We start from the raw sequence: 114122 nt of genomic DNA, 5'->3' as shown, positions 1-114122 counted from the left end.
CGGACGCGACTTGATTGGACAGGCACAAACCGGAACAGGAAAAACACTAGCGTTCCTCTTACCGATTCTTGAGCAAATCGATGTCGAATCGCAAACGGTCCAAGCATTGATCGTCGCACCGACTCGCGAACTCGCGCGTCAAATCGCAGATGAGACCCATAAGCTGATTCGCAATACGGAACAGTACCGTGCTCTTGCAGTATATGGCGGGCAAGACGTCTTTAAACAGATTCAACGACTCGGACGGATGCCACAAATCATCATCGGGACACCAGGACGGATTCTCGATCATGTCGGTCGCGGCACACTAGACTTAAGCGAATTACGTACACTCGTCTTAGATGAGGCGGACCAAATGCTTCAAATCGGTTTCTTGCCAGAAATTGAAGATATCATCGAGGCAGCACCTGTTGATCGCCAGTTCGTCATGTTATCAGCAACGATGCCACCTAAAGTAGAGGAACTGGCGAAAACGTATTTGCGTAACCCAGTCGAAGTGCAGGTAGAAGCGGAAAGCATCACTGTAGAAGCGATCGAGCAGTTCGTCGTCGAGACGACGGATCGTCGCAAGCAGGCGACACTACGGACGATGCTTGACGAGATGCGTCCATATGCAGCCATCATTTTCTGCCGTACGCAACGTCGTGTCAGTAAATTAAACGAAGAAATGCAGATGCAAGGGTATCCGACGGATGAACTGCATGGTGGGTTGACGCAAGGGAAACGGGAAAAGGCAATGGCGAAGTTCTATCAAGGAAAAACACAATTCCTGATTGCAACAGACGTCGCTTCCCGTGGTCTCGATGTGACAGGTGTGACACACGTCTTTAACTACGATTTACCGGACGATGCCGAAAGTTATGTTCACCGGATCGGTCGGACAGGACGTGCTGGGAACGATGGAATTGCCGTCTCGATCGTGACGCCGAAAGATGGTCGGACGTTCCGTGATATGGAACGTGAATTGAACATCTCGGTCACGCCAATCGTCGTCGAATTGTCTGAAGAGGCGATTCGCGCACAGCACGACCAGAGTAAAGGATCACGGAAGACGACAGAAGGACGTGGAAACACACATCGTTCGAATAACCGTCGCCCGGGACGCGCACATCGTAAATAAACAGAAACAAGATAAAAGAGCCGGTTCATTTTCTCTGAAAAAGAGAAAATGAACCGGCTCTTTTTTATTTAGCATATACCATCTGACCACCAAGATGACCGGTATAAGCAAGTAATCCACTACCGACGATGGCAACGACAAAACTGAGTAATAAAAACATTTTTTTGTTTGAGCGGTAACCCAATAACAAAAATAGCAGCGAGACACCAAAGGCAACAAGGCTGAACAACGCGAAATGCTCATGATTTTCGATAGCAGCATGGGTAACGCTACTTAAGTTCGCTTCCGCATACTCTTCTGCTCCGTCTCCAGACAAATAGGCGGCGACCCCAGAAATCAGACCAACGACTAGCGTAAAGAGGGCGAACAATTTGAATTGCGTCCATTTCAGACTGACGAGTAACAATAACGTTGCGAATAATAAAAGTGCGATCGGTGCATGGACAAGAAGTGGATGAAGCGGTACGTTTCCCAACATATCAAAGACCTCCTTAGGTAAGTATGATAAAGAATAATTTCACTTTACCCTGCTTATCTGACAGCTAACTGACACCGTTTTAAAGAGTTGGGAAATGAATGATGAAGCGTGTGCCTTCACCTAATGTTGAATCAATAGAAATCGTACCGCCATGTTGATCGACAATCGATTGAGCAATCGATAAGCCGAGGCCCGTACCTGTTCCGTGACGTGAATGATCCCCCCGGTAAAAACGCTCGAATATTTTAGTTTGTTGATCGGAAGCGATACCGATCCCACGGTCCTGTATCGTCAACTGACGTTCTGTAGTAGTTTCTTCGAGGGAGACATCAATGACTTTATCGCTGTAGACAAGAGCATTCTCAAGAAAGACCGTCAATAAGCGATTCAATTGATGAGCATCCCCTTTCATGTGTAAGTCAGGCGCGATCGAAGCGTGGATGATGCGATCCGAGTAGGCATGCTGAAAACGTTCGACGGTCTTTTGAACGAGTGAACTAAGGTCAACTTCCTGTTTCGGTGAAAGTTGTCCTTCTCGCGCAAGCAATAGTAAATCAGAGACTAAATACTGCATGCTTGCCGTTTCTGCTTTGATATCCTCTAGAATCGTTCGTCCTTCATTCGAAAGTGATTCCGCTTCTAGCAATTCAATCCCGCTGTAGACGATTGTCAAAGGTGTCCGTAGTTCATGTGAAGCATCGGACGTAAAACGACGTTGGCGATCGAATGCTTGTTGCACCGGTATGACGGCTCGACCAGCAAGGATGTATCCGACTAGTGTCAGGACAATCGTTGCGAGAACCGCAATCCCCGCAAGAACGGCAATCAATCGCTGTAAGGTATCTTCTGTCGGAGAGATGTCCTTCATCAGCAGTAGTCGTCCTTCTTCGGTACTCCGTTGATACAGTAAGAAGTGTCGATCATCCCAGTCTACTTGTTTCGTCGTATCATCTGACCTTAAAAAACGACGCAGTGTTTTGGACTCAACGTCTGGCGGCAGACTTTCATAGCGTTCGTTTCCTGAATCATCGAGTAACTGAAAGTAGATCGGATTTTGGATGAATTGATCTTCTCCGTGCTCGATCCGTTCGAAGATATCGCGATCAGATACACCCTTCAATTGATTCAATTCCATTCGATTCAGCAATTGAGCGTTCGTGATATACACACCAATCAGGATGAGCACTAGTACAAAAAAGAACGAACCACTGAATAATAACGTCAGTCGTTTTCGAATCGAGTCAAGCATGTGGATCACCTAATCGATAACCGAATCCGCGAACTGTCCGGATCAAATTAGGAGCACCGACCGCATCTAGTTTTTTTCGAACAAGTCGGACGAGCGCATCGAGCGCGTTATCCGTAATATCCGCACCGATGCCCCACACGACTTCGATGATTAATTCACGACTCATCACCTGTTCAGGTCGTCTTAGGAGCAAAGAAAGGAATTCGAATTCACGTCGTGTTAAATCAATCGGATGGTGTTCATAGGAAATCGTTTGTGAGGACAGATCAAGGACTAGTCCATTGAAGGTGACCGTCGACACGAATGCCTTTTGTTGACGACGACTGAGCGCGCGCAGTCGTGCCAAAAGTTCATTTGATTGAAACGGTTTGACGAGATAGTCATCCGCTCCACTATCAAGACCATGGACGAGATCAATTTCCGTATCGCGAGCAGTCAGCATCAAGATGCCGCCTTCAAACTGTTCTTGGCGTAAAGTAGCGGCGACTTCGACTCCGCTCTTGCGAGGCATCATCCAATCGAGAACGAGTAAGTCATAGCGATACGTCTGACATTGGAGGAGCGCCTCCACTCCATCCCGTGCAACATCTACCTGATATCCTGCCCGCTCCAAATGGAGGCGTAACATCTTCGCAAGACGCTGATCATCTTCTGCTACCAAAACGCGCATGCACATCGCTCCTCTTTTTTTCTCATTATCCCATAGTTGCCGTCAGTTAGTTGTCAGTTTTTTTCGATACAGTAAACGTAACAAGAAGGGAGAGGAAACAGATGAAACCAAAACCATTTGCGAAATGGCTCGTCGGGCTTAGTAGTTCCGTCTTCATCGGACTTGCGATTGGTCAGTTGAGTGTCAGTTCGAGCGATTCCTCGACGACACCTGTTTCGACAGGCGATACGTATTCGAATAATACGACATTACCATTCCAAGGAAATCAATATAGCGATGATGAAAACGAATATGGAGAAGATGATGGATATTACGAAGATGATGATGGTCAATGGCAGGGCGACGAATCGTCTGGATTCAGTCAACCAGGTGGGTCGAGTGACGGTCAGTCCAGTCATTCGAGGTAAGGAGGAGGAAAATGGAGCGACAATTGTATGCGATGCATAATCAGGTGCGGTTCGTGACGGATCAGCCGATTGATGAAGCCGAGTGGGAGGAACTCATCCGTTTCTTTCATTACGTCGATCGACAGTGGTCACGCTTTGATGATCAAAGTGAGGTTAGTCGATTGAATCGTTTGCGGATCGGGGACATGATATCGGTGTCCTTACCGTTAGCCCGCTTACTGGCACGCGCCACACGATACTTCGAACAGACGGAACATTATTTTTCTCCGTTTCTGCTAGCTCAACAACAAGCTAATGGTTACCGGCAATCGTTTCCGTTCACGCAAGCCATCGCTTATGAAGAAACGGCTCCACCGGAAATCGCACCATTCATCATTGAAGGATGCGACGTGACTCGAGTCGGAGGCGGCTTTATCGATCTAGGTGGAATCGGAAAAGGTGCTGCCGCGATGATCGCGGCGCAACGCCTACGAAAAACCTGGAACCGTGGACTGATTGAAGCGGGAGGTGACGTCATCGTCTGGTCTGAGGAGAAACCATGGAATATCACAATTACGCATCCCGAGACCGAACAACGCGTCGCTGATGTGCAATTACGACAAGGTGCGATTGCGACATCGAACCGTGTCTATCGATCGTGGAAGACGGACGGACAGACGCATCATCATTTGTTAGATGGACGAACAGGGCGTCCGACGAGGAGTCCGATTCTGCAAGCGACGGCGTCTGCTCCACAACTCTATGAAGCGGAAGTCATGACAAAGCTTGCCTTTCAGATGACAGAAGCAGAACGTCAAGAAAAATTGTTTCGTTGGTTTCCAAAAGGACGATTACTGATTTTAGACACTACAGGAGAATGGCGAAGCGAACAGAAAGGAGTGAGTGAGATATGGACTGGATGAAATGGTTGTTCTCGACATGGACGATGATTCGCTTGAGTGGCTTAAGCGGACACTTCTTCATGACGATTTCAGTCCTAGCAGGATTGCTTGGTTCCTACCCAGCTCTCAAAAAGCAAAAAGCACGATTGCATCACGTGCACTTATATAGTGGTTGGGCAGGATTGCTCGCAATCGTCCTCCATGCGACGCTCATCATTGTAAATACGTACGCACCACTGACAATCTTCGAGGTCTTGATTCCAGGACAAGCTTCCTATGAACCGCTTTGGAATGCATTTGGAACGATCAGTCTCTACTTATTCGGGTTCGTTCTCGTGACTTCGGATTTCTTGAAGGAGACGCTAGGCAAGACGCTTTGGAAATTGACACACTGGCTTGTTTTACCTGCCTGGCTATTGATGACGGCACATGGTCTTTTCATCGGTACAGATACCGGAACACTATTTACGACGGTTTGGTACGCTGTCTCGACATTGACGATGTTCATACTTGTTCTGTACCGGATGCGGATCCGTCCTATGCAACGGACTCGAACTTCAGCAAAAGAGCGCTCAGTCGTACACTGAGCGCTCTTTTCATTGTCGGGCGAGCCAAGCTGTCCATTCGTTAAAGGCAGCATCCCGATTCTCAATATAGTTGTGATCACTATCGACGATCGCTTCCTCAAACGGACTGTCCGATACCAATAAGTCATGATGGAGCGCTTTGATCGATGTTTCGTCTCGTTCTGACGTCATGAGCAACATCGAGCGATCGGCTAGACGTTCTTTTAGCGTCAGTAAGTTCCAGGTCGTATGATGGTGCTTTAACTCGTCAAGTAACGCGTCAGCAGTGGCGTCATTTAGGAAAGCAGCTCCTCGCTCGAGAATACCATGAAGCACAGGCTCGTATTCCGGATGTTCGAGGACGAGCTGACCGACGAGTCCAAAATTAAACGGAGAAATCCCGACATAATGTGCAGCCTCCGGTGTCTCAGCAAAAGCATGAAGACCGGCGAACCCACCCATGCTATGACCGACAACGGTAATCTGATCAGCCTTGATACCGTGTTCAGTAGTGAAAGACTTGGAGCAGACGTAACGTAAAGTTGCCGTTGCGTCTTCCAGAACATGTTGGAATCGGAAAGTTCCGGAACTTCCGATCGTTCCACGATATGACGTGACAAGCACATGGTATCCTGCGCTTTGAAGTTGTACTGCCCAGTCCATGTTTAACTGTTTCCCGGGAAATCCGTGAAAGAGGACAATTAGTGGAGCATCCTCTGTATGTTCAGGTGAATAGAGGCGGGCAATCAATTGTTCCGAACCACCGCTTGGAACATGTAAATAGGATAAAGTTGCTTTTTTCGTGATCGTTTCCAAAAAAACACGCTCCTTCATAACCATTTTCTAAGTCTTAGTGTGCGTGAAGATGCACAATCATGCAATGATTAAGTGTATGAACTAAAAAGATGGGATACCCGTCTGGGCATCCCATCTTTTGTAAAGCATGGCTTAGAATACTTTTGTCGTCCATGATTCACAGTTCCATAAGTCTGTTGCAACAGCTTCATAGAATTCTGGTTCGTGTGAGATTAAGAGGACGGTTCCTTTGTACTCTTGTAACGCACGTTTTAATTCTTCTTTTGCTTCGACGTCCAAGTGGTTCGTCGGCTCATCGAGTACGAGGATGTTCGATTCTGTGTTCATTAATTTACAAAGACGGACTTTCGCTTTTTCTCCACCGCTGAGTACTTCGATTTTCGATTCGATGTGTTTCGTCATCAAACCACACTTCGCGAGCATGGCGCGGACTTGCTGTTGTGTCAGAGACGGGAACGTATTCCAGATCTCTTCGATACACGTATTCGAGTTCTTCTCTTTGACTTCTTGCTCGAAGTACCCGATATGCAAGTTCTCTCCCCGCTCAACGACACCCGAGACAGCCGGGATTTCACCGAGTAAACTCTTGAGCAACGTCGATTTCCCGATTCCGTTCGCACCGTGCAAGGCGATCTTCTGTCCGCGTTCGATCGTCAAATCAAGAGGACGAGACAGTGGCTCATCGTATCCGATGACAAGACCTTTTGCTTCGAACATCAATTTACTTGGTGTCCGTGCTTGGAGGAAGTGGAACTCTGGTTTTGGCCGTTCCTGTGCGAGTTCGATGACATCCATCTTATCAAGCTTTTTCTGACGTGACATCGCCATGTTCCGTGTCGAGACACGCGCCTTGTTCCGGGCAACGAAATCCTTCAACTCAGAGATTTCCTGCTGTTGACGCTTGAATGCAGACTCAAGTTGTTTTTTCTTCGCTTCGTGGATCGTGACGAAGTTGTCGTAGTCACCGACATAACGGTTCAATTCTTGATTTTCCATATGATAAATCAAGTTGATGACGCTATTGAGGAATGGAATATCGTGCGAAATCAAGATGAATGCATTCTCATATTCATTTAAATAGCGTTTTAACCACTCGATATGCTGGACATCGAGATAGTTGGTCGGCTCATCAAGTAAGAGAATATCTGGTTTTTCAAGAAGGAGTTTCGCAAGCAGAATTTTCGTCCGCTGTCCACCACTGAGCTCCTGTACATCCCGGTCAAGTCCGATTTCATCGAGACCAAGACCGCGTGCGATTTCTTCGACTTTTGCATCAATCGTATAGAAGTCGTTATTTGTCAAAATGTCTTGCAAGACACCGACTTCTTCGAGCATTTTTTCGAGTTCTTCTGGCTCGACTTCGCCCATTTTACCGTACAAATCATTGATTTCCTGTTCGATATCGAACATGTACTGGAATGCACCTTTGAGAGCATCCCGAATCGTTAATCCTTTTTCAAGGACAGCGTGCTGGTCTAAATAGCCGACGCGCACATGCTTCGCCCATTCAACTTTCCCTTCATCCGGCTCAAGTTGCGACGTAATGATATTCATGAACGTCGATTTCCCCTCACCGTTCGCACCAACGAGACCGATGTGCTCGCCTTTTAACAGGCGGAAGGAGACATTTTCGAAAATGGCGCGGTCACCGAATCCGTGACTTAAGTTAGATACCGTTAAAATACTCATAATTGCTCCTTATTTCATGAATTCCTGTGACTTAGACGCCTGTCCGTTTTTTCTGGTTATTCGCTTTTTTCGTCTGTTGGCTCGTCAATTGTTTCGTTTGTGTTCCTTGTAAGCCAGTCGGACGTTTAGTTTGCGCTTGTTTTTTTGCTTTCAAGCGCTCGATCATTGCCTCTTGCAATGATAGTTTTTTTGGTTGTTCACTCATGTTCGTTCACCTCGATTGATTCGTTCTTACCTTCTAGTATGCCAAAAAAAACGTCTCTTGGAAATGAAGAGACTTGATTTTACGTCTCAAAGTGTATCTGCAAAGTAGACGACATAACAATTCCGATCGATATCAATTTCACAGCTGTCACGCTCAAAAATACCGTGTCCTTCGACTTCAATCTTGTCTTTGATCAAAAAACGCATCGCTTGGATGTGATTTGGAACCGTTGATGTCTTTAAAAGTGGTTGGGCGCTGTCGGATAGATACTGTCTGAATTCAATATGAATTTGATGCGGTGGATAAACACGCTCTTCCGTCGCACGCGGTGATGCTTTGATGTGGTCGACAATCAATTGATCGTACTCACCTGCCATCTCATTGGAACGAAGCTCGTATTGATGTCCTTCGATGATATGGAATTCACAGAGTTGGTGGGCGATGATTTCTTCCGGTTCGATCGCATAACGATCATATTGATAGATCGGTTGGAATTCACCATTTTCTTCAACATAGTAGGCAAGTGACATGCGTAAATCCTCCTTTTCATTCTATAGATACTATTACCACGTTCCGATAAAAAAAGTTCCAGCAGAACAAAGAAACTTTTCTCTTCGAAAAAGCGTATACTATCCATAACGAGAGTAAAAGGAAAGGGGACTGAGAAGGTGAATTGGATGAAACAAGCGACACTAGCTGCGACACTGTTGATCGGAACGACATTAAGTGGGTGTGGATCGGATGATGCGCGAGCGGAACGACCAGATGATCCGGATTGTGATGACTATGAATATGATAACGATGAAGGTGTCTGGTACTGTGATGATAGTTCGTCGACTCATTCAGGCTACTATTACTGGGGTGGTAGTTATTTCGCTTCACGTGCCTTGATGCACAGTGCGATGCGAACGAAAGGATATACGCCGAAATCGAAAAAAGTAAAGAGTTACAATACGAAGACCAAAGGATTCGGAACGGGCTCGTCCTCCGGCTTTTTCGGCGGATGAATAAACGACAGACCTTTTATGGAGACATCGATCGTTTTTGGGATGTGCTAGACGGGGAACCGTACGCTGTTACGGAAATCATGCCGATCTCGGACGAACGCATCGATCAACTGCATATCGCGGCGCAAGAAGTGTATCGGATATTTGAAAAAGTGCTTCCGATTCTTCGCTCAATGGATGATCAGGCACTACTTGAACTTGGCTTCCCAGTCGAAAGTCTTGCCTTCTTACGACTCGAGACGATGCGACCGCTGACCGTCATCGGGCGCTTTGATTTCATTGCGACGGCTGATCGTATTTCACTCATGGAATGGAATGCCGATACGCCGACCTTCATCAAGGAAGTATTTGAAGTCAACGATGTCGTAGCAGAGAAACAAGGATTTAAACGTGTCAATGATGGAGAAAACGAATGGCTCAAGGAAGCTGTCCGTCGTGCTATCGAAGCAGCGACATATCGGACGAAGCAGGATCCGCATGTCGTCTTCACTTCACATGGCGACCATATCGAAGATCGGCTGACGGCTGAGTATTTGCAGTCGTTCTGGAGTAGCGCGGTCTACTGTCCGCTTGATGCACTAGAGATTCGTCCAGAAGAGGGCTTGTACGATGAGACAGGTAAAAGAATTGATATTTTATATCGGCAAACCTTTCCAATCGAGATGGCTTTGCTGGACCGGGATGAAGAGGGGCGAAACCTAGGACAGTTATTGTTGCAACTCGTCGAGACGGGGCGGCTAGAAATCATCAATCCACCGTCCGCTTTTTTAATGCAAGCCAAGTCGGTTCTTGCGTTGATCTGGATGTTACACGAAACCAAGCATCCATACTTGAGCGAAATGGATCATACGATGATTGCACGTTATTTTTTACCGACATACTTATCAGAAGATACATTCATCTCAAGCCGACAACCGTTCGTCAAGAAACCGATCTTTGGACGCGAAGGGGATACTGTAACGGTCCATGACGGACAGGGAGACGTGCTGCTAAAGAATGAACAGCATACGTTTCTTGATCAACCGGCTGTCTATCAAGCGTATCGAGAATTACCGACGTATCCACTTCAAGAAGAGGGAGACGTCGCGTACATGTACGGTGTTTTTATTTTAGGTGGAAGACCGAGTGCGATTGGTGTACGTGCTGGAGAACGGATTACTGGAAATCGTTCCTATTTCGTACCAATCGGTCGACAGCATGAAGGAGGGAGAAACATATGAGAGCAGCCATTTTAGGAGCAACCGGTCTAGTTGGACAAGAACTCGTAGATCGTTTGTTGGCGGAAGAGGCATATAGCGAGGTCCATGTTCTTGTTCGCCGACCGATGCGCCGTTTTCATCCAAAACTTGAAGAATGGGTGATTGATTTTGATCGTGTGACAGAAATCGAATTACCTGTCGTTGATCACGTCTACTGTGCACTAGGTACGACGATTAAACAAGCAGGCTCGCAAGAGGCATTCCGTCTAGTTGATTATACGTATCCGGTTGAACTTGGTCGTGAACTGTTAGATCTCGGTGCGACACGTTTTGCTTTGATTTCAGCTCTTGGTGCCCATCCGAATGCCAAAACCTTCTACAATCGCGTAAAAGGGGATACGGAAAATGGACTACGCGTACTAGGATACGATGCATTACTAATTTTCAGACCTTCGCTCTTGTTAGGAGAAAGAGACGAGTTTCGTTTAGGCGAACAGGCAGCTGCGAAAATTTCGACGGTGTTACGACCGTTATTAAAACGCAGTGCCATCGCTCCGATCGAAGCCGGTCAAGTCGCTGCGGCGATGATTCATGAAACGCTACATGCGCCGCCTGGAATTACGATCATCGAATCAAAACAGATGCAATCTTGAGCAGCCGACTTGTCGGTTGCTCTTTTATTATTCTTGTAATATAAATAATATTTGACTCATCAAATGATTTGCGGTTGAATGGTAAAGTGCTGTCTCATATATAAAAAAAGAAGTGAGACAATTCAGGCAAAACAGTGTATTCGTATCCTATCTGTTTCGTCACGCTTATCGTTTGGGGAAAGCGGGAAAAGATGATGGATTATGCACTTATTCAGGGCAGATGAAAGGAGCCAATCATATGGCAGAGTTTGATCGCGATCAGGTCTATAAGACCGTTCCGCAAAAAGGATTCTTTGGAAATCCGAAAGGGTTATTCACCCTCTTCTTCACCGAGTTTTGGGAGCGTTTCTCCTACTATGGTATGCGTGCCATCCTTATCTTCTATATGTACGACTCAGTCGCAAATGGTGGTCTAGGAATTGACAAGACGACAGCTGCGTCAATCATGGCCGTTTACGGTTCACTCGTCTACATGTCTGGGATCATTGGTGGATGGGTAGCTGACCGTTTGCTCGGTACGTCTCGAACTGTATTCTATGGTGGTATCTTGATAATGTTGGGGCATATCGTTCTTGCTTTACCAGCAGGCATTACGGCACTCTTCGTCTCGATGGGACTCATCGTCATCGGTACCGGTTTCTTGAAACCGAACGTATCGAATATCGTCGGAGATTTGTACAGTAAGACGGATAATCGTCGTGATGCTGGATTTAGTATCTTCTACATGGGGATCAACGCTGGGGCATTCCTTTCACCACTCGTCGTCGGTGAAGTGGCTGACCGTGGTGGGTACCATGCTGGTTTCGCACTCGCCGCCATCGGAATGTTCGCAGGACTTATCGTCTTCGTCCTGACGAAAAAGAAAAACCTTGGTCAAGCAGGTACGTATGTCTTAAACCCATTAAAAGGGGACGAGAAAAAACGCTTCATCACGATTGCGTCGATCGTTGTCGTCGTCATTGCGGTTCTCGGTGTCATTGCATCGATGACAGGATTGTTGACGATTTCTCGCTTTACCTTGATGGTCACGATTCTCGGAATCTTGATTCCAATCGCCTATTTCACAGTCATGCTTCGTAGTCCAAAGATTACAGATGACGAACGATCGCGCTTGATTGCTTATATTCCGCTCTTCATCGCAGCAGCGATTTTCTGGGCGATCCAAGAACAAGGTTCATATGTCCTCTCGATCTTTGCAAGTGAACGGACGAACCTTTCATTCTTAGGATTTGAGATTCAACCGGCATTCTTCCAATCGTTGAATCCGCTCTTCATCATCGTATTAGCACCTGTATTTGCAAGCTTCTGGGTCAAGCTAGGGGATCGTCAACCGACGACGATGCAAAAGTTCTCGTTCGGTCTTCTGTTTGCAGGGCTTTCGTTCATCGTCATGACACTACCAGGTATCCTATTCGGTGTTGAAACAACAGTTAGTCCGCTCTGGCTGACGCTCAGCTTCTTCCTCGTCGTCATCGGTGAGCTCTTCTTGTCACCAGTCGGTTTATCGGCAACGACAAAATTGGCGCCGGCAGCCTTCTCAGCGCAAACAATGAGTCTATGGTTCTTGACGAACGCAACGGGACAAGCGGTCAACGCACAAATCGTTAAGTACTATAAAGCGGATACAGAGATTCTATATTTCGGTATCACAGGTATCGTTGCCGTCATCTTCGGATTACTCTTATTCGCTTTCGCACCAAAACTTCAAAAATACATGCGCGGCATTCGTTAAGATATTCAAAAAAGACGCTTTCTCGATCGAGAAAGCGTCTTTTTATTAATCATTCGTCCGGATATGGCGTAAGACCTCTGCAAGCAAGGCGACTAACGTTCCGAGGACGAGACCGTTCGACATCAGTGTCGTCATGAGTGGTGGTAAATCGGCCGTTGCTTCTTTCGGTAACAACAACGCACCGATGCCGACGAGAACTGGAAGACCAACTGTGATCATCGCTGTTTGACGATTCAAATCGCGAGCCGCTTCCGTGACGCCGATGATTGCCATGCCGGCAACGATCGGGGCGACCATCGCATAACCAACAGCGACAGGGATTTTAGCAATCAAACCAACGAACGGTGTCACGATACTGAGGAAGAGACACGTGATATTCGCATAAACGAACGCTTTGCGGTCCGTATTATCCGTTGAGGCGATGAATCCAGCCGTTCCGGAAATAGCAACAGGACCCACTGTACCGAACAGACCGGCGAAGAGTTGTCCGATACCAGCCGTGATACCAGCCGTCCCGACTTGTCCTTTAACCGTTTCTCCGCGCTTCGCACTGATGATTCGTTCAATGACCTTGATGTTCGCTAAGACGTTCGTCATCAAGAGTAACGAGATGATGATAGCAGTCGGTAATAGGCTCCAATCGATATGAATACCGCCGAATGGTAATAGGCTTGGTAAAGTGAACAGTGGACCATCAAAGTTCGGCATCTCAGCACGTCCGATCAGTGCGAACATACTCCAACCGACGAGTAGTGTAATCAATAAAGCATATTGTCGTAAGCGATCACTGCGCTCTAAATAGAGCGAGATCAAGACGGTCAAAATCGAGATGACGGCAGGTAATGCTTGAATCCGTCCGTCTTCGATATTCAACAATCCTTTCATGACGGATCCCGACAGCTGTGCCGACAGCAATAACATATAAACACCAATGACTTGTGGAGTGAAGAGCGGAACTAAGCGTCGTAAGACACCTGTCACCGTCAAGATGATACAGATGATTCCGCTGAGTAAGAGTAAGAATCCGAGCGATTGTAGCGTGTTCGAATAACTGCCGTACAGCGTGACACCAATCGATGAATAGAGAGCGAATACTCCCCACCAAATTCCAGCAGGACCTTCCATGATTGGAAGACGGTGTCCGAGTAGGACTTGAAATAGACTTAAGATGGCAAATACGAATAGACAACGAGATAAAAAGGAAAGCGTCTCGGCACCCGAGAGTTCAAACGATGCTGCGATGGCAAGGGGTGGGGCAATGTTGGTACAGATGATGAATAAAAACCATTGAATCGTAGACACAAGGGTACGCGGCAAAACGTAAATCTCCTTTCGAAAAAACAATAGTGACTTTATCTTAAACCAATTCATGAAAAAGAGATAGGGATGCTTACAATGACTGAAAATTCTATCATTTGTTTTCATATGTGATTTAACACATAATAATGGGTATAACGCTATAGGGAGGGAATGACATGAAAAAATGGAGTAAACAAATCCTTGGAACGATTGTTGCAGTACTTGCGCTACTCGTATTTGCCTTTATGATTTGGGCACAATTCGATTATGACGCTTCGCAGCAAGCGGCGTCTTACGTGGAGACGGAAACACCACGTGAAGTCACGTTTGGAAAAGAGACGAGTGACGTCGGATTCATCTTTTATCAAGGAGCAAAAGTCGATGCAGCTGCTTACAGTTATTATGGTAATCAACTAGCGAAAGATGGACATTTTGTCATCATACCGAAGCTACCGTTTCGGATTGCCTTGCTCGATGCAAACGAAGGACTCGATATCGTCGAGGAATATCCGCAGGTCAAAAAGTGGTATCTGATCGGGCATTCACTAGGTGGAAGCGCGGCTTCGACAATCGTCGAACAACATTCGAAGATTAAAGGAATCATCTTCCTCGCATCATATCCGATTGATTCGATTGATGTGCCCTCACTAACGGTCTATGGTGGACAAGATGGTGTCTTACCAATCGCTGATATCGAAAAAAGTAAGCAGAATGTTCGAAAAGATGCGGTATTCCATGAAATCAAACAAGGAAATCATGCGAACTTTGGTATGTATGGACCACAAAAAGGGGACAACAGGAGCCCATTGACGTCAAAAGAGCAACAAGATGAGGCGTTAGACGAAATCAAACAATTTATCGATATGCCTTGATCGATTCTTTAGGAAGAAACGATTCATCAACCAAACGAAAAAGACGGAGAGATTCCGGCACTGCGTCCGGAATCTCTCCGTCTTTTTTTACGGATTTAACTCAAGCGATGAGCGACTTCATCAAGTGTTGGCAAGGCAGCCATTGCACCTTTGACGGAAGCAGCAAGCCCACCTGAAATCGCTGCGAATCGTCCGATATCATGAAGTTCATCTGCTGACCAAGCGAATGAAAAATCACGTAACGCACACTGATAGAGTAACCCGGACATGAAAGCATCCCCAGCTCCTGTCGTATCAATCGCGTCGACCGTAATCGCATCGATGACAGCCATCGCGTGATCCGTATACAGAATCGACCCTTCACTTCCACGCGTGATAGCGAGAAGACGGATCGGGTATTCAGCTAACAATTCGGCAGCCCCGTCATCAAGGTCTGTTTGTCCTGTTAAAAACGTTAACTCTTCCTCGGCGAGTTTGACGATTTGTGCATCCGGTAGGACGGACCGGATCGTCGTCCGTGCTTCATCGAGATTTGGCCATAACGATTCACGCAAGTTCGGATCATACGAGACAGGCACTTGGTGTTCTTTCGCACGAGCGATAGCTGTTCGTGTAGCGTTTACGGCTTCACCAGTGATCAAAGAGATAGAGCCGATGTGTAATAAATCGACAGACTCGAATTCCTCTGGTACATGTGTTTCGTGAAAATGCATATCAGCGCGTTCCGCATTGATGAACTCAAATGACCGCTCGCCATCCTGCCCATTCGTGACGAGGACAAGACCTGTCTTTTGTGTTGAATCATGGATGAGGTAATCCGTGCGGACGCCATAGTGATGTAACGTATCTTTCAAGAAGTGCCCCATCGAATCATCTCCGACCGCTCCAAGAAAATAACTGTCTGCGCCTAATCGAGCGAGTCCGACGGAGACATTGGCAGGAGCACCCCCAGGATTTTTTTGAAATGTCATGTTCTCGGCATCAAGAGGAATCAAATCAATCAGTGCTTCCCCTAAACTAAAGATTTTCATACGTAGAACTCCTTTCAAGGTCGGGACGAATCCGTTCAATGTGTAAAGCCATATAACCAATTTCTGATTCAGGGACACGCGTATCGAGTTCGACTGCCAGCCAGTCTCCCATCTGATTCGCACAGGCGTAGGCGTCTGCATAACGGGTTTTGACAGCTGATAGAATTACGTCATCCATGTCGTGTAACGTTTCTCCCTGTTCGATCCGAGCGAGGACCAATTTCATATGCGTGAAGAAACGATAGTACGTCATCGACGATGTTTCGATCGTTTTTCCAAAAAAGACTTCAATCTGTTCACGCAGTTCATTGAGTAACGTGACCGTCTGCAAAGCAGTTGCCATGTTCGGATGAGTCTGGCGTGCATTATATAAGTGAAGCGCGATGTTCGCTGCTTCTTCTTTAGGGAGGGTGACCTGTAACGCGTGTTCGATTTCAAGGACTGCCCATTCTCCGACCGCATACTCCGGTCCATATAAAAGACGAATCTCTTCTGCTAGTCGATTATGCACGACGAGTTGTTCACGTGCTAGCCGTACGGCATGAGCGAGGTGATCCGTCAGACTGACATGAATATAGTCATGAAACGGCGTCTGAAGTTCACCTTCTGCATGCGAGATGATGCGTTCGGATAAGTCGATGATCTCAAGTGGTGTCGTCGTCAGAATCTCTTTGAACTGTTCCGCATTTTCAAACGAAGGGATGAACATTTTTTCGATCTTCGTCGCTTGGATCGGATCTTTTTTCTTTTTTCCAAAGGCGATACCGGGTCCCATGATGATGCGTTCTTGTCCATTTTCTTTAACGACAACTGCATTGTTGTTGAGGATTTTATGAATAATCAGCCTGACGTCCTCCTTTCCAGTCTTTTCTTTATTATAAAGCGAACGTAGAGCTTTGCGAACCGACAAATGCGACCACCGAGTCAGTGGACCCGGTTTGGTCGCATGAAGGATTAAGCAGCAATGTCTGTTTCTTTTTGTTTACGTGCATCAAGACGCATCAAGACGACAGTCGAAACAAAAGCAGTGACGATCGCAATCGCGAATCCAACGAGGTAGTTGATCAAATTCGTTGCACCGAGCGGGGCGACGATCGCGATCATCGGGATTCCAGTTAGTCCGTAGGCGTTCGCCGCGACTTGTGTTAAGACGACATAACCGCCACCAATCGCACCACCGATTGCACCGCCGATGAATGGTTTTCCAAGACGTAAGTTGACGCCGTAGATGACAGGTTCCGTGATACCGAGAAAGGCTGAGAACGCAGACGGTAGGGCAAGTGCTTTGAGTTTGACGTTCTTTGTCAAGAAGTAGACGGCAAGTCCGGCACCGCCTTGAGCGACGTTCGCCATCGACCAGATCGGTAAAAGGAAGTTCTTTCCGATACTTTTATCGGCAAGTAACCCTGCTTCGATTGCATGGAAACTGTGATGCATCCCAGTGATGACAATCGTCGAGTAAAGTCCACCAAAGAGGAGACCAGCGACGACTGAGAACTGTTCGTAGAAGAAGACGAGTACGAATGAGATTCCTTTCCCGAGCAACGTTCCGATTGGACCGATGACGATCAATGCTAGGAAACCAGTGACGAGGACCGTAACGAATGGTGTGACGAGTAAGTCGAGCGTTTCAGGTGTTCGTTTCCGGACTTGTTGTTCAATCTTTGCCATGACCCAGACAGTTAAGAGAACCGGGAAGACCGTTCCTTGGTATCCGATTAACTCGATGTTCATTCCGAGGAATTTCATGACTTCAGGATCACTGTTCCCAAGTGTCCATGGATTCAAGAGGGACGGGTGTGTCATAATCCCCCCGATGACGGCACCGAGATACGGATTTGCACCGAATTCACGAGCTGCCGAGAAACCGATCAGAATCGGTAAGATGATGAAGGCTGAAGACGAGAACATATCAAGTAGTTGAACAATCGGCGAATCGCCCTCGACCCAACCGAATGCTTTGATCATACCGAGTAATCCCATCAAGAGACCAGCTGCGACAATGGCCGGAATGAGTGGAACGAAGACGTTCGAAAGGGAACGGGCAAGACGGGCGAACGGGTTTAATTTTTGAGAGGCAGCCTTTTTAACGTCGAGTGGCTCTTCTCCATCGACTTTCACACCAGCGAGTGGTGCAAACGCAGCGAATACCTTATTAACGGTACCGGTCCCGAAGATGATTTGATATTGACCAGAGCTCGAAAAGGCACCACTTACACCATCCAAATCTTCAAGTGCCGCTTGATCTACCTTTGATTCGTCATGTAAAACAAGGCGTAAGCGTGTCGCACAGTGAGCGGCAGTAATGATGTTTTCTCGTCCACCGACAAGTTCAAGTACACGTTTAGCAGTTTGTTGATAGTCCATCGGAAAAGTCCTCCTTTTTTCGTGAAACACGCTAGATGAGACAAAAAAAGGCAAGACCGAACAACACCTCTCCTAAGAAGGTGTCATTTCGGTCTTGCCAGCCATACTGTCACAATCCGCACTATTGATTTGATTTCATCATAAAGCAGAAAAGAAAGCGTTGTCAACAATCAATTTTCATTTTTTTGAATCCGAATATCAACCTCAACCCCGTAGTGATCGGAAACGACGGGTCCGTGAATCCCATCGAAGACGACACCGACGCGCTCGACATCGATCTTTCGGTTCGATAAGACAAGATCGATGCGTAATCCTTGTTGATTGTCTTCCCATCCATCGATGTTGCCATCGATCGTTTCAATTCCGACCGTTTCCTTAGCAAGCAGAAAAACGTCATGTAATCCTCGTTGCATCATATAGTCATACCCTGTATTTCGTTCTAAGGCATCATTGTTGAAATCCCCGAGGAAAAACGTCCATTCAAGTGGATCCATCCGAGCCATCAAGTGGTTGAATTGTTCCTGGAACGGCTCGACTTCATCTGCCCACCAGCCGAGATGACAGGTATTGAACGTGATGGGTGTTCCGTCGACTTGGATCGTGGCACGGACGATTTTCCGTGATTTCCAATCGAGTGTATCCTGACTACGGCTGACATAATAACTGTCTGACTTCAAGATCGGGTGTTTCGTCAATAAGGCGAGTCCTTCTTCGTATTTATCGTATCCGATATGGGCAAAATCCCAGATGAGGGAGTAGGTTTGACCTTGTTCCTTTAAGGCTTGCTGAATTAAATAAGCAAAATTATCATTACGCACCTCATCATGGACGATCGGTGTATCCATTAATTGACTGACTTCTTGCAGTGCGATGACATCATAATCTTGTGCGAGGATCTGTTGGACGATCTGCTTTAATTTTTCGAGTGGCTGTTCTTCTTGCCACGAATGACAGTTCAATGTGAGTAGACGCATGAGTGATCCTCCTGATTTTTCAAATAAGAAAGGTGAAACTCTTATGAAAGAGCTTCACCTTTAGGTAGTTCCCTAATCTCGCAGGTTTATGCGCCGATCCGGTCTTGGATATCTGATTTTAAGATATCGGCTTTTGGACCGTAGATGGCTTGCACGCCATTGTTCTTAAGGATCAGACCAAGTGCACCGTTTGCTTTCCAGTCCGCTTCTTGTGCGACAAGCGCTGGATTCTTAACGGTGACACGAAGACGTGTCATGCAGGCATCGACGTCTTCGATGTTCTGCTGTCCACCCAGTAAATCAATGATTTGAGAAGCTTGTGAACCATCGGCAGGAGCGGATGTCGCAGCAGCCTCATCTGAAGCTTCAGTAGTCGATACGTTGATATCGTCCAGATAGTTCCCGTTACGACCTGGTGTCGCATAGTTGAACTTCTTGATGACGAAACGGAAAGTAAAGAAGTTCAAGAAGAAGAAGAACACACACACACCGATGAAACGAATTAAGTCACCAATCAAACCAGCTTTTGCAATCAATGGAATGCGTGTCAGAAGTTCGATCGCACCGAACGCATGAATCCGAAGATGCATGACATCCGCTAGTGCGAAGGCAACACCTGTTAGTACAGCATAGATGACGTAAAGAACAGGAGCGATGAACATGAACATGAACTCGATTGGCTCTGTGACACCTGTCAAGAAGACAGCGAGTCCTGCAGATAGGAAGACCGGTTTGTATGCTTTTTTCTTATCTTCATCGACTGACATGTACATTGCGACAGCAATACCGATCAATGAAGCAAGTGATGTGACGACTTGTCCTTCTTTGAAGCGGGCAGGAACGACACTGTTGATTAAGTCATTGTATCCTTGTGTGTTACCGGCTTGCTTTAAGTTGACAAGGTCAGTGATCCAAGCGAGCCAAAGCGGATCTTGACCAGCAACCGTCGATCCTTGAGCAGCACCTGTCAGGATTTTGTACGTTCCACCTAATTCCGTGTAGTTCATCGGTACAGTCAACATATGGTGCAGACCGAACGGAAGTAATAGACGTTCCAGTGTACCGTATACGAACGGTGCAATGATCGGTGCAGAATCACGTGAAGAGGCAATCCAGCGCCCGAAGTCGTTCAACAATCCTTGGACGAACGGCCAAACGAGTGACAATGCGAATGCTGCAACAACCGATCCACCGATGACAACGAATGGAACAAAACGTTTTCCGTTAAAGAAGGCGAGCGCATCTGGCAATTTACTGAAGTTATAAAATTTATTAAAGAGAACGGCACCAAGGAAACCAGAAATGATTCCGACGAAGACCCCCATGTTAAGCGCAGGTGCCCCTAAAACTGAAGTGAAATAATCTTTTACGATGAGCTCAGAACCAAGCAATGAATTGACCGTTGCTTTTGGGTCCGCGATCATGTCAGCATTGACGCCAAAGATAGCGCCTGTGACACGGTTGATCAAAATGAAGGCGAGTAACGCTGCGAACGCACCACCAGCACGTTCTTTTGCCCACGATCCACCAATCGCGACAGCGAATAAGACGTGGAGATTCGTAATAATAGCCCAACCTAAATCCTCAACGATCCGGGCAATCGTTTGCATTAATACGATGTCGCCTCCGTACATGCCGATCAGTTTCCCGACCGAGATCATGATTCCTGCAGCAGGCATAACAGCGATGACGACCATCAACGCTTTACCGAGTTTTTGCCAAAAATCGAACGAAATAGCATTTTTCAAGATCATTCACTCCTTTTGGATCTCTTTTTCTCTAATATGTGTGTAAGAACAGTGCAATAATGTAAGCGATTAATGCAACCGTTTGCATATAAAATTGTAAGCGATAACTTTTTAAAAAGCTAGTGTTTTATAAGAAAAACATTCGGAAATTTATTTCAGTGGAAAAATGACAGTTCGGAAAGGTATTCAAATTTAAAAAAAAAAGAGAAAAAGGCTACAGTGAACATTGTTTGGTTTCAAAAAAGAAAAGATGTTGGGCGGATGAAAGAAGGGATTCAACCGATCGGGCAGTACGGTCAGCGGATTCGTACATTACGAGAACGTCATCAGTTAGATCAGCATACATTAGCTGAATTGACTAAAATGACACTTGAGATGATTCGATGTATCGAAAATAGCATTGTGGACCCATCTTTTTCGATGATTGAGCGGCTGGTCCGTGCTTTGCAGATTCCTTCGGATCATTTGTTACGGCATATTTATATTTGGTCATCTGAAGTCATCTGTCAGCACGATCGTACGACCTTGTCGACATCCCGTCGAGTTAATGGGTATGAAAAAGAGGAACGGTGGAAAAGTCCACTGTTCCTCTTTTGAGCGTTTAACGATTATCGACAGTCTCAGGATAGAGATCGTGATTGAATAGACGATGTTCTGCCATTCGTTCATATTTTGTACCAGGTTTTCCGTAGTTGTAGTACGGGTCAATCGAAATTCCCCCACGTGGCGTAAATTTCCCCCACACTTCGAGGTAGCGCGGTTCCATCAACTTCACGAGGTCTTTTCCGATGACGTTGATACAGTTCTCGTGGAAATCACCGTGATTGCGGAAACTGAATAGATACAATTTAAGTGATTTCGATTCGACGAGTTTTTCATCCGGGATATACGAAATGTAGATCGTCGCGAAATCCGGTTGATTCGTAATCGGGCAAAGGCTCGTAAATTCTGGTGCATTGAATTTCACGAAATAATCATTTTCCGGGTGACGGTTCGGGAATGCTTCGAGAACTTCGGGTTGATATTCAAAAATGTATGGAACGGCTTTTTGGCCGAGTAACGATAAGTCGTTTAGATCTTCAGGGCGCATAAATCATTTCTCCTTAGACGCCACGATCGTTCGCGAAAACGAGGGCGTGTAGTTGTGGTAGGACACGTGCGTGATTAAAACGTTCATCACGAGCAACGCGTTCCCAAAGTGTTTTTAAATCGTGTAGCATCCGTGGGGCGATCGTTCCTTCTTCGTGCGGATCCGGATTTCCGAGTGATAGATAGAGCGTTTTTAAGGCATATCGCTCAGAAATCATCGCCGCGAAATCAAGATCTGCTTCATCAAAAATGACGATTTTAACGGCACGCTGTTGTTCTGGTAGACGCTTGAAAAAAACATCCAAACGATCAAAATCGATGTTCATGCCACTTGAAGGCGGTTTAGGACTGAGTGTGACGTCATCGATATCAAGTAACCAATTTTGCCAGTAAGAACCTTGTGTTTCAACCGACATCGTGATGTTTCGTTCTTTTAATGCCTCAACCAGCGTACCGATCGAAGCATGAAGTAACGGGTTCCCACCAGAAATCGTGACATGTCCGTAAGAGCCGAGTGCATCGAGGCGTTCCATGATCGTCTCTGCCGTCAAGAGTTCAGGTTTTTCAGAACCATCCCATGTGAAGGCGGAGTCACACCACGAACAGGAATAGTCGCAGCCACCGGTTCGGACGAACATCGTCTTTTGACCGATTGATCGTCCTTCCCCTTGGAACGTTGGTCCGAAAATCTCGAGAACCGGAATTTTTGGCGTTTTCGTTAAGGCACTCATGCTTCGTTCATCCACTCACGACGGACTTCAGCAAAAGCAGTCGGCGTCTCATAAAGTTTGACGAATTCGACACGAAGTCCACGTTCGTCTGGAAGGTGTTGTCCGAGCGTCTCAAAAATCCACGCTGCCATGTTTTCAGCTGTCGTATTCATGTATGGTAATGATTCATTTAAATAACGGTGATCGAGAAGTGGTTCGAGATGTGTTTTAAAGATTTTCTTAAGATCACCAAAATCAAGTGTCATACCGCGGTGATCAAGAAAACCACTGATGCCCATATCGACATGGTACGTATGACCATGAAGCGCACGGCATTTCCCATCGTAATCATATAGGTGGTGTGCTGCGTCAAACGTTAGTTTTTTTACGATCATGACGCGGGATTTCGTATAGATAAGCGAGTCGCCAGTCGGGCGCTCGACCGTTTCAGGTGCTTCGTAATTAAATGTCATGTGTGTTGAACCTCCTTGATGTATGCATCTAATCCATTTTTTCGTAATTCACAGGCCGGGCATTCGCCGCAACCATCTCCAATGACGCCGTTGTAACACGTCAACGTGCGATTTCGAACGAAATCAAACGCACCGAGCGAGTCGGCAAGCGCCCACGTTTCTTTTTTGTCGAGCCACATGAGTGGCGTGTGTAGTACGAATGGATAGTCCATTGCAAGGTTCAATGTCACATTCAGTGACTTGATGAAGGCATCACGGCAGTCTGGGTAACCAGAAAAGTCCGTTTCACATACGCCAGTGACGATATGACGGATTCCGCGTCCTTTCGCGAGGACGGCTGCGAACGAAAGAAACAGGTGGTTCCGTCCATCTACAAAAGTAGAAGGGAGACCATCTTCGTTCGTCGTGATGGTTTGGCTGTGGTCAGTCAAGGCGTTACTCGTTAGTTGACTGAGAAGAGAGAGATCAAGCTCATGGTGTTTGACACCGAGCTCAGAGGCGATGTCGCGTGCGACTTCGAGTTCTTGTGCATGACGTTGTCCGTAATTAAACGTCACGACTTCGACTTCTTCGTACTGTTTCAGTGCCTGAAACAGACAAGTCGTTGAGTCTTGGCCGCCACTGAAGACGACAAGAGCACGTTCGTTTTTCATAATGTACACTTCCATTCCTAGTTTTTATAACGGAGGAGGTTACGAACTCCGGAGACGTAGTCTCAACTATTCACACTAGCAGAAGCCATCAAAAAAGTCGACGTTTTCTAATGAAGGCCAAAAAAGAGATGCTGATTGTCGCTCGGACGATCGGCATCTCTTAATAGGAAATTACAGCGGATAGTGGTAATAGCGTTCTTTGACGAGCAGGTCACGGATGTTCGAGTCTTCCGAGATGACTTTCATCAAACCACCTGTTTGAGAAGCGTGTGCTTCGAGTGCCTTGATCTTTTGATCCGTATAAGCACTGACATCGTGAATGAATGTTCCTTCTCCAAGCTCTTCTTTCGTATTGTTCGCAAAAGCGACCGCAAGGAACTCAGGGCGATCGGCAGGATCCATCATCCGAAGGGCACGAACGACGGCGCGAGCTGTCGCTTCGTGATCGGGATGGACCGCGTAACCCGGATAAAATGAAATCAAGCGAGTCGGGCGCGTTTGTTGAATCAAGGTAAGGATACGGTCAGCAAGTGCCGCTTCATCCTCGAATTCAACGGTCTTATCGCGAAGTCCCCACATTTGGAGATCCGAAATCTTCATTTTTTCAGCTGCATCGATCAACTCACGTTTGCGAATCGTTGCGAGCTGTTCCCGGTTCGTAAAGACAGGGCGTCCCATGTTACGGCCCATCTCACCGAGCGTCAAACAAGCATATGTGACAGGACCACGATTTTCTGCGTGCTCGATGATCGTACCAGCAGAACTGAAGGCTTCGTCATCCGGGTGAGGGAAGACGACGAGTAAATGATCTTCGTGTGTCATGCGTCTACCTCCTCTGCACCTTGAGCAAATGGTGTCGGGCTAAGTTCAAAAGCAATTGCAAGACGTCCTTCGACATCGTGACCGGCAATCAACAATTGATCCCCAGCAAATTCGAAATCAGTTAATCCCTCACCGTATAACCAGCCGTGTGCAAGTTTCAAACCGATCCGGTAAGGACCGTTTCCTGTGATCAAACCACGTTCGTAAGTGATTTCCGCATTACGGAAAAACATCCCTGCGCTATGGAAGGTCGGATCTTGGTGCGTCGCGTAGGCACCGTTCGTCGTCTCAACGTGTACGTATAACGGTGTATTCGCATGTTCGTCGATATAACGCTGTATCTCTTGTAAATCAATGGCTTGCATAAATCATTCTCCTCTCCTATACAGAAAGAAGTCCGCGGATATCGCGGACTTCTTAAGCGGATCAAGACTGGACTGTACGATGTGCAGCGTGATCAGTTGGTCCGACGTATTCATTCAAACGGAATGAATGACGAATCGCAGAAGTGATAAAAGATTTTGCTGTACGGACAGCAGCTTCTACCGATGCACCTTTTGCGAGTTCGGCCGTGATTGCTGCAGAGTACGTGCAGCCGGCACCGTGCGTGTACGGTGTCTCGATTCGTTCGTCCTCAATCAGGATAAACTCTTTTCCGTCATAAAGCACGTCAACTGCTTGTGGATGGTCAATCTTACTGCCACCTTTAACAAGAACGTATTGCGCACCTTTTTCATGAATCCGCGCTGCTGCAAGTTTCATTTCGTCTATCGTTGCTGGCGTTTTACCAAGACCCGATAATTGACCTGCTTCAAAGACGTTCGGTGTGACGACTGTCGCAAGTGGTGTCAAGACATCACGAAGTGCGTTCGCTGTATCAGGGTTTAGCACCTCATCCTCGCCTTTACAGACCATAACAGGATCGATGACGACGTTTTGGACGCCGGATGATTTGATTTTTTCGGCAACGGCTTCAATGATTTCGACAGTCGGGAGCATTCCCGTCTTCATCGCATCAACACCAATACCTCCAAGGACCGTGTGGATTTGTGTCCGGACGAGTTCTGTGTCGATTGGGTAAACCGCATGATGCCAAGAGTGATCAGGATCTTGAGCGACGATGACCGTCAAGGCATTCATTCCGTAGACGCCAAGTTCTTGGAACGTCTTTAAATCAGCTTGAATGCCAGCTCCACCACTCGTGTCGGAACCAGCAATCGTTAAGGCTTTACGTTTTGTCATGGGGCATTCCTCCTAAAGAAATAGACAATCCTTCTTGTTCTTCATGATAGCGAATTATGGGAAAAACAACAACTGTCGACGCTTCTAGCGTAGACAAAACCCCACCTATCTTGAATAGGCGGGGTGCGTACTTATTTAATGAATAAGAAGTCGAGAATATAGTAGATCATAGCAGCTAAAGCCATTGAAATCGGCAATGTGATGACCCATGTGATAAGCATGCGTTGCGCTGTTCCCCACTTGACACCTTTCTTACGGTGCGATGTACCTACACCTAAGATGGCAGATGAGATGACGTGTGTCGTCGAAACAGGAAGATGAATCGCCGTTGCACCAAAAATGATTGCTGCTGATGTTAAGTCAGCTGCTACACCATTGACTGGACGGATTTTCATGATTTGACCACCGACGGTTTTGATGATGCGCCATCCACCGACAGATGTTCCGAGACCCATTGCGATCGCACAGGAAAGTTTAACCCAAGTGGCAACTTCGTGATCCGTTTGGAAACCAGACGAAATCAAAGCGAGTGTGATGATCCCCATCGCTTTTTGCGCATCATTCGTACCGTGTGTGTACGATTGTAATGCAGCAGTTGCGATTTGGACGTGGCGGAAGCGACGATTCGTTTTCGCCAAATTTCCTTTTTTGAAGATGATTTTAAAGACTGCATATACGATGAAACCGAGTGTGAAGGCGAGTACTGGTGAAATCAGCAAAGCTTCAACGATTTTCAAGAACCCTTTTGCTTCGATGCCACCAAATCCAACAGAGGCAACAGCTGCACCAGCAATCGAACCAATCAGTGTATGCGACGAACTTGACGGAATACCAAAGTACCAAGTCAAGAGATTCCAAGCAATGGCTGAAATCAAGGCAGCGATGACGACATAGCTCCCGTGTTCAAGTGTTGACGGGTCAACGATGTCACCAGAGATCGTTTTTGCGACTCCAGTGAATGTGATTGCACCTAGGAAGTTCATCGATGCAGCCAAAATGATGGCATGGCGTGGTTTCAAAGCGCGAGTCGATACAGCAGTCGCGATTGAGTTCGCTGTATCGTGGAAACCGTTGATGAAGTCGAAGCTAAGTGCGAGAATCACGATTATGGCGGTGATGATAAACAGGCTATCCATCTCGTTAGCTCCTCACTTAAGCGTTTTTCATGATGATCGTTTCAATGACGTTAGCTGCGTCTTGGCAGTAGTCCGCGATTGATTCGAGCGATTCATAGATTTCTTTGTATTGAATGATTTTAATTGGATCTGTTTCTGTTGCGAACAATGCTTTGATTGATTTACGGCGTAAGTTGTCACAAATCGTCTCTTGTTCTTTGATTTTAATGACATGTTCACGCATCGGTTGCAATTTACGTGCAACAAGAAGATCCATTGACGTTGCGAGTTCTGAAACAGCGATGTTGATTTCATCAACGAACTTAATCATGTGCTCGTCTGCTTGAACGATATTGTAGATTTCGAAAATAGCAGAACATTCTTCAAAGCCATCTAAGACGTCATCAAGTGCGTTAGCGAGTGCGAGTAAGTCTTCGCGATCGATTGGCGTGATGAACGCGTTGTTCAAGTCGATGATCAACTGATGCATCAAATCGTCCCCAGCTGTTTCGAAGTCTTTTACTTTATGTGCAAATTCTTTTACATCCGCGATGCCGTTGATTTTAAAGTCAACGAAGAATTGCGAAGTCGTTTTTAAGTGTCCTGCGATTTCTGATAATTTAACTGCGAATGGATCTTGTTTTTTACTAAACATTTCTTCTGCCTCCATATTAAGAACAAGAATAGAATAGTGAAGCAACTTCACGAGTTCGATTGTAGCAGACGGTATTGTAAAAGAATACATTTATGAAGCGTCTTTACGAAATCTTAATAAATCTTAATATGAAGGTGATTGTAGATTTAATAAATTATCTGACAATAGGAGATTACATGTGTACTTAATTGAAATAGGTTGGATTGCGTTGTGATTACAAGCGAATGTCTTGTGATTGTAAGAATAAAAGCGCATCAGAAGTGGGAAAAGAGGATATGGCGTATGAAAATCGAATGATATGATTAAGTCTGCGTAATTAGGTAAAAGAGGAGGATTTTATTATGCTCGTTCAAAGTTTATGTATCCCGAAGCACCAATGTGTCACGATTTCCGAAACAGCGACGATCCGTGAAGCGCTTGACACGCTTGAAAAAACCGGATACCGATGTGTCCCGGTTCTTAGTCAGACAGGACAGGATTTCAAGGGGAATATCTATAAGATGCACATTTATCGTCATGGGATGAATGGTGGCAGTTTAGACGACAATGTCATGTCGCTGATTAAGAATACATCCAAATACATCTATACAGGAAGTAATTTCTTTGAAGTCTTCTTCTCAATTAAGGAATTACCGTATATTGCGGTCTTAAATGACGACGGTCATTTCTTCGGTATCTTACCGCACGGGAAGATGCTTGGAATGCTTGAGGAAGCGTGGAATCGTGATTCGGGAAGTTACGTCTTAACGGTAGCCTTAAGTGAACAAAAAGGGGCGCTCGAGAAAATTTCGAAGATCGTTAACAAATATTCAACGGTGGCGAGTCTGATGACTCTCGATGCAAAGAGTAGTGTCATGCGTCGCGTATTAATTACGTTACCAACGGATTGTGACGAGAAGACGAAGAAAAAAATCGTGAAGAAACTTGACGACAAGGGTCTTCGTGTCGTCGCTGTTGAAGATTTAGCTGTTCGTGTATAATGGACCCGCATAAGACCAGTCATGACTGGTCTTTTTTTGAGGGAAAGGAAGAATAGATGATGAAACTATTAGTAGTAGGAGCAGGTGCGATGAGTGAGGCGCTCGTTCAAGGGTGGGTCGCTTCTGGATTTGAGCGTGAGGACATTACGATGACGAATCGCAGTGGTGGAGCACGCTTGACGGAAGTCGCGGCGCGACACGGCATTCAAACGGTCGAGCAAGAAGATGTCTCCTTATATGATGTCGTCATGCTTGGCATGCAACCCGATGGTGTACTTGCCTACGTAGCAAACCAACAATGGACGCATCAAACGATCGTTTCGATTGCGGCTCACATTACACCGGACGAAATCGAACGGTTAACAGAACGTCCGACAGTTGCTGTCATGCCGAATACACCCGTTGCCCATCGATTAGGAATGACTGGACTATGGTTCGGCTCACGCGTGAACGAAGAGATCCGAAGTGTAGTCGAGGCATTATTTGAACGTGTCGGAGAAATCGCGGAGGCAAATGAAACAACGATGCCAGCGTTCATGGCGGCAGCTGGATGTAGTCCAGCATTCTTCTATGAAATCGTAGCTGGTATGGTACCAGTTTTGACGGATGCCGGTTTTGAAGAGGGAAATGCACGTCGAATCGTTGCTCAAGCGATGAAAGGTTCAGCTGAAATTCTCATGCGTTCTAATGAAAGCACAGATCGTCTCATTGCTGACGTTGCAGCACCTGGTGGACCGACGGATCGTGGTGTCCAAGTGTTACGGGAGCGTCACCTGTTCGAAACGATGCAAGCGGCGCTACGAGAGAGTGCACGTGAAGCAAACGAATAATCCACTTCAGAACGCTTACGTATAATAAAATGCGTAAGCGTTTTTTTCGTTCACGAAAGTTTCACGTGAAACATAAGCAAAGTGATTGCATCTCGAAATGAGAATCCGTACACTATAAAAAGAAACCGTCCAGACGGTACAGTAAAATAGATAGGAAAAGGGGGAGGCTTTTGGCTAGTGCAAAAGCACAAGAGACACGTCGCCGGATTCTTGAAGCAACGACAGCGATCATATTGCAACAAGGCTTTACTCAGCTAACGCTCGATGAAGTCGCGAAACAGGCAAATGTCTCGAAAGGTGGACTATTGTATCATTTTGCTTCGAAAGAAGCGTTGCTGATGGGAGTCATCGAAGCGCAAGAAGCACGTCAATTTGAACTGTACGAACAGCATCAGTTGACGATGGGACCGATGGAAGCGTTCGTGACGTTGCAAATCCAGCAGCAAGAGGAATTCCACCTCGATATGGATGCGCTTCTTTACTTATTGTCCTTGTTAAAGGATCACGCGACGTTCGTCGAGGAACGAAAGCGACAAGTTGAGCATTTCTTCCGCCAACTGACAGAACAGATGGATCCGGTTGAGGTGTTATCGATTCGTTTTACATTAGACGGTTTGAAACTGTCGGAGCATTTTCAGTTTGGTGCACCTTCTCCGACTATCCGACAACAATTGATTCAGCAATTAATAGAACGTGCACGACAATTAGACAAGCAAATTGAAGAGTGAAGGAGAACCATACGATGAAAAAGATCATCCAGTTTTCGGTGAACAATAAGTTTGCCCTCTGGCTTATGACGATCATCATCACAGTTGCCGGTATTTATGCGGGAACATCGATGAAGCTTGAGACATTGCCAGACATCACGACACCAACCGTGTCCGTGACGACAATTTATCCGGGTGCTACACCAGAACAGGTTTTAGATGAAGTCAGTCGAGAACTTGAAAGTAAGGTCGAAAATTTACCAGGTGTCGATACTGTACGTTCGACGTCCTTCCAAAATGCATCGAACTTACAAATTGACTACAACTTCAGTACAGACATGGAAGAAGCAGAGCAAAAGGTAAAAGAAGCTCTTTCAAACGTAGAACTACCAGAAGGTGTCCAAGAGCCACAAGTATCACGGATTTCCTTTGATGCATTTCCAGTCATCGGATTCGCTGTCTCAGACAAGGAACGCTCTCTGTCTGAGTTGACGAAACTCGTCGAAAACGAACTTCAACCGAAGCTTGAGGGAATCGAAGGTGCTCAAACGGTTCAAGTTGCAGGTCAAGAAATTCGTCGAATTGAGATTCAATTTGATGAGAAAAAACTCGAACGTTACGGTTTAACAGAAGAGAATGCGAAACAATTAATTCAAGCTAATGATTCACGTTTAGCGCTTGGTTTGTACGAGCTAGGAGATAAAGAACAGGCAGTTGTACTAGATGGAAAAGCAACGACGGTCAAAGAATTAAAAGATCTTCGTCTTCCATATACACCGCCAGCAGCGAATACTCCTGAAGCAGGGCAAGCAGGGCAAGCAGGGCAAGCAGGGCAAGCAGGGCAAGCAGGGCAAGCAGGGCAAGCAGGGCAAGCACCATCAGCAACAGGAGAGGCAGCATCCCAAACGACACCGTCGACAGGTGCTACGTCGGGACAAGCAACTCAAGCACCAACACAAGTACCAACTGTCACGTTGTCGCAAGTCGCGACGATTGAAGACAAAGGGATTGAAGAATCGATTTCTCGTTCGAATGGCGAAAGATCGATCGGTGTTCAAGTGACGAAATCGCAGGACGCAAATACGGTTGATGTCGTCAATGGCGTCAAGCAGACGATTAAAGACTTTGAAAAAGAAAACGGAACGGTCAATGCATCTGTGACACTTGATCAAGGAAAACCAATCGAGGAATCCGTTTCAACGATGATTAGTAAGGCACTGATTGGTGCATTATTTGCCATCGTCATCATTTTGCTGTTCCTTCGAAACATCAAATCAACGATCATCGCAGTCATTTCGATTCCACTATCTCTTCTGATGGCGATTCTTGTGCTGAAGCAGATGGATATTTCTTTAAATATCATGACGCTTGGTGCAATGACGGTCGCAATTGGTCGAGTCGTTGATGATTCCATCGTCGTCATCGAAAATATTTACCGTCGTTTGACGGATCCGACAGAAAAGTTAAAAGGAAAAGAACTGATCATCAGTTCAACACGAGAAGTATTCATTCCAATTGCATCGTCAACGGTCGTTACGATTGCTGTATTCTTACCACTCGGATTTGTTACGGGATTCGTCGGAGAACTCTTCTTACCGTTCGCATTGACAGTCGTCTTTGCACTATTTGCGTCCTTGATCGTAGCGGTCACGGTCGTTCCGATGTTTGCGGACTCGCTCTTTAAGCGCGGTAAGGCACCAAAACCAGAAAAAGAAGAAGGTGGGAAGTTAGCGAACGGTTATCGTCGTATGCTGAATTGGTCGTTGAACCATAAATTCATCGTCTTTGGACTATCCGTCCTACTATTGATCGGAAGTTTTGCACTTGTACCAACAATTGGTGTCAACTTCTTGAATCAAGAAGGAGAAAAAACACTGTATGTCACGTACAATCCAAAACCAGGACAAACGTTGGATGATTCGTTAAAAGCAGCTGATCAAGCAGAAGATTATTTCAACAAACAAAAAAATATCGACAATCTTCAGTTTACCGTCGGTGGAGAAAATCCATTGAACCCAGGGAATACAAAACAAGGTGTCTTTATCGTCCAGTATGATCCAGACACAGAAGATTTCGCAGATGTTAAACAGACAGCAATCAAGCAGTTGAATGCCGATATTCCGACGGGAGAATGGAAAGAGCAAGACTTTAGTGGTGGAGCTGCGTCGTCAGGTGTCTCGTACTCGATCTTCGCGAATAACATTGAAGATTTAGAAAAAGTTACACCGAAATTCGTCGATGCGATCGAAGGCGAAACGAAATATGTTCGAAAAGTAACGACAGATTTAAAAGAAGCTTATACGCAGTATACGTTCGAAGTCGATCAGCAAAAAGCGGCTGAGTTCGGTGTTTCAACAGCACAACTCGCACAAGGTATCGCGAATGTCCAAGGTGAGGAAAAACCACTTTCTACTATTAAGGTGGATGGGAAGGAACTCGATGTCATCGTTCCAAACGAACAAACGACATATGATTCGATACGAGACTTGGAAGAGACAGATGTCGTGACACCACTTGGTGTTCGTAAACTGTCCGATTTTGTTGAAGTGAAAAAAGGAACGACACCTGACTCACTCAACGAACGCGATGGAAAACTCGTTGCTACTGTGACAGCAGAACTGAAAACGGATAAAGCAACAGAAGCTTCTCAAGCGATTGAAAAATCCGTCAAGAATATCAATCGTCCAACGGGTGTCTCATATGAGCAAGGCGGAGTTACTGAACAGATCCAAGAATCATTCACACAACTCGGTCTAGCAATGGCAGCAGCTGTAGCCATCGTCTATCTCGTCCTTGTCATTACGTTCGGAGGAGCATTGACGCCACTCGTCATCTTGTTCTCACTTCCATTCGCAATCATCGGTGGGCTCGTTGCACTTCTGATTACAGGCGAGACGATTTCTGTATCGTCCTTAATCGGTGCCTTGATGTTGATTGGGATCGTCGTGACAAATGCGATCGTCTTGATCGACCGTGTCATTCATAAAGAAGCAGAAGGTTTATCGACGCGTCAAGCACTACTCGATGCAGCAGGTACACGTTTACGTCCAATCTTGATGACAGCCCTTGCGACGATCGGTGCCCTTGCACCACTCGCCCTTGGACTCGAAGGTGGCGCATTAATTTCAAAAGGATTAGGCGTGACGGTCATCGGTGGACTTACAAGTTCGACATTGTTGACACTTCTTATCGTTCCAATCGTGTACGAATTCTTAGCACGTTTCCGAAAAAAGAAGTCAATTGATTCTTGAAAAAACGATTAAATCACTAAAACAGACAGATATGCAGAAATGGCGAGAATAAGCCATTCAGCATATCTGTTTTTTTGTTTTGTTACAAAAGTATTACAAGAAAGAATTCGCGTTAAATAACTGTAACATGATGAAAATCTGGAACGTGATAGGATAAAAACAGAAATTATCTGACAATTCAAGTGCATATTATACTCATACATAAGAGGAGAATGAATCGATGAAAACTGTCACTCGCGTTTTGCTAACCTTAACGTTACTAATCAGTAGCTGGACACTCGTTCCGTCATCAACACAAGCCGCAACGAGTAAGAAAGTCACGATCTCCGTGGATGTGTTAAATATCCGAGCGAAAGCGACAGCATCGAGTAAGCGAGTCGGTCAATTGAAACTTGGACAGTCCGTGGCAGTGAGCGGAAAAGTGAAAGATTGGTACCAAATTCGTCATCAAGGAAAAACAGCGTATATCGCTTCGATGTATACGAAAGCATACAATGCAAAAGCAACAAAAGGATTGAGCAAAACAGGGTCAACAATCGTATCGGTAGCGGAAGGTCTTAAAGGACGCCCTTATGTTTTTGGCGCGACGGGTCCAGTTAGCTTTGATTGCTCTGGATTTACACGTTACATCTATCAAGCACTAGGAAAATCACTTCCGCGCACAGCAGCTGCTCAGTATTCATCGACGAAACGTACAGCTCCTGGCGCTGGAGATCTCGTCTTCTTTACACACGGTAGTGGCATTCAGCACGTTGGGATCGCTGTCGATGGGAGTACGATGATCAATGCGAACTCGTATTATGGAAGAGTTGTCAAAGAATCGTTCCGTGGCGGCTACTGGGGATCACGGTATGTAGCAGCAGGGGCACTTTAAACGAAATGAAGCGACGAATTCAAATCGATGAACTCGTCGCTTTTTTATATGGATTCAGGTATAAGGAAGAACGGTCGTTCCAGCAATGAACGTTGACGGTACTTCGATTTGCGGACGAATATTCATATCGTTTCGAACTGTTAGCTGAAAAGCATGTCGTCCGATCGTGGCATACGGAATCGCGATCGTCGTCATCGATAAGACTTCAGCGAGTTCACTTCCATCAAAGCCAATGACAGAGAGATCTCCCGGGACCTGATAGCCTTGTTTTCGTAGTTCCAAGATCAGTCCCGCGGCAACGTGATCACTGGCAGTCAAGATGGCGCTCGGTCGTTGTTTCTGTTGCATCCAGCGCCTTGCGACGTTCGCACCATCTTCGATCGTCAAGGTCTGTTCATAGACGAACGCGTCACTGACAACTTCTTGATACGCATGTTTACGCGCCAAACTATTCGTACTGTCGGGGCGCCAGAGACAAATACCAATGCTTGTATGTCCTTGTTGTCGTAGATGTGCAAGTCCCTGTTGAAAGGCCGTATAGTGATCGATATAGACAGCAGCGACGTCTTCGTGGTGTTCACAAAAGACAATCGGTCCATAGCGTTCGTACGGTAAAATCGCTGATAACGGAAGGCTGTGCGACACGACGATGAGTGCGTCGATCTCCTGTTGCGCTAGCGCATCAAGAGCGAGTTGCTCATGCGTTTCCACATAATTCGTTTGCCATGTCAAGAAACGATAACTGGCGTCAAAAGCCGCTTGTGCGATGCCTTGGAGAATGGCGGCGTGATATGGATGATCAACGAATGGGAGCATGACACCGACCGTCTTCGTCATGCCCGTCGAAAGATGGACAGCGGTTTGATTACGGATATAGCCAAGTTTTACTATCGCTTCTCGGACAGCTTGTCGCTTCTCGTTCGCCACGTATGGGTGATCATTTAGTACACGTGAGACTGTCGTGACGGACACGTTTGCTTCACGTGCCAAGTCTCGGATGTTCGTCATCGCGCATCCCTCCTTTAGGTCTGGCGAGATAATCGTTGTTCAAGTCGGCGCCAATCCTGTCGGGAGACGGGAGCCGAGAATGGAGATGTCTGTTCAGCCAATTCATTGATTTTTGAGAGCAGTCGTGTTTTTTCTTGAGGAGACAAATCAGGATATTGATCAACCAACGTGTGTTGACACAAATAATAGCCTGCTGGTGTGTGCAATTGTTCAATCGCCCATTCAAAAGCAACATTCCGCTTGAATAGCTGGGTTAACCGAGTATGGATCGACATGATGATTACCTCCTTTTTAGTGTATATCAAGACGATAGGGTATGAAACGCGTTTCACGGCAAGAACTATTTTTGAGCAATGGATTGATTGAGAAAATTCAGCAAGAATTGACCGAGTAGACAAAGAAGTCTATGATTGTGACGATACAACACAAAGAGGGGCGAACGTAAAATGGAATCGACAGACTCGAAGCTGGCATTAAAAATGCTCGTTGTTCTATCTCGGACGATGCATGCGGTGACGGAGCAAGTAAAGGCAGACATCAAAACACATCAGTTGAATTTATCGGAATTCGGAGTCCTGGAATTGCTTTACCACAAAGGGGATACGCCTTTACAACAGATTGGCGATAAAATTCTGTTAACGAGCGGCAGTGTGACGTATGTCGTCGATAAACTCGAAAAGCGTGGATTGATTGCGCGAAAATCATGTGCGACGGATCGTCGTGTCACGTTTGGAACATTAACGGAAGCTGGACGCGAACTGATGGAAGAGACATTCCCGAAGCATGAAGCCTTTTTAGCAGACTTGTTCAAGGATTTGTCAGTGTCGGAAAAGGAACAGTTGATTGATCAATTGAAACGAATCGGTTTACGAGCCGAACATTATACGCCGCTCGAAAATGCATAAGGATTAGCACTCATATGATGGAAAAGGCTCAAGTCACGGACTTGAGCTTTTTTTCTACAATCAGAAGTCAAACTAATTGACAAACGAAAAGGTGGTTGGTATGTTTAGTTACAGAATTTACTTTAAATAAAAGGGAGAAATAATAATGACTAAATTACTTTATGTAACTGTTAACCCAAAAGCTACAGAACACTCTTTCAGCCTTCAAGTCGGTGAAGCATTCCTCGAAAGCTACAAAGCAGCGAATCCTTCAGCTGAAGTAGAAGTTCTTGACCTATATAACGAAACAGTCCAAGAAATCGACACAGACGTGTTAAGCGCATGGGGCAAATTCGCAACAGGCGAAGAATTAACAGAAGTGGAGATTGCAAAAGTTGGTACGATGACAAAACATCTCGAACAATACATGGAAGCAGATGAGTATGTCTTCGTCACACCAATGTGGAACTTCTCTTTCCCAGCACGTCTCAAAATGTACATCGACAGCGTACTTCTTGCAGGTAAAACATTCGCTTACACTGCAGAAGGTCCTAAAGGTTTGATGGAAGGCAAAAAAGCACTCCACATCCAAGCGACAGGTGGCGTGTACACAGGATCTGGTCTTAACTTCGGTGATGACTACCTCCGTCAAGCACTTGCTTTCACTGGTGTAACAGACTACGATGCCCTCTTCATCGAAGGTATGGCGATGAACCCAGAAAAAGCAGAAGAAATCAAAGAAGCAGCAATCGCAAAAGCGAAAGAACTCGGTCGTTCATTCTCGACTGTCAACGCATAAGATAAGCGTAAAAAAGGCTCCCGCCGTGTCGGGAGCCTTTTTGTATTTGTATTGAGTTAAGAGAGCGTTGATTTTTTGCGAAGCACAAGCGTCAGGAAGAGCAACAAATCTTTTAATTTCTCAAAGCCGCGGGGATGCGTCGAGATACGATAGAGCCACTCTAGCTTGAGGCGACGGAATAATTTTGGAGCACGCTTACTATGTCCGGACCAGACATCGAATGCACCACCGACACCGATGAAGATGCCGTGATCGACTTGATCATAAACAGAAGCGATCCATTCCTCCTGTTTTGGCGCACCGAGTGCGACGAGGATAAGATCAGCTTGTGCTTCTGCGATCGCTTGCGTTGCTTCCTCTGTCTTTCCAAAACCGTGAAACGTTCCGACGAAGCGGATGTTCGGAAAACGAATCGATAACTGATGGATCAACGATTTCATAACTTCCGGGCGTCCACCAAGCAAAAATACACGCTTCTTCAGTGCATCTGCCGTCCGCAATAGTTCACGTGCCGTCTCGATCCCTGGCAATGTCGCAGTGAGGGGCGCTCCCATTCGTTTACTGGCAGCGGTCACACCAATTCCATCTGGTGTGATGAACGTCGCCTGCCGTAAAATGGCTTCGTAAGAAGGTTCGCGCAATGCACGCAACACGAGCTCAGGATTCGCCGTGACAAGAAAGGCTTTTCCGCGGTCGTGTAAGATTGTTTTAATATGGGTATACCATTGCGAAGGTGTCGCATCGACGAATGGTAGTCCAAATAATTGTTTTGTCTGAATCATAGTTTCCCACCTCATCATCCATCATAGCAGAATCAAGACGTACGAACAGCGACTTGAGACTGAAAAAGGAGCGGATCCATGTGCATCCATCTTGGCAAACGGTGTTAAAAGAAGAAAAGGAAAAACCTTATTTTCAGGAATTGTGGGCTTTTTTGAAGGAAGCCTATCAAACGACGACTGTCTATCCTCCGAAAGAGCGGATCTTTCATGCGTTTGATGCGGTCGCACCGGAAGACGTCCGGTGCGTCATTTTAGGACAAGATCCCTACCATGGTCCAGGACAAGCGAACGGACTCAGCTTTTCTGTCCATGACGGAGTTCCGATCCCGCCGTCCCTTCGAAACATGTATAAGGAACTCGTCGCGGATATCGGTTGTCCGGCTCCGACATCCGGAAATCTCGAAGCTTGGTCACGACAAGGTGTCTTTTTACTGAATACGTCGCTCACGGTTGAAGAAGGAAAAGCGGGATCGCATGCTAAAAAAGGCTGGGCATCATTCACGGATCGGGTCATTGAAGTCCTAGGAACACAGACACAACCGATCGTGTTCATCCTATGGGGAAATCATGCGAAGAGTAAAAAGGTGCTGATTGATACGAATCGTCATCTTGTTCTCGAAGCCGTTCATCCAAGTCCCTTATCAGCGAGCCGAGGATTTTTCGGTAGCAAACCTTATTCGCAAACGAATGCTTGGCTGAAAGAGCAGGGAAGAGAGCCAATTGACTGGTGTTTATCGTAAATCAAAAGCGTGTGTTCCGTTGAATGCGAAACACACGCTTTTTTGAGTTACTTAGTGACTTGAGATAGTCGGTTCTTCATCCATCATGAACTTTTCGACGACGAGGGCGACACCATCTTCATCGTTCGAAGCAGTCATATACTGGGCTTTTTCTTTAACGGTATCGGCTGCATTTGCCATCGCGACGCCAAGACCTGCCCATTCGATCATCGATAGATCGTTGTTGCCGTCTCCACAAGCAATGACTTCTTCCTGAGCGATACCAAGCTTCTCAGACAGTAAGGCAAGGCTTGTGCCTTTTGTGACACCGTCTTCCGTGAATTCAAGGAAAAATGGCTTTGAGCGAGCAACCGCGAGTTCCCCTGCAAGCTCTTGTTGAAGCGTCTGCTCGACCCGCGCGAGGTGTGTCTCTTCTGCCATCATTAAACACTTGACGACAGGTGTTTGAATCGCTGTTTTAAAATCAGCGACGGGAATGACGTCCATACCAGTCAATTGTCCTTCGAGTGTCGTATACTCGTTCGGTTGTTCTGTCAGAATCTCATGTCCGACATATGTGTGAATGTAGACATCCTCCCGTTTACTTACATCATAAAGACGATGGACCGTCTCCGGAGAGAGGGTACTGAGGAAAAGTGATTCGTTCGTTTTGCAATCGATGATCGAAGCTCCGTTGAAGCTCAGGATGTAGCTTCCGTATCGTCCGAGTTCTAGTTCTTCTGCAAGATCAAGCATCGCATATGTCGGACGACCGCTTGCAAGAACGACTTTCTTCCCACGACGTTGCGCAGCAAGTAAGGCTTCTTTCGTACGTGGTAAAATCGTATGATCACTTGTCAACAAGGTATCATCTAAATCGAGAACAATCATTTTGTACGTCATACATTCAAACCCCTTTCAATTATCTGTATATCGTAACAACTTGTGTCCCATTCGACAATATACTCTCCATTGAGAGAGTATGATAAAGTGGAAACAGAGCCCGTACGGAAAGGATTCCAACTTTATGAAATATCTCTTCATGATCATATCAAGTCTATTATTAGCAGGATGCAGTACGATGTTTCCGCATCCCGCCTCTCTACTCCAACATCCGTCCCTTCCGGCATGGGAGCAGTCGTTGAAAGAGCGGATTGACCGCGATTTGCCGAAACAGGCAGAAATCGTGGCGCCACGAAATCAAGCAGTATCCCGTCTATACGAACTCGTTGATTTAGATCGAAACGGTAAGGATGAGGCGATCACCTTCTACCGTAGTGAGCAGGATGGACGTTTCACGATTCATCTTCTCGTTCATGAACGACAAGGTGAAAAATGGCGACTTGTGACACGGCAGACAGTTGCTGATGGGCGAGCCATCGATCGACTCGAAGTCGTATCTGACGCGCAACATAAACAAAACCATTTAGTCATCGGGATTACCAGTTATGGTGAAAACACGTTATATATCATTGAACAGCTGTTGTCGAAGCAACGAGATGTCACGAAGGTGGATCGGTATGACCGCCTGTCGGTGGATGATTTGAATCAAGATCGCGAGCGAGATATGGTGCTTCTACAAAAGGGAAGTCCATCTCGTTTGATCTATTATAAGGATATCTTGTCGAAAAAGCGTCAAGAGACGACGCTAGCGACAAAAGATGGCGATTTATTCGCAGAACATGATTTATTTGAAGTCGATACGATCAATGCTGCGCGCAATAAAGGCTTGATTGTCTCTTATACACGTGATGCTAAGATGCACATCGCATTATTCCGTTTAGCGAACGATACGTTGGAACAAGTGCGCTTCGGTCAAGTCGATGAGATTGTTGAACCGATGTATACGTTTCCGAAGGATGTCGATCAAGACGGAATCGTCGAGTTCGGTCATCAATATACGCCGGGCGGTAGTGAAGGGCGTGAAGGTGAGCCGAAACCACGTATCACCGCGTACTACACATGGAATGGATCGGACAATCCGCCATTTCTTGAGAGTGGATTCGAACTACGGGAAGAGCAGTACATTGATCAGGAATACAATTTCGTTATGCGTTTCCCGGCCAATTGGGCGACACGGGAAACGATCGAAAAACGTGAAAATCGCGTTCGTTTCATCAATCGGGATACGAAGCAGGTTGATTTTGAATTAGAGATCATTCCAAAGAATCAATACATTGCTAGTGACCAAAAACGAAAAATTAAAGAGGGCATCGATTATGTCTATGTGATCGATGCGACGAAGGATTATGAAATGTTCGTCAATCGTGTCACACTCGTGGAATAAAGAATCAGGGGGAGAAAAGAATGACCAAAATACTAGTAGCCGAGGATGAACACGCGATTCGCAGTTTCATCGTCATCAATTTGAAACGGGCAGGCTATGACGTCATTGAAGCGGAAAACGGAAAAGAGGCACTCGCGCAATTTGATCAACAAACCTTTGATATTCTGTTACTAGATATCATGATGCCGGAAGTCGATGGTTTCGCTGTCTGTGAACAGGCGCGGGCGAAGGATGAAGTGGTCGGGATCATCATGCTGACGGCACGGACGCGAGAAGAAGATAAAGTCATGGGACTAAGCGTAGGGGCGGATGACTACATCGCGAAGCCGTTCAGTCCAGCAGAATTACTCGCACGTATCCAGTCGCTCCTGCGACGGGTAGAGACATTACGCCGCAGAAAACAGCCGCGTGAACTTGTTTCTGGACCGTTCCGAATTGATTTAGGAGCGAAGCGTGTCCAAAAAGACGGCATTGACGTCGAAGTGACGCCGACTGAATATGATTTACTTTGTCATTTCATTAAAAATGAGGATCAAGTCATGTCGCGAGATGAACTACTCGATGCGGTATGGGGCGAGAACTATTTCGGCGATCGAAAGACAGTCGATGTCAACATTCGCCGTCTTCGTCAAAAAATCGAAGAAAATCCAGCGGAACCGAAGTTCATCGAGACACTGTGGGGACATGGATACAAGTGGCGTAACGAAGAATGAAGCGCCAGATATTAATGCGATTCATGACGATCATCACGGTGACGGTCCTACTTGTCATCGGGATTCTCTCATTCGTGACCTATAACTATTATTACGTGACGGCGACGGATGTCTTGAAACGTCATGCGAATGCGAGTGCGGTGTTGTTTGCAAATAGTGGTCTCGCTTATGATTACACGGATTCAGAAGCGACGATTCATGATGTACTCGATTCTTATGCCTATCCAGATGCAGAAATCGAAGTGTTGGATGCGACAGGCATTCCGCGTTATTCCTCGACAGGGTTCATTTCGCAACGTAAATTGACGCGAGAGGCAGTCAATCAAGTAAGAGCGGGTCAAACCGTCACGAAACGATATGACGATGAGGCGACGGGAGAGCATTTGCTGGAAGTGACGGAACCTGTCGTGTCATTCGGTCAGACGACGGGAGCGCTCCGTTATACGACATCGCTTGAACGAATCGACCGACGTGTGATTGAAATTTGTTTAGCAATCGTCCTCTTGGGTACAGTAGTTTGGGGACTTGCCTTCATTTATTCCTCACGTCTGGTGTCTTCGATCGTTCGACCTATTCAAGAGGTAATCGGTGCGTCGGACCAAATCGCGAAACAACATTACGACGTTAAGGTGAACGAGGAGTATTCGTTCGAACTTGGAGAACTAGCACGGACGATCAATTATATGGGGCAACAGATCAAACAACAGGAAACATTGAAAGATGAATTCATTTCGGGTATCTCCCATGAGTTACGGACACCGTTGACATCGATCAAAGGCTGGAGTGAGACGTTACTCGTCGAACAGGATCAGTTGCCGGAAGAGGCGTCGCTTGGGATGGGCATCATTCATTCAGAGACGGAGCGTTTGATTTCGCTCGTTGAACAGTTACTCGATTTCTCAAAACTCGAGACGAGTCGTCTCGTCCTATACCGTCAGGAAGTCAACTTAACGGAAATCATCGAGACCGTCGCAGCGCAACTACGTCAAAAGCTGGAAGAGAAAAATGTTCAGATTGTGCAAAAGTTACCGGCGCAAGTCATTGGTCTATACGACGAAAACCGATTGAAACAAGTCTTCTTGAACCTGCTTGATAATGCAATCCGTTTTTCACCAATTGGAGGAGCGATTACGGTTCGACTCGTTCGTTCCGAGCGTGTGTTATTCCTTTCTTTCAGTGACGAAGGACCTGGTATTCCGAAAGAACACCTACGTCATGTCACGGAAAAGTTTTATCAAGTGCAAAAAGGAAAGGGCGGAACGGGACTCGGGCTATCGATTTGTCGAGAGCTTGTTGAAGCACATGAAGGCAAGCTATTCATCGACAATCAGCCAGAAGGCGGCGTCATCGCGACGATTCTGCTCCCTGTCACGAAAGCGTAAACACTCAGACAGGCAGAGTGAAACAGAAACTGGTAAAGTAAAGTGGATTATAGTACGAAATGGATCAGATGATAGGAAACGGAGGAATCAGTCATGGCACTTGGTGTTTCAAATGGTACGCTTCAACCGCTCTCCGGAAAACCGAATGCGGTATCTACTCAAACCGATCTACAGGATATGAAAATGCGTCCGCTCCCGTTCAAAGGAACGCTTGCGGATTCGAAGTTCCACCTCTTACGTATTCTACAAAGCCTCGACCGAGTCAAAATCGTTAAGGAGGAAGGAACATACATCCATGCCATCTTTACGAGTAAAGTCTTTCGCTTCAAGGATGACGTCGAATTTTACTTCGATGAAGCCGCACAAGTGATTCATTTCCGTTCGGCATCACGCGTCGGATACTCTGACTGGGGCGTCAACCGTAAACGGATGGAAGACATCACACGTCGGTATGAGGAGGGTTTGCGATGAAGACCTATCAATTAGTTGTCATCGGTGGTGGTGCAGCCGGAATGACGATTGCTGCCGGTGCAGCAAGTCTTGGTGCACATGTTGCCCTGATTGAACGCCATGCACATCTAGGTGGAGATTGTCTCCATTATGGTTGTGTTCCTTCAAAGGCTTTGATTGAAGCCGCACACGACGTGCACGTCATGAAGCGGACGGCTGAAAAATACAACGTGACGCTGAACGGAGACGCGGTCTATTCTAAAACGAAAGCAAGCGTTGATCGTGCGCGTAACATCATTCAATCACATGATGGAACGAAACGATTTGAAGATCTTGGTGTCGATGTCTATATCGGAGAAGCGACATTCCTTAGTGCACATGAAGTCGAAGTAGCGGGACAGCTTGTCGTTGGTGAAAAGTTTGCGATCTCAACAGGATCCCAACCGATCATTCCACCGATTGATGGACTAGATACGATCGATTATTTAACGAACGAGACGATCTTTGAATTAACAGAGCGTCCTGAGCGGCTGCTCGTTATTGGTGGTGGGGCGATCGGTCTTGAGCTGTCGCAAGCTTACGCGCACCTCGGAACGGAAGTCACAGTTATCGAGGGCATGAAGACGCTGCTCGGAAAAGAAGATCGTGACATGGTCGAAGTCATTCAACGTCAGCTCGAGCAAGAATTGACGTTGCATCTCGATACGAAGGTCACGCATGTCCGCAAGTCAGCTGGAGGCATCGAAGTGACGGTCGAAGCAAATGGGGAATCACGTGTCATCGAAACGGATGCCGTTCTTGTCGCGGTCGGTCGTAAGCCACGCATCGAGGCGTTACGTCTTGACCGGGCTGGTGTTCATGTCGAAAAAGGATTCGTCCAAGTCGACGGTTCGCTCCGGACAAGTCAGCGGCATATCTTTGCCGTCGGAGATACGATTGATTCCTTACCGTTTACGCACGTCGCAGGACTAGAAGGAAAAACCGTCGTCACAAATGCTTTGTTCGGTTTACGGACGAAACCTGATTATCGAGCGGTCCCGTGGGTAACATTCACAACGCCTGAATTGTTCCATCTCGGTTTGACAGAAGAAGAAGCACGTAAGAAACACGGTGACATCAAAGTCTACCAGACGGGTCTCGATGAAGTGGATCGTTTCGTCATCAATGGTCAGACGGAAGGGCGCGTCAAGCTCATCGCCGATAAACGCGGGAAACTGATCGGGGCACATGCGATCGGAGAACAAGCCGGCGAGTGGATGCAAGAAGTCGTCTATGCAATGGCACGTAAAGATAAGGTCGGTCAACTGTCACGTGTCGTGCATCCGTATCCGATTCGTGGTGCTGCCGTTCAGCGTGCTGCTGATGTCTACTGGCGTGAGCGTTTATTCGCTGGTCCGATCCCAAAATGGTTGAAACGTTATTTCGACTGGAAACAAGGAGAATGATTCATGCAACAACCTGCTACTAAACGGAATTTTGTCCCACTCGTCATCCTGTTGACTCTTGTCATTAACCTACTCGTGGCTCTCTTATTTTTTGCGCCACCTGTACAAGTCGACTCAGGATTCGATTGGACGTTACTTCCTTTTTTGAACGCCATCTTTAATAGTTTTACCTTCATGCTGTTGCTCGGCGCATGGATTTCGATTCGTCGCGGTAACCGCGTGAATCATCGCCGCTTCATTGGTGGTGCGATGACGACGACAACGCTATTCTTGATTTCATACGTCACGTACCATGCAGTCAGTGAATCGACGAAGTTCGGTGGAGAAGGATTTGTTCGTCCAATCTATTTCTTCATCTTGATTACGCACATCATTCTAGCTGCAGTCATCGTTCCGCTCGTCTTGATGTCACTCGCGCATGCTGTGAATCAAAATTTCGAAAAGCATAAAAAATGGACACGCTTTACGATGCCGCTTTGGTTATACGTCAGCTTCACTGGCGTCATCGTCTATATCATGATTCGTCCGTATTATTGAAAAGATCCTTCGTGGGTAACCACGAAGGATCTTTTTTTACGTGCCGGACTTAACTTTCGTTTCGTCGAGTACGTTTGCTTTTAAGTCGATCAATGGTCGAATCAATACCTCGACACGTCGATTCTGACTACGACCGGATTCTGTTTGATTGGACGCAATCGGTTGGAACTCTCCGTAACCGCTGACAGTAAACCGTTTTGGTTCGAGCTTTGGATTGCGTTGTAAGGCACGCATGAAACTGATCGCCCGGTCTGCACTGAGTTCCCAGTTTGATGGATACTGTGCCGTATTGATTGGGATATTATCCGTATGACCAGAGACTTGAATCTGACGTTGTCCTGCCTTGACGAGTAGAGCACTCATGCCTTCTGCGATTTGAAGCGAGCGTCCTCTTACTTCTGCTTGAGCTGGCGAGAAGAGGGCTCGGTCACGAATCGTGAAGACAAGTCCTTCATTTGTAATTTCCACCTTGATGTCTTTTTCGAGTTGTTCATTTTTGATATATTTGTTTGCTTCGTCTTTAATCTTCTCGAGTTCTGCGATTTCATAGCTTTGTGCCTTCGTTCGCGCGTCGAGTTTTTTCGAATCCTCTTCTTCTTGAGTGGAGAGCGAGCTGTTCGTAATCATCCCTGAACCACCATTGAAGACGGAGCTAAACGACTGGGACATCGCTTTTAGCTTGACGGCATCGACATTACTCGAAGCAAAAAGAACGATGAAGAGTGCTAGAAGTAAGGTCAATAAGTCGGCGTAGGGAATCAACCAGCCTTCGGAGATATGTTCGTCATGCGGCTTCTTTTTCCGCTTCATAGTTCGCACGCTCCTTCGGTGTCAGGTACACGAGTAGCTTATCTTCTAAGTTTTTTGGTGATTCACCGTTTTGGATCGAAAGAATGCCTTCGATCATCATCTCGTACAGTTGAATCTCGCTCGCTGATTTTTGCTTCAGTTTCGTTGCGAACGGGAACCAAAGGACATACCCGGTGAAAATCCCGAACAGCGTCGCGATGAAGGCACCTGAGATCGCATGACCTAATTTTTCAATATCCGACAGATCGGATAAAGCGGCAACAAGACCGACGACGGCACCGAGAACTCCAAGGGTCGGAGCGTAAGTTCCAGCTTGCGTGAAGATGTTTGCATTGGCATGATGCCGTTCCGTCATGTTTTCGAGGTCGCGCGTCATGACGTCCTCGACATATTCAGATGGCTGCCCATCGATGACCATCATGACACCACGCTTCATGAACGCATTGTCGACTTCTTCTAAAGCTGCTTCTAATGACAGCAGTCCTTCTTTCCGTGCTTGCGTCGAAAGTGTCAGAAACTGTCCGAGTAAGACTTGTTTTGTCATTAATTTTTGTTCGAAAAAGATGACTTTAAACAGTGCCGGTAGTACCTTTAGGCGTTCCTTCGGGAAGGAAATCATGATGGCAGCGGCTGTCCCGACGAAGATGATGACGAGGGCTGCAGGGTTAAGTAGGGCGACTGGAGGCGCACCTTTTAAGATCATTCCTCCGATCAATGTGATAAGACCTAGTATGATCCCGATTATCGACACAATATCCATGATTGATGTGTGCCACCTTTCTGTATGTAATGCGTATAAGAACGAAAAATAAAAGAGCAGAAGACACTTCTTCTGCTCGGAAATCCAAAAACCGAGAATCAAGCGCCGTTTTCATCGATTAGCATTTGAATGCTTTCGTTTCGTTCGTCACGCTCTATATCGGTCAGTACGTCGTATTTTTTTAACACTTGATACAATTCATTTAGAATCGGTTGCTCCAAATGTAGTGACAAGAGTTCCTCAAATTGATAATACAATTGCGCAGGCATCCATTGTGATTGCCGTTCCAGCCTTCGCCAGACATCCTCAATCGAATGATCAGCCGTCTTAGGGTCCACTGTTTCCCTCAACCTCCTTTAATGATTACACGTCCACTTTTATCTAGTTTACCAAAAAAATAAGAAAACGTTTAGTCGATTGCATATTTCGATAGAACTTCTTAATTCGAGGGAGTATGATAAAGACAATTCTGTCTGAAAAAAATCTAGGGGGAGTAAGATGTTCTCGCATAAAAGACGTTCACCACTGGCACGTTTTGGTCGTGTGGGTGAATTGATGTACCATCAGTTGTTCGATAAACCGGCACGCTTCATCGCGACGGGTTTCACATTGACGATTTTGCTAGGTGGTTTTTTGTTATGGTTGCCTATTTCGCAACAGGAGGGGCAAGATATCTCCTTCATCGATTGTTTGTTCGTCGCGACTTCTGCCGGAACCGTTACCGGTCTATCGACGATTAATATCGCGGAAGCCTTTAATCTGTTCGGGCAACTTATCATGATGCTCTTGATTCAGGTCGGAGGGCTCGGCTTCATGACGATTGCGCTCGTCTTGCTGAGCGTGACAGGGCGAAAGATCGGAATTCGTCAGCGCATCATCATCCAAGAAATGTTCAACCTCGATAGCCCAGGGGGAACGATTCGTCTTGTTCGAAATATCATCGTCACGACAGTCCTTGTCGAAATTGTTGGTATGTTCTTGATTGCGCTCGATTTGTTCATTCAATACAAATATAGCTTTGGGAAAGCACTTTACTACGGTTTGTTCCATGCCGTATCTGCCTTTAACAATGCAGGGTTCGCACTTTGGGGCGATAACTTGATTGGTTTCCAACAAGATACGACGTTCATCCTGACGATCGCGGCGCTCTTGATGATTGGTGGATTAGGCTTTACGGTCATTGCTGACATCGCGGGAAAACGAAGCTTCAAAAAAATCTCCCTACACTCGAAATTGATGGTGCTGTCGTTATTCGTCATTAACGGACTGGGTGTCTTAGCGATGATGCTCTATGAATGGGTGTCTCACTTAGGTTCATTACGCGACGAGTCGTTCTTTCATGCACTTCATATCGTATTCTTCCAAGTCGTCACGACACGGACGGCTGGTTTCCAGACAATCGACTTAACGACGATGGTGCCGCTCTCGATCGGCTTGATGATGGTCTTAATGTATATTGGAGCAGGTTCCGCGTCGACAGGCTCCGGGATCAAGGTTACGACGGCGGCGGTCATCTTAAAGAATGTCTGGACGTATCTACGCGGACAGCGTGAGACCGTTCTGATGCGACGGACGGTGCAAGCACAGGCAATCCAAAAAGCGTATGCGATTGCTGTCTTCAGTTTATTGTTCATCGCTTTGATTACGACGCTCCTTGCGTTGAGTCAACCGAATCTATCGTTCATCGGTTTATTCTTTGAGACCGTCTCTGCATTCGGGACGGTCGGTCTATCATTGAATGTGACACCAGAGTTAAATAGCTTTGGGAAGTTCTTGATCATGTTCATGATGCTGCTCGGGCGTGTGGGATCCTTGACGATCTTGTTCACGTTTGCGGCACAACGAGACCGGACGATTCGTTATCCAAAAGAAAATATGTTGATCGGGTAACCGATAAAAAAAGTCCAATCGACTTCCCTTAGGGAAGAGCGATTGGACTTTTTTAGTGTGTCGCGTGTGTTTGGTAATACTGGACGAGCCGAGGCATCGTTTCTGTTAGGTCCGGACAAATGATTCCAGTATCTCGTAAATCACGTAAGACCTGTGTTGTATCGTATTGAACAGGATGGATGAAATAATCGAGTGTCTGACGTTGCATCTGGAGTCGTTTTGCGACGGTGGGTGTCAACGCTGTACTGATGAGCCGAAATGATACGATACCACGCGGGTAACGTCCATAATAGGCGACATGTAACATCTCGAAAATCGCGCGTGCGCCATGTGGAAATGGATCCGTCAGATGATATGTCTTATTTTTTCCGACGGGTGCATGACTGAGATAAGCAGTCGCTTCAATGACATAATCATATGGCACGAGATTGACGAGCGCGTTTGCTCGACCAGGATACGGAAGAGGAGCAAAGGATTGCAGAAGACGCATCGCGTTCAAAACGAAATAAACACCATCCCATTTCGGTGTTTCACCTGTTTCAGAATGTCCAACGACGATGCCGGGGCGGATGATTGTATAGGGAATCGTTCCGAGTTCTTTGCGTAAGCGCACTTCAGCAAGGTATTTTGTTTCTTCGTAAGCATTTTTAAAGCGACTTGTCTGTAATTCCTCTTCGAGAATCGTGCCGGAGCGCAGACCGGAGACATACGCTGTACTGAAGTAGATGTAGCGTTCTAAAGCACGGCACGTGTGGGCAAACTGTGTCACGTTCGCGGTACCGATGACATTGATCCGAAAGGCAGGTTCATATGCCGTAGCTAAATCGTATAGCGCAGCAAGATGAAAGATATGTGTGACCTCTTGTTGCAGGATCATCCGTGTATCAGACGACAAAGCAAGTTGTTCGAGCGTGATATCGCCTTCGTGCAACGCGAGTTGCTCAGGTCGTAAGGATGTGCGTTCTAAAAGATCATCGCGTCGCTTAACAGCTGCGTTTCGTTCTGACGATAAATGAAGCACATGAAAACAAGCGATTTGATCTGGAATACGTGCGAGTTGTTCAATTAGTTTGGTCGCTAAAAAGCCGGGAAAACCCGTCATGAAATAGGTCCGCATCAATTCCATTCCTTTCTTGGATCGCGTTCGAGAACGACGGTGAACGTCGAACCATCATTGATTTCTGATTCAACTGAAATCGCTCCTCCGTGTGATTCGATGATTTCCTTACAGATGGCAAGACCGAGTCCGGTACCACCAATTTTTCGGATGTCCGAGTTATCGACCCGGTAAAATTTCGTAAAGAGTTTGTCGAATGCATTTTGTGGAATACCGAGTCCGTAATCGGTCACGGAGAACGTCGCTTTCTCTTCGTTTGCCGAGAGACGGACTTGGATGTGATCCGCCTGTGGAGAGTATTTAATAGCATTCGAAAGCAAGTTCAACATGACTTGCTTGATTTTGTGCTCATCCGCAAAAACGAGTACAGGATCTTCCGGCAGTTCCAATTCAATCCGGTGTTCGACGGTTTCCCGATAGGCATCGACGGTCGATGTGAGGAGATCGCGTAATGAGAACGAGGTAAAGATATACTCCTGTTTTCCACCCTCTAGACGCTGAATATCTAAAAACTCATTTAATAGTGTCGTCAGCCGTTTGGTCTCTTCATGAACGATTTCGACATAACGTTTGATTTTATCAGCTGGTTGCTCTCGGTAGCGAAGCAATTCCATATACCCAAGGATCGATGAGAGTGGCGTCCGTAACTCATGCGATACGGTACTGACAAGTTCATCCTTGACTTGATCCATCTTTGCTTCCTCAGTTCGGTCACGGAAAACGAATAAGAAACCATGACGAGAAATACGACTCTTTTCCTTCTTGATCGCCGTCGCATAAAATTCAAAATAAAGTGGACTTGATTCGTTCGGTCGCTGTAACGTAAAACGAAACGATAGTTCAGAATGTTTTCCGGCGAGTAGCTCTTCGACTTGTCGTAACATATCGAATCGGGTATTCAAATCAAGATTCGGGATCAAGCTGATCCGTTCTTGGATCTTACTTGGCGCAATCCCTGGTACATCAAGTAACTTGCGTGCTTTGACGTTCATGAAGATGAAACTTCCATCCTCTTCCGTCAGCAGGAATCCTTCATTAGAGGCTTGAAGAATCGATTGTGTGATGTCACGTTGACGCATGATGGCATTTTTTTCACGTTCAAGCATTTTCTCGATTTTTTTTCGTTCCGTGATATCACGAACGACGGCGACGCGCATGCGGATATTGTTGTAGATGATTTCACGTGGGAAAACTTCGATTTCGACAGAAGTTCCGTCAGCACGTTGACCAAGAACTTCATAGGGCTCTTCTCGATGCTCTTCGATTCGTTGTAAGACACGCGCATGATGATCCGGATGAATCAACTCAAGTGTCGTTTTTCCTTTCATCTTTTCAAGCTTCGTCCGGAAGATGACCTCTGCTGCACGGTTGGCATCGATGATGATGCCATGATCATGAAAAATGACGGCTTCGACGACGGACTCCGAGAAGAGTCGGAAGCGGCGTTCACTTTTCGTCAGGTGCCATTCGATTTGTTTTTGTGTCGTGATGTCCTGAATGAGTAAAAAGTACGTATCATTCGGCAGACGTGTCATATAAAGCCGTCCATGGAACGTCGAACCATCCAGACGATGATAGGTCCATTCATTTTCCGCTTCCCGACCATGGAGTAAGAAGAGTTGTTCATCTGATAAATCTTTTAAGTTCAGTTGTTCAAGATGTTGACGGCGGGTAGCGACTTCCTTTGCGTCATGGAGAATCGTCGGTTTTAGACCGATGATGTCTTCAGCAAGATCGAATCGGAATAAGGTACTGGCTACCTCGTTGTATACTCGAATCCGAAACTCCGGATCTGTGATGAATAAGGCAGCATCAAGCGTTGAATCGAATAAGTCTTCTATTTTAAGAGAAGCGACATGGACAAGAAAATAGTCCGTCTCTTCAATCGCTGTGACTGTTAACTGATGTGTCGTCAAAATGATGGTTTCCTGTTGGATCGGAAACAAATCATCCGTAATCGAAAAAAGTTCCTGGATCGTTTCTTTATCCGGAGCGGTCATGAACTGGTGTTGAAACGCGTCATTATGAAAGTGAATCTTTCCATCTGCATCGACAAGAAGTACGGGTTCTTTCATAGCACGTAACGTCGAATGGATGATCCGTAGCGATGAAGGAGATGAATGTTCTGCCATGAGCTACCTCCTGACTGGTCTTCGACCGTGGATTTTAAGACAGTCTTTCCTCGTTAGTTTACTTCTGCAAGACGAGCCGCGTTTCCTGTCGAAGGAAGCAACCAACGAAGAATTTTAGTATAGTGAAAAAAAGGTCACGACGAAGTAGAGGGGAAAAGTAGGATGAAACAATTAAAAAGAAAACGATTGTTACTAGCAGCTTTGTTTGCCATGATAGGAATTTTCGGAACTTATTTTTTTTCGAGTTCTTGGGAACCTTTAATCTTAATCATCAGTATAGTAGGGTGTATCCTTTTTCTTCTTTTGTCCGTTTTAACGCCGTCGCTTGAAAAAAGACTCGATCGAATGGAAGGACGAGAATTTGAAGAATGGCTTGCCGATTTATTTGAAACAGCAGGATATCGGGTCGAGTTGACACCTGCCTCACGCGACTTCGGAGCAGATTTGTTGATAGAGGATGAACGAGGGTATAAGATTGCCATCCAGGCGAAGCGATACAGTGCGGCTGTAGGGCTCGAAGCGGTTCAACAGGTCGCTGCCTCGGTTCCATTCTACGAAATGGACGAGGGATGGGTCGTTACGAATTCGACCTTTACAGAAGCCGCGTATCAACTGGCAGAACCGAATCAAGTTCGCCTCATCGATCGGGAAGAATTGCTCGCATTTGCAAAGGAGATGAACCTGCATTGAACTTGTCGAATGATTGTCGACAAAAGGGGGTTGTCAATTTGAAGAAACGGTGCAATAATCATTTTCGTTAACGAAATATCATACAGATAAAGAAAGTTAAACTATACAGGATGTCTAAATAAACTGGGGACGAAAAACCAGCACGTTTTAGCAGTGAGAGGAGAATTTCTGTTGCGCAAAGTTGTCTATGTGCAGGGTTGCGTTTTTTCGCAAGGTCATGCCGCGATTTATGATGAAGCGCACCAAATGATCGGTGCGGTTCAACACGACGAAAACGGTCGTGTTCAAGTAATGAATGGTGAAGGTAGAGGGGTAGCGTTTGGTAAGTTCATTCCGACATGTAAGAAATGGGTCGTGATGAACCATGATGGACAAGAGGTAGGTCAAATGCGCGAGAAGTTTTCGCTCTTCTCGAAGAAATGTGAGTACAACGTATATGAGCGTGGTACGTTCACGATTTCCTTCGACCTGACAAAAGGAAAATTCTCCGTACGGAGTGCAGCCGGAGAAGTCGTTGCGGAATTATTGCAGGACGGTGATGAATACCGTCTTGTCAAGGATGCTGACAAGCTCTCGATGTACGAACTACTCTCTGTCCTGAAAAGTCTGACGAACAACGTCCACTATAAATCACTGACAGCTGTTTAAATAAAAAAAGATGCCTTCCATGACATGGATGGCATCTTTTTTTCATCATGTCGTTTGCAGGACATGATGGAGGCGTTGTTTGGCTTCGTGTGTCAAATGCGACACACGACGGGCGTAGAGGCAGAGTTGTAAGACATGAACAGTTTCAGGGCGGTAGGCGTTAATCCGCTCGAGCGAGCGTTTGAGACGCTTCTCCGTTAATTCGATCGGTCCACTTGTCTCCGCGTGCTGCGTATAGACGAGATAAAAATTAAGAGGGCTGATTAAATCATCCTCATCGATATTTGGGTTCTGGAAGACGATCGTCAGCAGTTCCCGTGTTTCTTCTAACGAGAAGAGGTGTTTTAAATCATCCAACAGGTAGATGATGGCGGCTTGATTGATCGAGTATTTTTTCCCACGGTGCGGTACGCCGATGATGTCCCGAACTTCACGTTTCGTCCAGTTCTGGATCGTCGTCGCTGACATGTGTTCTCCGATTAGAGCATTTGCCAAATGAACGATTTCATTGATCGATAAACCATTTTTTAATGGATCGAATTGTTTCAGGCGATTGATGACCTTTGGCAATTCCGTTCCTTCTATTGCGACGAGGGGTTCGATTCCTTTCCCCTCGTTCAGGCGTTGCAGACAACTTGATAATGTTTGGACTGCTTGAGCATCATACATTTCCAAAACTTCCTCTCTAGGACGTCATTTGACCTTATGTTATCAAATGAAGGTTCAATAGGGCAAATGGCAACTAAAACAACGTACAATAATAGGAAAGGGGGAATCACGATGGAATGGTTTGCTGCCATTGGCACGATTGGAATCGTCGGCTTCATTCTCGTCATTCTTGAATTCGTTGGACGCCGTTTCGGTTTTTCTCCCGAGACGGTTCGGAAATGGATTCATGTCGCTGTCGGTCACTGGGTATTTCTTGCGCTGCTATGGCTTGATCACTGGTACATCGCGATCGTACCATTACTTTTCTTTGCTCTCGTCAATCTGTTGACATTACGAAAAGGAATTGGACAGATGCATGGCGTCGACCGTCCTTCTTATGGAACGGTCTATTATCCGCTCGCATTGGCAGGACTCGTCCTATTCTTCTTCGAACGACAACCGATGGCACTTGTTGCGGGAAGCATGGTGCTCGCTTGGGGAGATGGTCTCGCGGCACTCGTCGGAAAACGCTTCGGGAAGACGTTTTACGTCCGCGGTGAGACGAAACGTTCCTTTGAAGGAAGTATCGCTTTGTTTTTAGCGTCATTCCTTGTTTTGACTGTAACGTTCTTATTTTATGGACAACCAATTTGGCTCGCTGTCAGTTACGGCTTCTTGCTTGCAAACATCGCAGCCTTAATCGAAGCAATCTCATATCGCGATCTCGACAACTTAATCTTGCCATGGACGATCGCGGCACTCGTTGCGTTTGCTTTTTGACTTTCAGTCGCGTAACAACAATTGTTTGAAATAGAGAAAACGTAGTCGAATATAGTCTGGGTACGCACGCCATCCTGCATGACGGATGGTCATATCTCGACACATATCACGGAAAACATAGCGATAGATTTTTTCTTCGGAATCGTCATAAACAGCTGCGTACAAGCCGTGCTCGAGCATATTGGAAATGCGTTCGTCGAGTTTAGCGTAGAGTGTATCGTCGCTGTCTTCGCTCAATGTAGCATGTAGCATCTCGTATTGAATACCTTGATTAGCAGAAGCAGTCGCATGAAAGACAGCCGTTTTATCGAGATGAGATACCCCGATGATTAACGCATAGAGTGTTTCCAACATATCGATCGAATGACCGTCTAGTTGTTGGATGGAATCAATAGCCATCAGCGTATCGATTCCAGATGCGCCAACTTTCTTTAAATATGTAAACGCATGGACAGCTGATTCTCCATAAAATTGTCGATGATTGTAATGGACGGCAAGAGAACGATGTCCTGCCGGTTCTTCCGGGAAACGTGTGATGGCTGAAAGGAAAAACTGTTCTGCTTCGTGCATATATCCTTCCTCTTCACTGATGATACCGAGAAGAATGTATCCTTGCACATGCTCGCCGATTTGCTGGTGCGTCTCTTCAATAAGTCGACGCGCTTGAGTGAGTTCGTTCTTAAAATAAAGGGAATGGGCTGTAGCAATGTTGAGCAATGGATGGGATGGAACAAGAACATGTAAGCGCTCGGTTGCGGCAATACGTACGTTCTCTTCTGTATCAGATGTCAGTGCTTCGAGTAACGCAACTTCAGCGACATGGCTCTGAAGTTCATGAGAATGAGCGGTTACAGTTTGTGTCATGTAATGAAATCACCTCTATTAATTCAAAATCATATATTTTCATTTTCATCATATGACAAGCCGAGTGGTGCCTCAAGAAATAATAAAGAGATTCGTCCGCAATTTCTTCTTTTCATAAAAAATAGCCGATCATTCCTAGAAAAGGAAGCATCGGCTATTTTTACTTTCGAAATTATGCGTGTAAGTGAAGTACATCTTCAACGGATTTGTACGTGTATCCGAGATCGCGTGCGACCGCTTCATACGTGACGAAGCCTTGCGCGACATTCAATCCTTTTTCAAGAGCATTGTTTTCAGCAAGCGCACGATGTGTGCCTTTATTCGCGAGTTCAAGGACATACGGAAGCGTTGCGTTCGTCAATGCCAGGGTAGACGTACGTGGAACGGCACCCGGCATGTTCGCGACCGCGTAATGAACGACACCGAATTTTTCGTACGTTGGATCATCATGCGTCGAGATGTGGTCAACCGTCTCAAAGATTCCACCTTGGTCGATGGCAACGTCAACGATGACAGCACCTGGCTTCATCCGTTTGACCATGTCGGCAGTGACGAGCTTCGGTGCTTTTGCACCTGGAATCAAGACAGCACCGATGACGAGATCACTTTCAGCGACCGCTTCAGCAATCGTGTACGGGTTTGAGATCAATGTATTGATCGAGTTACCAAAGATATCATCTAACTGGCGAAGGCGTTCTGGACTAACATCAATGATCGTAACATCTGCACCAAGACCGACAGCGAGTTTCGCAGCATTTGTTCCGACGACACCGCCACCGATGACTGTTACTTTTCCACGACGAACCCCAGGGACACCTGCAAGCAAGATGCCCATACCACCGTGTGGTTTTTCCAAGAACTGTGCACCGATTTGTGATGCCATACGACCGGCGACTTCACTCATTGGTGTTAACAATGGAAGGGTGCGGTTCTTTTCAACCGTCTCATAAGCGATTGCTGTGATGTTCGAATCAACGAGTGCACGTGTCAGTTCTGGCTCAGCCGCTAGATGGAGATACGTGAATAATGTCAGGTCCGGACGGAAATATTGGTACTCTGAAGCGATTGGCTCTTTGACTTTTAAAGCCAGTTCGGCTGTTGCCCAGACTTCAGCAGCAGTCGCGATGATTTCAGCACCAGCTTTGACGTACTCCTCGTTCGTGAAGCCACTCCCCATGCCTGCCATCGATTCAATGATGACACGATGTCCTTGTGCATGTAACGCTGCTACCCCGGCAGGTGTTAATGCAACACGGTTTTCGTTGTTTTTGATTTCCTTTAATACTCCAATGATCATGTGAACGCGATCCCCTTTCGCAAATAAACAAATCAATTTCTCTTCTTCTTCATTATACGAGAGATGAAAGCGCTCTACTTTATCGGCGTTTTCAAAAATAACCGATATCCTTTGTGTAAAATCACAAAGGATATCGGTCTGCTTTTAGGTACAAATAAAGTAAGGAACGTTCGGGTAGTGATTCCATCCGGATACCAGCTTCCTCCTCGATCCGTCGCATCCGATATAGGATCGTATTCGGATGAACATGGAGATGGGAAGCGACTTGCTTGACGTTCCCATCATAATGAAGAAACCATTCTAGCGTCTCACATAAAGAGGAGGCATGTTTCACATCGTAAGCACGCAATCGCTCGATTTCTTCGAGACGAACCGTTCGTCGTCGCAAACGTTCTGAAAAAATTGGCAAGAGCTGAAACAAGCCGAGACGTTCGTAACGCGTCACGTTCTTCAGTTCGAATGGAAAGGCATCTTTCAAACGTAAGACGATACCCGCCTCTTCGTAACGCTCCGGAAGCGCATGGACGCCCGTGAAGACTTCACTACTTGCCGCAACGAAATCCGTATAATCAAACCGCTCCGCAAGCAATTGACGGAAGGACTGAATGAAGGCGTCAAACTGTAGACGCTCTTGTTCTGCGTCGCGGTCGTTTGTGCTGATCCACAAGATAAAATCTGTTTCATCATATGCGTAAAGTAATGGACGAACCGTCTGTTGGATCGTCAATAAATAGCGCAGACGATCCGCAAGTCGTGGTGTGATTGCTTCTGAAAAACGGATGACCATCAAACGACTAATGCCAGGGGGTGCGACATGGAGCTTAGAAAACATTTTCAGGATCTCCGACTCGGATAGTTCTTCATGTAATAACTCAAAGAAGAATTGTTCCGTCTGCTCTTCCTTCCGTTTTTTCTGCATGTCGATCGCTAGTAATTGACGTTGAGCAAGCAGAGCTCCTTTCTTTAAATCTGCTAGTTCTGATGGAGTGAACGGGGTACTGCGAGCAATCGACCAAATGTAGCCGAGAATTTCTGAATCTTGTTTGATGGCAATGGCGACGCGGTCATTCAGTCCAACATCCGTGCGCGCAGAAATGATGAGCGGATCGTCTTGAGTAGCGAGACTCTGGATGACTTCGTCTTTCCAGAGTTGGTCGATGACCGATTCCGGTACCCGGCGACCGATGATCGTTGCGACACGAGCAGGGTCCGTGTCAGCAGTATGCGTACTATAGGCAAGGAGACGGTGATTACGATCTTCAATCGTAATCGGCGCATTTAAGGCGATACCGATCGCTTCCGCTAAATCGTCTAACGAATGGTATGAAGCTTCTAACATGGAGGAATCCCTTCTTTCTCTCTCGTTCAGTATCTTTAGTATAGCTTCTGTTGTGTAAAATCACAAAAATTATTCTTTCGTATTGTATAAAAACACAACTACATGCTACGGTAAGCCTCGGAAAAAAGAGAGAGGATGAAATGGCATGGATGTGTTACGTCTGATATCTGCTTGGGTCTGGGGAATTCCAAGCATGGTGTTGTTAGTAGGAACGGGAGTGTACTTTACGATTCGTTTACGTGGTCTTCAGTTTCGTCGCTTGAAACAAGCGTTTCAATTGTCTGTTCAAAAATCAGGACAGGGTGAAGGGGAAATTAGTAGCTTTCAGATGTTAATGACGTCTCTTGCAGCGACGATCGGGAACGGAAACATCGCGGGAATCGCGGTCGCCTTGACGATGGGCGGACCGGGTGCAGTCTTTTGGATGTGGATCATCGGTTTGATCGGAATGGCGACGAAATATGCGGAAAGTCTTCTTGCGATTCTTTTTAGAAGTCGAAATGAACGCGGCGAAGCTGTCAGTGGACCGATGTATTATATCGAAAAGGGACTAGGTGCAAAATTTAAATTCCTCGCCATCTTGTTTGCGGCATTTGGTTTGATTGCATCATTTGGTGTCGGGAACACCGTGCAAGCGAATGCGATGGCAACGGTGCTTGAGCAATCGTTTCATGTACCGCTTCTACTCTTCGGCATTCTGCTCGCGCTGGCGGTCTATGTATCGATTCGTGGTGGACTTGAACGCGTCAGTGCGATCTCGACGATCTTTGTTCCGATCATGAGCTTACTTTATATCGGTGCCGCTTGTGTCCTTTTAATATTGAAGGCGGATCAGATTCTACCAGCCTTTGGTTTAATCTTTGAGTACGCCCTCCAGCCGCTTGCGCCTGCAGGAGCCTTCACCGGTGTATCGATCATGATGGCGATGCAAGTCGGTGTAGCACGTGGTATTTTCACGAACGAAGCAGGACTTGGGACAGCAGCATTGATTGCCGGATCTGCGAAAAGTGAGCGTCCGGTCGAACAAGGATTGATTTCGATGACGAGTACCTTCATCGTGACCTTGATCGTTTGTACGATGACGGCACTCGTCCTTCTGACGACAGGCTTTTGGGATCCGTCAGGCGGACTACATTCAGGTATGACGCATGATGCGAATCTTTCTGGGGCAGCACTGACAGCAACCGCCTTTGCGAGCGTCCTTGGATCATTTGGAGAATGGACTGTCGCATTCTCCGTCTTCTTCTTCGGTTATTCGACGATCATCGGTTGGTATGTCTATGGAGAGAAGTGCTTGGAGTACTTGAGCGGTACGACACGTTTCAACGAAGGATACCGTGTATTCTTTGCACTCGCAGCCTGTTATGGTGCCGTCGCGCAATTAGAACCGTTGTGGCTCGTCGCAGATATCGCAAATGGATTAATGATGATTCCGAACTTGATCGGGATGCTGTTCTTGTCGCACTTGGTCATTGAACAAACGAGGAATTACGAACAGGCGGGTCATAAACGAGTCGCTTAAACGAATAAAAGCCGTGATGCCTTTAAACAGGCACCACGGCTTTTATGATGAGACGATTCATCCATTCGTCCGACGACGACTGTAGATGAGGAGTGTCAGTAAGAAAATCAAACTCAGCGCAACGAGGACAGAGAGTGAAGCGACGTTCCAGCCGATGACCTCGAGTAAAACACTGATCGCAACCGTCAAATAGAAGATACCGAGGTACTTTTTGACGAATGGGCTTTCGAAGTGCGTCAATTGCTTCGCGCCAATCGGTGCTCCGAGCAAGGCACCGACGATCAGCATGATTCCGACCAGGATATCGATGTTCGTACTTGCGACCGTGTAATTGACAAGTCCCGATAGGACAATCAGCAACGCGGAAGCAATACTCGTTCCGACCGCACGTTTCAACTCATAGCCAACGATCCCGACGAGTAACGGGGTGATGATGAAGCCACCGCTGACACCAAGTAATGAAGAAATGAATCCGGCGAACAAACCAGTGAAGGCAAGAGCGAGATATCGATTTTTCCACCCCGTCTGTTCACCCGTCGTTGATTTCGGACGTAAGAATTTATTCGCGAAGTAGAGTAAGAGACCGATATAAACGATTGAGATGACGAGATGAGCACCATTGACTGCCTCTAGACGAAGAACGAGTGGTGTCGCGATCGTCGAACCGATGATTCCGACGCCACCGACGACGAGACTATCGCGCCAGACGACATTTTTAAGACGTAAGTGAGAGATCGTTCCTGAAACGGTAGATCCAAGTGTCAGCATAAGACTCGTCGCGATCGCGACACTTGGAGCATATCCTAAAATGAGTAACAGGGGCGTCAAGATGATACCGCCACCGATTCCGAAAAATCCGGAAATGATTCCAATGAAAAATCCGAGGATTAAGAAATAATAAAAAGCGAGATCCATGTACAGTCTTCCTTTCCTTTTCTTCTCTATTATTCACTTAGTATGGCAATGAATGAGAAGAATGTAAAAGGGGACGGCTCCTTCAAGGGGGTTGAAGGAGCCGTTAAGGGGAACTTATTCTTTTGACGCGGCGACTTCCGTTGCTGCATCGATACCGGTATTGGCCTTGACTAAGATACGTTCGAAGTTACCGGCAACCTCGTTCGATTTCGTCAACAATGTCCCGACGATAGCTCCGAGGAAACCAAGCGGGATGGAGACGATTCCTGGATTCGTCAGCGGGAAGAGGGCTTCCCCGACGAACAAGGCTGAACCGTCGACTGCCCAAAGGTTTGGACTGAGTGCGACGAGAATCAGTGAAGAGAATAACCCGACGACCATACCTGTGACAGCTCCGCCAGTATTGAAACGGCGCCAGAAGATCGTCAAGAGAATGACTGGCAAGTTGGCACTTGCCGCGACAGCGAAGGCAAGCGATACGAGGAACGCGACGTTCATCGATTGTGCGAACAATGCCAGTACCATCGAAATCAAGGCGACAGCGATGGAAGCAAGTCGTGCTGCCGTCATCTGTTCTTTTTCCGTTGCTTGCCCTTTGCGTAGAATATGACTATAAAAATCATGAGCAAAGGCAGACGCAGCGGATAAGACGAGTCCTGCAACAACAGCGAGGATTGTCGCAAAAGCGACCGCAGCGACGAAGGCAAAGAGTAAATCGCCACCAAGTGCTTTAGCGAGAAGTGGCGCAGCCATGTTACCAGCAGCATTAGCAGCGATGATATCTTCAGAACCAACGAAAGCAGCAGCACCAAAGCCGAGGAAAATCGTCAAGATATAAAAGACACCAATGATCCATGTCGCGTACACGACGGATTTACGAGCTGTCGGAGCATCCTTAACAGTAAAGAAACGAATTAAGATATGTGGTAATCCAGCTGTTCCAAGAACGAGCGCGAGATTGAGCGAAATCGTATCGAGTGGTAACTTAAATTTGTTTCCAGGATTCAAGAATGAATCCCCGAGCGGCGTGGCTTGTTTCACTTCTGAAAACATCTTGAAGATCGAGAAATCGAACTTCGCGAAGACCATGAACGAGATGACGGCTGTTCCTGCCATCAAGAGAATCGCTTTGATGATTTGAACCCACGAAGTCGCAGTCATACCACCGAAGACGACGTAGACCGTCATTAAGATACCGACGATGATGACACTCGTCGTATAAGGAATTCCTAACAACAATTCAATCAAGGCACCTGCACCGACGAGTTGCGCGATCATGTAAAAAATCGAGATCGCGATCGAGTTCATGGCAGCGACTCCACGAACTTTTGAGGCGTTAAAACGAGCGGCAATCATATCAGCCATCGTGTATTTTCCGAGGTTCCGAAGTGGTTCGGCAACGAGGTACAAGACAACAAGATAAGCAACGAGGAAGCCGATCGAGTAAAAGAATCCGTCGAATCCGGCTAAAGCGATCATCCCGGCAATTCCGAGGAACGAGGCGGCTGACATGTAGTCGCCGGCAATCGCCATCCCGTTTTGTGCACCAGTGAGTCCGCCGTCCGCTGTATAAAAGTCGTTAGCTGTTTTTGTTTTACGGGCAGCAAAGTATGTAATGACGAGCGTCAAACCGACGATCGCTGCGAATAGGGCAACGGCAGTATAATTCATTTCGACTCCTCCTTGATCTGTTCGACGAGTCGATCAAAGGCACGTGCTTTTTTGCTATACATCATGCAGAACGTCCACGTCATGATGAACTGGGCAAATGCGAATACCCAAGCTCCTGTAATATCACCGAATACTGGCTCATTCAAAATCGTGAAGTAACTTGTCAAAATCGGAAGCGCAAAATAAAAAATAAGGCAAAAACTAATAGCTGGAAGAATGAAGCTGTTCTTTTGGCGCATCAATTGTTGAAAGGTAGCACTCTCGACGATTGCTGGAGCAGATTGAGTCGCTTCATTTTTTTGAACTTCGGACACTTGATGCATGAGGACGCCTCCTTTAAGGAATGAATGTAAATTCATTATAAGGATGTCGTTTCTGGAAAAGCTATCCTAATTTTTAAGAAGAAAAAATCATTATTATATTAATATTGGTCATACCAATTTAATGTAAGCGTTTTCAATATTGAACATTGTTTGAACGTTATTTTTATATATTAATCACTTTATAAAATGATTCAAAAGACCTAGTCCCTAGAAAAATGAGAACAGCTTAAAAAGCCTGTCTATGGAATCATAGACAGGCTTGAGTCATTTTTCAGATGGACGTTCGATCTTATCTTCGATTTCTCGTAAATGATCCGCACGTTTTGAAAGGGCACGATGCTTCAACCATTCTTCCGTCCCGCGACTAACTCCCCAGATGGCGAGTAAAATCAAAAATAGAAGGACAAGACGCATCGGACGTTCGAGGAACGTGGACCATTCCTTTCCGATTAGCGAGAAGATGATGACGACGATCAGACGCCCGGCACCAGCAGCGATCAAATACGTCCGCAGCGATAGTTGAATCATGGCAGAAATGGACGTGATGATGAACGCAGGCATGAATGGAAGCGAAAAAAAGAATCCGAGTGAGATGGGACTCATGTGACGAACACGTTCAATCCACTGTTGCGCGGCATGGTGTTTTTCAAGCCAACGCGTGACCGGACGACGAAATAGATATCGAATACAAGCGAAGACGACGAGTGATCCAAGCATGCTCCCGACCCATGATACGAGAACACCCATACCAAAACCATAAGTTGCCGCATTCGCGGAAATGATCAGGACGAGTGGTAGGAAAGGAAATAGAGACTCAAGAAACGGGGCAATCAAACCGGTGGCAGCTCCTCCAGGTAAGTCTTGGAGAAAGAAAATCATCTGCTCGATCCAGTCACGAAGTGTATGGAGCATTCGGAATCCTCCTTGCGAGATGTACTACTGTGTTTTATTTTACCTCTTTCTGATTCAGAAAGGGAATGAAATTCCTTGAAAGGGATTCAGGAATTGTAGATTGTACATTCGAAAGGGAGTTGGTATTATACTTAAATGGGTGCGTTTTGCAGGCGTTCCCAGCTAGTCAATAGCTAGACGCTTCGTTTGCCAACGTTCGTTTTACTGCAAAAAACTGACATGGGGGCTAATGAGGAATATGAAACCTTATCGCGTACTATTATTTTATAAGTATGTTCCGATCGAAAATGCGGAACAGCTAACGAAAGAGCATCTTGCTTACTGTAAAGAGCTCGGTATCAAAGGTCGGATTTTGATTGCACCAGAAGGAATCAACGGCACACTCTCTGGAACGGTCGAACAAACGGAACAATACATGAAGGACTTGACGGCGGATCCACGATTCGCTGACATCGAATTCAAAATTGATGAAGTTGAAGAGCATGCCTTCAAAAAGACGTTCGTCCGTTACAAAAAAGAACTCGTCACATGGCGTTTTGAGGACGAATTCAACGTACCAGAAGAACACGCTGCGTATCTTGAACCAGCAGAGTGGAAAGAAATGATGAAACAAGATGACGTCGTCATTCTCGATGTACGCAACAACTACGAATACGACCTCGGACACTTCAAGAATGCCGTAAAAGTCGATGTCGATGCTTCACGGGAATTCCCTGAATGGCTAGACGAGAACGAGCATTTGTTTGAAGGGAAAAAGGTTCTCACATACTGTACGGGTGGCGTTCGTTGTGAGAAATTCACGGCGTACTTCCGTAAACGGCAACAGAGTGATGATATCTTCCACCTGAAAGGCGGAGTCGTCATGTACGGAAAAGATGAACAGACACAAGGAGAAGACTGGGAAGGTGAACTATACGTCTTTGATGAGCGTGTACAAGTTCCTGTCAATGCCGTCAATCCGTCTGTCGTCTCAGAATGTTACTACTGCGGAAAACCGGAGACGCGCTATGTTAATTGTGCAAACCCGGAATGTAATCGACAGCACTTCTGCTGTGAAGAATGCGAACCAAAAGTCATGCGTTCGTGTTCCGATGAATGCCGGGAGCATCCGCGCAACCGTTATGAAAAAGAGCAACAAGAAGAATTAGTATAAGGCACGCGTAAAAAGCCGGATGATTTCTTTAATAGAAACCGTCCGGCTTTTTTTGTGTATTCAAGAGGACGGGAACAAGTAACGTAAAATATCTGGCAAACGTTTGGCCCAGGCCGTTTCATGATGGATTGCTTCCGGAATGATCGTATAGCGACTTTGAGTGAGTTTCTGTTCAACCGCTCGCGCTAAGACATCATTCGTGTGTAAATAATCCGTCTCGGTCATCGGACCACTCACTTCTTTTGTGCCGACGTCCATATAACAGCGATGCGTTGCAGACAGAGACGGGCTTCGCTCTATGAATTCAAGGAGTGAGGAGAAGTTTGCCCATCCGGCAGTCGATAAGGCAGCGACGCGCGTGATGACTTCCGGATACGCGAATAATCCATATAGCGAGATGACGCCACCCATCGAACTGCCGATCATTGTCGTATCATCAGGGCGTGTCGCATAGTTGGCATCAATGTATGGTTTTAACTCGCGGATGATCCAGTCCATATAGACCTTACCGTTGCCACCAATTGACGTCCGATGCGAAGGATAGGCGCTCCGCATCAATAAGGCTTCGTCACTCCAAGGAGCATAGTCATCGTACCGATCCATTCCATCTTCTGGACTGTCAATCGCGACGACCATTGCCGGAATCTGTGTCTGTTGTAGTGCAAGATGAATCTCCCAGCCTTTTCCGAACGAGGCGGTTTCTCCACTAAAGACGTTTTGTCCATCATGCATATAAATTACTGGTAATGCTTCAGAAGGATCCAAATGGGGCGGACGATGAATTCGAATCGTCCGGTGGGCTTGTGATGTCGGTAGCGTCATTTCAATTTCCGTAATCGACAATAGAGTCACGACCTTTCAAAGGTTTGCATAATGCGCGGTACAATTGCGTCCGTTGTGTTTTCCGCCGACATAGAGTGCATGGTCGGCTTGACGTAACGATTCTTCGAACGTCCGTTGATATCTTTCATCCACTGTATCAATTCCGAGGCTGACGGTTAAGGACAGTCGGTGACCATCGACGAGGAAGGGACGATCCATGACCGCATGGCGGACCGTCTCGGCAATCTGAATAGCAGCCTCTTGACTACCATTTCGCAACAGAAGCACGAATTCCTCCCCACCATAACGAGCAGCAAAGACATCATCATGTTGCAATTGGATCGCCTGGATACGTCGGCCGAGTTCACGAAGGACGAGATCACCTACTTTATGACCGTACGTATCATTGACACGTTTGAAATGATCGATATCGAACAGAATTACGGAGAGCGGGTAGGAGTCAGCGGCAAATTCCTGCCGACCGTGTTCATAAAAAGCACGGCTATTCGGTAATTCGGTCAAAGCATCGGTCCGACTTTCCGTATAGAGTTGGACCGTTTCACGCGAGCGTTCTAAGACGCGACAAAAGGTACGAAGCAAACGAGATAATTCGTCAGCATTTGTCACATCATAGGCGTCTGCGACTTGATGGAACAGGATGATCGAAACATCGACCTCTCCGCTCGTAATCGAAGGAATCGCTAGCATCGAGTGACGATCGACAGGCAATCCGATTTGAATATCGTTTCCCCAGTCGCAACGCAGACCATAGATGATTGGGGTATGCAAATCGTCAGCTGACAAGGAATGAAACAGTGGTAACACGTCGATTGGTTGTTTCGTCCGAATGTTATAGATGACTTGTTTCCGCTGTTGTTGAATTGAGATCCAACCTTCAGAAAACGGCAACAGATGTGGTAAATCGAGGAGTAACGAATCGATCGTCTCGCGCTCGAAGCGGGAAATCAACAAGTGTTCCTTCGCATCATCAAATCGTTTGGCATTATCGTTTGCTTCAAGGGAGTCACCACGTTCTTGCAACAGACGTTTGAACAAGAAGAGAATCAAGGCGGATACTGTAGCCGCGACGAGCGGACTTTCATCGTAGAACCAGATTCCAAGTAGAGCACTTAACATGCTGATTCCATAAACGAGGGACTGCAACTTCACGAGACGTCGCCAATCGTATTTCAAGTAGAGGAAGCGATTGACGAACAGACATTGGAAGTAAGAGACAAGGAAGACAGTGATCAAAAAGCCGATGAAGGGAAGCAGGGCTTTCGTATACGTAAAGTTTGAGCCGATCGGTCCACCGAGCGCTTCATACGCAAATACCGGAAGCGAGATGTAGACTAAATCAAACAAGGCGTTGATCGGGTAGAGATAGGCGAAACGTTTCCAGCGAATCGCTTTTCGGTGAGACATGAATTGAAAGACGAGAATACCGACTTGGCTTAAAATCAAAGCGTACGTCAAACCGTAATTGAGGAATAAAAATAAGATGATGCCTTCTTGGAATGTATAATAAATGCCGCCACGACGGACATTATCGAACTGAAACAGGAGAACGAGCCCAAACAAATAAAGGGTATTGACGATGGAGATGGAAGGATGGAAGGTTGGTGGATGAACGATGCCGATCAATAATAACGTCAAGGCGACGAGACCGAAGACGATCCAGCTCGTCCGGGCTACCTGTTGGTAGTAGCGCATGAAACATCCCTCCCCCTGAGAAGTATCTTTTATTCCTATACCCGAATTGTGGAAATTTTGATAAGCCATTTACCAAAAAAATAAGGTTGAGAGAAAAGAAAGAATTGCGTATAATGTGAAAGATATCGAATACAGTCGATGATGAAGAGAGTAACGGTTGATTTTCGTCAACTAGCGAATCAGGGAATGGTGGAAGCCTGAGGACGAACCGGTCGTGAAACGCACTTCTGAGACGCTGCCCGATTCCTGATGGAAAAGGCGTAGCCGGGGGAACCCCGTTATCCCCGAACAAGGTGGGTGTCGAGTGACACCAAGAAGAGTGGTACCGCGGTCATTCCGTCTCTTTGCGCGTGGCGCAAGGGGCGTTTTTTATTGCCAAAAATCAGTGAAGCAGGAGGAAATAAAGATGAGTTATAAAACGCAATACGCAGAAGTATTACATCAAGTCATGGAAGGTGCCTTATCGGTTGAACAAATCGAACAACTGATCGAGCAACCGAAACATGAAGATCATGGAGATCTGGCATTCCCATGTTTCATGCTCGCGAAAGCATTCCGTAAAGCACCGAACATGATTGCTTCGGAGCTCGCAGAAAAAATTGATGCGCCGTTGTTCTCAAACGTTCAAGCTGTTGGTCCTTACATTAACGTCTTCTTGAACCGGGAAGTCGTCTCGCAAGAAATCGTCAACCAAGTCCTGACGGAGCAAGAGGCGTTCGGATCAAGTGAAGCGAATGGAAAAACGATCGTCACTGATTTTTCATCACCAAACATCGCGAAACCTTTTTCGATGGGTCACTTACGTTCAACAGTAATCGGAAATGCGCTCAACCAAATCTCACGTAAAAAAGGGTACGACGTCGTCGGTGTCAACCACTTAGGGGACTGGGGAACACAGTTCGGGAAATTGATGGTGGCTTACACGATGTGGGGTGAGGAAGAAGCGGTCCGTGCAGAACCAATCAAGGAATTGTTGAAATTATACGTCCGGTTCCACGAAGAAGCGGAAACAAATCCGACGCTTGAGGACGAAGGACGTCTCTGGTTCAAAAAACTCGAACAAGGTGATGAGCAGGCAACGACGCTTTGGACGTGGTTCCGTGAAGTCTCACTCGTCGAGTTCAACCGTGTTTATGAGATGCTCGGTGTTAAATTCGATAGTTTGAACGGAGAAGCCTTCTACAACGATAAGATGCAACACGTCATCGATTTGCTCGAAGAAAAAGATCTCCTCGTCGAATCAGAAGGGGCAATGGTCGTTGACCTCGAAGCAGAGGGTATGCCACCTGCCTTGATTAAAAAGAAAGATGGCGCAACGCTTTATGCGACACGTGACTTAGCAGCTGCTGTCTATCGTCTCGAAACGTACCGCTTTGAGCAAGCGTTCTACGTCGTTGGTGGGGAACAAGCGCTTCACTTCAAGCAATTGTTCGCAGTCTTGAAGAAACTTGGATTTGAGAACGTCGACGGAATGCACCATGTGCCGTTCGGTCTGATCATGAAGGACGGAAAGAAAATGTCGACGCGTAAAGGTCGGATCGTCTTACTTGAAGAAGTACTACAAGAAGCGATCGACGTCGCGAAGCAAAACATCGCGGAAAAAAATCCGAACTTAGCGAATGCCGAAGCAACAGCTCGTCAAGTAGGTGTCGGCGCCGTCATCTTCCACGACTTGAAGAACGAACGGATGAACAACATCGAGTTCGATCTTGAGCAGATGTTGAAATTCGAAGGCGAAACAGGACCGTATGTCCAGTACACGAATGCCCGTGCGCACTCGTTGCTCCGTAAAGGTGGCTATGATGGCACACCATTCGCTGGTAGTGCCGATGATCATGCATGGGGTGTCGTCTCGATGCTAAACCAATTCTCGACGGTCATCGATCGCGCGTTTACACGTCGCGAGCCGTCAATCATCAGCCGTTACGTCTTAGATCTTGCACAAAGCTTCAATAAATACTACGGACACGTCCGTGTTCTCGAAGATGACGCAGCAAAACAATCGCGTCTTGCACTCGTCAAGTCCGTCACGATCGTCTTGACAGAAGGTCTTCGTTTACTTGGTGTCGGCGCTCCGGAAGAAATGTAAGACCAATCCACGAATAAGAAGAGGTAGATTATGAAGACTGAGACGAAAGACCGATTACAGCAAGCTGCTTCACAGATGAAGCAGGAGCCTTTGGCAGAAACCGTCGCCTTCATGGCTGATTTTCACGGGAAAGTCGCTGCTTGGTTACCGGGAGAGTCTGTCGATTTCGTTCACGATTTCGTGACAGCGCCGGAAGCTGATTTGATTGCTCCGATCGAAGGAGACGCGTTGCGCACGAAAGACAATTTTGAATTCTTCATGCGTAAGAAACAGACACGAAAAAAACTCGGCGAACTGTTGACGCTTTGGAAGTCGGCACGCACGACAGAGACGTTGAGTCAAATCGATGCGATCGGATTAAAAAAATGGCTCGCTCGTAATGAATTCCGTTCGGAAGATAAACCATGGGATTATTTGAACCGTCTGCATGTTCTTCTGTTCCTTGATTTGATGACGACGATCATCGATGATCATCGATTGACGAGTTTGCATGAGCAACTTGTCGGTACAACACCAGTTCCGACGAGCTTCGTTCGTCGTCAAGGGGATGTCCGTCAAGTCATCGAAGCATTCGCGGAAGAGACGAACTTCACACAAGTGGATATCGTCAAGGCATCGCTTGTCCGTTATCTCTGATCAATAAGATGCATGAACAAAAGCCGTCGAGCCCTGTGCCCGACGGCTTTTGTCGTATCCTCTTACTTCGCCTGATAGAATACGATCGATTGTTGCACTGAATCGTAAAGACACCATTCTCGTTCGAACACGACAGGACCTAGATTGATGGCATATCGTCCTCCATTAATGGATAAAGATTGATACAATGGGCTCGACAGAGCAATACCATTTCGAAACAAACCTCTGATATGACTATGACCAACAAAGAGTACTGGTTCACGTTGCTGTGACAAATCAGGCAAAAAATCACGGGACCAATTCAATTGATCTCCATGAATCAACAATGCACCCTCGATGTGTTGTTTTCGAGGGCAGTCGCGTAACGCATCGATGACAGGAGATAGTTGCGGTGGAACGAGCGACAGGATGCGCTCTTCTTGATTACCCAGTAATGTCTTAAAATCAATTAGGTTTAAAAAATCATCATCAAGCGTCACGACGAGGGAGAGCGATTCGAAAGAATAGCGCTTCGCTCGCTTTTTACCGACATGGCATTCATGAACATCACCGAGACAAAACAAATGCGCATCGGGAGCGAGCTGTCGTATGTCAGCTAGGACAGCCGCTGTGTCGGCTACTGAACTGTGAAGATCCGCAAAAAGGGCATAACGCATGATCGACCACTCCTTTGTTAAGGAGATACCCGAAAATGCGTTATGCCTATCTTTTGAATATGAGCGTTCAGATCAATCGATTAACGGAAGTTAATGAATTGAACATCGACTGATAATGGAAGCTCACGAACGATCTGCATGACTTGTTGTAAGTCGTCACGTGATTTACCTGTGACGCGGATTTGGTCATCTTGGATCTGTGTCTTCACTTTTAATTTCGATTCCTTGACGGCATTGTTGATCTTTTTCGCGTCGTCACGGTCGATTCCACTTTTCAGGATGACACGTTGTCGGACCGTATTCCCGGCAGCCTGCTCGACTTTTTCATACTGCAGGTTTTTGGTTGGGACTTCGCGCTTGATCAATTTTGCTGTTAAGACATCTTTGACTTGATCGAGTTTGAAATCGTCATCTGAGATTAGAATCAAATCCTCTTTTTCGAGCTTCATGTCGCTCTTTGAACCTTTGAAGTCGAAGCGGTTCGTGATTTCCTTCAGTGCGATTTGGACCGCGTTCTTGACTTCCTCGATGTTGATTTGTGACACGATATCAAATGAATTATCTTTTGCTGCCATTTCAATCTCCCCTTTCATTCCACTCTCTATTTTAGAGAGGAATACCGGAAGCGTCCACTGCTTTGAAATTTTGTTATAATAAAAACCATGAAATGAAAGGGGTGCTTGGCTTTGAAACAAACAGCAGACATGTTGACGCTCACACCGCAAGAACTGGATGAGCGATTTGCCTATAGTGGAAATGATTTAGGAACGACCTTCTCAGAGACAGCGATTCACGTGCGCTTGTGGGCGCCGACAGCAGAACGTGTCGTGATTCGTCTCTACAAGACACTACGCGCACGAAAAGTCGAAGAGGTCGAGATGGTGGCAGACGAACGGGGAACGTACGTCGTTGAACTCGATCGAGCGACATATGAAGGTTATTTCTATACGTTTCAAGCGAGCATCAACGGACAAAAGGTCGAGGCGGTCGATCCGTATGCGAAAGCCGTCGGAACGAACGGAAAGCGCGGCGCATTAATTGACCCGACCAGTGTGACACCAGAACGATGGATTGAAGAACGTCCATTGTTCCATTCTTCGCAAGACGCAGTTGTCTATGAATTACACGTACGCGATGCAACGAGTCATCCGGCCAGTGGTGTCGTTGCACGTGGTACGTTCGCTGGACTGACGGAAGCAGGGACACGGACACCAAATGGTGGATTGACAGGGCTTGATTATTTGGCAGACCTCGGTGTGACACATGTCCAGTTACTACCGATCTATGATTTTGGCTCGGTCAATGAGACAGCGCCGAACGACCCGGATAACTATAACTGGGGTTATGATCCGGTGAACTACTTTGCACCGGAAGGTTCGTACTCCTCGAATCCGGATGATCCACGAACGCGGATTCTTGAATTAAAACAATTGGTGCAGGCGTTACATGATCGCGGGATCCGTGTCATCATGGACGTCGTCTTCAATCATACGTATGATGCGGCGACGGTTCCGCTTGGTCAGTTCGTTCCTGGATACTTTTATCGTCAAGAGGCGGATGGGAGTCTCTCAAACGGTAGTTTCTGTGGAAATGATACTGCATCTGAACGTCTGATGATGCGAAAGTTCATTCTTGATTGTGTGACGTACTGGGCGAAAGAATACCATCTCGATGGGTTCCGCTTCGACTTAATGGGACTTCATGATGTTGAGACGATGAATCAAGTGCGCCATGCACTTGACCGGATTGATCCATCGATTCTGATCATCGGTGAAGGCTGGGATCTCGATACGCCACTTGATCCGGAAGAAAAAGCGAACTATTTCAACGCACCGAAGATGCCAGGAATCGCTCATTTCAACAACGGTTTACGGGACGGGGTCAAAGGCGACGTCCAAACGCCAGAAGACCGTGGTTTCATCAGTGGTGCATTTGACCGGACGAGTGAAGTCAAACGGGGAATCGCTGGTAACGTCTCTTCGCAAGGGTTTGCCGATGAGCCGAATCAAGTCGTCTCGTACGTCGAGGCTCATGATGATTTGACGATTTGGGATAAATTGACGGTGTCTCGTCCAGAAGACACGGAAGAGCTTCGTCGGAAACGGCAAATGCTTGCAAATGCGATCATTTTGACGGGACAAGGGATTCCTTTCCTCCATGCCGGACAAGAGTTCTTCCGGACGAAAGACGGTATTCGTGACAGCTTCAATGCCGGAGAGGTCGTGAATCGTCTCGACTATGAACGGGCAGAAACAGAGCGTCCAGCAGTCGAGTACGTCAAAGGATTGATTGCCCTTCGTCGTCAGTATCCGATGTTCCGTCTCGCAAACGCGGCGATGATTAAAAAACATCTTCGTTTCCTTGAAGAAGAGGAAGGTGTCATTGCCTTTGAACTGAAGCGAACATATGAAGGATACGTCGAACGGCAGCGTGTCTATCACAATGCGACGGAAAAAGATATCACGATTGAATTGCCAAATGGTGAATTCGAGGTGTTGGTTGAGTCGGGTGCCGTTAAATTACACGCACCACGGTTGCACGAAGAAAAACAGTTAGTCGTTCCAGCATTGACGACTACGGTTATTGCGGAACGAAAAGCAGATTACAAGAAATACGCGGTAGCAGGTGGTGCAGCACTGACGATCATCGGATTGTTGTACGCAGCGAACAAGCGTCGAAAGAAAACCGATTAAATGGAGAAGGATGAAGCACTAAATGGCTTCGTCCTTCTTTTGTGTGCGGATGACAGTCCGATGTCAGCCTGTCATACAATTGACTTACGAAAATCATTGAAAGATTGTTTGAACATACATCTTTCGGGAACAATTCATATGTAGTATTTTAAATGTTGTTTTGACGTGAAAGGATGTACGTTGTATGTTCGGTTTCGGTGATTTATGGAAATTCTTTTTGTCGTTCTTTTTACTATTGCCTATTGTGACATTGATTCATGAGATGGGACATTACTTTTTTGCCCGATTATTCGGCGGAAACATGGAGATCAATATCGGTTCAGGAAAGTCGTTGCTTCGTGTTGGTCCGATTCGTTTGAATCGCGTCTATTTTTGGGATGGCTGGTGTCAATATGAGGCACTACGTAAAGAGACGAAATTCGCCAACATTCTGGTTTATGCCGGTGGATCGATTGCAAACGTGGCGAGTATCTTAGCCATCAATGGTCTGATTTATGCCGGTGTGTTCGAGGCGTCGATCTTTACCTATCAATTCGCGTATTTTTCGTTTTATTTCGTCTTTTTCTCCCTCTTCCCGATCGATCATCCGAACGGTTATCCGAGTGATGGGAAAGCGATCATTAATGTCTTCCGGTACGGTAAATCAGAATACCATCCGCAATCCTAAGATAAAAAATAAAGCCTCCTTCCACCGTTGGAAAAGAGGCTACTTACTCAAGATTCCGATTCGCTAGACGAATCAGGTTCCGTGTTCGCTTGTTCCTGCTCGAGTTCGACGAGCTTTTGAATCAAGATATGGCGTGGCATATGCATTAGTTGTTCAAGTGGTACGTTCAGACGTTTCGCAAGTTCGACAGCTGTCTCTGCGGATAATTGTAAAGGTTTCATCGTGTTCGTCCTCCTTTTTCCATGAAGTTAGTATAACAGGAGGTGCAAGCCGAGCGCATCAATAGTAGCGAGAAACTGAGAAGGTTGATACCGTATGAAGTAGGAAGTGATGCATATGTATAAACCTGCTGCAGAGCTGTTACTCCATGAATCCGTCTCACTGTTTGATCGCATCGGGGAGGATTTGCTTCTTTTTCGAGATCGCCACGGATTTATGAAATGTGATGCGGATTTAAGACCACTGTGGGAAACAGCATGTGCGTATGTTCCATTCTCCTGGTACATTGAGCCAGGCGGTGGACGATTGTTCATCGTATTTGAAGAGTCAGCTTATTTTGGTTTATTGGATTTAGAGCAAGGGCATTTAAATTACATTAAGCGACCCGCTGCTTTCTCCGAAGCATGGTTCAGTAATTTATTCTTGTGGCAAGATGATGAAATCTTCCTATACACGGCAGAAACGGACGTCGTCTGTGTGAACATTCAAACAGGGGACTGGCGGTACTCAAACTATGAAGAGGCGCCGCTGTTCGGACGCTTAGTTGAGCGAGGATATGATACACGTTTGACGTTCGAGCGATTCATCGCACCTACGACGATCATCTCCTATGATGATCTACAAGAACGGTATGTGATTTGGGATGCCGCGACGAATCAGGAATCGGTCATTCCTTTTTCGGATTACGCGGAATATTCACTCGTTGACCACCGGCACCAATTGTTTTCGATCACCGATTCCTCTCGGTTTTACTTGTATGAGAAGAGTCAGCTGAAATATAAGTTCGAGGGATGCTACTCCTCCGTTTTACTCAAAAGTGTGTTACTCGATGAAGAGGCGCGGCGTCTTGCGATCGTGTCGACATCGACTACATTCGGCAACACATGGGTTCAAATTTTTCAAAAGACGTAATGAAACATCCTTTTCGCTTTTCAGCAAGAAGGATGTTTTTTGTACGTTTATACAGGAAGGAGACGCATCATGGAACGGCTTGGTCATCTGATTAGTGCGTATTTTCGAGGAGTGTTGGTCGTTTGGGGGCTTCTACTCGTCGTGCTTGGTTATTTTGCATATCAATTACCCGATCGTCTAGAAGGAAATGGATTTACACGTGACGGTGATTTTCAACGTGTCGAAACGGTGCTCGCTCAAGATTTTGGGCAGGATCCACATACAATCATCGTCCTATTTGAGAATCAAGAGAATCTACGACAAACGATGGTACAACATGTCGAGCGCTTCCGTGACATCAAAGGAGTCGGGAACGTCATTGGTCCCGTCGAAAATCCGCGAGCGATGCGGGACGATAAGGGATACGTGACAGTCGGTGTACCAACACTTGATGCGAAATGGGCAACAGCGGTCACACGTCAACTGGATGGTACCGGGACGATTCGGCTAACGGGTGAACCGGTCGTCGTTGATGATTTGAATACAGCGTCCAAAAATGACCTCATCCGAGCTGAGTTAATCGGAATTCCAGCAGCATTGATCGTCTTACTACTCGTTTTCGGTACACCCGTTGCCGCCATCTTACCCTTGATCATGGGACTCGTCACTTTTGTTTTTGGTGCCGGTGTTCTTTATTTCGTTGCCGGACAACAAGAGTTATCGATCTTCGTCTTGAATGCGGTCGCAATGATTTCGCTGGCGCTCGGCATTGATTTTTCGCTGTTATACGTTAATCGGTTCCGTGAAGAACGGCAGGACGGACAAGGGATTCGGTCGGCAGCGATTCGTTCGGTCGAGACGGCAGGACGCTCGATTTTATTTTCCGGAATCTGTGTATTCGTCGGACTTGCCGGATTGTTGTTGATTGATGTTGATGTCTTCCGCGCTGTCGCAATCGGGACACTCGTTTCGGTACTCGGGGCGGTTGTCAGTGCGTTGACATTATTACCGGCACTATTAATCGTTTTCGGGAAGGTACTAGAAAAAGGACGACTTTTCCGGCAACAAGCAGGTCGTGGAGAAGATCGTTGGCGCCGCCTCGCACGTTTCGTCATGAAGCGCCCTGTCACAGTGACGATTCTATCTTTATTACTTCTTTTACCTTGTTTATTTCCGTTACGTGACTTGACGTTGAACATTCCGCAAGCAACTGCCCTGCCGGAATCCTATCCGTCGCGTCTGGCCTTTGAGTCGTGGGAAAAAACATTCGGGAACGATGGAACGGACGCCGTTCTCATCTTGTCTGCGGATGCTTCCTCAGAGGTGGGACGAGAAAAAATCGAAGATGTGACGATTCGACTCGAATCAGATTCAGAAGTGCGTTCCGTCGTGTCCGCCGCAACGATCGCGGAACAGCAACAGGTTCCGCTCGAGCAGTTACTCGCTGTTTCGGCTGGGCGCGATGCACTGAAGCCGTTTCTATCAGAGAACGATCAAGCACGGATCAACGTCAATTTAAAAGGAAATCCCGGCGATGCTACTTCGCAAGACTGGGTACGGAAGGTGCAGGCGGACGGTTACCTTGTCGGGGGACCAGCAGCCTTTAATCAGGAAATTTATGATGCCATTGAATCGAAACTCCCACTGGCTATCGGTGTCGTCGTCTTGGCGACATTCATCATTCTGCTAATCGCGTTCCGATCCATCTTGATTCCAATCAAAGCGATTCTGATGAATTTGCTCAGTTTAGGAGCAACGTTTGGATTACTCGTCGTCTTGTTCGAGTCCGGCGCAGTTCTTCCGCAGGAGACGATCGGCATTCTAACACCGGTCTTCATCTTCTCACTCGTCTTCGGCTTATCGATGGATTATGAAGTGTTCCTCGTCTCGCGAATGGAAGAATATTATGACGAGACGGGCGATAACGATCATGCGACCGAGATGGGACTGGCGAAGACGAGTAAAATCATTACGTCCGCTGCCTTGATCATGATTGTCGTCACTGGTGCGTTTGCCTTTACAGGTGTTAGTCCGATCAAACAACTTGGCGTCGGTATCGCGCTTGCAATTTTTATTGATGCTACGATTGTCCGGATGCTCCTTGTCCCCGCACTGATGAAGCTATTTGGTCACTGGAACTGGTGGTGGCCGGGAGGGCGTCGTAAAGCGATCCGCAAGTGACACATCGCGTAAGCACATCAGTAGCTATTCAGAGGAAGACGAGCGTATACTGTCGATATTCAATTCAAGAAATTAGAGGAGGCACTTCACTCATGGCAACTCAAGCAATGTTTGAACCATTTACACTACCAAACGGTGTGACGCTGAAAAACCGCGTCTTGATGGCACCGATGACGAACTATGCGGCACAAGAGAACGGCGAAGTATCGGATGCGGAACTCGCGTACTACGCAGAACGTTCAGGTGGCGTCAGCGCTGTCATTACAGCATGTGCGAACGTCACAGCAGACGGTCAAGGATTCCCGAATGAGTTTGGTGCGCATCGTGACGATCTCGTGCCGAGTCTGAAGCGACTCGCGAAAACGATTCAAGATAAAGGCGCAAAAGCGATCTTACAAATCTTCCACGCTGGTCGTATGGCACCACCAGAACTCGTCGGTGGGCAAACGGTCAGTGCAAGTGCTATTGCACCCGTGCGTGAAGGTGCGATGACACCACGTGCGTTAGAGGCAGAAGAAGTCGAAGCAATCATCGAAGCATTCGGTCAAGCGACACGCCGTGCGATGGAAGCTGGATTTGATGGTGTTGAGATTCACGGTGCAAACACGTACTTGATCCAACAGTTCTTCTCACCACACTCAAATCGTCGTGAAGATAAATGGGGCGGTAGCTTAGAAAAACGTCTCGCCTTCCCATTAGCTGTCGTGGATGCAGTCGAAGCTGTCGCGAAACAAAATCCTTCGTTCATCGTCGGATACCGTTTCTCTCCAGAAGAAATTGAAAATCCAGGAATCACACTCGATGATACGATGCGCCTCGTCGATGAGCTGGCGAAAAAAGACCTCGATTACTTGCACGTTTCCGTGATGGACTTCTTCGCAGGTTCAATTCGTGATGAAAATGAAACGACATCACCAATTACACTCGTTCAAGAACGTGTTGGTGAACAGGTACCTATCATCGGTGTCGGATCGCTTCACACAGCGGACGAAGTCGAACAAGGTTTGGCTGTCGTTCCAATGATCGCTCTTGGTCGTGAACTGATCATGGAACCGAAATGGGTTGAGAAAGTCGAAGCGGGTGACCTTGCGTCAATCCGGACAGAACTTGATCCAGAAGCACAAGCAGAACTCGTCGTTCCAGATGCATTATGGGCAGGTATCACAAGCCGTCCAGGCTGGTTCCCGATCAAACAAGCAAGCAAATAATAGAACAGCATCAAAAAGCACTCTGGATTTCGTGTCTAGAGTGCTTTGAGACTGAAGGTAAAGTGCAATTTTTCTCTAACGAGAAGGATTGCGCTTTTTTGTTCGTCTCGCATCGTTTTCCTGGGACAAGCATCGCGCCGCTTCGCTGCAGGGTCGCTCTTGCTTGTTTTTCCCTAGGAAGCGATGTCGAGTGAACAAAACGCTTCTCGAATCCTTCTTCTAGAAAAAATAACGCGCTTCACGCCACTCCTACAGGAAAAAGCGCATTATGCGCTGTCAGAGACAAACGAGACCCGTTTTCCTGCTCGAAGCGGGAAAACTGGCTTGTGTCTCGCCTGAGGAAAGGGCGTGAAAAGACGCGTCATTTTTTGGAGTCATCCCTGTTGTCTACAAACCTGAAACACTCTAGATTTTGTGTCTAGAGTGTTTTTTTGTTTAATATGCAACCTGTCCCATCCGAACGCCGCAAAACGTATGCAAGGTGACCGGATCCTGTAGATTCGTCCGTTCCAACATATCGTTTAAGAGTAACGCACAGACGTAGGCATCTTCTTTCGCATCATGGTGCTGGAAAGAGACGTTGAGAAACTCTGCCATCGTATTCAATCGATGGTTCGGCAACCAAGGATACAATTTGCGGGATAATTTGACCGTGCAGCCGTAGGTGAAAACGGGCATCTGGTACATATCGTATTTTTGAATCGCTTTTTGGAGTGCCCCCATATCAAATGATGCATTGTGAGCAACGATCAGTTGAGCGCCTGCAATCAAATCGTATAAGCCATGGGCTTCCATTGCTTCAGGTAACGTCGGCGCATCAAAGACATCGCTCGGACGAATTCCGTGGACCCGAATGTTTCCAGCATCGAAATTTTCTTCTGGATTGATTAAGACCTGTTTACTCTCCGTCACACGACCGTTCGAGAGAACGGACCAACCAAACGCACAAATGCTTCGGCTATTTCGGTTTGCCGTTTCAAAGTCAATTGCTAATGTATACATCCAGCAGGCTCCTTTCTGTCATTCACTAGTAACAGAATACATGTTCGTATTCTGGAAGTCCATCAAAAAAGACCATCTGCAAAGCAGACGATCTTAGATCCATTCCATTCACTTCGCGGTAGCGACTTTTTGTTCCTCTGCGACGTACTCTTCCGGTTTAAATAACAGAACGTGATCTTTATAGGCGAAAACAAGGGCCGTCAAAACAGCCATTGCATCAGCGATCGGAAAAGCGAACCAGACACCATTGACACCGAAGAACACTGGCAATATCAAGACGAGTGGAATCGTGTATAACGTTTGGCGTGACAAGGACAAGAATAAAGCGACTTTTGCTTTTGCAAGCGATTGGTACATTCCGTTGACAATCATTTGAATTCCGTAGACGAACGATAAGGCGAATAAGATACGCATCGCACTCGAGCCTTCCTGTAGAAGTGTCGCTTCTTCTGTGAACAAGCCGACCCAAAAACGAGGGAACAGTTGAATGAGTAACCACAAGCTGATCGATAACGATAAACCGTAGCGGATTGCCAACTTGATGGCGAGCGACATCCGGCTAAACTGCCGGGATCCGAAATTATACCCGACGATCGGTTGCATCCCTTGCACGATCCCCATGATCGGCATACCGACGAGCGCCATGAACTTATTGATGACCGCAAACGTTGCCAGTTCTGTCGTACCCCCGTACCGGACGAGCATATGATTGACGGTGATGAATAGAACGGATTGAGAGACTTGCATGATGAACGACGATGATCCAATTTGCATCATCCGGAACGTTAATCGGAAATCAGGTTTAAAAGCACTCCGACTGAGCGTCAAGCCAGTTTGTCGGCGTTTCGTAAAGAAGAATCGAAAAACAAGTACAGCACCAACGATTTGCGCAACGACTGTCCCGAGTGCAGCACCTTGGATGCCCCAATCAAGACCAAAGATGAACAGCGGTGTCAGGACGATATTGATCGCAACCGTCGTCAGCATGACGCGCATCTGATAGTTCGCGCGTCCTTCTGCGCGGAGCATCGCACTCGACGCCATCGTCAACATGAAGAAAGGAGATCCGATCAAGAGGACGCGTAAGAAAGCGATACTGTACGGCATGATCTCATCCGTCGCTCCAAAGAGACGTAGCAACGGTTCGACGAAGATGAAAGCACTGATGATAGCGAGCATACTGATGAAGAAAACAGCCATCAAGACGTTGGCATAAGCACGACTGGCACCATCTGTTTGTTTTTGACCGAGTCGTTGTGACGCAATTGCAGCACCACCGATCCCGATCGAGTTGGCGATTGCCATTAATACGAGCTGGACGGGGAAAGCGATTCCGACGGCGGCCACGGCAGCCGTACCGATTCCTTGAGCGACGAAAATCGTATCGACGATATTGTAGAGTGCCGTGACGAGCATCCCGACCATCGCTGGTAAAGAGAGACTAAGTAAAAGCTGATTGACAGGTGCTTCACCCAAACGGGCAGTGTTTTTATTCATGGAAGGAGGACCTCCTATTTTAGACAAGTGGTAAGTAGGGTTTTACTCAGAGTAGTCGCTTCTTTAACGAGATGCAAGAAATCACTCTAGTCAATGTGTTCGTTCTATGAAAAAAGGATGCGCCATGAAGCGCATCCGATGGATCTCGATTTAAGATGGTGTAGGCAAGTACCCTTTCGAGTACTCAAAAGCGATGAATAAAACGGCACCGAGCGCCAAATAAGCGAGGAGCGTGATCGTTTGTTGTTTTTTCGGCATCTGATGATACTGAACAGACTCTTCAGCAAGACGAAGTGGTTCAATCCGCTGATCGATCCGTCGCAATAAGGCATCGTAATCGTTGGCGGCATCATATTGATACCGTAACAGATCATCTGCTTCCTGACGTGCCTCTTCCGGACTCGCTTGTCGCAAGTCTTGTAAATCGAGACGAAGCGACCAAGCGATCGGATCGTAGGTACTCTCGATTGTTTGTTCTTCCTCACCTTCTAGTTCTGGAGCAAGTGCAACTTCAGCGTCTGCACGTTCTCGCTCTGCCTTTGCCCGTAAAACGCGTTCACGTGCGGCACGGTACAACATTAAGGTCGACCGGTTCGCCTCATATTGTTTCGCGAACTTATACCTTTTCCAAACGGCACTGCCGCCTAAAAAGGCAATCAAGAGCAAAATCAGACTAAAGTGGGTGATACCGTAGGCAATCAAGGCAGCAAGTCCCGCGACCCAGACGATGATCGGAAGTCCCGCAAGAATCCGTCCGCCGTCAAGCGGACTGACGGGAAGTAGGTTGAAGAGATTCAATAGAGCCCCGAGGTGGAAGATGACGAGCCAGAAGTCATTTCCCGTCACAGCATATCCGATCGCAAGCGGAATCAGGGATACGAGACCAGCGAGTGGTCCACCATACGCGAGAATCGCTTCTTGTTTTGGCGTTCGAAATGTATCCTTGATGCCGATGACGGCTCCCATGAACGGAACGAAAATTGCAGGACCGGTCTTAAAACCGAGTCGTTTAGCGGCGAGTAGATGTCCCATCTCATGAATGAATAGGAGATAGAGCAATCCGACCCCGAACCAAACACCGAATATTTGAGCGTAAAAGAGAAGAGAGATTCCGAACGAAATCAAAGTGCCTCCGAACTTTGAAAATTTCAATAAGGCAAGGATGACCTTTCCTTTCGTCAAGAGAAAGGCGCCGGCAACAGCAAGTCCACCCCAACGTTTTTTAGCCATCGTGAAATTCCTTCTTTCATCATGTGACGTTCTTCCTTAAGTGTACGACACAAATGTAGAAAAAGTTTCATTCAGACTGCTCGGGAATCAGATAGAAACAACTGCCATCTGGTTGACGGGCTTCACTACCGACCTTAAAATGATGCGTCGTCGCTAGAGCTGCAGCAATCGACAATCCGAGTCCACTTCCTGAACGATCGCGTGCTGCATCGAGTCGGTAAAACCGGTCGAATAACCGAGCGCGTTCTTCGTCCGTTAGAGACGTTCCCCGATCAAGGACAGCCAGACGTTCTTTGCGCAGGTGCAATTCTGGTGAAGTAGCATACTTCAGGACATTATCGATATAGATCGTCAAGATACGTAACACCGCTTCGCGATTTGCCCGAATCGTTCCGGAGGCATCAACAGGTATGATCGTCCCTGTTGCGTGATACATCCGATCAGCGAGTTCGCTTCCAAGCTCTGCTAAGTCAATCACTTCGACAGATGTTTCCTCGTAACCGAGACGAGACAATTCGAGCATAGGCTCAATCAAGGTCGTCCGCATCGCATGTGTCTCCTGCAAGATATGTTCGATCGATTCATCGAGTACGTCGGGCTTCGTTTTGCCCCAGCGTTTCAATAATTGAGTGTATCCCTCGATGACGGTCAAGGGTGTCTTCATTTCATGCGAGACATCCGCGACGAACTGCCGTTGTTGTTCCATCGTCTGATCGACACGACCAATCATCTGATTGAAGACGAGACCGAGGCGACCGATCTCATCATCACGTTTGGTCTGCACGGTCTCAAGCGTTCCAGAAGAGGAGATTCGTTGCATCGTATCATTTAGTTGCCTGAGCGGGCGGAGCGTCTGATAAGCAATCCAGAAGCTACTGATGAACGCTATTATGATTCCAACGACCAACACGATGGTGAAGGTCAAAACGAGTGTCGAGACTGTATCATCGACGCTCTCATCTTCGAACAGATAGGCTTGATCCTGATAGACGATGCCGAACCAATCGCCAGACTTAAAAGGTTCATTCGAGCGCGGGATACCGGGGAGGTCATTTGCTTGTACGTCTCCGTTAACAGTAGACGAGTCGTCGCCATCTTCATCGTTTGAGATGACCCAGCGTCCATTTTCGTTCGATAAGACGACAGCATCCTCATGAAGCGTCAGCAATGTCCGGACCGATGAATCATCTTCCATCAATTCCTCTGCCTGTTCCAGTTGGGTATAACGCGATTCAATTAAATGATTTTGGACGACGAGTGTCACGACGATGAATGAAAGGAATAACAAGAGTGTCGTAAAGGCGGTGACGGATAAAGCAAGCTTCGTTCGAAGCTTCATGGGATTGCCTCCCGTAGCACATAACCAACCCCACGAACGGTCTGAATCAAAGCTGGAGGGTGGGCATCGACTTTTTTGCGAAGATAACGGATGTAGACGTCAACGATGTTCGTCTCGCCGAAGTAATCGTACCCCCAGACGTGATTTAGGATTTGTTCGCGTGTCAGGACATGTTCCTTGTTTTCTAGTAAATATGTCAGAAGTTCGAACTCACGTGGTGTCAAATCGAGTCGCCCTTCATTGCGAAATGCTTCATGTCGATCAAGATTGAGTACAAGATCAGCGAACTGTAACGTGCGCGGTGCGTTACTAGTTGAAGTCGGAGTGCGTAATAACGCTCGGATCCGAGCAAGGAGTTCCTCCATCTCGAACGGTTTCGTCACATAATCATTCGCACCAAGATCGAGTCCCGCGACTTTATCGTACACTTCTCCACGTGCTGTTAGCATAATGACGGGGACGTGCATGCCTTTTCCACGGAGCCTGCGCAACACCTCGAAGCCGCTCAGCTCCGGCATCATCACGTCGAGTAAGACGAGATCAACCGAATGCTCAGCGGCAGCGAGACCATCTTTTCCGTTGGGGGCGACACGTGTCGCGTACCCGGCATATTGGAGTTCGAGTTCAAGAAGGCGTGCGATTTTCGCGTCGTCCTCAACGATTAAGATGGTGGTTGACATAAACATCCTCCTTTAATGATCATTCATCGATTTCTGTCACTTCGTCTGATGCGTTCAACTCAAGTTTGACGGAACCACCAACTCGGATGTCATCATCTTGTTCCATGTTTGATGTACGAGAGTACGATTTTTGCGCACCATTCTGTTCAATGATGATCTCTTGATTCGTTATTTTAGAGAGTGTACCGCGGACTTCTTGCTCCCGTGCATCGTCACGGTCTTCATCGCGTACATCATTACGATTTTCGTCATCCTCTTCCCGATCAAGCTCACGGACTTGACCATCTGCATTCAATTCGATTTTTACGATATCCCCAGATTTCGCAACGTCACGTTCCGCACGATCCGCCATTGCGTAAATCGTCTCTTGTCCATCTTGTTCGAGTGTCAATTCACTTTGTGATAGGGCACGAAGGATACCGTACCGTTCATTCGCATCGTCCGATGAATCATTTGAGCGATTGCCATCGTCCTCTCGGTCATTGCGATCATCTGGATCTTCTCGCTCAAGTTCCGTGATTTGCTGATTCGCATTCAGATCGATTTTGACCCAATCCTCTTTTTGCACGGCTTCACGTTCTACTGACGAAGCAAAGTCATACGTCTGAGCGTCACCGTTAACGTCGATCGTCATCGAACGATCTGATAGTTTCTGCAATGTGCCTTCGATTTCTTGATCGTCACGCATTGAAGCAGGAAGCTTTTGTTTGACTTGGCGCGAAGCAGCTTCGACTTTTTGCTCTGCCTGCTGTGAAGTAGTGACCGTCGAGTTGACGAGAGAGTGTCCTGGGCCTGTGAAGAGTAGGAACGCACCAGCTCCTGTTAAGACTGTACCCGTTACGGCAAGTGTAGCGATTCCTTTTTTGAAACGTTTATTTCCTTTATCTGTTCGTTTTTCAGTCATGATGATGTCCTCCTTTGAGTAGTGGCTGTTGTTCTTATACATAGAATAACCAGACCACGTGAAAGGAAACTGAGGAACAGATTAGAATTTGATGAGAATTAGATCGTCTTGATGATCCGAGCTGGATTTCCACCAACGACGCTGTTTGCCGGTACATCCTTGACGACGACACTACCTGAGGCAATAACTGCATTATCTCCGATCGTCACACCGGGATTGATGATCGCGCGTCCACCGATCCAGACATTGTTCCCGATGACGACCGGTTTTCCTAATTCATAACCGCTATTGCGCTCGACAGGATCGAGTGGGTGGGTCGCGGTATAGATATGTACTCCTGGAGCAAGCATGCAGTTGTCGCCGATCGTAATCGGACAAATATCGAGCAAGACACAGTCATAGTTGGCATAAAAACGAGCCCCTAACGTAATGTTGTAGCCATAATCACATTTAAAGGTCGGTTCGATGTAAAAGTCGGCTTGCTCCGTCTGAAATAATTGTTGCAAAAGCATCTTTCGCTTGGCACGATCATGGACACTCAATTGATTAAACTCATAACAGAGCGATTGTGCCCGGATGCGGTCGGCCACAAGTTCTGGATCTTGTGCTAAATAGAGTTCCCCTTTAATCATCTTTTCTTTTTCAGTCATCTGATTCACTCCTTCATCGTTATTACTTTCATTAGACTAAATGGCACCGGGTGATGCAACTGATATCCCGTTAAGACACGCGAAAACAGGATAGCCGAAGCTACCCTGTCGAGATTCGATCCTTATGCTAACTCGATTCCACCTGTGACACCATAGATTTGCGCTGTGACATAGCTTGCAGCGTCTGAAGCAAGGAAGACATAGACATCAGACAGTTCGACCGGTTGACCACTTCGTTTCAGTGGTGTTTCCTGCCCGAACTCTGGAATGTTCTCGCTTGGCTGACCACCCGAGATTTGAAGCGGTGTCCAAATCGGACCAGGTGCGACGGAGTTGACACGGATTCCTTTTGGCGCGACTTGTTTAGCGAGTCCACGCGTGAAACCGTTGATGGCAAACTTCGTCGAAGCGTAATCCAAGAGATTCGCGCTTGGATTATATCCTTGGACAGATGTCGTCGTGATAATCGAAGCGCCTTCCTTTAAGAGTGGCAAGGCTGCCTTGACGACCCAGAAGAGGGAGAAGACGTTGATTTCGTATGTCTTGCGTAATTGCTCCGTCGAAAGGTCGAGAATGTTTTCGACAGCTTGTTGTTTACCCGCGACAAGTGCCAAAATGTCGAGTCCACCGAGTGATTCATGTGCTTCTTTGACGAGTTGTCCACAGAACGCTTCATCACTTAAATCACCAGGTAAGAGATATGCTTTTTGTCCCGCTGCTTCAACGAGTGCTTTGACCTCTTCAGCATCCTGTTGTTCTTCCGGTAAGTAGTTAAGGACGATATCAGCCCCTTCACGAGCGTAGGCGATTGCTGCTGCTCGGCCGATGCCGGAGTCGCCACCCGTAATCAGTGCTTTTTTGCCGATCAATTTGCCAGAACCTTTATAACTTTCTTCTCCACAATCGGGAACAGGTTCCATTTTTGCTTGAACCGCTGGGGCGTCCTGATATTGTTTTGGGAAATCGTCATTGAAGTATTGTGTTAACGGATTTTTCGATGCAGCCATGTAAACATTCCTCCTGAAAGTTGGTTTTGGTATAGGTTGTATGTTCCCTCAACAAGTCGGATTAAACGTTTTTGATGGTAGTAAATTTGGAAATTGATGGTTTACACTCGAAAAAGAGGAGTGTGAAGAAGATGATTGCTGGACTGTATGAAGCCCATTTACCGGTCAAAGAGCTCGAACGATCGATTGTCTTTTACGAAGAGTTAGGTCTTGAATGTGCGTTCCGAAATGAACGCGTCGCTTTCTTTTGGATCGAGCACGGTAAGAGTTGGTTGGGGCTATGGAAAGCAGGTCAAGCTGAGTTACCGTATCATCCGTCGATTCGCCATGTTGCGTTTCGGATGGAGCATGAAAATATCGACAAAGCACAGGACTGGTTAAAGGAGAGAGGGATTGAAGTTCGATCAGCCTTCGGTGTAGCAGGAGCAAATCAACCGCTCGTTCTCGATAATCATCCACATGCGCACGCAGCAATCTACTTCGAGGATCCAGATGGTAATTCACTCGAATTGATCGCACCGTTACGCTTTGATATGGAGACGATGAACGGAACGATGTCGTATCAGGACTGGCAGCATCTTTATCAGATTGAAACGGAAAAATGAAGAGGTGACTGTAACGTTCAGTCATTGATTACGCATTCAAATCGCAAACTGCATGACGTGTTCTTTTATAGAAAACGGTTCGAAATGAACAAAAAGTGCAATCTTTCTCCTCATAATAGAGAAAAATTGCACTTAATCTATCTTGCAATAAATTTAGACACGAGCTGATTGGCGCTCGCTCATTGCTTGTAGAGCTGCTTGGTTTAGTAAGTTCCACGGTTTGTTGTAGTGCGGTTGGAAGAAGAAATCGACGAAAGCGAGCTCTTCAAGTGTCATGTCATTTTGAATCGCGACAGAAAGTGTGTTCATTGCCTGTGTCAAATCAACTTTTGAGATGATTTGTGCACCGACGACACGATGTGTTGCCGTCTCGAAGACGAGCTTCAATTGGACGTCTTCTGCTGTTGGCATGAACTCTGGACGATACGCATCTGTAACTGTCGTGCTGCTCACTTCAAGTCCGAACAAGGGTGCCGCTTCTTCTGTCAAACCGGTCGACGCGATGTTCAAATCATATAAGCGAAGACCAGATGTGCCTTGTGTTCCTTGGTAACGAATCTTTGGCGCGAGTAAGTTTTTTCCGATGAGCGTACCCATCCGGACAGCATTCGTTGCGAGTGGAATATAGGCATGTGTCCGAGCTGGGTTGTAATAGACGGCACAGCTGTCACCAGCAGCAAAAATGTTCGGGTTGCTCGTCCGCATATAATCGTCAACGATGATGGCACCGTTCGGTAACATATCGACTTGTCCTTTTAAGAGTTCCGTGCTTGGGCGGAAACCGACACAGAGAATGACGAGATCCGTTTCAAATGTGCCTTTATCTGTAACGACGTGTGTGACAGCACCGTTTTCTCCTTTGAAGCTTTGGACGGTTTGTCCAAGTTCAAGACGAATGCCGCGATCTGTTAATTCGCGTTCAATGACGTCAGTGAACGAGCGGTCGAGGTATTTGTTGAGAATGCGATCTGCACTGTCGATGAACGTAACATCTTTTCCGTAGGCTTCAAACGCTTCGACGAGTTCAGCACCGATATAGCCTGCACCAACGACCGTGATCCGCTCTGCATCTGATGCTTTTTCGATGATTGTTTGAGCGTGGTGATAGTTTTTACAGAGCTCGATTTGATTCAACTCAATACCAGGAAGCATTGGAATGATTGGCCAAGATCCAGTCGTCATGATGAGTTTATCGTACGTATCGTGAACGACTTCACCAGTCATGAGGTTTTTCGCAACGATCGTTTGACGTTCACTATCGATTTCAAGTACATCATGTTTCAGACGCATATCGGCTCCGAGCTCAGCAAGTTCACTTGGTGACGAGTAAAATAGCGATTCCGCGTGCTTGACGACACCACCGACGTGAAGTGCGATTCCACAAGAGAGAAACGATACATTGTCATTCCGCTCATAAACGGTGATCTCGACATCTTGTTGTGAAGCGAGTTCTTTGACTGCTGCTGTTCCTGCGTGTGTACATCCGATGACTGCTACTTTCATGGGTAAAGTCTCCTTTGTGTTTTGTTTGTGATAAATATCACATTCATTTGATATACTTAGTGTAATCCTTCACAAGGTTGTTTTCAAGTAGTTTGTTCAATGTTGAGCATAATCTTGTCTAAATTGTGAATGAGTGAGCAAAAGTGTTTGGATTATGTGAAGAATGCGTAAAACTGTTTTAGTTACTGAAATTCGGGTTATAATGAAAATAGATTTTTAATGAAGGGGTGGAAACCGATGGATACCGAGAGGACCAATCATCTATTCAGCTTACCTGATTTTTAGCAGCACCGGTCAAGACGAACAAGACGGTAATGGCTTATAAAAATCAGGGAGAGCGAAAATAGATGAATACCCAAACGGGACGTATAAAACCTCTCCCACGATGTAAACGGGAGAGGACAATAAAACATGAAACGAATCGTAACCATCTTAACCGGGACGCTGATCATGGCGTTCGGTTACTACACATTGAATGAACAGTTCGGATTAGCAGAAGGCGGCTTTATCGGATTATCGTTGCTCGGTCGATACTTTTTTGATATCAATCCTTCGATCTCGATGATCGTGCTCGATATTCCATTTTTCATCGGTGCCTTGTACTTCAAAGGCAAGCGTTTCGTCAGTGAAGCATTACTATCAGCAGGTGCGTTATCACTCTTTTACGAGATGTGGCACCGACTCGATTTGTTCCACTTTCCAGAACAGGCTTGGCCAGCTACGCTCATCGCAGCGATCGCTAGCGGAATCGTGACCGGGTATGGTCTCGGACTTGTTTTGAAAAGTGGAGCGGCAACAGGTGGAGACGATCTACTGTCGATGGGACTCAGCAAACTGACAGGTCTATCAATCGGGACGATTTTGTTCGGACTCGATGCCATCGTGTTAGTGATTTCACTTGTTTATCTGCCACTTAGCTTAACGTTATATACGTTACTGGCCGTAGCGATTGCCGGTCGTGTCGTTGCTGTCATGACACGGGAGCCTATCATCGTACCAGCACCTGTCGTAAAGAGAGTGACGCAGTAAAAACGGATGAATATCTAAAAAAATCATGTATCGGATTCGACATCGTCGAGTCCGATTTTTCAGGTTCATTAATTAGAAAATAAGTTCAAAGGAGAACGATTAGATGATTCGACAAGCAGATGCTTCTGAAGCACAACAGATTGCCCCGTTGATTGAGCAAGCGATTCATGAGATTGCTGAGACATTGACGGGAACGACAGAAAAAGAAGAGGTTCTAGAAAGGCTCGCTTATTTCGTTTCCCAAACCGGAAACCGGCTCAGTCATGAGAACATCCTCGTGAAAATCATCAAGGACGAAGTAGCGGGCATCGTGATCGCTTATGCCGGAACAGAGGCGAAACAACTCGACGAACCAATTAAAGAACAATTGAAACAGTGGACAGGTCAAGACGTCCAGATCGACGTCGAGACGGAAGGACCGGTCTATTACCTGGATACCTTATCAGTGGATGCGCGTCATGGTGGAAAAGGAATTGGTACGGAACTGTTGCAGGCAGCAGCGGAAGTAGGCGAGAAACAGGGACTACAAGCGTTTACGTTAAACGCTGATCAAACGAACGTTGGAGCGCAACGACTGTATCGCCGTCTTGGCTTTAAACCGGTCCGGACGATTGAAATTAGTGGCGGTACCTTTGATTATATGGAACGTCGTTACGATATACAGCAATGAAAAAACCATGTCGATCTCCACAGTGTCATTCGGGAATCGACATGGTTTTTATAGTCATGCCATCATGGCATCGTTAGTTGATACAAATCGCTTGCGCGTCTTCTGATTCGTATCGGGCATCACTCGTAAAGCGGAAGCTTGGTGTAGACATGAAGAGGTTCACCTTAGCACTCCGTTTTCATAACATTTTTGCTTAGTTAAATGGTTTGAGTGCGTCCGTAATCCGTTCACCTATCATTTTGGCTTTGACGTCACCTTTTTCAACGAGCGCGAACCATTCGTTCGCATCTTTAGTGATTTGCGCTACTTTTTCTTTACCGAGACGGTTTTCAAGCGTGGGTTTCATCGCAACGATGAACAGGTTAGCTTCCATTGCTTTTGCCCGTGCTGTATCGATGTCTTTCTTCTCGATTGCTTCTTGTGTTTCTTCATAAGATTCGTCGACTTTTTCCGTCAACGCTTGTGCGAATAACCCCTCGATTTCTTTGTAAGAAACGTCAGCTGGCTTTGTCTTCGAGAAGTCATAACGTTCTTTTAGTATTTTGACAGTCTCTTCCTCGCCATCCCCTAAAGATTTTTCAACTGCAAGGAGGGAAGCATATCCTTCTGCTTGCCCTACCTGTAATTCTTTTTCGTCCGTCCCGCTTTTGACACCATCCTCGATTTTTTGAGCATAATCGAGTGCAGCCAAGTAGAACGAACGATAAATCGATTTATCCGTCACTTGTTTCGCGACATTGAAGTCACCGATTTTTTTAGTATCAATGGCTTCTTGCTGGGCAGATAGACCGGAAGTAATTGCTTGAGCAATCGCGTCTTCATTTTTGAAATCGTAGCTGACGTCGCACTTTTTCGCTGTCGGGATGAAAACGGTCTTTGCCATTGCTTCGACATCTTTGAGTGCTTCTGTTGCAGCTTCCGGTTTACCCGCAACGAGTGCTTCTTCAGCTTTTGCTTGATTTGCCTTTTGTAATTGATAGAAATAGGATTGTAGACCTTTATCGACGAGTTGACGTGCGATGTTCTGATCGAGATCCTTCGCTTCAACATCTACTAAAGCGGATTGAATGACTTGGTCGATTTCTGGTGCTACCGTTTTGACACCACCTTTTAGTTTTGCCTCATAACTCGTCTTGACCATCTTCCAATCCATTGCTTGTCCGTCTTTCGCTTTGTCGAGTTCTGCTTTGATCGAGCTGTAGATCGTCAATTCATCTATCAATGTCGTTGCAGCGATTCCAGCATCCGCTGATTTCGTTTCTGTCGACTGCTCTTTTTTCGGTACAGTCATATCGGTTGCGTTCGAACCGCAGGCAGCTAAGATGCCAGCTAACATAAAGATCGAAGCTACTTTTATGTGCTTTTTCATAATCGTGACCTCCTACAAAAGTGATAAGAAGTTTCTATCATGTAGTTGTTTTCAGAAATCTGAACGTAAGGAGAATAATTCATATTTTTAATTGAAATTTAAATAAAAAACGGCTTTGGAATAAGAATCCAAAGCCGTCCAAAATCAAAAATCAGAACTGTTCATACAGTTTTGTCAAATACGTATAGACTTCGTCCGATGCTTGGAACATCATGACAGAATGTCCGAAGATCGCTGCTGGATTGAAGCCGTGATCCAGATCAATTGTCGATGCGATCGTGACATCACGGTCGCTATCGAGAACGACGCGGAAGTATTTGAATTCTTGGTTGAAATCGTTAATGGCATTAAGAATCGGAAGATCCTCGACACCATCTGGTACATGTGTCACTGTACGAGCGAACAATTCAACATCTGTCGTCGTCTTACTGAAGACGATCATCATCATCGGTTCTGCTCCAGCAGGTGTTTTTTCTTGTGTCATGAAGAAGACGTGTGTTTCATTCTCACGCGCTTCCATTGGAATGCCTTTTTCGACGAGGAAAGCTTGGAAAGCTTCCAAGTGTTGTTGCTGTTGTGGCGCGATTCCTTGTTCGTTTGTTTCGGGTTGACGATCTTGGTGAATCGGTGTCACTTTATTGTTCTCGTTTGATTCGTTCGAGTTACGTTCCTGGTCCATTGCAAAATCCCCCTTTATATACTATAGATTTAGTTTCAAGCATTTCAGAAGGAAATGCAACTAATGTCCGTTCAGATAGGAAGAAAATACAAAACGAATGGGATATGTCATATCTGTGAAGCTGCAAGCAACTGACTTGAAAATACATACCTAACAGGGTATATTGAGTGGCAGATAGTAATTCAAGGAGGAATCATTTAGATGAAAACGATCATCGTAGGTGGCGTCGCAGGTGGCGCAACGGCAGCGGCACGACTACGCCGGATTGACGAAACGGCAGAAATCATTTTGCTCGAGCGCGGAAAAGAGATCTCGTTCGCGAACTGCGGACTGCCTTACTATATCGGAGATGTCATTAAAGATCGCAATAAATTACTTGTCCAAACGCCAGAGGGGATGCATGCACGATTTAATTTAGACGTCCGTAACTTGTCGGAAGCGATTCGGATCAACCGTGAAGCGAAGACTGTCACGATCCGTAACGTTGACACAGGTGAAGAATACGATGAATCGTACGATCATCTGATTCTTTCTCCAGGTGCAAAACCAATTCGTCCGAACATTAAAGGACTGAGTGATGCAACAAATGTCTTTACGTTACGCAACATTCCGGATACGGACCGGATGCGAGAATACGTCGATACGACGCGTCCGGAACGGGCAGTCGTCATCGGTGGAGGATTCATCGGTCTCGAGATGGCAGAGAATCTTGTTGAACGCGGGGCACACGTTACCCTCGTTGAAATGGCAAACCAAGTCATGGCTCCGATCGACCCGGAAATGGCAGCGATCGTTCATGAACATCTTCGGGCAAAAGGCGTCGAGCTGATTCTAGAAGATGGCGTCGCTTGTTTTGAAGAAGCAGGTCGTCGTGTCGTCTTGACAAGTGGACGCGTGATTGAGACAGAGATGAACATCTTATCAATCGGTGTCGCACCGGAGAGCACGCTCGCAGCAGATGCTGGTTTAACGCTTGGAATCAAACAGACGATTCAAGTCGACAATCAACTGCGGACATCCGATCCGTCGATCTTTGCGATTGGTGACGCGATCGAAGTTAAGGATTTTATCACGAAGGAAGCGACACATGTACCGCTCGCATGGCCGGCGAACCGTCAAGGGCGCCTCGTCGCCGACATCATTGCCGGGCGCGATGTCCGGTACAGTGGAACGCTCGGTACAGCAGTAGCGAAAGTCTTCGATTTGACAGTCGCTTCGACCGGTAACAACGAAAAACGATTGCGTCAGCTCGGTATGCGTTATGAAGCGATTCACCTCCATCCGGGATCCCATGCGGGGTACTACCCAGGAGCGAGTCCCATTTCGATGAAGCTGTTATTTGATCCAATTGAAGGAACGATTTATGGTGCACAGGCAATCGGTATGACAGGTGTCGAGAAACGAATCGATGTCCTCGCGACAGCGATTAAAGGCGGATTGACAGTGCTTGATTTACCAGATCTTGAACTATCATATGCACCACCGTATAGTTCAGCAAAAGATCCGGTTAACATGGCAGGATATATCGCGTCGAATATCGTCTTAGGTGACAGTACGAACGTTCATTGGCACGAAATCGATGCAATCGTCGCAAACGGAGGTTTGTTACTCGATGTCCGTGAACCATCGGAAAACGAGTTAGGTGCGATTCCGGGATCGGTCAACATCTCGTTACCGACGTTACGTGAGAAGTTAGATGATCTGCCGAAGGATCAAACGATCTATGTAACATGCCAAGTCGGATTACGTGGATATGTCGCGAGTCAATTGTTGCAACAACACGGTTATGATGTCAAAAACTTAAGCGGCGGCTACAAAACATGGTCGGTCGTGCATCGAGATCAAAAGGCACGAAACCAAGCGGAGGAGGAGACAGCTGTAACGGTAACGAAACGTGAACCAAAAACGAAGACTGCACCGGCACAAGTGATGTTGCTCGATACGTGCGGCTTACAGTGCCCGGGTCCAATTTTAGAGTTAAAAACAAAAATCGATCAGATGACGGATGGCGAGCAAATTTTTGTCAAAGCGTCGGATCCGGGATTCTTACCGGACGTTCAAGCATGGGCGAAAAAACTAGGACACACGGTCCATTCAGCGGAGATGAATCAAGGGGTCGTTGAGGTCTTGCTTGAAAAAGGGCAAGGGGAGACACCTGCTGCAACACCGGTTCAAGTCAATCCGGCAGATGATGCGACGATGGTCGTCTTTAGTGGTGATCTTGATAAAGCACTTGCGTCCTTTGTCATCGCACAAGGTGCACAAGCAATGGGGAAGCAAGTGACGATGTTCTTTACGTTCTGGGGCTTGAACATCATTCGAAAACCGAATGCTCCTGCCGTCGAGAAAGCCGGTATTGAGCGGATGATGGGGATGATGATGCCGAAACACGCCGGGGAACTGCCACTCTCGAACATGAATATGGCAGGTGCTGGTCAAAAAATGATGAAAAAAGTCATGAAGGATAAACAAGTCGATGCGCTCGAGACGATGATGGCAAAAGCGCAAGCGGCCGGTGTCCGCATGATTGCCTGCACGATGTCGATGGATATCATGGGCATTAAGAAAGAAGAACTCCTCGACGGCATTGATTACGGTGGTGTCGCGAGTTATCTCGGCGCAACAGATGGTGCTAACCTGAATCTGTTCATCTAATAAAAGAATTAACTATGTGAACGTGTTAAACCTGACATCTGATGTGAGGTTTAACACGTTTTTTATGTTCCGAGGTAAAAGTGAGTTTGATTTTTCAAAAAAAATTGCGTATGATAAATCACATGTGAAAAAAACTTACATACAAATAGAGAGAAAAGATGGATGAAAGTGAGGAGTTTTGATGGAAAAAGAAGTGATGAAATTAGTAAAACGAGCAAATGATTACTTATGGACGAACGTATTGATTGTTTTACTCGTTGGACTAGGCATTTATTTTACATTCCGGATGCGGTTCGTTCAATTTCGAATGATCCCGGAGATGTTACGCTTACTGTTCCAAGGAACAGATGATGGAAAAGACGGTGTCTCTCCATTTCAAGCATTCGCCATCAGTACGGCAGCGCGTGTCGGTACTGGTAATATCGCAGGTGTCGCGGCAGCAATCGCACTCGGTGGACCAGGAGCGGTCTTCTGGATGTGGTTAATTGCCTTGATCGGATCGGCATCGGCATTCGTTGAAAGTACACTCGCTCAAATTTATAAAGTGCGTGATGATAAGGCGTGGCGTGGGGGCCCTGCCTATTATATGGAGAAAGCACTCGGTCAACGTTGGTTAGGAATCTTATTTAGTGTCTTGATTACGATCTCATTCGGATTTGTCTTCAATTCCGTTCAATCGAATACGATCTCGCTTTCTCTTCAAAATCAATATGGCTTTGATAAGACATGGATTACGGTCGGACTGGTCGTGCTGACGGCACTCGTCATCTTTGGTGGCGTCCGTAGCATTGCAACCGTCGCGTCGTTCCTCGTACCGATCATGGCCGGTGGTTATATCCTGATCGCGCTCTATATCATGGCGACGAATCTTGAAGTACTGCCAAGTATTTTTAAATTGATTTTCCAAGAAGGTCTATTCGAATTCAAGACACTCGCAGGTGGTGCAGTAGGTGCAGCACTCTTGAACGGGATTCGCCGTGGTTTGTTCTCAAACGAAGCCGGTATGGGTTCAGCACCGAACGCGGCGGCAACAGCGGAAGTCTCTCACCCGGTTAAACAAGGGTTGATTCAATCGTTTGCGGTCTTCGTTGATACGTTGATGGTCTGTTCGGCGACAGCGATGATCGTTCTCGTCAGTGGGGTTCCGACAAAAGATGCGAATGGAGATGCCTTAGACGGTATTGACTTAGCGCAAGGGGCACTTGCGTCGCAAGTTGGATCACTTGCGACAGGATTCATGGCACTTGCCATCTTCCTCTTTGCCTTTAGTTCTGTCGTTGGAAACTACTATTACGGTGAATCGAACATCACGTTCATCCGTGACAATAAACAAGTCATGATGGCATACCGTGCACTCGTCCTCGTCATGATCGTCTTCGGTTCACTTGTCGAGTCGGCTAGTCTCGTTTGGGCTTTAGCGGACATCTGTATGGGACTGATGGCAATCGTTAATCTATATGCGATTTTCCGCCTCGCAAAAATCGCGAAGCTTGCGCTCGATGATTACGTGACACAACGAAAAGCAGGAAAAGAGCCGCGTTTCTATACAGATTCAATTCCGAACTTGCCAGGAAAGCATACGCTTGAAGCATGGCAGGGGTCAGAAGAAGACGAAAAAGCGATCTAAGAAAAGGGAGTCAGAGAAATCTGGCTCTTTTTTTGTATAGAACGAATTTAAAAAGGGAATACAGAGTACAGAAGGGAGGGGGAGAATGGAAAACGTACATTTCGTTCGCGTCACGGATGCGGTCTGGGAGTCGTTCGGAAACGATCCCCACATCATCATGGACTGGATATTATTCATTCATGAGACACAACCCGACCATGAACAATTGTTTGCCCTCGAACAAACGAATGCCATCTACCATTTGATGAATCAAATCGATATCTATATTGATCAGGACACGCACTATAATCTAGGGCGAGCGATCGTTGGTGAAGAGTTGATCGTCAATGAGGAAAAAGCGGCAATCGTCGGTATTCTTCCTTTACCGCTTTTGATCATTTCCGCTGAAGTGATGCGAAACTTCGATCAACGGGCACTCGCTTCGATTCATGATGAAGCTGGAATACCGGGCGAATTCGAATATGTCTGGGAGCAGTTCGCCGATCTGCGTGCCTATTTTCAAAAGGCAGAAGAAGCGGAAGATACGATTTTAATTTATTACGTATGACTAGTACCATCTATAAAAACAGACCCGCTTCCAAGTCGTCGACTGGAAACGGGTCTGTTGTCGTTCATCTAAATCAAGGCGACCTCACATGGAAATCGCTCTTTTTACAATAACTTTTAGATTAAAAATCGATTTCGTCTGGATCCGGTCCGAGGCGGACATCCGTTGCTAGACGATCAATTTTCTCAAGATCATCGGCATCGAGTTGGAAATCAAAGACGTCGAAGTTTTCTGCAATGCGTTCTGGTGTGACGGATTTTGGAAGAGCAACGATACCGTTGTCGAGGTGCCAGCGTAAGACGACTTGTGAAGGTGTCTTACCATGCTTCTCTGCGATTTCCTTGAAATCGTTGATTTCGAGGAATTTCCCTTGCATGAGTGGACTCCATGCTTCGACTTGGATGTTGTGATCTTGCAAGTATTCGTGCAGTTCGTGTTGCGGCAATTGTGGATGCAATTCGACTTGGTTGATCATTGGTGCCATCAAGCCCTCTTCTGCCAATGTATCGAGGTGATGTTCCTTGAAGTTCGAGACACCGATCGCTTTGATCTTGCCTGCTTCATAAAGTTCAACCATTGCTTTCCACGCTTCGATATAGCCTTCGACTGGCCAGTGGATCAGGTAGAGGTCAAGGTAGTCTGTTTCGAGACGTTCGAGCGATTCTGCGAATGCTTCCTTCGTCCGACCGGCACGAATATCATCGTTCCAGACTTTCGACGTTAAGAAGAGATCCTCACGTTTCACGCCGCTTTCTTTGATACCTTTTGCGACACCGCGCTCGTTTTTATAGACAGCAGCTGTATCGATATGACGATAGCCGACACGTAGTGCTTCAGCAACAGCAGCGGGTGCTTCTGTTTCTTCGTCTACTTGCCAGACACCGAATCCGATTTGGGGAATCGTAATACCGTTTGAAAGTTTTGCGTATTGCATGTGTTACTCCTCCTCATAAAACGTAGTTTAGATTTGCTCGTTTAGTTTAGCACGAACGAACGAAACCGTCCGTTTCCATGCTCATGGAGGAATAGAATGGGTTAAAATAAAAGAGAATTCATCACATCTGACCGTATGTCAGAAAGAGGGGGAGAAAGGATGGCTCAAAAGAATAAAAAGCTATCAAAGGGAGCTTGGCTTAGTATTAGTGCCTTGTTGGTCACGCAAGCAGTTAGCCTATTTTTCAGTGCACGAAAATCAGGACGTAACCCGTGGGTATGGGGAGGCGCGGGACTCCTTCAGTTTCCACTTCCAGCAATCGCGTATTTGATTTTAGAACGACAAGCGAAGCAGAAAAAATAATGAAACAGGTCCGATCACCATGATCGGACCTGTCGTTGGTTAAGAAGAGATTTTTTCCTGTTGAGCAACTGATTTTTTCGGACGTGGGAAACCAAAGATGATGGCAATCGATCCACAGACGAAGAGCAGGAACGGATAGAACAGATACGGAATCAGTTCTGGTGAAGCTGTCTTCGTCAACTCTGCTGCGATCAGCAGTTGTGCCCCATACGGAATGATGCCTTGAATACCACAAGAGAAGATATCAAGAATACTCGCTGATTTCTTGCGGTCGATTTCATACGTATCAGCGATTTCAGCCGCGAGTGGTCCAGCAACGAGAATCGAGATCGTATTGTTCGCCGTTGCGAGGTTCGTCGCACTGACGAGTGCTGCCATACTGAATTCAGCACCGCGACGCTGTGAAATCTTGCGCGTCAACGTCTCTTTCAAGTAGGCGATTCCGCCATTGAACGTAATCAAACTGACGAGACCACCCATGAGGAGTGTCAAGATTGAAATCTCTGCCATGCCCATCATTCCTTTTGACATCGAAAGGACGAACCCACTTAAGCCAAAGCTACCGTCGATCATACCGATGATGCCAGTGAGCAATGTGCCACCGACGAGAACAAGAATGACATTGACACCAAATAGTGCAAGGACGATGACGGCGAGATACGGAATTAATTTGTAGAACTCGAATGCTTTAGCTGCTGCCGCATCGCCAGAACCAGAAACGAACGCGAGTAAGATGACCGTTAAGACGGCAGCCGGGAGAACGATCATGAAGTTCGTCCGGAACTTATCACGCATGTTCGTTTTTTGTGTCCGAACGGCAGCGATTGTCGTATCCGAGATGAACGACAAGTTATCACCGAACATCGAACCCCCAACGACTGACGCTGCTGCGATCGCAACGTTGATACCTGTTGCTTCATGAATACCGAAGGCGATTGGAGCAAGTGCAGCAATCGTTCCTGTCGAGGTACCCATTGCCATCGAGATGAAGGCAGCGATGACGAACAGACCGCTCATCAGGAGTGACGGAGGTAGGAACGTTAAGGCAGCATTGACAGTTGCTTCGATTGCGCCGATTGCTTCTGCCGTTCCAGAGAACGTACCGGCTAATAAGAAGATGAAGACCATAATCATGATATCGGGATTTCCGGCACCGGTTGCGATTCGTTCAACCGTTTGATTAATCGATCCTTTCGTCGTGATTGCTGCAAAGATCAGCGCGATCAAAGCAGCGATCAGAATCGGAAATTTGTAAAAATCGTCATAGAAAATACCGGCTCCGATGAAGAGGACCAGGAACACGACGAGGGGAAGAAGTGCCCATTTGTTAGGCGTAATCGTTTCTTTCATTGTTGATACCTCGTTTCTCAAAGATACAAAAAAAGACCCCTTCGCAAGAAAGAAGGAGGTCTTTATGAAATAAAGACGCTCTTCTTATCTCTCAAGCTTTCGCTTGCTGGATTTGGCACAGTACGAATCAAATCGTCCGCTGCCGAAACATCATTGGGCCAGTCCCTCCGTTTCTCGCGATAAAAAGAAGTCATTCAATTGTTGTAAAACACGTTTCTTACCGTACCGCATTGAGTAACGCGTGTCAACTGTACTTTACTGAAGTGCCTGTTCTAACGTCTGGACGTTTTCTTCCATCAACTTAAAATACGAGCTGTTTTGCTGCGATTTCGTCACCGACTCGAGGTTATGGATCGTCACGGATTCAGCTCCGATTTCTTTTTGGATGACACGCGCAACCTTTGGTGAAACCGTCTCTTCGAACGCGACGTATTTCAAATCATGCATCCGCGCTTCTTTCACTAAAGCAGCCAGTTGCTTTTGTGAGGGTTCATCGGAAGGGGAAATTCCGGCGATTGGAAGCTGCGTGAACCCGTATCGTTCGGCGAGGTAACCGTAAGCTGCATGTGTGACGAGAAGTTCTTTTTTCGATCCGTCAGCAACGGCTTGCTTGAACTCTTTATCGAGTGCGTCAGCTTGCTGATCGAATGCTTTCAAGTTTTTTTCGAATGTTGCTTTGTCTTTTGGTACTTCTTTTGATAAGGCGACTGTGATAGAACGTGCCATTGCTTTGGCGTTGACAGGATCAAGCCAGACGTGTGGATCGTATTTTCCATGATCGTGTTCTTCCTCTTCGTGCGCATGTTCATCAGTTGCGTGATCATCGTGCCCTGCTTCTTCGTGCGCATGCTCTTCTTCTGTATGTCCCTCTTCTTCATGTGCGTGAAGCGTAGCATCCGATTCCAGCAAAGTGACATCCTTACTCGTCTCGACGAACCGGACGTCCGTGCCTTTTAGACTCTCTTGGATTTTTTTTGAATAGGGTTCAAGTGTCGTACCCGTCAAAAGGAAAAGGTCACCTTTGGCAATCTCAGTGAGTTGCTTTGACGTCGGTTCATAGGAGTGCGGATCTGCTCCAGGTGGGACGATCATCTTGACGTTGACTTGATTACCACCGATTTCACGGGCAATGGCAGCTGTTGCGAACGTCGATGTATAGATTTCCGTCTTTTTATCATCTGAAGTCGATGAATCGGTGTTTGATCCACAAGCTGCGAGGATACTTGCGCTCGCGAATGCGACCGTTAAAGCAGGAATGATTTTTTTCATTGTATGTTACCTCCGTTATTAAAACGTAATTATTCCGATTTGGACTTTTTCACTATAGCGGAACGTTTGAGAAGCGTCAAGTACGAATACCGAGACGTTCGACTTCTTTTAAAACGGGGTAAAAGGATAATAAAATGAAGGAATTGATACGTCTTTTGGAGGTGATCAAGTGAAACGTGAAACTGCATGGCTAATGGGGGGAGCTGCACTACTAACGACAGCAGCTGCGGGAGCAAGTATCTGGAACAATTACGGTGCATTACTTCGGTGGACTGAACCCGCCTTGCCAATCACAGAAAAACAACTCGCACCGCGGACACTCACTTACAAACAAGTGGGAGACCGTACCTTACAACTCGATCTCTATTATCCGCCGGGGGAAGGACCGTTCCCGGTCGCGATCTACGCGCACGGTGGCGCATTCGTTCGTGGAGAGCGCGAGGATATGTTCTGTTTTAGCCCGATCGTTGATCGCCTGCTTGAACTTGGGGTTGCTGTTTGTAGTATCGATTATCGTCTGTTTGAAGAAGGGAGTTATTTTCCGGATAATCTCGAAGATGTACGGGATACCTTATGCTTTTTGAACAAAGAAGCAGAAGATCTTCGCATTTTAAGAGGACGGATGATGGTATGGGGAGACTCAGCCGGAGCTGCACTCATGCTGACGACGGCACTTGCCCCATCTGCTTTCGTTGGTGAGCGCGATGAACGACACATGCCATTGATTAGTGGTGTCATTGCCTTATATCCACCGACGAATTTTTTATTGTTTACTTTCATTCAGACCTGGATCGCTCACATTAAGTTTTATAAAGGTGGACGGGAAGAATGGCGCAAGCTCATGACTCACGTTTCACCTGTGACGCATCTCTCGTCAGACGCCCCACCGATCATGCTCCTGCATGGCAAAAAAGATCCAATCGTTCCGTTTTCCCAAGCTCTTCACTTCGTTGAAAAAGGAGCCGATGTCGGAGCTGATGTCCGTTTGTTTTCTTTTCCGAACGGTACCCACTCACTTGCTAGTTTTGCACAGACAGAAAATCCATTGAAAATTGAACGACTGCTCGAACGAATTGAACGCTTCACTTGTCAGGTGTTGTTATTGCCACCGCGACAACTTCCCGATGAAAAACATGATACAATCAGTCATATTTCTTGAATGAAGGAGACAGAGACATGACTGAAATTTGTTTAGTGCGACATGGTCAGACGGATTGGAACTTAAATGAACGAATCCAAGGAAGAGAAGATATCCCGTTGAATGCAACAGGAAAAAGACAAGCGGAACTCAGCGCCGCTTATCTAGCCAATGAAAAGTGGGATGTCTTGCTAGCAAGCCCGTTGTCTCGCGCTGTTGAGACAGCAGAAATCATCGGACGTGCGGTCAGATTGACGATCACAGCGACCGATGACCGACTCGTCGAACGTGAATTTGGTGCTGCTTCCGGTGAACCGGTTGCGTCGATTTATGAAGCTGTTCAAGCGAACGATACGAAACGTGTTCCGGGTCTTGAAACGGAACAAGCGATTCAGGATCGCGTATTCGAAGCATTACAGGAAGTGACACGAACGTATGAGGGGAAACGAATCTTAATCGTCTGTCACTCGCATACGATCAAAGCAGCCTTATCGTCGATTGATGAGACATTCAGTTACCGGACACCTTTGAAAAATGCATGTGCGAATTATATCCAATATACGGACCACTATACGATTGATCGAATCAATGTAGCGGATCACATCACGGACGAAGTCGAAAAACCTTAAGAAATCGGTGTTTCTGGATGTTCTGCTAGATACTGTTTAAATGTTTCTTTAGCGATACTCGTGATATGTGCACCGCGTTTTGAACGACGATCCTTGTATTCTTGGACGAGTTCCTCGCCAGCGAATCCATCTTCGACGACTTCACGTAAGATCGATTCGGATAAATCATTCTTCATCATGACCATCTTACCGGTGAAGACATAGGAGACGTGTTCGCTTAAGGCAGTCCGTTCAAGAGGCGTGACGATCATCGCGGCAGGGTCATTATCGGGTCGTGAGATCGTGATTTCAATCAAAGCACGTAAATGTTTTGTGAACAATTCATCGACGATCGGCTGATCGCTCGAAGGAACGACGATTTCCGCGACCCATTGTGCCGTCTGTTCGGTACTGACCGTTAATCCGTCCTGAATGGCGACGGGAATCGTCGTATCACGTCCTGATTCGTCCATTAAAATGCGTAATGTGCATAATTTAAAGGTTTTCATGAAAAAATGCCCTCCCTTGATCGCTTACGATTTTTCTACAGTATACCGTGAGGAATGTGGGACGGGAAACTTTTCCTGACGAAATTCGTGTGAACTATGTTTAAATAAGACTAGATATTACTAACAGGAGGATCGTTCATTATGCCGCAAGTACTCATTGGAATATTAGGAATCCTGGGTATTGTCCTACTTGCCCACCATATCATTATGTATTGGCATGCTGAACCGACAGACCGCCCGACGCTTGCATATCGCATTGCGCTCCTGATTGCCTGTTTGCTACTCATTAGTGGAAGTGATCATTTAATCAGTATTTTTTACGCGGATTCCTTAGCAGAATTCGGTCAACGCATAACGTATATCGTCTTCATCGGAGGTGCGCTTGGTTTCGCATGGTACTTTCGTAAGAAGATGGAACAAGCGCCAACAGAAATGACACCTGTCGGAAACGAAGCAGGATTAACATGAGAAAAGCGCCGTTCATCCTGAGGAGGAAGAACGGCGCTTTTTTGTGCGTCTTATTTTAAACCACTCGCGAGTCGTGTTTCCCGAATCATGTCGAGTTTGAGTTTCCAGAGACGGTCACTGAATGTGACGGCATAAATCTCTGGCAAACGGAGACGTTTGTACTCCTCCCAAAGACGACCGATCTGCGTTTCATGGAAGTGACGGATCTCTTCGATCGTTGGAACTGTATAGATTAGCTCTCCATCTTTGAAGATCGGTTCAAGCAAACGTTCGACCTTGAACTGCTCCACACGGTTACGGAACGATGGGTCCCGGACGTCAATGAGATCGACGGCTTCAAGTGTCGATGGATCCTCATCCATCAACGTCACGTAATCCCCTTTAAACTTATCCGTCACCGGATCGATGATTCGATAGACTTCCTTGATGTGTGGTGTCGTCGTCTTGGCTTTTGAAGAGGACACTTTGATGACAGGTGTGAGTTCGCCGTCTACTTCACGTGCGACCAGTTTATAGACCATTCCGAGAGCGGGTTGCTCGTAAGCTGTAATACCACGTGTTCCGACGAGGAACGTATTCGCTTGGGCGCCTTGGATGCGCAAATCTTGGATGACGTACTCATCGAGATCCCCTGACAAGACGATGTCGACTTCTGGGAAGCCGGCTTCGTCAAGCATGTTACGAGCACGTTTTGACAAATAAGATAAGTCACCAGAATCGATCCGGATTCCGCGCAGTTTATGTCCTTTGGCTTGGAGTTCCTTTGCGACCGTGATGGCATTCGGCAGACCACTCTTGAGTGTGTCATACGTATCGACGAGTAACGTCGATTGATCCGGATAGTGAGAAGCAAATGTCCGGAATGCTGTTAGTTCATCATCATGGAATTGAATGTCGGCATGTTCCATCGTTCCGCCACATGGGATTCCGAAATCGCGTCCTGCTGAAGCAAGACTTGTGACGTCAAAACCAGCGAGGTACGAAGCACGCGTTCCGAAGTAAGCAGCATCGATGCCTTGCGCACGTCGGGCACCGGCTTCAAGAAACTTCGCACGGGGTGCCGATTGACGAATGCGTGCGTATTTCGTCGCGATGAGTGATTCATGGTTCGCGATGTTCAAAATCGCGGTCTGTAAGAGTTTCGCTTCAAAAATTCGTGCCTCGATTCGAATCAATGGTTCGTTCGGGAAGACGATCTCACCTTCTTTGACACTGGAAATCGAACCGTTGAACTTGAATTGACGCAGTTCATCCTTGAATTCATCTGGGAAGCCGATCATCTCTTGCAAATACGTGATGTCTTCTTCCGTGAAACGGAGTGTTTGAATGTACTCGATGATGTTCTCAAGACCCGCAAAGACGACATACCCTCCTGCAAACGGATTCGAACGGTAGTAGACATCGAAGACGGCACGTTCATTGTGACGTCCTTCTTTCCAGTAGATATACATCCACCGTGGTAAGTATAGATCGGTATGGAGTGCAAGATTACGTTGTAACATAACGGACAAATCCCTTCTTATTCGCCGACGACTTCTGCGCCGATCGATTGTTTAAAGTGTGTAAGCGCCCAGTCGTGACCCGTCGCGTTAAAGCTTGCGACCGCATCGGCATGGACGACGATATGATATCCGAGATTGTAGGCATCAACAGCTGTATGAAGGACACAGATGTCCGTACAGACGCCAACGAGGTGGACTTCGCGGATACCACGTTCACGCAAGCGTAAATCAAGGTCCGTCCCGGCGAACGCACTGTAACGCGTCTTATCAATGATGTGATCAGCGACACGTGCCATGGCTGCGACTTTCCCAAACAAATCACGTCCATGTGTTCCGCGAATATTATGCGGCGGGAAAAGGACAGTTTCCGGATGGAACGTATCACCTTCCTCATGAATATCGTTGGCAATGACGACGTAGTCCTCTGTTGAAAATTCCTCCATCAATGTAGCGATCCGGTCTTCAATCGCCTGTCCTGGTTTTCCACAAGTCAGCTTCCCTTCGTCAGCAACGAAGTCGATCGTGTAATCAATGACAATCAGAGCGCGCATGTGCGTGAGCCCCTTTCGGTTTTGAATTAGTGTTCTCTTTCACATTGTACTCTATCTCACATAGAAGGCGAAAGGAAGAAATCGGATACAAACAGGTATAGAGAAGTAATAGAATGGGGTATAAAGTATAGGACGAAAATGATAGTAGAGGAGGAGAAAGGGATGGCTAGGTTGAATGAGTATGAAGTGGAAGAGCATCTTGAACGATTGCAGGATTGGAGTATCGTCGATGATGAAATCGTCCGAACGTATACACTTCCATCGTTTCCTGCTGCACTGGATTTCGTACAGGAAGTCGGGAGTATCGCCGAAAACTTGAATCATCATCCACGGATCGTGATTGACTATAAAAACGTCACACTTGCGGCGACGACTCATGATGAAAACGGATTGACGGAAAAAGACTTTCAACTTGCGGAGGCCTGTGATGCCATCTAAACTTTCAATCACATTCGGTAGCGGTTCGTTTGTTGAAAAAATTCGTTCTCGGGACGCTCACATTCGTGTTGCTAGCGGAAGCGGTGACGCTATCCTCTGGATAGAGACGGACTCGAAATCACCTTTTCAAAGTGGCAATACCTACACGTTGCTCGAATCACGTGGAAATTTTTCGGATGAAGGCAGTCTCTTCTACTGGTCGATTCCGGCAGATCAAAATAGCGGAGATTTATTCGTACATCAAGTGATGTCGAATCCAAAAGTCATTGGAGCAGAATATGGTGGCTTCCAGGCTTTTCGGATTGGACGTGTCGAGAAGGGGACGGATCTCGTCTTATTGATTCAGTTCCATGAGACAAGCGACGGGGCTCGTTATGCAAAATCAGTTGAACGTCTCACGGTAGACCAGTATGCTGAAGAGGCAGGGAAGTCGTTCGCGCCTTCTCCCGTCATGAAACGGTATCAAATCGTACCACCAACAAATGAGTGAGATGCAGGGGGACTAACAGATGAAGAAGAACTATTTTGTCGTAGCAACACTTGGTGGCGCACTTGTCGGCGCTACTTTATCACTACTGCATAAAGATACGCGTCAAGCGCAGTTCACGGCAGTGAAACGAACATTCAGTGGCGCAGGAACACAATTGTCTGCTGTCAAACAAGATCCGAAAGGACGCTTTGAGGAATTAAAAGCACTTTATACGGATAATCAGGAGACGATCCATAACTTGATTGATGATGTGAAGGACTTGGCAGAAGTTCTACGCAAATAATCAAAAAAAGGACTTACGCATGTAGCGTAGTCCTTTTTTTGTATGCTGGTTTACAGGTAACGGAAGAATAATCCGAGTACAGCAAAGGCGATGATGACATAGAAGAAGATACGACCCAACTGCCCAGAACCGCTTACGAAGACAGGACCACCACTTGTCCGACGACCCGTTTGGAACGGACGTGTGAATGGCACGGCGCGGTTGCCGAAGACGAATCCGAAAAGGAATCCGAGGACGAAACCGTACAAGTGACCGAAGACAGCGACGTTCGATCCAAGTAACGTAAAGACTGCCGTGACTGCAGTGAAGATATACACAAGCCGTGTATCGTCTGCCATGATGACCGTTCGTTTGAAACGACTCAAGTAGACATAAAAACCAAGCAGACCAAGAATGGCACCGGATGCTCCGGCTTGTCCATAGAACGGTTCATTGATTTTCGTGAAGTACGTCAAGACGTTCGCAAGCGTACCGACGAGCAAGTAAAAAATAGCGAATCGAGTATGCCCGATCATCCGCTCGAGAGGCGGTGCGAAAATGACGAGAGCAAACGTATTGAACGCAATATGCCAAAAATCATAATGCAAGAACGTGGCCGTGACGACACGCCACCATTCACCTTGCCCGATTAAGAGATTAATTGCTGCGCCTGCACTTAAGGGAGAGAACGTCAGATTAAGGAGTCCACCTAACTGTTCGATGACAAACAGGGCGACTTGGATTAAAATGAACAACGAAACGACCGGATAAGAACGTGTGAACGTTTGTAGATTTTCCGTTCGACTAAACATGACAACACCTCGCTTCATCTTCATTCTATATGAAGATGGCGAAGAATAGAACTGTGGAGGCGTCTCGGATGATTTATGGAATTGGGATCGATTTAGTCGAACTAAATCGAATCGAGCAAACGCTCGAGCGACAGCCACGTTTTGCAGGGAGAATTTTGACGCAGGCAGAACAGGAACGATTTCAATCGCTTTCAGGACACCGGCAAATTGAGTACCTGGCAGGTCGCTTCGCCGCAAAGGAAGCGTTCGTTAAAGCATTTGGAACCGGTGTCGGAAAAGAGGTTTCCTGGCAGGACGTCGAAGTTTTAAACGATGAGACCGGACGACCGATCATGAGCGGACCATTCGATGGCGTCATCCATGTCTCGATTACACATTCAGAGCACTACGCGTCTGCGCAAGTCTTATTAGAGAAGAGGGATTAGGATGTATCGACCAACTTGGATTGAAATCGATCGGGAAGCTATCGCACACAATATACGCGAAATTAAAACACGAATGGGCGAGCAACAGGTGATGGCAGTCGTCAAGGCAGACGGATATGGTCACGGTGCAGTGACAGTCGCTGAGATTGCCCTTGAAAATGGAGCTGACTTACTCGCTGTTGCGCTCCTTGAAGAAGCGATTGAGTTGCGAGAAGCGGGTATCCGAGCGCCAATTTTGATGCTTGAAGCTTTACTGCCGGAGCATGCGCCAGTCGCTTCGAATTACGATGTCGCTGTTCCTGTCTTTTCAGCCGATTGGCTCCAAGAAGCGAAACGGCATCTGACGGAAATCGATCATCTGCGTTTGCATATCAAGGTCGATACCGGGATGGGGCGACTCGGACTGCAGCATGTCGATGAGTTGAAGCATATTTTGGTTGAGTGTAATGATGATCTTGTCGAACTCGAAGGCATCTATACGCATTTCGCAACCGCTGACGAGCTGAACAGTCGATTGTTCGAACGTCAGCTCGAGACATTTTTATCCTATGTCGCGCTAGTACCGGACATTCGTTACGTACATTGTGCTAATTCAGCGGCAGCGATTCGCTTAGCGGGACAAGCGCCGTTTAACGTCGTTCGGGTCGGTATCGCGTTATATGGGGCGATGCCGTCGGATGAGATGGCAGGACATTATGAATTTTTAAAACCAGCGTTTTCACTGAAAAGTCGTCTGATGCAGGTCAAACAAGTCGAACCGGGTCAGACAATCAGTTACGGAGCGACTTATACGGCACCGACAGATGAATGGATCGGTACCGTTCCGATTGGTTATGCAGATGGCTGGTCACGCAAGTTTCAGGGCTATTCACTGATTGTAGACGGTCTACCGTGCGAAATCGTCGGTCGTGTCTGTATGGATCGCTTGATGATTCGTTTACCGCGAGAATATCCGATTGGAACGGAAGTCATCTTGATTGGAGAAGGGGCACCAATCGAGGAAGCGGCCCATTGGCTCGGGACGATCAACTATGAAGTTCTCTGTCAATTCTCGAAACGTGTTCCGCGTCAGTGATTCGAATAAGACATCAATAAGATGGCAAAAATATGTTATTTGTTTGAATTTTGATTGTATTTTCTGAATTCGACTGATATATTGAAGTAGAAAGTGAGTCGTTCGTTAAGGTTTCAGTGAATCTGGAGGTGCCATTATCTTGGTCCAACAACGGGAAATGCAGTTTGTTGAGCGAAATGTAGCGAAGGAGACGATTGGGATGAAGTCGAATCATACGACCGAAGAACGCAAGCGTCAGCTACGTGAGGAATTGAAGCGTGGTTACGAAGAAATGGCAGCAATCAATTTATCGATCGTAGGCGAAATGTTCCAGATTGAAACGGAGGCGGAGTTCTCACTCCTACGTCAAGTAAGCGGGGTGTAAGCTTTGATAGTCAAACGTGGCGACGTGTTTTATGCAAATTTGTCACCTGTGGTCGGATCGGAACAAGGGGGAGTTCGTCCCGTGCTTGTTCTACAAAATGATATTGGTAACCGATTCAGCCCGACAGTCATCGTGGCTGCGATCACGGCACAGATCGACAAAGCCAAACTACCGACCCATGTGGAAGTATATCGAGAGCGACACGGATTAGAACGTGATTCGGTCATCTTACTTGAGCAAATCCGTACAATTGATAAACGCCGTCTAACGGATAAAGTCACACATCTAGATCCGGACACGATGATGAAAGTAAATAGTGCCGTCGCAATCAGCTTAGGCTTGGTTGATTTTTAGGCACTTACATAGAAGCGCAACACAAGAAGAGTCGATACTAGCGTATACGACTTTTTTTGACCTCTTTTTTTAAAAATGGGTTTCAAAGTTTTCTTTACGGGGAAACATACCCAAGTGACCTTTTTATAAAGGGAAGAGGTAAGATGAATAGCAAGACCACATAGACAGATTTTCCTTGAGGAGGAACTTGAAGATGGATTTAACAATTAAAACAGAGCAGCTTGACGGTCAGACGCATCTTTATATCGCAGGTGAGATTGATACGTATACGGCACCAAAGCTTCGCCAAGAATTAGTCCCAGCAGTCGAAACGAATGATGTCATCGTGCACTTGGATGAAGTTCATTATATGGATTCAACAGGTCTCGGTGTTTTTGTCGGTGCGCTCAAAGCAGCGAAAAAGAACGGTACGTCGTTCACGCTCGTTGGCGTCTCTGAACGTATCCGTCGTCTATTCGAGATCACAGGTCTTTCAAGCATCATTACAATTGATAGTGGTGTACGAGGTGGAACGCAATGAAGAACGAACAACTGAACATGACATTACCGGCAAAACCGGAATATGTAGCCATCGCTCGTTTGACGGTTTCAGGCGTCGCGAACCGAATGGGGTATACGTACGATGACATCGAAGATATCAAAATCGCTGTCTCAGAAGCATGTGCGAACGCTGTTCAACATGCGTACGAAGGAAAAGAAGATGGTAGTATCGCCTTGACTTGCAACGTCTATCCAGATGATCGTCTTGAGATCATCGTTAAAGATAACGGCATTACGTTCGATAAAGATGAGGTTAAACGCCAAAGTGAGCCGATTACGGACGCACACGATCTCGATTCCTTGCATGAAGGAGGACTTGGTATCTTGATGATCGAAGCATTGATGGATCAAGTAACGATCGAGAAAGCGAACGGCGTCACTGTCCATATGACAAAATATATGAATAGAGATGAGGTGGGTCAAAGTGCCAGCAAAGTCTCAACAACGCCATCACAGTGATGATGAAGTACTTCGACTGATTGATTTGTATCAGCAGGACGACCAAGATGAGGAAGTGCATGCGGCATTACTCGAGCGTTATTCAGACTTGGTAGAAGCTTTGGCCCGAAAGTTTTCGCGTGGTCGACCGATTCATGACGATCTCGTTCAGGTCGGTATGATTGGGTTACTCGCGGCGCTTCGTCGATTCGATAAGGAGTTTGGTCGCAGTTTTGAATCGTTTGCTGTTCCGACGATCATCGGAGAAATCAAACGTTTCATCCGCGATAAGACATGGAGCGTCCACGTTCCACGTCGCATTAAGGAACTCGGTCCGAAAATTAAGAAGGCAGTCGAGGAATTGACGACGGAGCTACAACGCTCTCCGCGCATCGATGAGATTGCTGCTCGCCTTGAAGTATCAGAAGAGGAAGTCCTTGAAACACTCGAGATGGGTAAGAGTTATCAAGCTCTCTCCGTCGATAGCTCGATTGAGGCAGATCAGGAAGGTAGTACCGTTACCTTGCTCGACCTCGTTGGTAATCAAGAGAATGGCTATGACTCTGTCGATCAGCGTCTGATTCTTGAAAAGGCATTTGCTGTCTTGACGGACCGCGAGCGTTCTATCCTCGAATGTGCCTATTATCGCAATATGAGTCAAAAAGAAACGGGAGAACTACTCGGCATTTCACAAATGCATGTGTCCCGTCTCCAACGACGTGCTTTGCAGAAGTTACGTGAAGCGATTAAAGTTGAACCAAATGAAGTATTCTCAAAAGACTGACCTCGTGTCAGTCTTTTTTCTTTTCCATGCATTCTTCGGTATAATGAATGAGAGGTGAAGCAGATGGAAAAGAGAATCGCAAGTGAATTGAATGTACGTCCTGCTCAAGTGAAGGCAGTCTTACAATTGACGGAAGAAGGCGGTACGATTCCGTTCATCGCCCGCTACCGGAAAGAACAGACAGGAGAACTCGATGAGGTCGCGATTAAAGCGATCCTCGATCGACATAAACAATTAACACAACTTGAAAGTAGACGAAGTGACGTCCTTGAAAAAATCGAGGAACAAGGTGTACTAACGCCGGAACTCCGTCGAACGCTTGAAGAAGCGACGACCTTACAACAAGTGGAAGATATTTACTTACCGTTTCGACCAAAACGTCGGACGAAGGCGGAAATTGCACGGGAAGCAGGGCTTGCGCCACTTGCTGACTGGTTACGCGACAAGTCTGCCTATGATGAAGCGACATTTCAGCGTTTGAGCGGTACACTCGATTCGGAAGAAGCACTTGCCGGAGCTCAATCAATCATCGCTGAGGAGTGGGGCGAACAAGCGACGGTGCGTGAGTTCATACGCAAGCAAATACGTCGTTCAGCAGAAATCGTCACGAAACAGAAAAAGGACGCAGTCGATGAAAAAGGTGTCTTTGCACAGTACTATGCTTACAACGAACGGATTCAACAGATTGTTCCGCACCGGATTCTTGCGATCAACCGTGCTGAGTCGTTGAAAATCGTCTCGGTGAAGGTCGTATTAGAGGAACAGCAGGTTTTACCAACGTTACTTCGTTCATATGCACAACTGGCGCCAAAGAAACGTGACATCGTCGAAGCGGCAATCACAACGGGGTATAAAAAATCCGTTTTTCCTGCTATCGAACGAGAAATTCGGAACGAACTGACTGAGAAAGCAGAACTTCAGGCGATTGACGTCTTCGGTAAGAACCTCCGTCAACTCTACATGCAGCCACCGATGAAAGGGAAAGTCATGCTTGGTCTTGATCCGGCTTATCGGACGGGGTGTAAGTGGGCGGTCATTGATCCGACGGGTGAGATGAAGGAAGTCGGTGTCATCTACGTGACGATGTCAGAGCAAAAAGCGAAAGAAGCGCGCCAAACCCTTTCAAAGCTCGTCGACACGTATGGTATTGAATTGATTGCGATTGGCAATGGGACGGCTTCGCGGGAAACAGAAGCATTCGTTGCGGATTGGATGAAGGGGCAGAAAGATATTGCCTTTACGATCGTCGACGAGGCAGGGGCAAGTATTTATTCCGCTTCAGAGATTGCCCGAACGGAGTTTCCGGAGCTTCAAGTCGAACAACGATCCGCAATTTCGATCGCACGTCGCTTGCAGGATCCACTGGCAGAACTCGTCAAAGTCGATCCGCAATCTGTTGGTGTCGGTCAATATCAACATGATGTCTCGCAAACGAAATTGAAGGAGACGCTTGATTTTGTCGTCGAAACGGTCGTCAACCAGGTCGGAGTTGATGTCAATACAGCGTCAGAACCGCTTTTGAGTTACGTCGCAGGAATCACGAAAGCGACGGCGAAAAAAATCGTCGAACGTCGCTCAGAACTTGGAACGTTCAAGACGCGTCAGGAATTATTAAATGTCCCTCGTCTTGGGGCAAAAGCTTATGAACAGGCAGCTGGATTCCTCCGGATCTTAGATGGAACGCATCCGCTCGACCGGACGCCAATCCATCCGGAGCAGTACAAAACAGTCGAAAGGTTATTCAAGACACTAGGTTTAACGCTCGATCAAGTCGGAACGGATGCACTCCGGGAACAATTGTCCACATTGGCATTACCGGAGATGGCACAGACGCTCGAG

General features: G+C 46.7%; 120 protein-coding genes, 1 riboswitch and 1 other annotated feature (2 of these 122 running past the window's edge). Of the genes, 58 read left to right on the top strand and 62 right to left on the bottom strand.

Features of this window, described 5'->3' with window-relative positions; all coding sequences use genetic code 11:
• On the top strand, positions 1-1120 hold the 3' portion of the coding sequence (locus ACN9MT_RS15135) for a DEAD/DEAH box helicase (protein ID WP_426272521.1). The gene continues 113 nt to the left of window position 1, outside the view; 1120 of the gene's 1233 nt are visible here — the last part of the coding sequence; its start codon lies off the left edge, out of view; the stop codon is at positions 1118-1120.
• A 64-nt stretch (positions 1121-1184) separates the two neighbouring features.
• Here ACN9MT_RS15135 and ACN9MT_RS15130 read toward each other — a convergent pair whose 3' ends face one another.
• The 3 genes from ACN9MT_RS15130 to ACN9MT_RS15120 all read right to left on the bottom strand — a co-directional run bounded on the left by ACN9MT_RS15130 (position 1185) and on the right by ACN9MT_RS15120 (position 3517).
• Positions 1185-1598, bottom strand: a complete 414-nt coding sequence (locus ACN9MT_RS15130) for a DUF2231 domain-containing protein (protein WP_214856704.1) — start codon at positions 1596-1598, stop codon at positions 1185-1187.
• 79 nt (positions 1599-1677) lie between these two features.
• Positions 1678-2847 (bottom strand): sensor histidine kinase, encoded by a 1170-nt coding sequence (locus ACN9MT_RS15125; RefSeq protein WP_426272520.1) that lies wholly within the window; start codon positions 2845-2847, stop codon positions 1678-1680.
• Positions 2840-3517: a response regulator transcription factor gene (locus ACN9MT_RS15120; protein ID WP_035411955.1), complete on the bottom strand. Its 678-nt coding sequence runs from the start codon at positions 3515-3517 to the stop codon at positions 2840-2842. Before ACN9MT_RS15120 ends, ACN9MT_RS15125 begins: the two co-directional genes overlap by 8 nt.
• Positions 3518-3618: 101 nt before the next feature.
• Here ACN9MT_RS15120 and ACN9MT_RS15115 point away from each other — a divergent pair, with 101 nt between their 5' ends.
• Genes ACN9MT_RS15115 through ACN9MT_RS15105 form a run of 3 tightly spaced genes read left to right on the top strand, consistent with a single transcriptional unit; the run spans position 3619 to position 5392 of the window.
• On the top strand, positions 3619-3924 hold the full coding sequence (locus tag ACN9MT_RS15115; protein WP_426272519.1) for a hypothetical protein: 306 nt from the start codon (positions 3619-3621) through the stop codon (positions 3922-3924).
• Between the two features lie 11 nt (positions 3925-3935).
• A complete protein-coding gene (locus ACN9MT_RS15110) occupies positions 3936-4826 on the top strand; it encodes an FAD:protein FMN transferase (protein ID WP_290788282.1) in 891 nt (296 codons plus the stop codon).
• Positions 4814-5392, top strand: a complete 579-nt coding sequence (locus ACN9MT_RS15105) for a hypothetical protein (protein ID WP_426272518.1) — start codon at positions 4814-4816, stop codon at positions 5390-5392. The genes ACN9MT_RS15110 and ACN9MT_RS15105 overlap by 13 nt, the downstream gene beginning before the upstream one ends.
• 9 nt (positions 5393-5401) lie before the next feature.
• Here ACN9MT_RS15105 and ACN9MT_RS15100 read toward each other — a convergent pair whose 3' ends face one another.
• From ACN9MT_RS15100 to ACN9MT_RS15085, 4 genes are all read right to left on the bottom strand, one after another.
• Positions 5402-6187, bottom strand: coding sequence for an alpha/beta hydrolase family protein (locus ACN9MT_RS15100; RefSeq protein WP_426272517.1), 786 nt, complete (start codon positions 6185-6187; stop codon positions 5402-5404).
• Between the two features lie 132 nt (positions 6188-6319).
• Positions 6320-7876, bottom strand: coding sequence for an ABC-F family ATP-binding cassette domain-containing protein (locus ACN9MT_RS15095; RefSeq protein ID WP_023469741.1), 1557 nt, complete (start codon positions 7874-7876; stop codon positions 6320-6322).
• Positions 7877-7907: 31 nt separating this feature from the next.
• Entirely contained in the window at positions 7908-8081 is a 174-nt protein-coding gene (locus tag ACN9MT_RS15090) for a hypothetical protein (protein ID WP_023469740.1), read from the bottom strand.
• Between the two features lie 86 nt (positions 8082-8167).
• Positions 8168-8611: a hypothetical protein gene (locus tag ACN9MT_RS15085; protein ID WP_426272516.1), complete on the bottom strand. Its 444-nt coding sequence runs from the start codon at positions 8609-8611 to the stop codon at positions 8168-8170.
• Between the two features lie 147 nt (positions 8612-8758).
• Here ACN9MT_RS15085 and ACN9MT_RS15080 point away from each other — a divergent pair, with 147 nt between their 5' ends.
• The 4 genes from ACN9MT_RS15080 (at position 8759) to ACN9MT_RS15065 (ending at position 12672) form a co-directional block, all read left to right on the top strand.
• Positions 8759-9088 carry a hypothetical protein gene (locus ACN9MT_RS15080; RefSeq protein ID WP_035411974.1) on the top strand — a complete coding sequence of 110 codons (330 nt, stop codon included), beginning with the start codon at positions 8759-8761 and terminating at the stop codon, positions 9086-9088.
• Positions 9085-10308, top strand: coding sequence for a glutathionylspermidine synthase family protein (locus tag ACN9MT_RS15075; protein WP_426272515.1), 1224 nt, complete (start codon positions 9085-9087; stop codon positions 10306-10308). Before ACN9MT_RS15080 ends, ACN9MT_RS15075 begins: the two co-directional genes overlap by 4 nt.
• The gene (locus ACN9MT_RS15070; protein ID WP_426272514.1) at positions 10305-10940 is read left to right on the top strand and encodes an NAD(P)H-binding protein; all 636 of its coding nucleotides are present in this window, start codon (positions 10305-10307) and stop codon (positions 10938-10940) included. Before ACN9MT_RS15075 ends, ACN9MT_RS15070 begins: the two co-directional genes overlap by 4 nt.
• A gap of 238 nt (positions 10941-11178) precedes the next feature.
• Positions 11179-12672: a peptide MFS transporter gene (locus ACN9MT_RS15065; protein ID WP_035411982.1), complete on the top strand. Its 1494-nt coding sequence runs from the start codon at positions 11179-11181 to the stop codon at positions 12670-12672.
• A 45-nt stretch (positions 12673-12717) separates the two neighbouring features.
• Here the strand turns inward: ACN9MT_RS15065 and ACN9MT_RS15060 are convergent, their stop codons facing one another.
• Positions 12718-13989, bottom strand: a complete 1272-nt coding sequence (locus ACN9MT_RS15060; RefSeq protein WP_426272513.1) for a purine/pyrimidine permease — start codon at positions 13987-13989, stop codon at positions 12718-12720.
• Between the two features lie 158 nt (positions 13990-14147).
• Here ACN9MT_RS15060 and ACN9MT_RS15055 point away from each other — a divergent pair, with 158 nt between their 5' ends.
• Complete coding sequence (locus ACN9MT_RS15055; protein WP_426272512.1) at positions 14148-14843, top strand: alpha/beta hydrolase; 696 nt, start codon at positions 14148-14150, stop codon at positions 14841-14843.
• Positions 14844-14938: 95 nt separating this feature from the next.
• On the opposite strand, the gene ACN9MT_RS15050 is transcribed toward ACN9MT_RS15055, so the two are convergent.
• From ACN9MT_RS15050 to ACN9MT_RS15030, 5 genes are all read right to left on the bottom strand, one after another.
• On the bottom strand, positions 14939-15874 hold the full coding sequence (locus tag ACN9MT_RS15050; protein WP_426272511.1) for a carbohydrate kinase family protein: 936 nt from the start codon (positions 15872-15874) through the stop codon (positions 14939-14941).
• A complete protein-coding gene (locus tag ACN9MT_RS15045) occupies positions 15861-16784 on the bottom strand; it encodes a PRD domain-containing protein (RefSeq protein ID WP_426272510.1) in 924 nt (307 codons plus the stop codon). Before ACN9MT_RS15045 ends, ACN9MT_RS15050 begins: the two co-directional genes overlap by 14 nt.
• Before the next feature lie 44 nt (positions 16785-16828).
• Positions 16829-18241 carry a sucrose-specific PTS transporter subunit IIBC gene (locus ACN9MT_RS15040; RefSeq protein ID WP_426272509.1) on the bottom strand — a complete coding sequence of 471 codons (1413 nt, stop codon included), beginning with the start codon at positions 18239-18241 and terminating at the stop codon, positions 16829-16831.
• 170 nt (positions 18242-18411) lie between these two features.
• On the bottom strand, positions 18412-19215 hold the full coding sequence (locus ACN9MT_RS15035; protein ID WP_035411996.1) for an endonuclease/exonuclease/phosphatase family protein: 804 nt from the start codon (positions 19213-19215) through the stop codon (positions 18412-18414).
• An 86-nt stretch (positions 19216-19301) separates the two neighbouring features.
• Positions 19302-20963, bottom strand: coding sequence for a PTS transporter subunit IIBC (locus tag ACN9MT_RS15030; protein WP_056064873.1), 1662 nt, complete (start codon positions 20961-20963; stop codon positions 19302-19304).
• Positions 20964-21224: 261 nt separating this feature from the next.
• On the opposite strand from ACN9MT_RS15030, the gene ACN9MT_RS15025 reads away from it, so the two are divergent.
• On the top strand, positions 21225-21560 hold the full coding sequence (locus ACN9MT_RS15025) for a helix-turn-helix domain-containing protein (RefSeq protein ID WP_426272508.1): 336 nt from the start codon (positions 21225-21227) through the stop codon (positions 21558-21560).
• 4 nt (positions 21561-21564) lie between these two features.
• Here ACN9MT_RS15025 and queF read toward each other — a convergent pair whose 3' ends face one another.
• The 9 genes from queF to ACN9MT_RS14980 form a co-directional block, all read right to left on the bottom strand.
• A complete protein-coding gene (queF, locus tag ACN9MT_RS15020) occupies positions 21565-22053 on the bottom strand; it encodes a preQ(1) synthase (RefSeq protein WP_035412002.1) in 489 nt (162 codons plus the stop codon).
• Positions 22054-22066: 13 nt separating this feature from the next.
• On the bottom strand, positions 22067-22783 hold the full coding sequence (queE, locus tag ACN9MT_RS15015; RefSeq protein ID WP_035412005.1) for a 7-carboxy-7-deazaguanine synthase QueE: 717 nt from the start codon (positions 22781-22783) through the stop codon (positions 22067-22069).
• On the bottom strand, positions 22780-23235 hold the full coding sequence (gene queD, locus ACN9MT_RS15010; RefSeq protein ID WP_023469724.1) for a 6-carboxytetrahydropterin synthase QueD: 456 nt from the start codon (positions 23233-23235) through the stop codon (positions 22780-22782). The genes queE and queD overlap by 4 nt, the downstream gene beginning before the upstream one ends.
• Positions 23232-23888 (bottom strand): 7-cyano-7-deazaguanine synthase QueC, encoded by a 657-nt coding sequence (gene queC, locus ACN9MT_RS15005; RefSeq protein ID WP_023469723.1) that lies wholly within the window; start codon positions 23886-23888, stop codon positions 23232-23234. The genes queD and queC overlap by 4 nt, the downstream gene beginning before the upstream one ends.
• A 171-nt stretch (positions 23889-24059) precedes the next feature.
• Positions 24060-24710: a bacillithiol biosynthesis deacetylase BshB2 gene (gene bshB2 / locus ACN9MT_RS15000; protein WP_214856686.1), complete on the bottom strand. Its 651-nt coding sequence runs from the start codon at positions 24708-24710 to the stop codon at positions 24060-24062.
• Positions 24707-25075, bottom strand: coding sequence for a YojF family protein (locus tag ACN9MT_RS14995; protein ID WP_035412012.1), 369 nt, complete (start codon positions 25073-25075; stop codon positions 24707-24709). Before ACN9MT_RS14995 ends, bshB2 begins: the two co-directional genes overlap by 4 nt.
• A 61-nt stretch (positions 25076-25136) precedes the next feature.
• Positions 25137-25952 (bottom strand): pyridoxine/pyridoxal/pyridoxamine kinase, encoded by an 816-nt coding sequence (pdxK, locus tag ACN9MT_RS14990; protein ID WP_023469720.1) that lies wholly within the window; start codon positions 25950-25952, stop codon positions 25137-25139.
• 131 nt (positions 25953-26083) lie between these two features.
• The gene (locus tag ACN9MT_RS14985; RefSeq protein WP_035412015.1) at positions 26084-27088 is read right to left on the bottom strand and encodes an inorganic phosphate transporter; all 1005 of its coding nucleotides are present in this window, start codon (positions 27086-27088) and stop codon (positions 26084-26086) included.
• Positions 27089-27104: 16 nt separating this feature from the next.
• Entirely contained in the window at positions 27105-27722 is a 618-nt protein-coding gene (locus ACN9MT_RS14980; RefSeq protein ID WP_035412018.1) for a DUF47 domain-containing protein, read from the bottom strand.
• 341 nt (positions 27723-28063) lie between these two features.
• Between ACN9MT_RS14980 and cbpA the strand changes: the two genes are divergently transcribed.
• From cbpA to ACN9MT_RS14955, 5 genes are all read left to right on the top strand, one after another.
• Positions 28064-28702: a cyclic di-AMP binding protein CbpA gene (gene cbpA / locus ACN9MT_RS14975; RefSeq protein WP_035412021.1), complete on the top strand. Its 639-nt coding sequence runs from the start codon at positions 28064-28066 to the stop codon at positions 28700-28702.
• 59 nt (positions 28703-28761) lie between these two features.
• Positions 28762-29532: a pyrroline-5-carboxylate reductase family protein gene (locus tag ACN9MT_RS14970; RefSeq protein WP_308102289.1), complete on the top strand. Its 771-nt coding sequence runs from the start codon at positions 28762-28764 to the stop codon at positions 29530-29532.
• 170 nt (positions 29533-29702) lie between these two features.
• On the top strand, positions 29703-30260 hold the full coding sequence (locus ACN9MT_RS14965; protein ID WP_290788302.1) for a TetR/AcrR family transcriptional regulator: 558 nt from the start codon (positions 29703-29705) through the stop codon (positions 30258-30260).
• Between the two features lie 14 nt (positions 30261-30274).
• Positions 30275-33490 (top strand): efflux RND transporter permease subunit, encoded by a 3216-nt coding sequence (locus ACN9MT_RS14960; protein WP_426272507.1) that lies wholly within the window; start codon positions 30275-30277, stop codon positions 33488-33490.
• 220 nt (positions 33491-33710) lie between these two features.
• A complete protein-coding gene (locus ACN9MT_RS14955) occupies positions 33711-34364 on the top strand; it encodes a C40 family peptidase (RefSeq protein ID WP_426272506.1) in 654 nt (217 codons plus the stop codon).
• A 54-nt stretch (positions 34365-34418) separates the two neighbouring features.
• Here the strand turns inward: ACN9MT_RS14955 and ACN9MT_RS14950 are convergent, their stop codons facing one another.
• Positions 34419-35372, bottom strand: coding sequence for a LacI family DNA-binding transcriptional regulator (locus tag ACN9MT_RS14950; protein ID WP_035412034.1), 954 nt, complete (start codon positions 35370-35372; stop codon positions 34419-34421).
• A 14-nt stretch (positions 35373-35386) separates the two neighbouring features.
• Positions 35387-35647, bottom strand: coding sequence for a hypothetical protein (locus ACN9MT_RS14945; RefSeq protein ID WP_035412036.1), 261 nt, complete (start codon positions 35645-35647; stop codon positions 35387-35389).
• 171 nt (positions 35648-35818) lie between these two features.
• On the opposite strand from ACN9MT_RS14945, the gene ACN9MT_RS14940 reads away from it, so the two are divergent.
• Both ACN9MT_RS14940 and ACN9MT_RS14935 read left to right on the top strand, forming a co-directional pair.
• Positions 35819-36277, top strand: a complete 459-nt coding sequence (locus tag ACN9MT_RS14940) for a MarR family winged helix-turn-helix transcriptional regulator (protein WP_035412039.1) — start codon at positions 35819-35821, stop codon at positions 36275-36277.
• A gap of 145 nt (positions 36278-36422) precedes the next feature.
• A complete protein-coding gene (locus ACN9MT_RS14935; protein ID WP_023469709.1) occupies positions 36423-37055 on the top strand; it encodes an NAD(P)H-dependent oxidoreductase in 633 nt (210 codons plus the stop codon).
• A 56-nt stretch (positions 37056-37111) separates the two neighbouring features.
• On the opposite strand, the gene ACN9MT_RS14930 is transcribed toward ACN9MT_RS14935, so the two are convergent.
• Complete coding sequence (locus ACN9MT_RS14930; protein WP_035412042.1) at positions 37112-37837, bottom strand: WecB/TagA/CpsF family glycosyltransferase; 726 nt, start codon at positions 37835-37837, stop codon at positions 37112-37114.
• A gap of 80 nt (positions 37838-37917) precedes the next feature.
• On the opposite strand from ACN9MT_RS14930, the gene ung reads away from it, so the two are divergent.
• Positions 37918-38577 carry a uracil-DNA glycosylase gene (gene ung / locus ACN9MT_RS14925; RefSeq protein ID WP_290774380.1) on the top strand — a complete coding sequence of 220 codons (660 nt, stop codon included), beginning with the start codon at positions 37918-37920 and terminating at the stop codon, positions 38575-38577.
• Positions 38578-38628: 51 nt separating this feature from the next.
• Here ung and ACN9MT_RS14920 read toward each other — a convergent pair whose 3' ends face one another.
• Entirely contained in the window at positions 38629-39459 is an 831-nt protein-coding gene (locus tag ACN9MT_RS14920) for a Cof-type HAD-IIB family hydrolase (RefSeq protein ID WP_426272505.1), read from the bottom strand.
• Positions 39460-39637: 178 nt separating this feature from the next.
• Between ACN9MT_RS14920 and ACN9MT_RS14915 the strand changes: the two genes are divergently transcribed.
• The 6 genes from ACN9MT_RS14915 (at position 39638) to ACN9MT_RS14890 (ending at position 45370) form a co-directional block, all read left to right on the top strand.
• Positions 39638-40843, top strand: coding sequence for a hypothetical protein (locus tag ACN9MT_RS14915; protein ID WP_313586155.1), 1206 nt, complete (start codon positions 39638-39640; stop codon positions 40841-40843).
• Between the two features lie 20 nt (positions 40844-40863).
• Positions 40864-41556: a response regulator transcription factor gene (locus ACN9MT_RS14910; protein ID WP_035412051.1), complete on the top strand. Its 693-nt coding sequence runs from the start codon at positions 40864-40866 to the stop codon at positions 41554-41556.
• Positions 41553-42938: a sensor histidine kinase gene (locus ACN9MT_RS14905; protein ID WP_035412052.1), complete on the top strand. Its 1386-nt coding sequence runs from the start codon at positions 41553-41555 to the stop codon at positions 42936-42938. The genes ACN9MT_RS14910 and ACN9MT_RS14905 overlap by 4 nt, the downstream gene beginning before the upstream one ends.
• A 93-nt stretch (positions 42939-43031) precedes the next feature.
• Complete coding sequence (locus tag ACN9MT_RS14900) at positions 43032-43409, top strand: DUF1499 domain-containing protein (RefSeq protein ID WP_056064860.1); 378 nt, start codon at positions 43032-43034, stop codon at positions 43407-43409.
• The gene (locus ACN9MT_RS14895; protein ID WP_035412058.1) at positions 43406-44833 is read left to right on the top strand and encodes a dihydrolipoyl dehydrogenase family protein; all 1428 of its coding nucleotides are present in this window, start codon (positions 43406-43408) and stop codon (positions 44831-44833) included. Before ACN9MT_RS14900 ends, ACN9MT_RS14895 begins: the two co-directional genes overlap by 4 nt.
• A 3-nt stretch (positions 44834-44836) precedes the next feature.
• The gene (locus ACN9MT_RS14890) at positions 44837-45370 is read left to right on the top strand and encodes a DUF420 domain-containing protein (RefSeq protein ID WP_056064864.1); all 534 of its coding nucleotides are present in this window, start codon (positions 44837-44839) and stop codon (positions 45368-45370) included.
• Between the two features lie 36 nt (positions 45371-45406).
• On the opposite strand, the gene ACN9MT_RS14885 is transcribed toward ACN9MT_RS14890, so the two are convergent.
• The 3 genes from ACN9MT_RS14885 to ACN9MT_RS14875 form a co-directional block, all read right to left on the bottom strand.
• Positions 45407-46180 carry a flagellar motor protein MotB gene (locus ACN9MT_RS14885; protein ID WP_308102286.1) on the bottom strand — a complete coding sequence of 258 codons (774 nt, stop codon included), beginning with the start codon at positions 46178-46180 and terminating at the stop codon, positions 45407-45409.
• On the bottom strand, positions 46155-46940 hold the full coding sequence (motA, locus tag ACN9MT_RS14880) for a flagellar motor stator protein MotA (RefSeq protein WP_035412066.1): 786 nt from the start codon (positions 46938-46940) through the stop codon (positions 46155-46157). Before motA ends, ACN9MT_RS14885 begins: the two co-directional genes overlap by 26 nt.
• A gap of 98 nt (positions 46941-47038) precedes the next feature.
• Positions 47039-47278 carry a hypothetical protein gene (locus ACN9MT_RS14875; RefSeq protein ID WP_023469697.1) on the bottom strand — a complete coding sequence of 80 codons (240 nt, stop codon included), beginning with the start codon at positions 47276-47278 and terminating at the stop codon, positions 47039-47041.
• A 160-nt stretch (positions 47279-47438) separates the two neighbouring features.
• On the opposite strand from ACN9MT_RS14875, the gene ACN9MT_RS14870 reads away from it, so the two are divergent.
• Positions 47439-48830 carry a TrkH family potassium uptake protein gene (locus ACN9MT_RS14870; RefSeq protein ID WP_035412070.1) on the top strand — a complete coding sequence of 464 codons (1392 nt, stop codon included), beginning with the start codon at positions 47439-47441 and terminating at the stop codon, positions 48828-48830.
• Positions 48831-48882: 52 nt separating this feature from the next.
• Here the strand turns inward: ACN9MT_RS14870 and ACN9MT_RS14865 are convergent, their stop codons facing one another.
• Both ACN9MT_RS14865 and ACN9MT_RS14860 read right to left on the bottom strand, forming a co-directional pair.
• Positions 48883-49947 (bottom strand): SDR family oxidoreductase, encoded by a 1065-nt coding sequence (locus tag ACN9MT_RS14865; RefSeq protein ID WP_426272504.1) that lies wholly within the window; start codon positions 49945-49947, stop codon positions 48883-48885.
• Positions 49947-52079 carry a PAS domain-containing sensor histidine kinase gene (locus tag ACN9MT_RS14860; protein WP_426272503.1) on the bottom strand — a complete coding sequence of 711 codons (2133 nt, stop codon included), beginning with the start codon at positions 52077-52079 and terminating at the stop codon, positions 49947-49949. Before ACN9MT_RS14860 ends, ACN9MT_RS14865 begins: the two co-directional genes overlap by 1 nt.
• 345 nt (positions 52080-52424) lie before the next feature.
• On the opposite strand from ACN9MT_RS14860, the gene ACN9MT_RS14855 reads away from it, so the two are divergent.
• Positions 52425-52769, top strand: coding sequence for a restriction endonuclease (locus ACN9MT_RS14855; protein ID WP_231496919.1), 345 nt, complete (start codon positions 52425-52427; stop codon positions 52767-52769).
• A 171-nt stretch (positions 52770-52940) separates the two neighbouring features.
• On the top strand, positions 52941-53417 hold the full coding sequence (locus ACN9MT_RS14850) for a hypothetical protein (RefSeq protein ID WP_023469691.1): 477 nt from the start codon (positions 52941-52943) through the stop codon (positions 53415-53417).
• 45 nt (positions 53418-53462) lie between these two features.
• Here ACN9MT_RS14850 and ACN9MT_RS14845 read toward each other — a convergent pair whose 3' ends face one another.
• Positions 53463-54086 carry a DUF1836 domain-containing protein gene (locus ACN9MT_RS14845; protein WP_035412080.1) on the bottom strand — a complete coding sequence of 208 codons (624 nt, stop codon included), beginning with the start codon at positions 54084-54086 and terminating at the stop codon, positions 53463-53465.
• Between the two features lie 111 nt (positions 54087-54197).
• Here ACN9MT_RS14845 and ACN9MT_RS14840 point away from each other — a divergent pair, with 111 nt between their 5' ends.
• Entirely contained in the window at positions 54198-54845 is a 648-nt protein-coding gene (locus tag ACN9MT_RS14840) for a diacylglycerol/polyprenol kinase family protein (RefSeq protein WP_035412085.1), read from the top strand.
• Positions 54846-54848: 3 nt separating this feature from the next.
• Here ACN9MT_RS14840 and ACN9MT_RS14835 read toward each other — a convergent pair whose 3' ends face one another.
• From ACN9MT_RS14835 to ACN9MT_RS14825, 3 genes are all read right to left on the bottom strand, one after another.
• Complete coding sequence (locus ACN9MT_RS14835; RefSeq protein ID WP_426272502.1) at positions 54849-55709, bottom strand: tetratricopeptide repeat protein; 861 nt, start codon at positions 55707-55709, stop codon at positions 54849-54851.
• Positions 55710-55881: 172 nt separating this feature from the next.
• The gene (gene ald, locus ACN9MT_RS14830; RefSeq protein WP_426272501.1) at positions 55882-57006 is read right to left on the bottom strand and encodes an alanine dehydrogenase; all 1125 of its coding nucleotides are present in this window, start codon (positions 57004-57006) and stop codon (positions 55882-55884) included.
• A gap of 121 nt (positions 57007-57127) precedes the next feature.
• Positions 57128-58345 carry a PucR family transcriptional regulator gene (locus ACN9MT_RS14825; RefSeq protein ID WP_035412096.1) on the bottom strand — a complete coding sequence of 406 codons (1218 nt, stop codon included), beginning with the start codon at positions 58343-58345 and terminating at the stop codon, positions 57128-57130.
• A gap of 145 nt (positions 58346-58490) precedes the next feature.
• On the opposite strand from ACN9MT_RS14825, the gene ACN9MT_RS14820 reads away from it, so the two are divergent.
• On the top strand, positions 58491-59867 hold the full coding sequence (locus ACN9MT_RS14820) for an alanine/glycine:cation symporter family protein (protein WP_426272500.1): 1377 nt from the start codon (positions 58491-58493) through the stop codon (positions 59865-59867).
• 57 nt (positions 59868-59924) lie between these two features.
• On the opposite strand, the gene ACN9MT_RS14815 is transcribed toward ACN9MT_RS14820, so the two are convergent.
• From ACN9MT_RS14815 to ACN9MT_RS14800, 4 genes are all read right to left on the bottom strand, one after another.
• The gene (locus ACN9MT_RS14815; protein ID WP_035412101.1) at positions 59925-60782 is read right to left on the bottom strand and encodes a sulfite exporter TauE/SafE family protein; all 858 of its coding nucleotides are present in this window, start codon (positions 60780-60782) and stop codon (positions 59925-59927) included.
• Positions 60783-60896: 114 nt separating this feature from the next.
• On the bottom strand, positions 60897-62453 hold the full coding sequence (locus ACN9MT_RS14810) for a solute symporter family protein (protein ID WP_035412105.1): 1557 nt from the start codon (positions 62451-62453) through the stop codon (positions 60897-60899).
• Entirely contained in the window at positions 62450-62776 is a 327-nt protein-coding gene (locus tag ACN9MT_RS14805) for a DUF485 domain-containing protein (RefSeq protein ID WP_426272499.1), read from the bottom strand. The genes ACN9MT_RS14810 and ACN9MT_RS14805 overlap by 4 nt, the downstream gene beginning before the upstream one ends.
• A 264-nt stretch (positions 62777-63040) precedes the next feature.
• The gene (locus tag ACN9MT_RS14800; RefSeq protein ID WP_426272498.1) at positions 63041-63688 is read right to left on the bottom strand and encodes a TVP38/TMEM64 family protein; all 648 of its coding nucleotides are present in this window, start codon (positions 63686-63688) and stop codon (positions 63041-63043) included.
• Between the two features lie 238 nt (positions 63689-63926).
• Here ACN9MT_RS14800 and ACN9MT_RS14795 point away from each other — a divergent pair, with 238 nt between their 5' ends.
• Positions 63927-64841, top strand: a complete 915-nt coding sequence (locus ACN9MT_RS14795) for a rhodanese-related sulfurtransferase (RefSeq protein ID WP_023469680.1) — start codon at positions 63927-63929, stop codon at positions 64839-64841.
• A 60-nt stretch (positions 64842-64901) separates the two neighbouring features.
• Here the strand turns inward: ACN9MT_RS14795 and ACN9MT_RS14790 are convergent, their stop codons facing one another.
• Together ACN9MT_RS14790 and ACN9MT_RS14785 are read right to left on the bottom strand one after the other, a co-directional pair.
• Positions 64902-65684 (bottom strand): alpha/beta hydrolase, encoded by a 783-nt coding sequence (locus ACN9MT_RS14790; RefSeq protein ID WP_056059862.1) that lies wholly within the window; start codon positions 65682-65684, stop codon positions 64902-64904.
• 15 nt (positions 65685-65699) lie between these two features.
• On the bottom strand, positions 65700-67376 hold the full coding sequence (locus ACN9MT_RS14785; RefSeq protein WP_426272497.1) for a GGDEF domain-containing protein: 1677 nt from the start codon (positions 67374-67376) through the stop codon (positions 65700-65702).
• Between the two features lie 129 nt (positions 67377-67505).
• Positions 67506-67723: a binding site (T-box leader), on the top strand.
• 59 nt (positions 67724-67782) lie between these two features.
• Here ACN9MT_RS14785 and argS point away from each other — a divergent pair.
• Both argS and ACN9MT_RS14775 read left to right on the top strand, forming a co-directional pair.
• Complete coding sequence (argS, locus tag ACN9MT_RS14780; protein ID WP_290753471.1) at positions 67783-69465, top strand: arginine--tRNA ligase; 1683 nt, start codon at positions 67783-67785, stop codon at positions 69463-69465.
• A gap of 30 nt (positions 69466-69495) precedes the next feature.
• Positions 69496-70101, top strand: coding sequence for a hypothetical protein (locus ACN9MT_RS14775; RefSeq protein WP_035412119.1), 606 nt, complete (start codon positions 69496-69498; stop codon positions 70099-70101).
• A 62-nt stretch (positions 70102-70163) separates the two neighbouring features.
• Here ACN9MT_RS14775 and ACN9MT_RS14770 read toward each other — a convergent pair whose 3' ends face one another.
• Positions 70164-70757 carry a metallophosphoesterase family protein gene (locus ACN9MT_RS14770; protein WP_426272496.1) on the bottom strand — a complete coding sequence of 198 codons (594 nt, stop codon included), beginning with the start codon at positions 70755-70757 and terminating at the stop codon, positions 70164-70166.
• 80 nt (positions 70758-70837) lie between these two features.
• Positions 70838-71332: a YajQ family cyclic di-GMP-binding protein gene (locus ACN9MT_RS14765; protein WP_023469671.1), complete on the bottom strand. Its 495-nt coding sequence runs from the start codon at positions 71330-71332 to the stop codon at positions 70838-70840.
• A 111-nt stretch (positions 71333-71443) separates the two neighbouring features.
• On the opposite strand from ACN9MT_RS14765, the gene pulA reads away from it, so the two are divergent.
• Together pulA and ACN9MT_RS14755 are read left to right on the top strand one after the other, a co-directional pair.
• Positions 71444-73450, top strand: a complete 2007-nt coding sequence (gene pulA / locus ACN9MT_RS14760; RefSeq protein WP_426272495.1) for a type I pullulanase — start codon at positions 71444-71446, stop codon at positions 73448-73450.
• Between the two features lie 184 nt (positions 73451-73634).
• On the top strand, positions 73635-74117 hold the full coding sequence (locus tag ACN9MT_RS14755) for a site-2 protease family protein (RefSeq protein ID WP_056059874.1): 483 nt from the start codon (positions 73635-73637) through the stop codon (positions 74115-74117).
• 47 nt (positions 74118-74164) lie between these two features.
• Here the strand turns inward: ACN9MT_RS14755 and ACN9MT_RS14750 are convergent, their stop codons facing one another.
• Positions 74165-74338, bottom strand: a complete 174-nt coding sequence (locus ACN9MT_RS14750) for a YycC family protein (protein ID WP_069201452.1) — start codon at positions 74336-74338, stop codon at positions 74165-74167.
• Positions 74339-74453: 115 nt separating this feature from the next.
• On the opposite strand from ACN9MT_RS14750, the gene ACN9MT_RS14745 reads away from it, so the two are divergent.
• The 3 genes from ACN9MT_RS14745 to ACN9MT_RS14735 all read left to right on the top strand — a co-directional run bounded on the left by ACN9MT_RS14745 (position 74454) and on the right by ACN9MT_RS14735 (position 78616).
• Positions 74454-75248 (top strand): hypothetical protein, encoded by a 795-nt coding sequence (locus ACN9MT_RS14745; RefSeq protein ID WP_426272494.1) that lies wholly within the window; start codon positions 74454-74456, stop codon positions 75246-75248.
• Positions 75249-75317: 69 nt separating this feature from the next.
• Positions 75318-77408 (top strand): MMPL family transporter, encoded by a 2091-nt coding sequence (locus ACN9MT_RS14740; RefSeq protein ID WP_056059880.1) that lies wholly within the window; start codon positions 75318-75320, stop codon positions 77406-77408.
• Positions 77409-77500: 92 nt separating this feature from the next.
• A complete protein-coding gene (locus tag ACN9MT_RS14735; protein ID WP_313489478.1) occupies positions 77501-78616 on the top strand; it encodes an NADH-dependent flavin oxidoreductase in 1116 nt (371 codons plus the stop codon).
• 435 nt (positions 78617-79051) lie between these two features.
• Here the strand turns inward: ACN9MT_RS14735 and ACN9MT_RS14730 are convergent, their stop codons facing one another.
• From ACN9MT_RS14730 to ACN9MT_RS14695, 8 genes are all read right to left on the bottom strand, one after another.
• Positions 79052-79618 carry a 3'-5' exonuclease gene (locus ACN9MT_RS14730; protein ID WP_056059885.1) on the bottom strand — a complete coding sequence of 189 codons (567 nt, stop codon included), beginning with the start codon at positions 79616-79618 and terminating at the stop codon, positions 79052-79054.
• Between the two features lie 108 nt (positions 79619-79726).
• Positions 79727-81115: an MATE family efflux transporter gene (locus tag ACN9MT_RS14725; protein WP_426272493.1), complete on the bottom strand. Its 1389-nt coding sequence runs from the start codon at positions 81113-81115 to the stop codon at positions 79727-79729.
• A 150-nt stretch (positions 81116-81265) separates the two neighbouring features.
• Positions 81266-82345: a site-2 protease family protein gene (locus tag ACN9MT_RS14720; protein WP_426272492.1), complete on the bottom strand. Its 1080-nt coding sequence runs from the start codon at positions 82343-82345 to the stop codon at positions 81266-81268.
• Between the two features lie 67 nt (positions 82346-82412).
• Positions 82413-83684 carry a HAMP domain-containing sensor histidine kinase gene (locus ACN9MT_RS14715; protein WP_426272491.1) on the bottom strand — a complete coding sequence of 424 codons (1272 nt, stop codon included), beginning with the start codon at positions 83682-83684 and terminating at the stop codon, positions 82413-82415.
• Positions 83681-84364, bottom strand: coding sequence for a response regulator transcription factor (locus ACN9MT_RS14710; protein WP_290753437.1), 684 nt, complete (start codon positions 84362-84364; stop codon positions 83681-83683). Before ACN9MT_RS14710 ends, ACN9MT_RS14715 begins: the two co-directional genes overlap by 4 nt.
• A gap of 19 nt (positions 84365-84383) precedes the next feature.
• Complete coding sequence (locus tag ACN9MT_RS14705) at positions 84384-85268, bottom strand: hypothetical protein (protein WP_035412145.1); 885 nt, start codon at positions 85266-85268, stop codon at positions 84384-84386.
• A 98-nt stretch (positions 85269-85366) separates the two neighbouring features.
• On the bottom strand, positions 85367-85918 hold the full coding sequence (locus ACN9MT_RS14700) for a maltose acetyltransferase domain-containing protein (RefSeq protein WP_426272490.1): 552 nt from the start codon (positions 85916-85918) through the stop codon (positions 85367-85369).
• A 122-nt stretch (positions 85919-86040) separates the two neighbouring features.
• Positions 86041-86925 (bottom strand): SDR family oxidoreductase, encoded by an 885-nt coding sequence (locus tag ACN9MT_RS14695; protein ID WP_214856640.1) that lies wholly within the window; start codon positions 86923-86925, stop codon positions 86041-86043.
• Between the two features lie 131 nt (positions 86926-87056).
• Between ACN9MT_RS14695 and ACN9MT_RS14690 the strand changes: the two genes are divergently transcribed.
• A complete protein-coding gene (locus tag ACN9MT_RS14690) occupies positions 87057-87530 on the top strand; it encodes a VOC family protein (RefSeq protein WP_035412154.1) in 474 nt (157 codons plus the stop codon).
• A 153-nt stretch (positions 87531-87683) separates the two neighbouring features.
• Here ACN9MT_RS14690 and ACN9MT_RS14685 read toward each other — a convergent pair whose 3' ends face one another.
• Positions 87684-89033 (bottom strand): FAD-dependent oxidoreductase, encoded by a 1350-nt coding sequence (locus tag ACN9MT_RS14685; RefSeq protein WP_290753426.1) that lies wholly within the window; start codon positions 89031-89033, stop codon positions 87684-87686.
• 411 nt (positions 89034-89444) lie between these two features.
• Between ACN9MT_RS14685 and ACN9MT_RS14680 the strand changes: the two genes are divergently transcribed.
• Both ACN9MT_RS14680 and ACN9MT_RS14675 read left to right on the top strand, forming a co-directional pair.
• Entirely contained in the window at positions 89445-90062 is a 618-nt protein-coding gene (locus ACN9MT_RS14680) for a YitT family protein (RefSeq protein ID WP_426272489.1), read from the top strand.
• Positions 90063-90165: 103 nt separating this feature from the next.
• Positions 90166-90732 carry a GNAT family N-acetyltransferase gene (locus ACN9MT_RS14675; RefSeq protein WP_290753420.1) on the top strand — a complete coding sequence of 189 codons (567 nt, stop codon included), beginning with the start codon at positions 90166-90168 and terminating at the stop codon, positions 90730-90732.
• 193 nt (positions 90733-90925) lie between these two features.
• Here the strand turns inward: ACN9MT_RS14675 and ACN9MT_RS14670 are convergent, their stop codons facing one another.
• Together ACN9MT_RS14670 and ACN9MT_RS14665 are read right to left on the bottom strand one after the other, a co-directional pair.
• A complete protein-coding gene (locus tag ACN9MT_RS14670; protein WP_426272488.1) occupies positions 90926-92101 on the bottom strand; it encodes a hypothetical protein in 1176 nt (391 codons plus the stop codon).
• Positions 92102-92252: 151 nt separating this feature from the next.
• Positions 92253-92780 (bottom strand): YbjN domain-containing protein, encoded by a 528-nt coding sequence (locus ACN9MT_RS14665; RefSeq protein WP_023469644.1) that lies wholly within the window; start codon positions 92778-92780, stop codon positions 92253-92255.
• Between the two features lie 201 nt (positions 92781-92981).
• Here ACN9MT_RS14665 and ACN9MT_RS14660 point away from each other — a divergent pair, with 201 nt between their 5' ends.
• The 3 genes from ACN9MT_RS14660 (at position 92982) to ACN9MT_RS14650 (ending at position 97609) form a co-directional block, all read left to right on the top strand.
• On the top strand, positions 92982-95435 hold the full coding sequence (locus tag ACN9MT_RS14660) for a CoA-disulfide reductase (RefSeq protein ID WP_426272487.1): 2454 nt from the start codon (positions 92982-92984) through the stop codon (positions 95433-95435).
• Positions 95436-95616: 181 nt separating this feature from the next.
• On the top strand, positions 95617-97062 hold the full coding sequence (locus tag ACN9MT_RS14655) for an alanine/glycine:cation symporter family protein (protein ID WP_426272486.1): 1446 nt from the start codon (positions 95617-95619) through the stop codon (positions 97060-97062).
• An 85-nt stretch (positions 97063-97147) separates the two neighbouring features.
• The gene (locus tag ACN9MT_RS14650; RefSeq protein ID WP_290782246.1) at positions 97148-97609 is read left to right on the top strand and encodes a hypothetical protein; all 462 of its coding nucleotides are present in this window, start codon (positions 97148-97150) and stop codon (positions 97607-97609) included.
• Positions 97610-97730: 121 nt separating this feature from the next.
• Here the strand turns inward: ACN9MT_RS14650 and ACN9MT_RS14645 are convergent, their stop codons facing one another.
• Positions 97731-98543 carry an aldo/keto reductase gene (locus ACN9MT_RS14645; protein ID WP_050678472.1) on the bottom strand — a complete coding sequence of 271 codons (813 nt, stop codon included), beginning with the start codon at positions 98541-98543 and terminating at the stop codon, positions 97731-97733.
• A 159-nt stretch (positions 98544-98702) separates the two neighbouring features.
• On the opposite strand from ACN9MT_RS14645, the gene ACN9MT_RS14640 reads away from it, so the two are divergent.
• The gene (locus ACN9MT_RS14640) at positions 98703-98906 is read left to right on the top strand and encodes a hypothetical protein (protein ID WP_035412176.1); all 204 of its coding nucleotides are present in this window, start codon (positions 98703-98705) and stop codon (positions 98904-98906) included.
• A 39-nt stretch (positions 98907-98945) separates the two neighbouring features.
• On the opposite strand, the gene ACN9MT_RS14635 is transcribed toward ACN9MT_RS14640, so the two are convergent.
• On the bottom strand, positions 98946-100256 hold the full coding sequence (locus tag ACN9MT_RS14635) for a Na+/H+ antiporter NhaC family protein (protein WP_426272485.1): 1311 nt from the start codon (positions 100254-100256) through the stop codon (positions 98946-98948).
• Positions 100257-100337: 81 nt separating this feature from the next.
• Positions 100338-100442, bottom strand: a riboswitch (SAM riboswitch).
• Between the two features lie 69 nt (positions 100443-100511).
• Positions 100512-101525: a metal ABC transporter solute-binding protein, Zn/Mn family gene (locus ACN9MT_RS14630; RefSeq protein WP_426272484.1), complete on the bottom strand. Its 1014-nt coding sequence runs from the start codon at positions 101523-101525 to the stop codon at positions 100512-100514.
• A 169-nt stretch (positions 101526-101694) separates the two neighbouring features.
• Here ACN9MT_RS14630 and ACN9MT_RS14625 point away from each other — a divergent pair, with 169 nt between their 5' ends.
• A complete protein-coding gene (locus ACN9MT_RS14625; protein ID WP_426272483.1) occupies positions 101695-102684 on the top strand; it encodes an alpha/beta hydrolase in 990 nt (329 codons plus the stop codon).
• A 17-nt stretch (positions 102685-102701) separates the two neighbouring features.
• The gene (locus tag ACN9MT_RS14620; RefSeq protein ID WP_329471070.1) at positions 102702-103292 is read left to right on the top strand and encodes a histidine phosphatase family protein; all 591 of its coding nucleotides are present in this window, start codon (positions 102702-102704) and stop codon (positions 103290-103292) included.
• On the opposite strand, the gene ACN9MT_RS14615 is transcribed toward ACN9MT_RS14620, so the two are convergent.
• On the bottom strand, positions 103289-103780 hold the full coding sequence (locus ACN9MT_RS14615; protein WP_035412187.1) for a YwpF family protein: 492 nt from the start codon (positions 103778-103780) through the stop codon (positions 103289-103291). The two genes, ACN9MT_RS14620 and ACN9MT_RS14615, sit on opposite strands and share 4 nt — an antisense overlap.
• A 141-nt stretch (positions 103781-103921) precedes the next feature.
• Here ACN9MT_RS14615 and ACN9MT_RS14610 point away from each other — a divergent pair, with 141 nt between their 5' ends.
• Positions 103922-104248 carry a hypothetical protein gene (locus tag ACN9MT_RS14610; protein ID WP_029342848.1) on the top strand — a complete coding sequence of 109 codons (327 nt, stop codon included), beginning with the start codon at positions 103922-103924 and terminating at the stop codon, positions 104246-104248.
• 50 nt (positions 104249-104298) lie between these two features.
• On the opposite strand, the gene ACN9MT_RS14605 is transcribed toward ACN9MT_RS14610, so the two are convergent.
• Positions 104299-105750, bottom strand: coding sequence for a nicotinate phosphoribosyltransferase (locus ACN9MT_RS14605; RefSeq protein WP_035412190.1), 1452 nt, complete (start codon positions 105748-105750; stop codon positions 104299-104301).
• A 17-nt stretch (positions 105751-105767) separates the two neighbouring features.
• The gene (locus tag ACN9MT_RS14600; protein ID WP_035412192.1) at positions 105768-106301 is read right to left on the bottom strand and encodes a cysteine hydrolase family protein; all 534 of its coding nucleotides are present in this window, start codon (positions 106299-106301) and stop codon (positions 105768-105770) included.
• Positions 106302-106463: 162 nt separating this feature from the next.
• Between ACN9MT_RS14600 and ACN9MT_RS14595 the strand changes: the two genes are divergently transcribed.
• From ACN9MT_RS14595 to ACN9MT_RS14585, 3 genes are read left to right on the top strand one after another with little or no spacing between them, the layout of a single operon-like run.
• Positions 106464-106739: a 4a-hydroxytetrahydrobiopterin dehydratase gene (locus tag ACN9MT_RS14595; protein WP_426272482.1), complete on the top strand. Its 276-nt coding sequence runs from the start codon at positions 106464-106466 to the stop codon at positions 106737-106739.
• On the top strand, positions 106729-107229 hold the full coding sequence (locus ACN9MT_RS14590) for a hypothetical protein (protein WP_426272481.1): 501 nt from the start codon (positions 106729-106731) through the stop codon (positions 107227-107229). The genes ACN9MT_RS14595 and ACN9MT_RS14590 overlap by 11 nt, the downstream gene beginning before the upstream one ends.
• Before the next feature lie 19 nt (positions 107230-107248).
• Positions 107249-107512, top strand: a complete 264-nt coding sequence (locus ACN9MT_RS14585) for a hypothetical protein (RefSeq protein ID WP_035412200.1) — start codon at positions 107249-107251, stop codon at positions 107510-107512.
• Positions 107513-107562: 50 nt separating this feature from the next.
• Here the strand turns inward: ACN9MT_RS14585 and ACN9MT_RS14580 are convergent, their stop codons facing one another.
• Complete coding sequence (locus tag ACN9MT_RS14580; protein ID WP_426272480.1) at positions 107563-108303, bottom strand: rhomboid family intramembrane serine protease; 741 nt, start codon at positions 108301-108303, stop codon at positions 107563-107565.
• Positions 108304-108371: 68 nt separating this feature from the next.
• Here ACN9MT_RS14580 and acpS point away from each other — a divergent pair, with 68 nt between their 5' ends.
• The 8 genes from acpS to ACN9MT_RS14540 all read left to right on the top strand — a co-directional run.
• A complete protein-coding gene (acpS, locus tag ACN9MT_RS14575; RefSeq protein ID WP_035412205.1) occupies positions 108372-108728 on the top strand; it encodes a holo-ACP synthase in 357 nt (118 codons plus the stop codon).
• A 1-nt stretch (position 108729) separates the two neighbouring features.
• Positions 108730-109803: an alanine racemase gene (gene alr, locus ACN9MT_RS14570; RefSeq protein WP_035412208.1), complete on the top strand. Its 1074-nt coding sequence runs from the start codon at positions 108730-108732 to the stop codon at positions 109801-109803.
• 139 nt (positions 109804-109942) lie between these two features.
• Positions 109943-110167, top strand: coding sequence for a hypothetical protein (locus ACN9MT_RS14565; protein WP_023469624.1), 225 nt, complete (start codon positions 109943-109945; stop codon positions 110165-110167).
• Positions 110168-110170: 3 nt separating this feature from the next.
• Entirely contained in the window at positions 110171-110521 is a 351-nt protein-coding gene (locus ACN9MT_RS14560; protein WP_023469623.1) for a type II toxin-antitoxin system PemK/MazF family toxin, read from the top strand.
• A 193-nt stretch (positions 110522-110714) separates the two neighbouring features.
• Complete coding sequence (locus ACN9MT_RS14555; RefSeq protein WP_029342841.1) at positions 110715-111041, top strand: STAS domain-containing protein; 327 nt, start codon at positions 110715-110717, stop codon at positions 111039-111041.
• Positions 111038-111520, top strand: a complete 483-nt coding sequence (rsbW, locus tag ACN9MT_RS14550) for an anti-sigma B factor RsbW (RefSeq protein ID WP_035412210.1) — start codon at positions 111038-111040, stop codon at positions 111518-111520. Before ACN9MT_RS14555 ends, rsbW begins: the two co-directional genes overlap by 4 nt.
• Entirely contained in the window at positions 111486-112283 is a 798-nt protein-coding gene (gene sigB / locus ACN9MT_RS14545; RefSeq protein WP_023469620.1) for an RNA polymerase sigma factor SigB, read from the top strand. The genes rsbW and sigB overlap by 35 nt, the downstream gene beginning before the upstream one ends.
• 63 nt (positions 112284-112346) lie before the next feature.
• A protein-coding gene (locus ACN9MT_RS14540; RefSeq protein WP_426272479.1) for a Tex family protein crosses the window boundary here: on the top strand, positions 112347-114122 show its 5' portion. Its footprint extends 345 nt past the window's final position; only the first 1776 of its 2121 coding nucleotides appear in the window; it begins with the start codon at positions 112347-112349; its stop codon lies off the right edge, out of view.

This window comes from Exiguobacterium sp. R-17, assembly GCF_049913315.1.
Classification (GTDB): domain Bacteria; phylum Bacillota; class Bacilli; order Exiguobacteriales; family Exiguobacteriaceae; genus Exiguobacterium_A.
This window is presented reverse-complemented; position numbering and strand designations above follow the sequence as displayed.

Bases quoted from the DNA above. Each gene is read 5' to 3' on its own strand.
- ACN9MT_RS15085 (WP_426272516.1), bottom strand. From the start codon at position 8,611: ATGTCACTTGCCTACTATGTTGAAGAAAATGGTGAATTCCAACCGATC.
- ACN9MT_RS15120 (WP_035411955.1), bottom strand. From the start codon at position 3,517: ATGCGCGTTTTGGTAGCAGAAGATGATCAGCGTCTTGCGAAGATGTTA.
- ACN9MT_RS14665 (WP_023469644.1), bottom strand. From the start codon at position 92,780: ATGGACCAGGAACGTAACTCGAACGAATCAAACGAGAACAATAAAGTG.
- queF (WP_035412002.1), bottom strand. From the start codon at position 22,053: ATGCGCCCTGAAGATCTAAACGACTTATCGTTACTCGGCCAAAAAGCC.
- ald (WP_426272501.1), bottom strand. From the start codon at position 57,006: ATGATCATTGGAGTATTAAAGGAAATCAAAAACAACGAAAACCGTGTT.
- ACN9MT_RS14735 (WP_313489478.1), top strand. From the start codon at position 77,501: ATGGCAACTCAAGCAATGTTTGAACCATTTACACTACCAAACGGTGTG.
- argS (WP_290753471.1), top strand. From the start codon at position 67,783: ATGAGTTATAAAACGCAATACGCAGAAGTATTACATCAAGTCATGGAA.
- ACN9MT_RS15095 (WP_023469741.1), bottom strand. From the start codon at position 7,876: ATGAGTATTTTAACGGTATCTAACTTAAGTCACGGATTCGGTGACCGC.
- queE (WP_035412005.1), bottom strand. From the start codon at position 22,783: ATGAGTGCCTTAACGAAAACGCCAAAAATTCCGGTTCTCGAGATTTTC.
- ACN9MT_RS14775 (WP_035412119.1), top strand. From the start codon at position 69,496: ATGAAGACTGAGACGAAAGACCGATTACAGCAAGCTGCTTCACAGATG.
- alr (WP_035412208.1), top strand. From the start codon at position 108,730: ATGTATCGACCAACTTGGATTGAAATCGATCGGGAAGCTATCGCACAC.
- ACN9MT_RS14600 (WP_035412192.1), bottom strand. From the start codon at position 106,301: ATGCGCGCTCTGATTGTCATTGATTACACGATCGACTTCGTTGCTGAC.
- ACN9MT_RS14785 (WP_426272497.1), bottom strand. From the start codon at position 67,376: ATGCGCTACTACCAACAGGTAGCCCGGACGAGCTGGATCGTCTTCGGT.
- ACN9MT_RS14885 (WP_308102286.1), bottom strand. From the start codon at position 46,180: ATGAAGCGGAAAAAGAAGCCGCATGACGAACATATCTCCGAAGGCTGG.
- ACN9MT_RS14800 (WP_426272498.1), bottom strand. From the start codon at position 63,688: ATGCTCCATACACTTCGTGACTGGATCGAGCAGATGATTTTCTTTCTC.
- ACN9MT_RS14675 (WP_290753420.1), top strand. From the start codon at position 90,166: ATGATTCGACAAGCAGATGCTTCTGAAGCACAACAGATTGCCCCGTTG.
- ACN9MT_RS15065 (WP_035411982.1), top strand. From the start codon at position 11,179: ATGGCAGAGTTTGATCGCGATCAGGTCTATAAGACCGTTCCGCAAAAA.
- cbpA (WP_035412021.1), top strand. From the start codon at position 28,064: ATGCTCGTTCAAAGTTTATGTATCCCGAAGCACCAATGTGTCACGATT.
- ACN9MT_RS14590 (WP_426272481.1), top strand. From the start codon at position 106,729: ATGCCATCTAAACTTTCAATCACATTCGGTAGCGGTTCGTTTGTTGAA.
- ACN9MT_RS14655 (WP_426272486.1), top strand. From the start codon at position 95,617: ATGGAAAAAGAAGTGATGAAATTAGTAAAACGAGCAAATGATTACTTA.
- ACN9MT_RS15055 (WP_426272512.1), top strand. From the start codon at position 14,148: ATGAAAAAATGGAGTAAACAAATCCTTGGAACGATTGTTGCAGTACTT.
- ACN9MT_RS14720 (WP_426272492.1), bottom strand. From the start codon at position 82,345: ATGGCTAAAAAACGTTGGGGTGGACTTGCTGTTGCCGGCGCCTTTCTC.
- pdxK (WP_023469720.1), bottom strand. From the start codon at position 25,952: ATGACAAAACGTAAAGCCTTAACGATTGCTGGTTCCGACACGAGTGGT.
- ACN9MT_RS14670 (WP_426272488.1), bottom strand. From the start codon at position 92,101: ATGAAAAAGCACATAAAAGTAGCTTCGATCTTTATGTTAGCTGGCATC.
- ACN9MT_RS14980 (WP_035412018.1), bottom strand. From the start codon at position 27,722: ATGTTTAGTAAAAAACAAGATCCATTCGCAGTTAAATTATCAGAAATC.
- ACN9MT_RS14700 (WP_426272490.1), bottom strand. From the start codon at position 85,918: ATGACTGAAAAAGAAAAGATGATTAAAGGGGAACTCTATTTAGCACAA.
- ACN9MT_RS14950 (WP_035412034.1), bottom strand. From the start codon at position 35,372: ATGACGAACATCCGAGACTTGGCACGTGAAGCAAACGTGTCCGTCACG.
- ACN9MT_RS15105 (WP_426272518.1), top strand. From the start codon at position 4,814: ATGGACTGGATGAAATGGTTGTTCTCGACATGGACGATGATTCGCTTG.
- queD (WP_023469724.1), bottom strand. From the start codon at position 23,235: ATGACATTTAATTACGAAGCACCTGAAACGGTCGAGCGCCCGACTGGC.
- ACN9MT_RS14935 (WP_023469709.1), top strand. From the start codon at position 36,423: ATGACTAAATTACTTTATGTAACTGTTAACCCAAAAGCTACAGAACAC.
- acpS (WP_035412205.1), top strand. From the start codon at position 108,372: ATGATTTATGGAATTGGGATCGATTTAGTCGAACTAAATCGAATCGAG.
- ACN9MT_RS14555 (WP_029342841.1), top strand. From the start codon at position 110,715: ATGGATTTAACAATTAAAACAGAGCAGCTTGACGGTCAGACGCATCTT.
- rsbW (WP_035412210.1), top strand. From the start codon at position 111,038: ATGAAGAACGAACAACTGAACATGACATTACCGGCAAAACCGGAATAT.
- ACN9MT_RS14725 (WP_426272493.1), bottom strand. From the start codon at position 81,115: ATGAATAAAAACACTGCCCGTTTGGGTGAAGCACCTGTCAATCAGCTT.
- ACN9MT_RS14680 (WP_426272489.1), top strand. From the start codon at position 89,445: ATGAAACGAATCGTAACCATCTTAACCGGGACGCTGATCATGGCGTTC.
- ACN9MT_RS14815 (WP_035412101.1), bottom strand. From the start codon at position 60,782: ATGGATCTCGCTTTTTATTATTTCTTAATCCTCGGATTTTTCATTGGA.
- ACN9MT_RS14855 (WP_231496919.1), top strand. From the start codon at position 52,425: ATGGAAGGACGAGAATTTGAAGAATGGCTTGCCGATTTATTTGAAACA.
- ACN9MT_RS15070 (WP_426272514.1), top strand. From the start codon at position 10,305: ATGAGAGCAGCCATTTTAGGAGCAACCGGTCTAGTTGGACAAGAACTC.
- ACN9MT_RS14900 (WP_056064860.1), top strand. From the start codon at position 43,032: ATGGCACTTGGTGTTTCAAATGGTACGCTTCAACCGCTCTCCGGAAAA.
- ACN9MT_RS14920 (WP_426272505.1), bottom strand. From the start codon at position 39,459: ATGACGTACAAAATGATTGTTCTCGATTTAGATGATACCTTGTTGACA.
- ACN9MT_RS15130 (WP_214856704.1), bottom strand. From the start codon at position 1,598: ATGTTGGGAAACGTACCGCTTCATCCACTTCTTGTCCATGCACCGATC.
- ACN9MT_RS15035 (WP_035411996.1), bottom strand. From the start codon at position 19,215: ATGCGTCTACTCACATTGAACTGTCATTCGTGGCAAGAAGAACAGCCA.
- ACN9MT_RS14860 (WP_426272503.1), bottom strand. From the start codon at position 52,079: ATGGCAGAACATTCATCTCCTTCATCGCTACGGATCATCCATTCGACG.
- ACN9MT_RS14695 (WP_214856640.1), bottom strand. From the start codon at position 86,925: ATGGCTGCATCGAAAAATCCGTTAACACAATACTTCAATGACGATTTC.
- ACN9MT_RS14750 (WP_069201452.1), bottom strand. From the start codon at position 74,338: ATGAAACCTTTACAATTATCCGCAGAGACAGCTGTCGAACTTGCGAAA.
- ACN9MT_RS15050 (WP_426272511.1), bottom strand. From the start codon at position 15,874: ATGAAAATCTTTAGTTTAGGGGAAGCACTGATTGATTTGATTCCTCTT.
- ACN9MT_RS14805 (WP_426272499.1), bottom strand. From the start codon at position 62,776: ATGCATCAAGTGTCCGAAGTTCAAAAAAATGAAGCGACTCAATCTGCT.
- ACN9MT_RS14595 (WP_426272482.1), top strand. From the start codon at position 106,464: ATGGCTAGGTTGAATGAGTATGAAGTGGAAGAGCATCTTGAACGATTG.
- ACN9MT_RS14985 (WP_035412015.1), bottom strand. From the start codon at position 27,088: ATGGATAGCCTGTTTATCATCACCGCCATAATCGTGATTCTCGCACTT.
- ACN9MT_RS14580 (WP_426272480.1), bottom strand. From the start codon at position 108,303: ATGTTTAGTCGAACGGAAAATCTACAAACGTTCACACGTTCTTATCCG.
- ACN9MT_RS14645 (WP_050678472.1), bottom strand. From the start codon at position 98,543: ATGCAATACGCAAAACTTTCAAACGGTATTACGATTCCCCAAATCGGA.
- ACN9MT_RS14615 (WP_035412187.1), bottom strand. From the start codon at position 103,780: ATGAAAACCTTTAAATTATGCACATTACGCATTTTAATGGACGAATCA.
- ACN9MT_RS14960 (WP_426272507.1), top strand. From the start codon at position 30,275: ATGAAAAAGATCATCCAGTTTTCGGTGAACAATAAGTTTGCCCTCTGG.
- motA (WP_035412066.1), bottom strand. From the start codon at position 46,940: ATGGATATTGTGTCGATAATCGGGATCATACTAGGTCTTATCACATTG.
- ACN9MT_RS15125 (WP_426272520.1), bottom strand. From the start codon at position 2,847: ATGCTTGACTCGATTCGAAAACGACTGACGTTATTATTCAGTGGTTCG.
- ACN9MT_RS14770 (WP_426272496.1), bottom strand. From the start codon at position 70,757: ATGCGTTATGCCCTTTTTGCGGATCTTCACAGTTCAGTAGCCGACACA.
- bshB2 (WP_214856686.1), bottom strand. From the start codon at position 24,710: ATGACACACGAAGATCATTTACTCGTCGTCTTCCCTCACCCGGATGAC.
- ACN9MT_RS14765 (WP_023469671.1), bottom strand. From the start codon at position 71,332: ATGGCAGCAAAAGATAATTCATTTGATATCGTGTCACAAATCAACATC.
- ACN9MT_RS14685 (WP_290753426.1), bottom strand. From the start codon at position 89,033: ATGAAAGTAGCAGTCATCGGATGTACACACGCAGGAACAGCAGCAGTC.
- ACN9MT_RS14840 (WP_035412085.1), top strand. From the start codon at position 54,198: ATGGAATGGTTTGCTGCCATTGGCACGATTGGAATCGTCGGCTTCATT.
- ACN9MT_RS14585 (WP_035412200.1), top strand. From the start codon at position 107,249: ATGAAGAAGAACTATTTTGTCGTAGCAACACTTGGTGGCGCACTTGTC.
- ACN9MT_RS14870 (WP_035412070.1), top strand. From the start codon at position 47,439: ATGTTCTCGCATAAAAGACGTTCACCACTGGCACGTTTTGGTCGTGTG.
- ACN9MT_RS14710 (WP_290753437.1), bottom strand. From the start codon at position 84,364: ATGTCAACCACCATCTTAATCGTTGAGGACGACGCGAAAATCGCACGC.
- ACN9MT_RS14835 (WP_426272502.1), bottom strand. From the start codon at position 55,709: ATGACACAAACTGTAACCGCTCATTCTCATGAACTTCAGAGCCATGTC.
- ACN9MT_RS14630 (WP_426272484.1), bottom strand. From the start codon at position 101,525: ATGAAAAAAATCATTCCTGCTTTAACGGTCGCATTCGCGAGCGCAAGT.
- ACN9MT_RS14795 (WP_023469680.1), top strand. From the start codon at position 63,927: ATGAAACCTTATCGCGTACTATTATTTTATAAGTATGTTCCGATCGAA.
- ACN9MT_RS14715 (WP_426272491.1), bottom strand. From the start codon at position 83,684: ATGAAGCTTCGAACGAAGCTTGCTTTATCCGTCACCGCCTTTACGACA.
- ACN9MT_RS14915 (WP_313586155.1), top strand. From the start codon at position 39,638: ATGTTTCCGCATCCCGCCTCTCTACTCCAACATCCGTCCCTTCCGGCA.
- ACN9MT_RS15040 (WP_426272509.1), bottom strand. From the start codon at position 18,241: ATGGACTATCAACAAACTGCTAAACGTGTACTTGAACTTGTCGGTGGA.
- ACN9MT_RS14730 (WP_056059885.1), bottom strand. From the start codon at position 79,618: ATGTATACATTAGCAATTGACTTTGAAACGGCAAACCGAAATAGCCGA.
- ACN9MT_RS14690 (WP_035412154.1), top strand. From the start codon at position 87,057: ATGATTGCTGGACTGTATGAAGCCCATTTACCGGTCAAAGAGCTCGAA.
- ACN9MT_RS14740 (WP_056059880.1), top strand. From the start codon at position 75,318: ATGGAACGGCTTGGTCATCTGATTAGTGCGTATTTTCGAGGAGTGTTG.
- ACN9MT_RS14955 (WP_426272506.1), top strand. From the start codon at position 33,711: ATGAAAACTGTCACTCGCGTTTTGCTAACCTTAACGTTACTAATCAGT.
- ACN9MT_RS14620 (WP_329471070.1), top strand. From the start codon at position 102,702: ATGACTGAAATTTGTTTAGTGCGACATGGTCAGACGGATTGGAACTTA.
- ACN9MT_RS14905 (WP_035412052.1), top strand. From the start codon at position 41,553: ATGAAGCGCCAGATATTAATGCGATTCATGACGATCATCACGGTGACG.
- ACN9MT_RS14995 (WP_035412012.1), bottom strand. From the start codon at position 25,075: ATGCAAGCCATTGATTTACAAGAGATACAGCGTTATATCGACGAACAT.
- ACN9MT_RS14865 (WP_426272504.1), bottom strand. From the start codon at position 49,947: ATGCGGACCTATTTCATGACGGGTTTTCCCGGCTTTTTAGCGACCAAA.
- ACN9MT_RS15090 (WP_023469740.1), bottom strand. From the start codon at position 8,081: ATGAGTGAACAACCAAAAAAACTATCATTGCAAGAGGCAATGATCGAG.
- ACN9MT_RS14605 (WP_035412190.1), bottom strand. From the start codon at position 105,750: ATGTTACAACGTAATCTTGCACTCCATACCGATCTATACTTACCACGG.
- ACN9MT_RS14660 (WP_426272487.1), top strand. From the start codon at position 92,982: ATGAAAACGATCATCGTAGGTGGCGTCGCAGGTGGCGCAACGGCAGCG.
- ACN9MT_RS14845 (WP_035412080.1), bottom strand. From the start codon at position 54,086: ATGTATGATGCTCAAGCAGTCCAAACATTATCAAGTTGTCTGCAACGC.
- ACN9MT_RS14820 (WP_426272500.1), top strand. From the start codon at position 58,491: ATGGATGTGTTACGTCTGATATCTGCTTGGGTCTGGGGAATTCCAAGC.
- ACN9MT_RS15115 (WP_426272519.1), top strand. From the start codon at position 3,619: ATGAAACCAAAACCATTTGCGAAATGGCTCGTCGGGCTTAGTAGTTCC.
- ACN9MT_RS14650 (WP_290782246.1), top strand. From the start codon at position 97,148: ATGGAAAACGTACATTTCGTTCGCGTCACGGATGCGGTCTGGGAGTCG.
- ACN9MT_RS15110 (WP_290788282.1), top strand. From the start codon at position 3,936: ATGGAGCGACAATTGTATGCGATGCATAATCAGGTGCGGTTCGTGACG.
- ACN9MT_RS14910 (WP_035412051.1), top strand. From the start codon at position 40,864: ATGACCAAAATACTAGTAGCCGAGGATGAACACGCGATTCGCAGTTTC.
- ACN9MT_RS14895 (WP_035412058.1), top strand. From the start codon at position 43,406: ATGAAGACCTATCAATTAGTTGTCATCGGTGGTGGTGCAGCCGGAATG.
- ACN9MT_RS15075 (WP_426272515.1), top strand. From the start codon at position 9,085: ATGAATAAACGACAGACCTTTTATGGAGACATCGATCGTTTTTGGGAT.
- ACN9MT_RS15025 (WP_426272508.1), top strand. From the start codon at position 21,225: ATGAAAGAAGGGATTCAACCGATCGGGCAGTACGGTCAGCGGATTCGT.
- ACN9MT_RS14610 (WP_029342848.1), top strand. From the start codon at position 103,922: ATGCCGCAAGTACTCATTGGAATATTAGGAATCCTGGGTATTGTCCTA.
- queC (WP_023469723.1), bottom strand. From the start codon at position 23,888: ATGAAAAACGAACGTGCTCTTGTCGTCTTCAGTGGCGGCCAAGACTCA.
- ACN9MT_RS14635 (WP_426272485.1), bottom strand. From the start codon at position 100,256: ATGAAAGAAACGATTACGCCTAACAAATGGGCACTTCTTCCCCTCGTC.
- ACN9MT_RS14640 (WP_035412176.1), top strand. From the start codon at position 98,703: ATGGCTCAAAAGAATAAAAAGCTATCAAAGGGAGCTTGGCTTAGTATT.
- ACN9MT_RS14755 (WP_056059874.1), top strand. From the start codon at position 73,635: ATGTTCGGTTTCGGTGATTTATGGAAATTCTTTTTGTCGTTCTTTTTA.
- ACN9MT_RS14825 (WP_035412096.1), bottom strand. From the start codon at position 58,345: ATGTTAGAAGCTTCATACCATTCGTTAGACGATTTAGCGGAAGCGATC.
- ACN9MT_RS15080 (WP_035411974.1), top strand. From the start codon at position 8,759: ATGAAACAAGCGACACTAGCTGCGACACTGTTGATCGGAACGACATTA.
- ACN9MT_RS14970 (WP_308102289.1), top strand. From the start codon at position 28,762: ATGAAACTATTAGTAGTAGGAGCAGGTGCGATGAGTGAGGCGCTCGTT.
- ACN9MT_RS14810 (WP_035412105.1), bottom strand. From the start codon at position 62,453: ATGAATTATACTGCCGTTGCCCTATTCGCAGCGATCGTCGGTTTGACG.
- ACN9MT_RS14745 (WP_426272494.1), top strand. From the start codon at position 74,454: ATGTATAAACCTGCTGCAGAGCTGTTACTCCATGAATCCGTCTCACTG.
- ACN9MT_RS14945 (WP_035412036.1), bottom strand. From the start codon at position 35,647: ATGTCGATCCATACTCGGTTAACCCAGCTATTCAAGCGGAATGTTGCT.
- ACN9MT_RS14705 (WP_035412145.1), bottom strand. From the start codon at position 85,268: ATGACTGAAAAACGAACAGATAAAGGAAATAAACGTTTCAAAAAAGGA.
- ACN9MT_RS14940 (WP_035412039.1), top strand. From the start codon at position 35,819: ATGGAATCGACAGACTCGAAGCTGGCATTAAAAATGCTCGTTGTTCTA.
- ACN9MT_RS14890 (WP_056064864.1), top strand. From the start codon at position 44,837: ATGCAACAACCTGCTACTAAACGGAATTTTGTCCCACTCGTCATCCTG.
- ACN9MT_RS14930 (WP_035412042.1), bottom strand. From the start codon at position 37,837: ATGATTCAGACAAAACAATTATTTGGACTACCATTCGTCGATGCGACA.